The organism is Paenibacillus pinisoli, assembly GCF_003605435.1.
Lineage (GTDB): Bacteria > Bacillota > Bacilli > Paenibacillales > Paenibacillaceae > Pristimantibacillus > Pristimantibacillus pinisoli.
Map to the genome: position 1 here is coordinate 689,215 of NZ_QXQB01000004.1, position 99,110 is coordinate 788,324.

The 99,110-nt window shown below is 52.9% G+C and carries 105 protein-coding genes (1 of these 105 running past the window's edge); 93 read left to right on the forward strand and 12 right to left on the reverse strand.

The features are described 5' to 3' along the window. Positions 1-267: the 3' portion of a CPBP family intramembrane glutamic endopeptidase gene (locus D3P09_RS20390; protein ID WP_120113216.1), read on the forward strand. It extends 327 nt beyond the left edge of the window; only the last 267 of its 594 coding nucleotides appear in the window; its start codon lies off the left edge, out of view; its stop codon occupies positions 265-267. Between the two features lie 219 nt (positions 268-486). Here D3P09_RS20390 and D3P09_RS20400 read toward each other — a convergent pair whose 3' ends face one another. Beyond that, a complete protein-coding gene (locus D3P09_RS20400) occupies positions 487-1,323 on the reverse strand; it encodes a polysaccharide deacetylase family protein (protein WP_120113218.1) in 837 nt (278 codons plus the stop codon). A gap of 167 nt (positions 1,324-1,490) precedes the next feature. On the opposite strand from D3P09_RS20400, the gene D3P09_RS20405 reads away from it, so the two are divergent. The 58 genes from D3P09_RS20405 to D3P09_RS20680 all read left to right on the forward strand — a co-directional run bounded on the left by D3P09_RS20405 (position 1,491) and on the right by D3P09_RS20680 (position 47,637). Continuing rightward, on the forward strand, positions 1,491-1,817 hold the full coding sequence (locus D3P09_RS20405; RefSeq protein ID WP_120113219.1) for a hypothetical protein: 327 nt from the start codon (positions 1,491-1,493) through the stop codon (positions 1,815-1,817). A 205-nt stretch (positions 1,818-2,022) separates the two neighbouring features. Beyond that, positions 2,023-2,637, forward strand: a complete 615-nt coding sequence (locus tag D3P09_RS20410) for a genetic competence negative regulator (protein WP_120113220.1) — start codon at positions 2,023-2,025, stop codon at positions 2,635-2,637. Positions 2,638-2,781: 144 nt separating this feature from the next. Then, positions 2,782-4,029 carry a Glu/Leu/Phe/Val family dehydrogenase gene (locus tag D3P09_RS20415; protein ID WP_120113221.1) on the forward strand — a complete coding sequence of 416 codons (1,248 nt, stop codon included), beginning with the start codon at positions 2,782-2,784 and terminating at the stop codon, positions 4,027-4,029. A gap of 15 nt (positions 4,030-4,044) precedes the next feature. Then, positions 4,045-4,743, forward strand: a complete 699-nt coding sequence (gene prsW, locus D3P09_RS20420) for a glutamic-type intramembrane protease PrsW (RefSeq protein ID WP_120113222.1) — start codon at positions 4,045-4,047, stop codon at positions 4,741-4,743. 51 nt (positions 4,744-4,794) lie between these two features. Next, positions 4,795-4,953, forward strand: coding sequence for a hypothetical protein (locus tag D3P09_RS27790; protein ID WP_165867514.1), 159 nt, complete (start codon positions 4,795-4,797; stop codon positions 4,951-4,953). 97 nt (positions 4,954-5,050) lie between these two features. Continuing rightward, a complete protein-coding gene (ypeB, locus tag D3P09_RS20425; protein ID WP_120113223.1) occupies positions 5,051-6,409 on the forward strand; it encodes a germination protein YpeB in 1,359 nt (452 codons plus the stop codon). 95 nt (positions 6,410-6,504) lie between these two features. Further along, positions 6,505-7,158, forward strand: coding sequence for a flagellar brake protein (locus D3P09_RS20430; protein ID WP_120113224.1), 654 nt, complete (start codon positions 6,505-6,507; stop codon positions 7,156-7,158). A gap of 69 nt (positions 7,159-7,227) precedes the next feature. Continuing rightward, complete coding sequence (locus tag D3P09_RS20435) at positions 7,228-7,422, forward strand: hypothetical protein (RefSeq protein WP_120113225.1); 195 nt, start codon at positions 7,228-7,230, stop codon at positions 7,420-7,422. 132 nt (positions 7,423-7,554) lie between these two features. Beyond that, positions 7,555-8,259: a (d)CMP kinase gene (cmk, locus tag D3P09_RS20440; RefSeq protein ID WP_120113226.1), complete on the forward strand. Its 705-nt coding sequence runs from the start codon at positions 7,555-7,557 to the stop codon at positions 8,257-8,259. Positions 8,260-8,262: 3 nt separating this feature from the next. Continuing rightward, positions 8,263-8,838, forward strand: a complete 576-nt coding sequence (locus D3P09_RS20445) for a lysophospholipid acyltransferase family protein (protein ID WP_120113227.1) — start codon at positions 8,263-8,265, stop codon at positions 8,836-8,838. 79 nt (positions 8,839-8,917) lie between these two features. Then, the gene (rpsA, locus tag D3P09_RS20450; RefSeq protein ID WP_120113228.1) at positions 8,918-10,153 is read left to right on the forward strand and encodes a 30S ribosomal protein S1; all 1,236 of its coding nucleotides are present in this window, start codon (positions 8,918-8,920) and stop codon (positions 10,151-10,153) included. A 92-nt stretch (positions 10,154-10,245) separates the two neighbouring features. Next, entirely contained in the window at positions 10,246-10,890 is a 645-nt protein-coding gene (locus tag D3P09_RS20455; protein WP_120113229.1) for a YphA family membrane protein, read from the forward strand. After that, complete coding sequence (locus D3P09_RS20460) at positions 10,890-11,807, forward strand: YIEGIA family protein (protein WP_120113230.1); 918 nt, start codon at positions 10,890-10,892, stop codon at positions 11,805-11,807. The genes D3P09_RS20455 and D3P09_RS20460 overlap by 1 nt, the downstream gene beginning before the upstream one ends. Continuing rightward, entirely contained in the window at positions 11,800-11,979 is a 180-nt protein-coding gene (locus D3P09_RS20465; RefSeq protein WP_207892525.1) for a capping complex subunit for YIEGIA, read from the forward strand. Before D3P09_RS20460 ends, D3P09_RS20465 begins: the two co-directional genes overlap by 8 nt. A gap of 78 nt (positions 11,980-12,057) precedes the next feature. Then, positions 12,058-13,380: a ribosome biogenesis GTPase Der gene (der, locus tag D3P09_RS20470; protein ID WP_120113232.1), complete on the forward strand. Its 1,323-nt coding sequence runs from the start codon at positions 12,058-12,060 to the stop codon at positions 13,378-13,380. Between the two features lie 12 nt (positions 13,381-13,392). Beyond that, positions 13,393-13,992 (forward strand): glycerol-3-phosphate 1-O-acyltransferase PlsY, encoded by a 600-nt coding sequence (gene plsY, locus D3P09_RS20475; protein ID WP_120113233.1) that lies wholly within the window; start codon positions 13,393-13,395, stop codon positions 13,990-13,992. 6 nt (positions 13,993-13,998) lie between these two features. Continuing rightward, entirely contained in the window at positions 13,999-15,033 is a 1,035-nt protein-coding gene (locus D3P09_RS20480; protein WP_120113234.1) for an NAD(P)H-dependent glycerol-3-phosphate dehydrogenase, read from the forward strand. 75 nt (positions 15,034-15,108) lie between these two features. Next, positions 15,109-15,384 (forward strand): stage VI sporulation protein F, encoded by a 276-nt coding sequence (locus tag D3P09_RS20485; protein ID WP_120113235.1) that lies wholly within the window; start codon positions 15,109-15,111, stop codon positions 15,382-15,384. Between the two features lie 142 nt (positions 15,385-15,526). Further along, positions 15,527-15,706, forward strand: a complete 180-nt coding sequence (locus D3P09_RS20490) for a DUF2768 family protein (protein WP_120113236.1) — start codon at positions 15,527-15,529, stop codon at positions 15,704-15,706. Positions 15,707-15,764: 58 nt separating this feature from the next. After that, entirely contained in the window at positions 15,765-16,061 is a 297-nt protein-coding gene (locus D3P09_RS20495; protein ID WP_120113237.1) for a 2Fe-2S iron-sulfur cluster-binding protein, read from the forward strand. A 244-nt stretch (positions 16,062-16,305) separates the two neighbouring features. Continuing rightward, positions 16,306-16,932: a nucleotidyltransferase family protein gene (locus D3P09_RS20500; protein WP_120113238.1), complete on the forward strand. Its 627-nt coding sequence runs from the start codon at positions 16,306-16,308 to the stop codon at positions 16,930-16,932. Next, entirely contained in the window at positions 16,917-17,264 is a 348-nt protein-coding gene (locus D3P09_RS20505; protein WP_120113239.1) for a 2Fe-2S iron-sulfur cluster-binding protein, read from the forward strand. Before D3P09_RS20500 ends, D3P09_RS20505 begins: the two co-directional genes overlap by 16 nt. A gap of 22 nt (positions 17,265-17,286) precedes the next feature. Next, entirely contained in the window at positions 17,287-18,033 is a 747-nt protein-coding gene (locus tag D3P09_RS20510; protein ID WP_120113240.1) for a DUF3939 domain-containing protein, read from the forward strand. A gap of 279 nt (positions 18,034-18,312) precedes the next feature. After that, the gene (gene spoIVA / locus D3P09_RS20515) at positions 18,313-19,791 is read left to right on the forward strand and encodes a stage IV sporulation protein A (protein ID WP_120113241.1); all 1,479 of its coding nucleotides are present in this window, start codon (positions 18,313-18,315) and stop codon (positions 19,789-19,791) included. 497 nt (positions 19,792-20,288) lie between these two features. After that, positions 20,289-20,564: an HU family DNA-binding protein gene (locus tag D3P09_RS20520; protein WP_116044761.1), complete on the forward strand. Its 276-nt coding sequence runs from the start codon at positions 20,289-20,291 to the stop codon at positions 20,562-20,564. A 142-nt stretch (positions 20,565-20,706) separates the two neighbouring features. Then, on the forward strand, positions 20,707-20,928 hold the full coding sequence (gene mtrB / locus D3P09_RS20525; RefSeq protein WP_116044760.1) for a trp RNA-binding attenuation protein MtrB: 222 nt from the start codon (positions 20,707-20,709) through the stop codon (positions 20,926-20,928). A 116-nt stretch (positions 20,929-21,044) separates the two neighbouring features. Then, positions 21,045-21,704, forward strand: coding sequence for a hypothetical protein (locus tag D3P09_RS20530; RefSeq protein ID WP_133305037.1), 660 nt, complete (start codon positions 21,045-21,047; stop codon positions 21,702-21,704). 103 nt (positions 21,705-21,807) lie between these two features. Further along, the gene (locus tag D3P09_RS20535; protein WP_120113243.1) at positions 21,808-22,677 is read left to right on the forward strand and encodes a heptaprenyl diphosphate synthase component 1; all 870 of its coding nucleotides are present in this window, start codon (positions 21,808-21,810) and stop codon (positions 22,675-22,677) included. 5 nt (positions 22,678-22,682) lie between these two features. Further along, positions 22,683-23,405 carry a demethylmenaquinone methyltransferase gene (locus D3P09_RS20540; RefSeq protein ID WP_120113244.1) on the forward strand — a complete coding sequence of 241 codons (723 nt, stop codon included), beginning with the start codon at positions 22,683-22,685 and terminating at the stop codon, positions 23,403-23,405. Further along, on the forward strand, positions 23,402-24,277 hold the full coding sequence (locus D3P09_RS20545) for a UbiA-like polyprenyltransferase (RefSeq protein WP_120113245.1): 876 nt from the start codon (positions 23,402-23,404) through the stop codon (positions 24,275-24,277). The genes D3P09_RS20540 and D3P09_RS20545 overlap by 4 nt, the downstream gene beginning before the upstream one ends. Next, a complete protein-coding gene (locus D3P09_RS20550) occupies positions 24,271-24,945 on the forward strand; it encodes a UbiX family flavin prenyltransferase (protein ID WP_120113246.1) in 675 nt (224 codons plus the stop codon). Before D3P09_RS20545 ends, D3P09_RS20550 begins: the two co-directional genes overlap by 7 nt. Further along, positions 24,908-25,768, forward strand: a complete 861-nt coding sequence (locus D3P09_RS20555; protein ID WP_243644325.1) for a menaquinone biosynthesis protein — start codon at positions 24,908-24,910, stop codon at positions 25,766-25,768. Before D3P09_RS20550 ends, D3P09_RS20555 begins: the two co-directional genes overlap by 38 nt. Beyond that, on the forward strand, positions 25,765-26,739 hold the full coding sequence (locus D3P09_RS20560) for a polyprenyl synthetase family protein (protein WP_120113248.1): 975 nt from the start codon (positions 25,765-25,767) through the stop codon (positions 26,737-26,739). The genes D3P09_RS20555 and D3P09_RS20560 overlap by 4 nt, the downstream gene beginning before the upstream one ends. Before the next feature lie 37 nt (positions 26,740-26,776). After that, positions 26,777-27,220, forward strand: a complete 444-nt coding sequence (gene ndk, locus D3P09_RS20565) for a nucleoside-diphosphate kinase (RefSeq protein WP_120113249.1) — start codon at positions 26,777-26,779, stop codon at positions 27,218-27,220. Between the two features lie 29 nt (positions 27,221-27,249). Further along, complete coding sequence (locus tag D3P09_RS20570) at positions 27,250-28,029, forward strand: CheR family methyltransferase (RefSeq protein WP_424452459.1); 780 nt, start codon at positions 27,250-27,252, stop codon at positions 28,027-28,029. 59 nt (positions 28,030-28,088) lie between these two features. Beyond that, positions 28,089-28,259 carry a hypothetical protein gene (locus tag D3P09_RS27795; protein WP_165867515.1) on the forward strand — a complete coding sequence of 57 codons (171 nt, stop codon included), beginning with the start codon at positions 28,089-28,091 and terminating at the stop codon, positions 28,257-28,259. 205 nt (positions 28,260-28,464) lie between these two features. Then, entirely contained in the window at positions 28,465-29,568 is a 1,104-nt protein-coding gene (gene aroB, locus D3P09_RS20575; protein ID WP_120113251.1) for a 3-dehydroquinate synthase, read from the forward strand. After that, the gene (gene aroH, locus D3P09_RS20580) at positions 29,565-29,936 is read left to right on the forward strand and encodes a chorismate mutase (protein ID WP_120113252.1); all 372 of its coding nucleotides are present in this window, start codon (positions 29,565-29,567) and stop codon (positions 29,934-29,936) included. Before aroB ends, aroH begins: the two co-directional genes overlap by 4 nt. A gap of 325 nt (positions 29,937-30,261) precedes the next feature. Continuing rightward, entirely contained in the window at positions 30,262-31,827 is a 1,566-nt protein-coding gene (gene trpE, locus D3P09_RS20585; protein ID WP_120113253.1) for an anthranilate synthase component I, read from the forward strand. 2 nt (positions 31,828-31,829) lie between these two features. After that, positions 31,830-32,873: an anthranilate phosphoribosyltransferase gene (gene trpD / locus D3P09_RS20590; RefSeq protein WP_120113254.1), complete on the forward strand. Its 1,044-nt coding sequence runs from the start codon at positions 31,830-31,832 to the stop codon at positions 32,871-32,873. Beyond that, positions 32,863-33,660, forward strand: coding sequence for an indole-3-glycerol phosphate synthase TrpC (gene trpC / locus D3P09_RS20595; RefSeq protein ID WP_120113255.1), 798 nt, complete (start codon positions 32,863-32,865; stop codon positions 33,658-33,660). The genes trpD and trpC overlap by 11 nt, the downstream gene beginning before the upstream one ends. Then, complete coding sequence (locus D3P09_RS20600; RefSeq protein ID WP_120113256.1) at positions 33,657-34,337, forward strand: phosphoribosylanthranilate isomerase; 681 nt, start codon at positions 33,657-33,659, stop codon at positions 34,335-34,337. Before trpC ends, D3P09_RS20600 begins: the two co-directional genes overlap by 4 nt. Continuing rightward, a complete protein-coding gene (trpB, locus tag D3P09_RS20605) occupies positions 34,334-35,527 on the forward strand; it encodes a tryptophan synthase subunit beta (protein WP_120113257.1) in 1,194 nt (397 codons plus the stop codon). Before D3P09_RS20600 ends, trpB begins: the two co-directional genes overlap by 4 nt. Further along, positions 35,527-36,333 carry a tryptophan synthase subunit alpha gene (trpA, locus tag D3P09_RS20610; protein ID WP_120113258.1) on the forward strand — a complete coding sequence of 269 codons (807 nt, stop codon included), beginning with the start codon at positions 35,527-35,529 and terminating at the stop codon, positions 36,331-36,333. The genes trpB and trpA overlap by 1 nt, the downstream gene beginning before the upstream one ends. A 141-nt stretch (positions 36,334-36,474) precedes the next feature. Further along, complete coding sequence (gene hisC / locus D3P09_RS20615) at positions 36,475-37,566, forward strand: histidinol-phosphate transaminase (protein ID WP_120113259.1); 1,092 nt, start codon at positions 36,475-36,477, stop codon at positions 37,564-37,566. 10 nt (positions 37,567-37,576) lie between these two features. After that, positions 37,577-38,668, forward strand: coding sequence for a prephenate dehydrogenase (locus tag D3P09_RS20620; protein WP_120113260.1), 1,092 nt, complete (start codon positions 37,577-37,579; stop codon positions 38,666-38,668). 520 nt (positions 38,669-39,188) lie between these two features. Further along, entirely contained in the window at positions 39,189-39,782 is a 594-nt protein-coding gene (locus D3P09_RS20625) for an RNA polymerase sigma factor (RefSeq protein ID WP_120113261.1), read from the forward strand. Further along, a complete protein-coding gene (locus tag D3P09_RS20630) occupies positions 39,779-40,387 on the forward strand; it encodes an anti-sigma factor family protein (protein ID WP_120113262.1) in 609 nt (202 codons plus the stop codon). The genes D3P09_RS20625 and D3P09_RS20630 overlap by 4 nt, the downstream gene beginning before the upstream one ends. A 37-nt stretch (positions 40,388-40,424) precedes the next feature. Beyond that, positions 40,425-41,012: a histidine phosphatase family protein gene (locus D3P09_RS20635; protein ID WP_207892526.1), complete on the forward strand. Its 588-nt coding sequence runs from the start codon at positions 40,425-40,427 to the stop codon at positions 41,010-41,012. Positions 41,013-41,200: 188 nt separating this feature from the next. Then, entirely contained in the window at positions 41,201-42,385 is a 1,185-nt protein-coding gene (locus tag D3P09_RS20640) for a hypothetical protein (protein WP_120113264.1), read from the forward strand. A 60-nt stretch (positions 42,386-42,445) separates the two neighbouring features. Next, complete coding sequence (locus D3P09_RS20645; protein ID WP_120113265.1) at positions 42,446-42,952, forward strand: gamma carbonic anhydrase family protein; 507 nt, start codon at positions 42,446-42,448, stop codon at positions 42,950-42,952. Between the two features lie 23 nt (positions 42,953-42,975). After that, a complete protein-coding gene (locus D3P09_RS20650; RefSeq protein ID WP_120113266.1) occupies positions 42,976-43,158 on the forward strand; it encodes an IDEAL domain-containing protein in 183 nt (60 codons plus the stop codon). Between the two features lie 109 nt (positions 43,159-43,267). Continuing rightward, entirely contained in the window at positions 43,268-43,690 is a 423-nt protein-coding gene (locus D3P09_RS20655; protein ID WP_120113267.1) for a DUF2487 family protein, read from the forward strand. A 240-nt stretch (positions 43,691-43,930) separates the two neighbouring features. Further along, positions 43,931-44,461, forward strand: coding sequence for a Rieske 2Fe-2S domain-containing protein (locus D3P09_RS20660; protein ID WP_120113268.1), 531 nt, complete (start codon positions 43,931-43,933; stop codon positions 44,459-44,461). A gap of 16 nt (positions 44,462-44,477) precedes the next feature. Next, a complete protein-coding gene (gene qcrB, locus D3P09_RS20665; RefSeq protein WP_120113269.1) occupies positions 44,478-45,149 on the forward strand; it encodes a menaquinol-cytochrome c reductase cytochrome b subunit in 672 nt (223 codons plus the stop codon). A gap of 19 nt (positions 45,150-45,168) precedes the next feature. Further along, the gene (locus tag D3P09_RS20670) at positions 45,169-46,032 is read left to right on the forward strand and encodes a menaquinol-cytochrome c reductase cytochrome b/c subunit (protein WP_120113270.1); all 864 of its coding nucleotides are present in this window, start codon (positions 45,169-45,171) and stop codon (positions 46,030-46,032) included. Positions 46,033-46,098: 66 nt separating this feature from the next. Next, positions 46,099-46,731, forward strand: a complete 633-nt coding sequence (locus D3P09_RS20675) for a DUF1405 domain-containing protein (RefSeq protein ID WP_120113271.1) — start codon at positions 46,099-46,101, stop codon at positions 46,729-46,731. 42 nt (positions 46,732-46,773) lie between these two features. Further along, positions 46,774-47,637, forward strand: coding sequence for a sporulation protein YpjB (locus tag D3P09_RS20680; RefSeq protein ID WP_165867516.1), 864 nt, complete (start codon positions 46,774-46,776; stop codon positions 47,635-47,637). A 26-nt stretch (positions 47,638-47,663) separates the two neighbouring features. Here D3P09_RS20680 and D3P09_RS20685 read toward each other — a convergent pair whose 3' ends face one another. Beyond that, a complete protein-coding gene (locus D3P09_RS20685) occupies positions 47,664-48,527 on the reverse strand; it encodes a YitT family protein (RefSeq protein WP_243644327.1) in 864 nt (287 codons plus the stop codon). A gap of 133 nt (positions 48,528-48,660) precedes the next feature. Here D3P09_RS20685 and D3P09_RS20690 point away from each other — a divergent pair, with 133 nt between their 5' ends. From D3P09_RS20690 to D3P09_RS20790, 21 genes are all read left to right on the forward strand, one after another. After that, a complete protein-coding gene (locus tag D3P09_RS20690) occupies positions 48,661-48,996 on the forward strand; it encodes a nucleotide pyrophosphohydrolase (RefSeq protein ID WP_120113273.1) in 336 nt (111 codons plus the stop codon). A gap of 53 nt (positions 48,997-49,049) precedes the next feature. Continuing rightward, positions 49,050-49,583 carry a tetratricopeptide repeat protein gene (locus D3P09_RS20695; RefSeq protein WP_120113370.1) on the forward strand — a complete coding sequence of 178 codons (534 nt, stop codon included), beginning with the start codon at positions 49,050-49,052 and terminating at the stop codon, positions 49,581-49,583. Between the two features lie 16 nt (positions 49,584-49,599). Then, entirely contained in the window at positions 49,600-50,406 is an 807-nt protein-coding gene (dapB, locus tag D3P09_RS20700; protein WP_120113274.1) for a 4-hydroxy-tetrahydrodipicolinate reductase, read from the forward strand. A gap of 38 nt (positions 50,407-50,444) precedes the next feature. Further along, on the forward strand, positions 50,445-50,867 hold the full coding sequence (mgsA, locus tag D3P09_RS20705; RefSeq protein ID WP_120113275.1) for a methylglyoxal synthase: 423 nt from the start codon (positions 50,445-50,447) through the stop codon (positions 50,865-50,867). Then, positions 50,867-51,559: a bacillithiol biosynthesis deacetylase BshB1 gene (gene bshB1, locus D3P09_RS20710; RefSeq protein ID WP_424452460.1), complete on the forward strand. Its 693-nt coding sequence runs from the start codon at positions 50,867-50,869 to the stop codon at positions 51,557-51,559. The genes mgsA and bshB1 overlap by 1 nt, the downstream gene beginning before the upstream one ends. Before the next feature lie 63 nt (positions 51,560-51,622). Then, on the forward strand, positions 51,623-52,783 hold the full coding sequence (bshA, locus tag D3P09_RS20715) for an N-acetyl-alpha-D-glucosaminyl L-malate synthase BshA (RefSeq protein WP_120113277.1): 1,161 nt from the start codon (positions 51,623-51,625) through the stop codon (positions 52,781-52,783). Between the two features lie 46 nt (positions 52,784-52,829). Then, complete coding sequence (locus tag D3P09_RS20720; RefSeq protein WP_165867517.1) at positions 52,830-54,125, forward strand: CCA tRNA nucleotidyltransferase; 1,296 nt, start codon at positions 52,830-52,832, stop codon at positions 54,123-54,125. After that, complete coding sequence (locus tag D3P09_RS20725) at positions 54,112-55,098, forward strand: biotin--[acetyl-CoA-carboxylase] ligase (protein ID WP_120113371.1); 987 nt, start codon at positions 54,112-54,114, stop codon at positions 55,096-55,098. The genes D3P09_RS20720 and D3P09_RS20725 overlap by 14 nt, the downstream gene beginning before the upstream one ends. A gap of 347 nt (positions 55,099-55,445) precedes the next feature. Continuing rightward, positions 55,446-56,360: a 3-methyl-2-oxobutanoate hydroxymethyltransferase gene (gene panB / locus D3P09_RS20730; protein WP_120113372.1), complete on the forward strand. Its 915-nt coding sequence runs from the start codon at positions 55,446-55,448 to the stop codon at positions 56,358-56,360. Further along, positions 56,357-57,235: a pantoate--beta-alanine ligase gene (panC, locus tag D3P09_RS20735; RefSeq protein ID WP_120113279.1), complete on the forward strand. Its 879-nt coding sequence runs from the start codon at positions 56,357-56,359 to the stop codon at positions 57,233-57,235. Before panB ends, panC begins: the two co-directional genes overlap by 4 nt. A gap of 2 nt (positions 57,236-57,237) precedes the next feature. Next, positions 57,238-57,621, forward strand: a complete 384-nt coding sequence (gene panD / locus D3P09_RS20740) for an aspartate 1-decarboxylase (RefSeq protein ID WP_120113280.1) — start codon at positions 57,238-57,240, stop codon at positions 57,619-57,621. A gap of 117 nt (positions 57,622-57,738) precedes the next feature. Continuing rightward, the gene (locus D3P09_RS20745) at positions 57,739-58,470 is read left to right on the forward strand and encodes a hypothetical protein (protein WP_120113281.1); all 732 of its coding nucleotides are present in this window, start codon (positions 57,739-57,741) and stop codon (positions 58,468-58,470) included. A 16-nt stretch (positions 58,471-58,486) separates the two neighbouring features. Further along, on the forward strand, positions 58,487-61,354 hold the full coding sequence (gene dinG / locus D3P09_RS20750) for an ATP-dependent DNA helicase DinG (RefSeq protein ID WP_120113282.1): 2,868 nt from the start codon (positions 58,487-58,489) through the stop codon (positions 61,352-61,354). Between the two features lie 48 nt (positions 61,355-61,402). Next, positions 61,403-62,059, forward strand: a complete 657-nt coding sequence (locus D3P09_RS20755) for a redox-sensing transcriptional repressor Rex (RefSeq protein WP_120113283.1) — start codon at positions 61,403-61,405, stop codon at positions 62,057-62,059. Further along, entirely contained in the window at positions 62,040-63,341 is a 1,302-nt protein-coding gene (locus D3P09_RS20760; protein WP_120113284.1) for an amidohydrolase, read from the forward strand. Before D3P09_RS20755 ends, D3P09_RS20760 begins: the two co-directional genes overlap by 20 nt. A 32-nt stretch (positions 63,342-63,373) precedes the next feature. Then, positions 63,374-63,880: a hypothetical protein gene (locus D3P09_RS20765; protein WP_120113285.1), complete on the forward strand. Its 507-nt coding sequence runs from the start codon at positions 63,374-63,376 to the stop codon at positions 63,878-63,880. 122 nt (positions 63,881-64,002) lie between these two features. Beyond that, positions 64,003-64,542: a hypothetical protein gene (locus tag D3P09_RS20770; protein ID WP_120113286.1), complete on the forward strand. Its 540-nt coding sequence runs from the start codon at positions 64,003-64,005 to the stop codon at positions 64,540-64,542. Continuing rightward, on the forward strand, positions 64,535-66,028 hold the full coding sequence (locus D3P09_RS20775) for an AAA family ATPase (RefSeq protein WP_120113287.1): 1,494 nt from the start codon (positions 64,535-64,537) through the stop codon (positions 66,026-66,028). The genes D3P09_RS20770 and D3P09_RS20775 overlap by 8 nt, the downstream gene beginning before the upstream one ends. A 116-nt stretch (positions 66,029-66,144) precedes the next feature. Then, complete coding sequence (locus D3P09_RS20780) at positions 66,145-67,014, forward strand: 3-hydroxyacyl-CoA dehydrogenase family protein (protein ID WP_120113288.1); 870 nt, start codon at positions 66,145-66,147, stop codon at positions 67,012-67,014. Further along, complete coding sequence (locus D3P09_RS20785; protein WP_120113289.1) at positions 67,014-68,240, forward strand: acetate kinase; 1,227 nt, start codon at positions 67,014-67,016, stop codon at positions 68,238-68,240. Before D3P09_RS20780 ends, D3P09_RS20785 begins: the two co-directional genes overlap by 1 nt. 48 nt (positions 68,241-68,288) lie before the next feature. Next, positions 68,289-68,972 carry a DnaD domain protein gene (locus D3P09_RS20790; RefSeq protein ID WP_120113290.1) on the forward strand — a complete coding sequence of 228 codons (684 nt, stop codon included), beginning with the start codon at positions 68,289-68,291 and terminating at the stop codon, positions 68,970-68,972. Positions 68,973-69,065: 93 nt separating this feature from the next. Here the strand turns inward: D3P09_RS20790 and D3P09_RS20795 are convergent, their stop codons facing one another. The 9 genes from D3P09_RS20795 to D3P09_RS20835 form a co-directional block, all read right to left on the reverse strand. Then, entirely contained in the window at positions 69,066-70,115 is a 1,050-nt protein-coding gene (locus tag D3P09_RS20795) for a MerR family transcriptional regulator (protein ID WP_120113291.1), read from the reverse strand. A 138-nt stretch (positions 70,116-70,253) separates the two neighbouring features. Continuing rightward, complete coding sequence (gene mtnB, locus D3P09_RS20800) at positions 70,254-70,904, reverse strand: methylthioribulose 1-phosphate dehydratase (protein ID WP_120113292.1); 651 nt, start codon at positions 70,902-70,904, stop codon at positions 70,254-70,256. Further along, positions 70,901-71,584: a 2-hydroxy-3-keto-5-methylthiopentenyl-1-phosphate phosphatase gene (locus tag D3P09_RS20805; protein ID WP_120113293.1), complete on the reverse strand. Its 684-nt coding sequence runs from the start codon at positions 71,582-71,584 to the stop codon at positions 70,901-70,903. The genes mtnB and D3P09_RS20805 overlap by 4 nt, the downstream gene beginning before the upstream one ends. Further along, on the reverse strand, positions 71,581-72,813 hold the full coding sequence (locus D3P09_RS20810; RefSeq protein ID WP_120113294.1) for a 2,3-diketo-5-methylthiopentyl-1-phosphate enolase: 1,233 nt from the start codon (positions 72,811-72,813) through the stop codon (positions 71,581-71,583). Before D3P09_RS20810 ends, D3P09_RS20805 begins: the two co-directional genes overlap by 4 nt. Beyond that, on the reverse strand, positions 72,810-73,679 hold the full coding sequence (proC, locus tag D3P09_RS20815; RefSeq protein ID WP_120113295.1) for a pyrroline-5-carboxylate reductase: 870 nt from the start codon (positions 73,677-73,679) through the stop codon (positions 72,810-72,812). Before proC ends, D3P09_RS20810 begins: the two co-directional genes overlap by 4 nt. 38 nt (positions 73,680-73,717) lie before the next feature. Continuing rightward, entirely contained in the window at positions 73,718-74,968 is a 1,251-nt protein-coding gene (locus D3P09_RS20820) for a glutamate-5-semialdehyde dehydrogenase (protein WP_279387136.1), read from the reverse strand. Positions 74,969-75,000: 32 nt separating this feature from the next. Next, positions 75,001-76,107 carry a glutamate 5-kinase gene (gene proB, locus D3P09_RS20825; protein WP_120113296.1) on the reverse strand — a complete coding sequence of 369 codons (1,107 nt, stop codon included), beginning with the start codon at positions 76,105-76,107 and terminating at the stop codon, positions 75,001-75,003. Positions 76,108-76,459: 352 nt separating this feature from the next. Further along, positions 76,460-77,656 carry a pyridoxal phosphate-dependent aminotransferase gene (locus D3P09_RS20830; RefSeq protein WP_120113297.1) on the reverse strand — a complete coding sequence of 399 codons (1,197 nt, stop codon included), beginning with the start codon at positions 77,654-77,656 and terminating at the stop codon, positions 76,460-76,462. A gap of 265 nt (positions 77,657-77,921) precedes the next feature. After that, entirely contained in the window at positions 77,922-78,398 is a 477-nt protein-coding gene (locus D3P09_RS20835) for a hypothetical protein (protein ID WP_120113298.1), read from the reverse strand. 127 nt (positions 78,399-78,525) lie between these two features. On the opposite strand from D3P09_RS20835, the gene D3P09_RS20840 reads away from it, so the two are divergent. After that, positions 78,526-79,329: a carbon-nitrogen family hydrolase gene (locus D3P09_RS20840; RefSeq protein ID WP_120113299.1), complete on the forward strand. Its 804-nt coding sequence runs from the start codon at positions 78,526-78,528 to the stop codon at positions 79,327-79,329. A 1,317-nt stretch (positions 79,330-80,646) separates the two neighbouring features. Here D3P09_RS20840 and D3P09_RS20845 read toward each other — a convergent pair. Beyond that, positions 80,647-81,540: a LysR family transcriptional regulator gene (locus D3P09_RS20845; RefSeq protein ID WP_120113300.1), complete on the reverse strand. Its 894-nt coding sequence runs from the start codon at positions 81,538-81,540 to the stop codon at positions 80,647-80,649. A gap of 177 nt (positions 81,541-81,717) precedes the next feature. Between D3P09_RS20845 and leuC the strand changes: the two genes are divergently transcribed. From leuC to D3P09_RS20905, 12 genes are all read left to right on the forward strand, one after another. Then, a complete protein-coding gene (leuC, locus tag D3P09_RS20850; RefSeq protein WP_120113301.1) occupies positions 81,718-83,133 on the forward strand; it encodes a 3-isopropylmalate dehydratase large subunit in 1,416 nt (471 codons plus the stop codon). Between the two features lie 31 nt (positions 83,134-83,164). Continuing rightward, on the forward strand, positions 83,165-83,764 hold the full coding sequence (leuD, locus tag D3P09_RS20855) for a 3-isopropylmalate dehydratase small subunit (RefSeq protein ID WP_120113302.1): 600 nt from the start codon (positions 83,165-83,167) through the stop codon (positions 83,762-83,764). 157 nt (positions 83,765-83,921) lie between these two features. Next, positions 83,922-85,355, forward strand: a complete 1,434-nt coding sequence (locus tag D3P09_RS20860; RefSeq protein ID WP_165867518.1) for an N-acetylmuramoyl-L-alanine amidase — start codon at positions 83,922-83,924, stop codon at positions 85,353-85,355. Between the two features lie 19 nt (positions 85,356-85,374). Further along, positions 85,375-85,974: a GerMN domain-containing protein gene (locus D3P09_RS20865; RefSeq protein ID WP_120113304.1), complete on the forward strand. Its 600-nt coding sequence runs from the start codon at positions 85,375-85,377 to the stop codon at positions 85,972-85,974. Between the two features lie 48 nt (positions 85,975-86,022). After that, the gene (locus tag D3P09_RS20870) at positions 86,023-88,119 is read left to right on the forward strand and encodes an S-layer homology domain-containing protein (RefSeq protein WP_165867519.1); all 2,097 of its coding nucleotides are present in this window, start codon (positions 86,023-86,025) and stop codon (positions 88,117-88,119) included. 162 nt (positions 88,120-88,281) lie between these two features. After that, the gene (nth, locus tag D3P09_RS20875; protein ID WP_120113306.1) at positions 88,282-88,977 is read left to right on the forward strand and encodes an endonuclease III; all 696 of its coding nucleotides are present in this window, start codon (positions 88,282-88,284) and stop codon (positions 88,975-88,977) included. Between the two features lie 6 nt (positions 88,978-88,983). Further along, a complete protein-coding gene (locus tag D3P09_RS20880; protein WP_120113374.1) occupies positions 88,984-89,256 on the forward strand; it encodes an NAD/NADP transhydrogenase alpha subunit in 273 nt (90 codons plus the stop codon). A 21-nt stretch (positions 89,257-89,277) separates the two neighbouring features. Further along, positions 89,278-92,973 (forward strand): dynamin family protein, encoded by a 3,696-nt coding sequence (locus D3P09_RS20885; RefSeq protein WP_243644330.1) that lies wholly within the window; start codon positions 89,278-89,280, stop codon positions 92,971-92,973. A 316-nt stretch (positions 92,974-93,289) separates the two neighbouring features. After that, positions 93,290-95,092: an ABC transporter ATP-binding protein gene (locus D3P09_RS20890; protein WP_120113308.1), complete on the forward strand. Its 1,803-nt coding sequence runs from the start codon at positions 93,290-93,292 to the stop codon at positions 95,090-95,092. After that, a complete protein-coding gene (locus D3P09_RS20895) occupies positions 95,089-96,912 on the forward strand; it encodes an ABC transporter ATP-binding protein (protein ID WP_120113309.1) in 1,824 nt (607 codons plus the stop codon). The genes D3P09_RS20890 and D3P09_RS20895 overlap by 4 nt, the downstream gene beginning before the upstream one ends. Positions 96,913-97,067: 155 nt before the next feature. Beyond that, positions 97,068-98,252, forward strand: coding sequence for a formate-dependent phosphoribosylglycinamide formyltransferase (purT, locus tag D3P09_RS20900; protein ID WP_120113310.1), 1,185 nt, complete (start codon positions 97,068-97,070; stop codon positions 98,250-98,252). Between the two features lie 12 nt (positions 98,253-98,264). Next, the gene (locus D3P09_RS20905) at positions 98,265-98,543 is read left to right on the forward strand and encodes a YqkE family protein (RefSeq protein ID WP_120113311.1); all 279 of its coding nucleotides are present in this window, start codon (positions 98,265-98,267) and stop codon (positions 98,541-98,543) included. Positions 98,544-99,110 lie beyond the last annotated feature (567 nt).

Consider the following 99,110-nt stretch of genomic DNA (forward strand, 5'->3'; position numbering starts at 1 on the left):
ATTTCCTTTGTCGTAGCCGTCTGCGAGGAGCTTCTGTTCCGCGGCGCGATCCAGCATGCAATTGGACCTTACTGGACAAGCATCGTATTTGCAGCCATTCATGTCCGCTATTTGCGCCACTGGATTCCGACAGGCCTTGTCTTCTCCATCAGCTACGGGCTTGGCTGGATCTATATTCAGAGCGGAACTCTGTGGGCGCCGATTGTTGCGCACTTCGTCATTGATTTTATAATGGGCTTAATCATTCGATTCAGGAGGGAGCCATGAGCAGGAAACAAAGACATAGCCGTACATCCAGATCTTATCAACCAGAAAAGGCAGGTGACATGATGAACGCCTCAGGGCAGGAAGACGAACCGCTTAAGCTTCCGCCCAGACGCAAAAAGTTTCCTTCAAGTCTCCATAAAGTGAACAAATGGTATTACAATTTATTGTTTGTTCTGTTTCTTTGTCTCGTAGTTTTTTTATTCTGGTACGGCAACAAATTCAGTTCGTAAGCTGAATCGTAGCCGGATCGATAAACGTATAGCCTTCCGCCTCGATCTTGCCGAGCAGCTCATCCAGCGCTTCTGCTGTCCAGGGCAGCTCATGCATCAGAATATTAGCGCCTGGATGAAGCTGCTCCATTACGTTTTTGATGACAACTTCCGGTTTGTCGCGCGCGGAGCTGTCCCAGTCCAGGGAACCATTGGACCACGTCATGAACAGCATGCCGTGGTTTTTTGCTATTTCCTTGACGGTGTCGCCGCCTGCTCCGAACGGCGGACGGAAAAACTTCGGCGTCTCGCCCGTCAGCTCCATTACCATCTCTTGAACGCCGGACAGCTGCTCTTCGACCACGGCCTTCTCTTCGTTCTTCAGATTGATGTGGTCATACGAATGATTGCCGATTGTGCCGCCTCGCTCATGGATGAGCTTCAGCAATTCCGGATTTGCTTTGATCCGGTAGCCGTTGACGAAAAAAATCGCTTTGGCGCTGTGCTTGTCTAATGTGTCGAACAGGCTGTTGATCAGCTTCTCTTCCTTCGGGCCGTCGTCGAAGGTAAGCAGGACGGCTTTCTTAGGCGCAGACTCATCAAGGGGAACAAAGCGGTACACTTCGTTCATCCGATACAGAATCTTTGCCTCCGCCGCAGGCTCAGGCGCTGCGGATGCTGCCGGTTCCGGTGACGGAGAGCTGGAGGGGACGGCAGAGGGCGTGGCCGCAGTTTGTTCCGACAGGACAGGGGCCGCATTGCCGCCGGATTGATCGGCTTTGCTGGCGCATCCGGACAGCATCGTTGCCAGCAGGCATAATAGCATAAGTTGATTTTTGATGGGCATGTTAATCTCCTCCGGCAGAAAAACGCGATTCTTGTCGATAGTACGTTCATTCTACCATAATTTTATGGGGCGCTGACGGTCAGCTTCCTTATTTTATACAGAATGTCGATGGGGTCATACGGCTACACTATTCTTGAAAACAGTGCATGAAAGAGGTGTTCAGCCTTATGAAATTAAGCGGATTGTTGTTTGGAGGAATTATTGGCGCGGCAGCGACCATGTATGTAGCGAAGAAAAAACCGGCCACCGTGGCATGGGCTTCAGCTGCCATGTCCGATATGTGCTCGGGAATTGTGCGCAAATCTGTTGCCAAAATGGTCAATACGGATTGGAAGAAGGAGGCGGCAGCCGGCCTGTCCCCAAAGCCTTCAGACGATACCGCCGAAAAATCCGCAGCCGCTTGGGAACAAATTGAAGCGATTGTGGAAGCCGATCCTTCATTGAAGCGCGAGGTCAACAAAATTAAAGCGGAATCGTCTGCCATGTCCCATTGACGTTCATTTTCGGCAGCAAGAGTCGGTCGGGCGTATTTCCACTTAGGAATGCTGCTTGATCGATTCTTTTTTTTCGTGTGATATTAGTGCATTCGTTCGTAAGACATGATAAAGTATTTACATATCGGTATGAGTCCATTTTATTCACAAGATGGAGATTGATTCATACGCTATTACGACAGATGCTGCAAAGGAGGATCCTGTCATGAAAATCGAGCGACTTAGTCAGGACAGAATACGGATTTTCCTGACGTTCGACGACTTATTGGAACGTGGGATCCATAAGGATGATATGTGGCGCGAGCCGCCTAAGCTGCATGAGCTGTTCCTTGAGATGATGGAGCAGGCTTATACCGAGCTTGGCTTTGACGCCAGCGGTCCGCTCGCAGTTGAAGTGCTGGCAATGCCGGCGCAAGGCATGGTCATTATTGTAACCCGAGGCAAATCCGGTCAGGCGGGGGATGAGCATTCGAGAGAAGACGATGATATGGAAGACGATATATATGATATGGAAGTGACGATGGAGCAGACAGATATTGTGATGTATGCATTCCGCGATTTTGAAGACGTCATATCCGCCGCCAAGCAATTGCGTTCGTCGAAGCTGACGGATAGTGGAAGACTGTATTCCTATAACGACAAGTGGATTCTTGTTCTGGAGCCGAATCAGGTAGACGCATCGAAACATCAAGCTGTTATCGCGCTGCTTGCGGAATACGGCGAGGCTACATCCGTTGCATATGCCATGCTGGAGGAATACGGCAAGGTCATCATGCCGGAGAATGCAGTCAAAGAGATTTGCAATCATTTTCTGTTCTAGTGATTTGTTGCGTCAATAAGGAACATCCGAAGGCCATGCCTGATGATGTTCTTTTTTCATCTTGCTGCTGGAATCAAAGATCCAACCAGAATACTCAGCGTGTACGGAGTTCATATTAGTTGTAGATAAGGCTAAGGGGACAGGATGGGTGACATGATGAATGATGTATTGCAAGCTACTCAAATCGTAATCGAACAAGCACTTAGAAGATTGGGTTACGGAGATGACATGGTCGATTTGCTGAAGGAGCCGATGAGGCTTCTGACGGTTCGCATTCCCGTGCGCATGGACGACGGAACAACCAAGGTATTTACCGGATATCGCGCCCAGCATAATGATGCTGTAGGTCCTACCAAAGGGGGCGTGCGCTTCCATCCGGGCGTAACGGAGAAAGAAGTGAAGGCGTTGTCGATATGGATGAGCCTCAAGTGCGGCATTGCGGATCTTCCGTACGGCGGCGGCAAAGGCGGCATCATTTGCGATCCGCGCAAGATGTCCTTTAGAGAGCTGGAGAGGCTTAGCCGAGGCTATGTTAGGGCGATCAGCCAGCTTGTAGGTCCAACCAAAGATATTCCGGCGCCTGATGTCATGACGAACTCCCAGATCATGGCCTGGATGATGGACGAGTACAGCCGGATCAGGGAATTTGATTCTCCGGGCTTCATTACGGGCAAGCCTATCGTGTTGGGAGGCTCCAAGGGACGTGAGACTGCCACAGCCCGCGGAGTCGTGATTATGATCCATGAAGCGCTTCGTCTGAAGGGAATCGATATCAACGGCGCCAGAATCGTCATTCAAGGCTTCGGCAATGCCGGCAGCTATCTCGCCAAATTTATGCATGAGGCAGGAGCGCGCGTAATTGGTATTTCGGATGTGAACGGAGCGTTGTATAATGAAGAGGGGCTCGATATTCCGTACTTGCTGGATCGAAGAGATTCCTTCGGCAATGTGACGAACTTGTTCCCGAATACGATCGGCAATGAACAGCTGCTTGAGCTTGAATGCGATGTGCTCGTTCCGGCTGCGATCGAGAATCAGATTACAGAAGAGAATGCGGACCGGATCCGCGCTTCTATTATTGTGGAAGCGGCCAATGGCCCGACCACACTGGAAGCGACACGTATTATTACGGACCGGGGCGTGCTGCTCATTCCCGATGTACTCGCCAGCGCAGGCGGTGTCATTGTATCCTATTTCGAATGGGTGCAGAACAACCAGGGTTATTACTGGGACGAGAAAGAAATCGACGAGAAGCTCAGGCTGATGATGATTCGCGGCTTCGAGAACGTATACGACATACATCTGACCCGCAAGATCGATATGCGCCTTGCTGCATACATGGCAGGCGTCCGCAAGATGGCGGAAGCTGTCAGATTCCGCGGGTGGGTGTAGGAAAGCAGGTCATTCATGCTTTTGTTTTCAGTATTGACCGCAGCGATCGCTCCCGGCGTATCGCTGCTGACTTATTTATACCTTAGAGACCGCTATGAAGCCGAGCCCATTCATATGGTGCTGCGCATGTTTGTGCTGGGCGTGCTTGTCGTGGTGCCGATAATGGTCCTTCAGCGCGGCTTCCAGATCTGGCTTGGCGACGGGCCGATTGCGGCAGCTTTTGTCCAGTCGGCCTTCGTCGAAGAATTTCTGAAATGGTTCGTCCTTTATCATGTCATCTACAATCATACCGAGTTCGATGAGCCTTATGACGGCATCGTCTACGCCGCTTCGATCTCGCTGGGCTTCGCGACGATGGAGAATGTGCTGTATGCGATCTATACGCCGTCATCCTTCGGCACACAGATTATGCGCGCCCTGCTCCCTGTATCCGGGCATGCGCTGTTCGGCGTTATGATGGGTTATTATCTGGGCAAAGCCAAATTCGCGCCCAAGTCCAAGACCAAGCTGTTTCTGGTCATATCCTTGCTGCTTCCGATTATGCTTCATGGCTTGTATGACTGGATCATCATTGCGACGAAGCATGACTGGATGTGGTTCATCGTTCCTTTCATGGTGCTGCTATGGATGTGGGGGCTGCACAAGATGAACCGGGCCAACGCCAGATCTCCGTTCCGATTCGGAAGCGGGCACGAGGATGAGGTTAAACTGTAGCGCATCCGTCTATACTGGTTCGTATAGAGATATGCGATTCAGGAGGTGCCTATGGAGGAAGCTCGAGTCAAAGTAACCATTCGCTGCAACGTATGCGGCGAGAAGTTCGTGCTTCGGGGCAGACGGGACAAAGGTTCAATCGATACAGGCTTCAAGCAGTGCATTTGCAATAATAGCAACGATCTGGACATTGAAGAGCATTCCGTGTAAGCGAGAGATGCCCGAGCAAAAGAATACAGAATATGCATAAAGCTCCTTTCGGCAAACCAAACTAACACCAGGTTTGGCATTAGAAAGGAGCTTTTGCATGTATCGTAGACTTAGCTCGATTATGTTCCCTATTGTTGCCGTGCTGTTGATCGGAGCCGTATATTGGGGCTATCAGGAGCACCAGGACAAAAACGCGATTCTGATCAAAGCCGAGAACCAATATCAGAGGGCTTTCCATGATTTGACCTTCCATGTGGACAAGCTGCATGACCAGCTCGGCAATACGCTTGCGGTGCATTCTGCTTCCACCGGCTCTCACCGCAAAGCGCTTGTCAACGTTTGGCGGCTGACCAGCCAGGCTCAGAACGAGATCAGCCAGCTGCCGCTCAGTTATTTGCCGTTCACGGAGGCGGAGGACTTCCTATCCCACATATCCAATTTTGCCTACAAAACCTCGGTGCGGGACTTGACGAAGCAGCCTCTGTCAGACGGCGAATTCAAGACGCTGCAGACATTGTATGAGAAGTCGGATGAAATTGCCAAGGATTTGAAGCGGATGCAGCAGGATGTGCTGTCCAACAATTTGCGCTGGATGGATGTGGAGGTCGCGATTGCGTCTGATGCAAAGGACGGGCACAACACGATTGTGGACGGGCTGCGTTCGGTTGAAGGCAAGGTGGACGGCTATCCCGAGATGGACTGGGGCCCTTCGGTAGCGAGCTTGTATCAGAAACGCACAATCAAGCTGCTTAGCGGCAATAAAGTCGGACCGGAGGATATCCAGAAGAAAGCGGCGCAGCTGCTTGGCATTGCGCCAGCCGACATCACTGTACAGGAGAACGGCAAGGACACAGAATTTGAATCGTATACGGCGGTCGCATTCCCGGACGATTCGAACCGCAAAGTGCAGATGGACTTCACCTCCCATGGCGGACACATCAGCTCGCTGATGAAGACAAGGGAGCTGGGAAGCCAGAAGATCAGCTTCGAGCAGGCGAAAGCTTCGGCTGACCAATTCCTGCAGAAGCATGGCTTCAAGGATATGAGGGCTGTCACATATGATACCTATCAAAATGCAGGCACCTTCACCTATGTCAGCTCCCAGAACGGCGTCCTGATCTACCCGGATAAGCTGACTGTGAAAGTGGCACTTGATAATGGAGAGGCCATTGGCTTGCAAGCAAGCGATTATGTATATGAGCATCGGGACCGGGAGCTGCCGAGTCCGATCATGACCAAGGAAGAAGCTAAGAAGACGCTCAATCAGGGCCTCAAGGTCACGAATGAGCAGCTGGCGCTCATTGATGGAGAGATGGGCGAAGAAGTGCTCTGTTATGAATACACGGGCAGCATTAACGGAACAATCTACCGGATCTATATCAATGCGGAGAACGGCATTGAGGAGAAGGTGGAGAAGATGAGCGCAGAGGACCGTAAAGCAGCGGCTGGAGCATAATCAGCGCGAAATTCCGCGAAAAATCAATGACAAGATCGATATAGCTCCCCTCCATTCGACATGCTATAATGTCAGGTATATGGGGGGGAGCTATTTTGTTGCCAACAGTTAATCAGATGCTGTATTACCACATCGCTTCTTCTGACGAGGCCGAAGCGGCGATCGAATACCGCTCCAGAATCGCCGATGAAGAAGAAGGGGCGTTACATATCGAATATCCGCTGCATGAGCAGACGGGCAGGACGAAACGGTTGTTTCTGGGAGATGAGCTGTCGGTTTATTTCCTGTCCCCGGACGGGGTGAAGCATTATTTCGACTCGCATGTGATCGGATTCAAGGAAGATGCGATCAGGCTAGTCAGGATCGTGAAGCCGGATCCGGAGAGAATGACGAAAGTGCAGCGCAGGAGCTTCTTGCGGGTGCCGGCAGAGCTGGAGCTAGCGGTGAAGATGTCCGAGCATGAGAGATTTGTCTGCTATACGGACGATGTCGGCGGCGGCGGCATTTCGTTTGTCAGCGACGGCAAATGGGCGCTGCAATCCGGCGGCACGCTGGACTGCTGGCTGCTCGTACCCTACAAGAACGGCGTTATCGAGCACGTCTCCTTCCAGGCTGAAATCGTGCGCGTCAATCTGCTGGAGTCCGGCCGCAAGCAGTGCATGATCAAATTCGTCAGCATCAGCGACACCGAGCGGGGCAAAATTATCCGTTATTGCTTCGAGAAGCAGCTGGAATACCGAAACCGGTAAATTCATGTAATTCATATGAATAGCTTTATGGAAGATTCCGCATGCTATCCCCATAAAGGAGGGGTTGCCGTGTTTCGGTTTCTTCTGAAGCGGCGCGACCGGGCTGAGTGGGTCCGGCTATCGGATCAAATAAACGGCTTTATGGTGAAAGCCGTCATTGCTTTGCTGCTGCTTATTGCGGTCTTCCAGGTTGCCATGCAGAATGATACCGTTAGAGGGATGCTGACAAGCGCGGATCGGTGGGAAGGGACCCGCCTGAACTAGCGCTTGTCTTTTGCATCCGGGGCCATAGTGTGGTATAATTTTCACGTTCGCAGGCAATGCCTGCTTTTTCTTTGAAGCGGCAGAGAGCTGCTTTCATGGATAAAGAGGCCGTCTTGATTTAAAGGGGGTTGACTGTACGTGGCATTGCAAGATGGTGACAGCGACCGAATCAACATTGCGATCGATGGTCCGGCGGGAGCCGGCAAGAGCACGGTCGCGAGAATGGTCGCAGGTCATTTGGGGTATGTGTACATCGATACCGGCGCGATGTATCGGGCGGTAACGTTAAGCGCGCAGCGCTTATCGATTGCGGCTGACCAAGACGCCAGGCTTTCGGAGCTGCTCGGCACGCTTCGAATCCGGCTGGAGCCGGGAGATAACGGACAATCTATCTTTGTCAATGAAGAGGATGTCACGGGATTGATCCGTTCGAGAGAAGTAACCCGTCAGGTGTCCTACTTTGCCGCAAGCGGTGTCGTGCGAGAGGTGCTTGGCGCCATGCAGCGCGAATTGGCCGCCCAGAGGGGCGTGGTCATGGATGGACGGGATATCGGCACGCATGTGCTGCCTGATGCGGAACTGAAGATTTTTCTAACGGCATCCGTACAGGAAAGAGCGCTCCGCAGATTCAAGGAGCTGCCATCCGATCAGGGAATTACCCTTGAGCAGCTCGAGTCGGAGATTGCCGAGAGGGACCGGTTGGACGAGCAGCGGGACATAGCTCCGCTTATTCAAGCGAAAGACGCGATCGAACTTGACAGCAGTCATATGACTATTGATGAAGTTGTTGCGTCGATCGTGAAATTAAGCCGAACCAAATTGGCGGAGGCGAAGTAAACTATGTTATACGTCATTTTTAGGTTTTTGCTTAGAGTGATCTACACGGTGCTGTTCCGCCTGGAAGCCAAAGACTTACATCATATTCCTGCCGACGGGCCGGTCATACTGGCGTCCAATCATATCAGCAACCTGGATCCGCCTACAATCGGCGTCAAGGTTCCCCGGAAAGTGTATTTTATGGCCAAGGAAGAGTTGTTCAAGGTACCTGTGCTTGGTCCGTTGATCCGTTCCTTCGGGGCATTTCCTGTGAAGCGCGGCGGCGTCAGCAAGGATGCGATCAAGTCTGGCATTACGCTGCTTAAGGAAGGCAACGTAATGGGCATATTTCCTGAAGGTTCCCGAAGCAATGCCGGCGCGGCCAAGAAAGGCGCGGCCATGATCGCATTGCGAAGCGGCGCAACCATTGTTCCGGTAGCCATCGTCGGCGGCTATAAGCTCTTCAGAAAGACCAGGGTATGTTATGGCAAGCCTATCATTCTTACTGAAATTATCGATGAATCTTCATCAGATGTTCTGGAGCAAGTGACTGAAGTGATGATGAGCCGCATTGCGGAGCTGATCAAGGAAAATCAATAACATTGTTTTAAATGCCGCAAAGCGTTAGCGCCGAGCGGGTTTAAATAAAGTTGGGGTATGAACTGAGGAGGTTATTTCAATGTCAGAAGAAATCAATGTGCAAGAATCCGTCTCGGAGGAAGTTAGCCAAGACGCGCTAGACAATTTCGTTTCTTTGAAGAAAGGCGACTCCGTAAAAGGTACAATCGTCAAAATCGAAGATAACCAAGCTTACGTAAGCCTTGGATATAAATATGACGGTGTCATTCCGATTCGCGAGCTGTCCTCTGTACAGCTTGAGAATGCGACGGATGCGGTTCAGGTCGGTCAAGAAGTTGAGCTGAAAGTAGTCAGCATCGACGACAACAAGGAAAGCCTGGTTCTTTCCAAACGTCTGGTAGACGGCGAGAAAGCATGGGAAGAGCTGCAAGCCCGCTTCGAATCCGGTGAAGTATTCGAAGTTGTTGTAGCTGACGTTGTAAAAGGCGGCTTGGTCGCAGACGTTGGCGTACGCGGTTTCATCCCTGCGTCCATGGTTGAGCGCCATTTCGTTGAAGATTTCAGCGACTACAAAGGCCGCACGCTTCGCGTTAAAGTGAAAGAGCTTGACTTGGAGAACAAAAAAGTGATTCTGTCGGCAAAAGAAGTGCTTGACGCAGAATTCGAACAAAACAAACAAAAAGTTATGGCTTCCCTGGAAGTCGGCCAAGAGCTTGAAGGTACAGTTCAACGCCTGACTCCGTTCGGCGCTTTCGTTGATATCGGCGGAATCGACGGACTGGTTCACGTATCCGAGCTTTCCTGGCAGCATGTTGCGCATCCGAAAGATGTTGTCTCCGAAGGACAATCGGTTCGCGTGAAAGTGCTGAAGGTTGATCCTGCTGCCGGCAAAATCAGCCTGAGCGTGAAAGCAGCTCAACCAGGTCCTTGGGACACTGCTGCTGGCCAATTCAATGTTGGCGACGTTGTAACGGGCACAGTTCGCCGCATCGTGACATTCGGCGCGTTCATTGAGATCGCACCAGGCGTAGAGGGATTGGTTCATATCTCCCAAATCGCTCACCGTCACATCGCAACGCCTCACGAAGTGCTGAAGGAAGGTCAAGAAGTTCAAGCGAAGGTTCTGGACTTCAACGCTGCTGAGAAGCGTGTATCCTTGAGCATCAAGGAAACTGAGGAAGCTCCTGAACAGCCGGCTCCGGCTCCAAGAGCAGAACGCGCGCCACGCGCTCCGAAGATCGAAGAAATCAACAACCCGAACGTAAGCTTGAACAGCTCCAGCATGAGCTACTCGCTGGGCGAGCGCTTCGGCGACAAGCTAAGCAAATTGAAATAATAGATAGACAAGAAGGCTATTCCCTGCGCTGACTGCGCGGGAATAGCCTTTTTTTGTTGGCGCATAATAGGGTTACATGAGGTGATTGCGAAATGATACCAGGCTATATCAGTATTTTGCTGCTGCTTATTGTTTCTATATTATGGGCTACCGGCTGGCGAGATATATTGCTCCCCAATATGCGTACGGGATGGACCGCAGCGGTTGCGCTTGCCATTGCAGTGCTGCTCGCATTCCCGTTGTGGACATCGCCCATTGCGAGCGAACCCGCTGTGGAGGTGCATGTCTCGGCATGGCTGCTTCTCGCCGCCAGCGCAATCTTGTTATGGCGAACCGCCCAGGATAGTCAGCGCGGCTACCTGATGTTGTGCGCGCTTATGCTCGCTATCGTATGGGGAAGCGCCAGAAGCCTCTATTCCCATGAGACGATGTTCTATTGGATGGACCCGTTATGGGATATGCCCCTATTGGCCGGCTTGTTGTGCGGCGCTTTCACATCGGACAGCAGGCACCAGCTTGTGCTTGTCGCATGGGGGGCGGCATTGGGCGAGTTCGTAGTGGCGCTGTTCAGGGAGGGCGTCATACATGCCAGAATCGGAGCATGGGAATGGTGGGACAGCGTGGCGATTGCATTCTGCTCAGCCGTTGCGGTTACGGTGCTGCTTAAAGCCGCGCGTGCTGTCGGCGTGTGGATTAGCGCGGCATGGATGTACGTGAGGGGAGGGCGGTCATCGTAATGCTAGCTTTGCTTAAGGATAATCATCACCTTGTCGGTGTCATGTTAGGCATTGTGTTCGGCGTAATTGCCAGACTGCTTATGCTGAAGACCGACTACCGCCAATACCCGACTTCCCCGCATGGACAGATCATTCATATCTCGCTAGGCGTCATTGCGGCAGCGCTTGGCGCCGTTGCTGTCCCCGCTTTAATGGGCAAGGATTATACGGCGATCACCTTTCTGACGCTGGCTGCACAGCAGTTCAGGGATGTGCGGAAGATGGAACGGGAGACGCTGACGAAGATCGACAGCCTGGAGCTGGTAAGCCGAGGAGCCACTTATATAGAAGGCATTGCCATGGTATTTGAAGGGCGCAATTATTTGGTTATCATGTCGGCGCTTATAACCAGTTTGTTCGCCATTCTCATCAATGGATGGGTGGGGATCGCAGCAGGCTTGCTGTCGCTGCTTATCGTATTCAAGCTGAAGTCGGGACATCAAATTTCCCATATCGCGACTGTCGAAATTGCGGATGTTATTGTCGACGGACCCGACTTGTTCGTGTCGGATATTTATATCATGAATGTAGGACTAAAGGCCAATCAGGATATAATCGCCAGGCGCGGGATTGGATACATACTGACGCCGACCAATCCGAACAGCAAAGTAACGCTTGGCAATATGGGCCAGCGCCAAGCCATCTTGTATGATCTCGCGACTATTCTGGGCGTGTATCGGGATGACGGCGAGCCGGCCCTTGTTCCAATGGCCAAGCTGGATATGGAAGACGGCAGGCTGGCTATCTTTATGCTTCCGCAGGAGAGGGATGTGGAGAAAGGGCGGGAAATTATCGGCATGGTTCAAATATTGGAATCGGCTGTGCGGATGCCGACTGAGGCTAAGGTGAATGAGAAGGAGGCAGGGAAAGTTGGCTAAAATCGTGGCCGTTGTGTCCGTTTATCCTGATGAGGTCAAGGGCGGGGCGCCGATATTTATTGCGTCCGACACGGGAAAGCTGGAGGAAACTGCCTTCCTTTTGGAGAAAATATTGGATGCGAGCGCACATGACCTTAAGAACGGGACAATCATTCTTGTCGACCATCATTAACATGAAAAGTTAGCCAAGCGCGCACTTTTTTGCTATGATGGGTATCGTGAGAATTGTTGAAGGAGTGAAAAACCAATTATGGCAAGACCCGTAATCGCCATAGTCGGCCGTCCGAATGTGGGCAAATCCACCATATTCAACCGAGTGATCGGCGACCGACTGGCTATCGTTGAGGATAAACCGGGCGTGACCCGCGACCGTCTGTACGGCACAGGCGAATGGAATGGAAAGCCGTTCAGCATAATTGATACCGGCGGGATCGAGATCGACGGCGAAGATGAAATTATGAAGTCAGTCCGGATGCAAGCCGAGCTTGCCGTCGAGGAAGCCGATGTCATCATTTTTATGGTAGACGCGAAGATTGGACTTACGCATGCGGACGATGAAGTGGCGCAGATGCTGTTCCGCTCGCGCAAGCCGGTTGTTGTTGCTGTGAATAAGGTAGACAACGAAAATCGCATGGATGAAGTGTATGAATTCTATGGACTTGGCTTCGGTCAGCCGATACCGATTTCCGGTTCCCACGGACTGGGAATAGGCGACTTGCTGGATGCCGCAACAGAGCTGCTGCCGGACATCGAGGACGACGGCTATGACGACGATGTTATTCGCGTTGCTTTGATCGGGCGCCCGAATGTCGGCAAGTCCTCTTTGGTCAATGCGCTGCTGGGCGAAGACCGCGTAATCGTCAGCAATGTAGCAGGGACGACGCGCGACGCGATAGATACGCCATTCGAGCATGACGGACAGCGCTACGTGCTGATCGATACGGCAGGCATGCGCAAGCGCGGCAAGGTGTATGAGTCTACCGAGAAATACAGCGTTATGCGTGCTATGAAGGCGATTGAACGCGCCGATGTGGTCCTGGTGCTGATTAACGGGGAAGAAGGCATCATCGAGCAGGATAAGCATATTGCAGGCTACGCCCATGAAGCGGGGAAGGCCTCTATATTTGTCGTGAACAAATGGGATGTTGTCGAGAAAGATGACAAGACCATGCAGCAGTTTACGCAAAAAATTCGCGATCATTTCTTGTTTATGACCTATGCGCCTGTCGTCTACTTGTCTGCTCTTACGAAGCAAAGGCTGCATAAGCTGCTGCCTGTTGTCAATCACGTATCGGAGCAGCATGCGATGCGCATTCAGACGCATCTGCTGAATGATGTGATATCTGACGCAGTTGCGATCAATCCTCCGCCATCGGACAAAGGCAAGCGCCTGCGTATCAACTACGTGACGCAGGTGGCGACGAAGCCTCCAACCATCGTATGCTTTGTGAACGATCCGGAGCTGATGCATTTCTCGTACGAGCGTTATCTGGAAAATAAAATTCGCGCAGCTTTCGATTTCGAAGGTACGCCACTTCGCATCTTCACGCGGCGCAAATCCGACGAGGACTAGGGGAGAAGAAGCTTGTTACTTAATATAGTCGCGGTTGTTGTCAGTTATTTGATCGGAGCGGTATCCTTCAGTATTGTCATTGCAAAGTGGGTGAAGGGCATCGATATCCGTACCCAAGGAAGCGGCAATGCGGGTGCGACCAATACGCTGCGCGTCCTTGGCAAAGGGCCGGCGGCGGCCGTGCTCTTGCTGGATATTGCCAAGGGCATTATCGCTGTCTATTTGGGTCATGCGCTGGGTGACAATGATTGGATGCCTGTGCTTTGCGGATTGGCGGCTATAGCCGGCCATAACTGGCCAGTATGGTTCAAGTTCAAAGGCGGCAAGGGGATTGCGACAATGATTGGCGTAGTCGCTACGCTGTCGTTTTTGCCGGCCCTATATGCTGGCGTCATTGCCATTCTTCTCATTGTATTAACCAGATACGTATCTCTGGGCTCGCTAGTATTCGCGGCTTTGATGCCGATTAGTATCGCGCTGTTCAACTATTCGCCTCCGCTCCTTTGCGGCACGCTTGTACTTGCGGTATTTGCATTTGTCAGACATCGCTCCAATATCGTCAAGCTGCTGCAAGGAACGGAGAACAAGCTGGGCGCAAAGAAGGGAGCGTAAGCGTGTATGACCAGGAATGAGAAAGCCGCAGTTCGCCGTGCAGCCGTGCTGGTAGCAGGCAGCTGGGGAACGGCGCTTGCGTCCGTACTGGCGGTTAACGGCTTCCGGGTTTCCTTATGGACCCGGAATGAAGCGCAAGCCACTGAGATCAATACGAAGCATCAAAACAGCAAATATTTGCCCGACAGTCAGCTTCCGGAAAATATCGTTGCGACGACTGATCTCGCTGAAGCGCTGACAGGAGCGGAGCTCGCTTTGTTCGTCGCTCCGTCGGGAGCGCTGAGACAGGTTGCGAAGGCTGCGGCTCCCTATATGGAACCCGACACCTTATGCGTTCATGCGACAAAGGGCTTCGAGGAGCATACGCTAAAGCGCATGTCGACCGTACTCGCCGAAGAGCTGAGCCGTCCGGAATCGACCATTGTTGTCTTGTCTGGCCCTAGTCATGCGGAAGAAGTTATTCGCAAGCAGCCGACGACCGTCGTCGTGGCGTCTGAATCGCTGAGCGCTGCGGAGCAAGCTCAAGATGCGCTCATCAACGGCGCTTTCCGCGTCTATACGAACAATGATGTGGTTGGGGTCGAGGTTGCCGGAGCCATCAAAAACATTATTGCGCTTGGTGCGGGCTTGAGCGACGGTCTAGGTTTTGGTGACAATGCCAAGGCCGCGCTGCTTACCCGCGGTCTCGCGGAAATCGGCCGTCTTGGAGCTGTCATGGGCGCTAATCCAATGACCTTTGCAGGTCTTGCAGGCGTAGGCGACCTCGTTGCGACAGGCACCAGCAAGCATAGCCGGAACTGGAGAGCGGGATTTATGCTGGCAGACGGCACACCGCTTGAGACTGTGCTGGAGAAAATGGTGATGGTGGTGGAAGGCGTGCGCACGACGCGAGCTGCCCATCAGCTGTCCAAGCAATTTGATGTGGAGATGCCGATCACGGCTCAGCTGTATGCTGTCCTTTTTGAAGGGAAGCCGCCTAAGGAAGCAGTAGAAAGCCTGATGGGCAGGCTGAAGACGCATGAGATTGAGCCGATAGGTTAAGCGGATGCGCCTACACCAATAACCCGCCCGCCTCATATGATGCTAGAAGCTCATATTTGAGGAGGGTGAAATAGGTTGTCTAAAGGAATTCCCAAAGACGTGCTAAGCACAATCAACAAAAAAACCGGCAAAAATATTACCGAAAATGCGGTCAAAAAGCTAGCCAGCGGCGTGGATGCCGGAACCCTGCAAAATGAAGCGGAACTGCGCAAGCTGATCAAGCAGGTAGGGGATATGGCTAAAATCAAAGTGCCGGAATCTACCGTGAACGATATTGTAAAAGCCATCAAGACAAGCGGCGTAAGCCCTGCAAACTTAGAGGCATTGGTCAAGATGATGGCGAAGAGATAACGACACATCGGGCAAAAGCGCGCGAAGCTTCACCGGATTTTTTCGGTCGAAAAATCGCGAATACGCTTTTGTCCTTTTTTTTGCCTAATGCTATAATAGCCTGAGAACAAATAACGATATAGACGAGGAGACCGGAACCTACATGGATGCAATGACGAAAATGTGGATTTCTTTTCTCGGCATTGGATTAATGGCGATTGCTGCTTTTCTAATTACCTTTGCACGAGTGAAGACCAAAGGCATTCTTAAATTCGTATTATCTTTTATCGCCTTCGTAATGTTGATCTTCGGATTTATTTACGGATTCTTCTCCATCATTTGACGCATCAGACCAGCCATACATAACCAACAATGATAGTTAAAGGAGTTATTCGGAGACCATGATTGAGCTAAAGGGAAGAACGATCACCGCAACCGTAGAAGCGGAAGCGGGTCTGACTATACTGGACCATGCGATTAAGCATAAAGTAGATTGGAGCTTCTCCTGCACACGCGGCACCTGTGCGCGCTGCCGCTGCCTGGTTACAGAGGGCAAGGAGTTTCTGGAAGAGATAACGGATGAGGAATGGGATCGACTGGAGCCGGAAGAATTCGATGAGGGCTTCCGCCTGGGCTGCCAGGCTGTAGTGAAGGAAGGCGCCGGCCGCATCGCGGCAGTCAACAAAACGTATTTCTAACGTAAAAGTGCGTGTTCAAAAAGTCCGGTTTTCAGCACATGAGCTTATGCTATCGATGATGCGTTTTTTCAAAACGCTGCACAAGATGAGATGAAGCTAGGAAATGAGGAGCGGAGCGTAGTGGAAGCTTTTGTGAGCACCGGAAGTTCCGGCTGAATGCCATATTCGATGTCGACTAGGCTTCCTGATCTGCTTCGTGATCAAAAGTGGACTTTTTGAACAACCTCTTAGAAGGAGTGCCGGTATGATTAAGGAAACAACAGGCGTGCATGAAGCGCTGTCCACCATTGTGCGCTTGGCCGGCAACACAACGTGGGTGCTTGGCGGAAGCGCGGCGTTGATGCTTAGAGGGCTGCCGCTTGGCGCTCCGCCGCGAGATATTGACCTGTACTGTGATGAAGCTGATATGGATGATATTCATAAGGCGCTTAGCGGCTGCGCGATCGATAGCCCGAAGCTTAGCGAGACGGATATCTATCGTTCAACATTAAGCCATTACCGGATCGGCTCGGTTCAAGTGGAGCTGGTAGGCGGGTTTTCCGTACAGGCGCTTGGCTGCTGTTATGAGGTGGAAGTCCGGAAAGTGCTCCTTCCATACGGGGAAGCGCTGGAGCTGGGTGGGCAGAGCGAAGGGAAGCCGGAATTGGTGCGCATTGTGCCGCTTGCTCATGAGCTTTGGTTCAATACGCTGCGCAAGAGGGAAGACCGTGTAGCGGTTATTTCGGCTGAGATGAGAAAAGCTCCTCATATCCATCAGCCCGCGCTTCAAGCGATTGAAGAGGGCAATGACATGGCAGATGATGTCGCGCGCGCAGTCTGCGGGAGTGTAGCCGGAGCGCAGAGAGGAGAGCAGCCGTGGATGCAGAAGTGAAGTTTTGGCCAGGCGGCAAAGCGGTCAAGGTTAAGCGCGGCACATCGATCCTTGACGCATCAAGGAGAGCAGGCGTCACGATCTCGACGCGCTGCGGCGGCAAGGCTGCTTGCTTCATGTGCAAGGTAACCGTGCTGCCGGGGAGCGAGCTGCTGCCTATGGGAGACGAGGAGCGGCGCAAGCTGGCTGGCCTGGAGGAGAAGAATATTCGTCTCTCTTGCCAGACGCGAGTGTCAGGCAAGGTAGAGGTGGAGCTTCCGCCGGATCCGCTGCGAGCAGCGGTCGCCAAGGCGCTGGCGCGCCAAAAGGAAGAGAGCGAAGATCTCTGGTGACGGAAATGGAGGACTATAGGCAATGAAAATTCATGCAGGAAATGCAGCGGGCCGCAAGTGGCGCTCAAGCGCGATGATTGGCCTGCTTGCCATAATGACGCTGGCGCTTTCGGGCTGTCTGTATCCGGAGGACCAGAAGCAGAATGTCCCGCCCAAAGAAGCGGTGCGCAATGTGCAGGCTGCGGTCGATCAATATTATGATGAGCAGGGACTTCTGCCGATTATTACAAGCGCGCAGGATGTCCCAAAATACGAGAAATACAGGATTGATTACAAGAAGCTGCAGGCCAAAGGGTATTTAAGCTATGTCCCCTCAGCTGCATTCGAGAACGGCGGCAATTATTACTTTATCATTATTGATGAAGAAACCGATCCCACCGTCAAGCTGATGGATATCGTCACGTTCCAAAAGCTGATTGATGTACAGAAATGGGTGAAGCTTCATATGGACAACCGGGGAGCTTTGCCTAAGAAAGACGAGATGTACCCGGGTTTCTACGCGATAGATTATGAGGCCATGGGCAAAAAAGCGCCTGATATCAGAAGCGTATTCTCAGGCGTAGGCTTGAACGTCATCATAGACGACAAAGGCAATCTCTATGTCGATTATGGCATCGATCTGATGCAACACATTCAGAAGAATGGGGAAGCCGCTGCAAGCGGAGTTGACGATCTGAGAGAATTGCTAGTGAAGGGCAGTGACTTTGTCCCTGTGAAGGCGCCGGCTTACAAGCTGGTAGGTGGCGAGCCTGTCGCTGTACTGCCGTAACCGCATATCTGTTTTTCGCCTCATCCGCCCGCCAGCGGATGAGGTTTTTTTGTGCCTCCCGTCATAGAAGATACTTCTTCCTCATATATTTCAATCTTGGAAGGGAAGCCGGTTCATTCGGTGAACGAAAAAAGTTTTCGTAGAAACAATCGTCATAATTGGACAGTCTGGACATAAGCTATTACTAGTCCAAAAAGTATGTACGAGTTGCGTCGCTGGCCTGCCCTCTTGTCCGGTGGATGGCGGCGAACCGGAAAATCAATTGGGAGGGGATATTCAGTGGAGAAAGTAGACATTTTCAAGGACATAGCCGAACGTACCGGCGGGGATATTTACCTCGGTGTAGTAGGGGCGGTCCGAACGGGCAAATCAACATTCATCAAACGATTCATGGAGACGGTCGTACTTCCCAACATCACGAATGAATCGGACCGGGTCAGAGCCGTGGACGAACTTCCTCAAAGCGCCGCAGGCAAAACCATTATGACAACAGAGCCTAAATTCGTCCCGAACCAGGCGGTTCAGCTGAAAGTGGCGGAGGGGCTTGAAGTGAATGTAAGATTGGTAGACTGCGTTGGCTACGCCGTTGAGGGAGCCAAAGGCTACGAGGACGAGAATGGTCCGCGCATGATTACGACGCCTTGGTTCGATGAGCCGATTCCGTTCCAGGAAGCGGCTGAGATCGGAACGCGCAAAGTCATTCAGGAGCATTCTACGCTTGGCGTTGTGGTGACGACAGACGGATCCATTGCGGAAATTCCGAGAAGCTCGTACGTCGTGGCTGAAGAGCGCGTCATCGAAGAGCTGAAGGAAGTAGGCAAGCCGTTCGTGCTCATCATCAACTCGACGCGTCCGAAGAGCGAAGAGACGCAGCAGCTTAGAAGCGAACTTCAAGCGAAATACGATATTCCGGTCATCGCGCTCAGCGTGGCGACAATGGGTGAAGAGGAAGGCACAGCCGTCCTGCGCGAGGTGCTGTACGAATTCCCTGTACATGAAGTCAATGTCAATCTGCCGAGCTGGGTTATGGTGCTGAACGATAACCACTGGCTGCGTACGAACTACGAGAACTCCGTGCGCGACACAGTGAAGGATATTCGCCGCCTGCGCGATGTAGAGCGGGTTGTGGCGCAATTCATGGACTACGATTTTATTGCAAAAGCCGGACTTAGCGGCATGAACATGGGTCAGGGCGTAGCGGAGATCGACCTGTACGCTCCCGATGAGCTGTATGACCGCATCCTGATGGAGGTCGTAGGCGTCGAGATTCGCGGCAAGGATCATCTGCTCCAGCTGATGCAGGACTTCTCCCATGCCAAGCGCGAATATGACCGGTTCGCAGAAGCGCTTGAGATGGTCAAGACGACCGGCTACGGCATTGCGGCACCGTCTCTTGCGGAGATGGCGCTTGATGAGCCGGAGCTCATTCGCCAGGGGTCGCGTTTCGGCGTAAGGCTGAAAGCGACGGCTCCATCCATCCACATGATTCGGGTCGACGTCGAATCCGAGTTTGCGCCGATTATCGGTACTGAGAAGCAAAGCGAGGAGCTCGTCCGCTATTTGATGCAGGACTTCGAGAACGATCCGATCAAGATTTGGGAGTCGGACATCTTCGGACGCTCGCTGCATTCGATAGTAAGAGAGGGCATCCAGGGCAAGATTGCCATGATGCCGGACAATGCGCGCTACAAGCTTCAGGAGACGCTCGGACGCATAATCAACGAAGGCTCCGGCGGTCTGATCGCCATTATTCTATAACAATCCCGAGCATCCGACAGGCTGCACCGAAGGTCGCCACGACCTTCGGTGCAGCCTGTTCTTTCATAACCGGGACTATAGTCTTAACTTCCCGGCAAAGCGCATAATGACAGACTTTTCAGCCTATTTGGCCGCAATATTAGAAAACATTCCTTTTCCACGCCAAATCAACGTTTCCACTTGAAAAAGCATTTCTGCTGTATTACTATAGGTTTGTTCGGTCAAAAGGTATATATTTGAAGTTTTCGGTTAATAAGAGGAATATGAATGTTTTTGGCTTACGCTAACGAGGCAAGTTTTGCTTATTTTAAACAAGCCTATTCTTTCAAAGCTGCGAAGCAAGTTTTGCTGTGCAAAACTTAAGTCAATGCTTACGAAGCAAGTTTTGCTGCGCAAAACTTAAGTCAATGCTTACGAAGCAAGTTTTGCTGCGCAAAACTTAAGTCAATGCTTACGAAGTAAGTTTTGCTGCGCAAAACTTTTAAGGAGGTGAAACCATGAACAAAACTGATTTGATCGCGAAAGTAGCTGAATTGACGGATCTGTCCAAGAAGGATGCGACAAAAGCGGTTGATGCCGTTTTCGAAGCAATCTCCGACGCACTGCAAAGCGGCGATAAAGTGCAACTGGTAGGCTTCGGCAACTTCGAAGTTCGCGAGCGCCAAGCACGCAAAGGACGCAATCCGCAAACAGGCGAAGAGATCGATATTGCTGCCAGCAAGATGCCGGCATTCAAACCAGGCAAATCTCTCAAGGACCTTGTATCCAATTAACGTATATGCATAAACAAGCGCTCGAACGTTACGTTTGAGCGTTTTTTCATGGATCGGAACAGGGCTTGGCATTGCACATTGGCGCGACTTCTACTATAATTCACATGGATAGCACGGAATGACGAATTGCGGAGGGATCACCATGGAGCCTACGGTTGGCGATTATATTGTAGTAAAGGCGAAGGATCAAGGCGTACAGGTTATCGGCCTGACGCGCGGCCAGGATACGCGGTTCCACCATACCGAAAAGCTGGATAAAAACGAAGTATTGATTTGTCAGTTCACCGATCATACCTCGGCTATCAAAATCCGGGGAAAAGCTATTGTCATGACGAAATACGGTACCGTGGAGACCGATCAATAGGATTGGCGCAAAGCAGGCGAAGCCTGCTTTTTTGTTTTGGGCATATGTGTGAGGGACAAAGAGCCGCATAATCGCCCACTCGTTCTCGTACAATGTACTATATGCCGGAAGTCCGTATGACTGTTGTCTGGAATGACCAGACTTGGAATAGGGACAGCGTATGGATGAGAACGAATGGAGGTGCCGCTTTGCGCGCCGGACCTAGAATTGCAGCCGCATGCGCGGTAACGTTAGCGATAACGATCGGGGCAGCATGGCTGCCTCATACGCTTATGCAGTCCAGGGACAGCAGAAGCGAGGTTGCCGTCTTTCGGGGCGCTCCGGTCGAACATTTGACTAATTTGAATGTCGTTGACGCGCTTGTCGGGATTGAACTGCATGAGCGTCTGGGACATGTAGAATGGAGCAACTCTGTCTTGTCGCTGGAGCTGGTAGTACCCAGCAATGCCGGCAGGCCGGAGCGCTGGTTCGATGACGTGGAGCGGCTGATCGGATTATCGTATCAGCAGCTGGACAATGTGAAGCGATTGCTTATCCGAATTGTCGAAAGCGACGGGAAAAAGAAACGGCTGCTCGCCGCAGTGGACGTGCGCGAAGGCGATGCCTGGCTATTCAGCGATATGGGCGAGCTTCGCAACTCCGATCCTGTTCACGACGAGATATGGAGACAGCGTCTAAGGCTCAGCTTTACCTCGGTGTGGATGGACCGGTTCGGGAAGCCGGAGGGCTATTCGGCGCGCTCGGTGCGGCCCGGGTCTTCGGATATAGCAAAATGATGAACATGTCCCGGGAGTCGTATGCTCTTATGTAAAGTTGTGCTATAATAGTTTAGATTGTTGAACGGAGATTTGTTGCTACATTTGTTCGGAGGCTTCTATCATGACGAGATACCGCATTCCAGAGATGACCAGACTTCATGCAAAGCACGATATGATCGATAAGCATACCGAACTGCCCCCGCTGGCTGAGCCGAGGGCAAGGTTGCTGCATGCGTTTCTTAGCGAGCAGAATTCTGTGAGAGAGCAAAGCGAGCTGTATACGCTGGTCGTGACGCTAGTGCAGTTGGGTATGGATACCCATGATTTGATCGATACGGAGACGACGAAGCGCTCCGAGGCGGACATGCGCTCCAGACAGCTCAAGGTGCTGGCTGGCGATTTTTTCAGCGCGAGATTTTACCAGCTGCTTGCGAACGCTGGACAAATCGAGATGATTACTAAGATCAGCAATGCCGTATGCGAGGTTAACCGGCTAAAGGTGAACCTATATACGCGTATGAGAAGCCTGCGCATGACGGCAGAGGAATATATCAAACAGGCCGTGCAGCTAAGAAGCGAGCTGTTCCAGCACTTCACCGGCTTGCTGGAAGGTGCCGCAGCCCGCGTATGGCCAGAGCTGCTGCAGGGCGTAAGCCGCTGCGAAGTTCTGCTAGAGGAGTTGGAGCGCAGCGAGAGCATGGACAAGTTCGAGAAAAGCTGGGCTTATTGGCATGTGTTGCAGGTTGGCACGGAAGACGAACGCCATCGCCTCGCCTCGCAGTCGCTTGCGAGCAGCGAGCTGTCAGCGCTTATCCAGAAGTATGATATTCGGGCGCTGCTGACAGCAAAGCTGTGGCAGGCAGCGGAGTCTCTCAAATCCGCAGCAGCGAAGCTGGATTCGGACAAGCTGGCCGCTGAGCTGTCTGCTGTTGCAGACGGCATGGTCGGCAAGCTGTCCGGCGGCATGCCCGCGCTTAACGAGACGAGGTGAAGAATATGGATAACACGAATTCCAAGAGCCATGTGCATGGCTTGTTCGAGACAATCGCTCCCAAATACGATTTGATGAATGATATTATCAGCTTCCGCCGTCACAAAGCCTGGCGCAAGTATACGATGGACCGTATGGCTGTTCAGCCCGGCCAGTCGGCGCTGGATATATGCTGCGGCACTTGCGATTGGACGATTGACCTGGCCAAGGCAAGCGGCACGGGACGGGTAGTTGGACTCGATTTCAGCCAGAACATGCTGGATGTAGGAAAGTTGAAATTACAGAAGCTGGGGCTTGACGAGCATATCGAATTGGTGCAGGGCAATGCGATGAGCCTGCCGTTCGAGGATAACAGCTTTGATTACGTGACGGTAGGCTTCGGCCTCCGCAATGTGCCTGATTATGTGCAGGTGCTGAAGGAAATGAGACGGGTCGTAAAGCCCGGCGGACAAGTCGTCTGCCTGGAGCTGTCGAAGCCGACATGGCAGCCATTCAAGAGCATTTATTATTTGTACTTCGAACGTATTATGCCATGGTTCGGCAAGCTGGTTGCAGGGCGATTCAAGGAATATCAATGGCTTCCCGATTCGCTGAAGCTGTTCCCTGATTCCAAAGGATTGACTGAGCTTTACCGTGAAGCGGGTATGAAGCAAGTGGATGTACGTCTCTTCTTCGGCGGCATCGCCGCTTTGCACATAGGAACGAAGGGAAGAGATGTTCAGCAATGATGCGCAAACTACGAATTATACTGGAAATGATTAAGTTTGAACACTCCGTGTTCGCGCTGCCCTTTGCTTATATGGGCGCTTTGCTCGGCGCGGTTGTGATGCTGGGGCGGCTGCCGTCCTGGGCCGAGATCGGCTGGATCTCGCTAGCCATGGTCGGAGCCCGCAGCGCGGCAATGAGCCTTAATCGTCTGATCGACAAAGCGATCGACTTGCGGAATCCGCGTACGAGGGACCGGGCTTTGCCTGCTGGCTTGCTGAAATCGGCCGAAGTCCTCCTGTTTATTATTGTTTCATTCGCCCTGTTGTTCTGGGCTGCGGCCAATCTCGCGCCAATCGCGATGAAGCTGCTGCCGATTGCGGTATTTTTCCTTGTTATATATTCCTACACCAAACGTTTCACCTGGCTGTGCCATATCGTGCTTGGCCTGACGATCGGACTCTCCCCGCTTGGGGGCTGGGTAGCTGTGACAGGGCAGTTCGATCTCTCGGCATGGCTTCTCTATGGAACGGTCGCGCTTTGGATTGCGGGATTCGATATTATCTATGCTACACAAGATTATGAATATGACCGCGACGCTGGCCTGCATTCCATTCCGGCGCGTTTTGGCATCTCCGGAGCTCTGTGGATCGCGCGCTCGCTGCATGTTGTAACGGCGCTTGGCTTTGTCGTTCTATTCTGGATGACGCAGCTCAGCTGGCTGTACCTGTTCGGCGCGCTGCTGTCGATCGCCTTGCTGTTCTATCAGCACTGGATGGTCAGGCCGCATGACTTATCGCGTGTGCCTACAGCGTTTTTCGGCATGAATGGCACGCTTAGCGTGGTCTTGTTCATCTTCACCATTGCAGATTTGGTGGTGCTAAAACAATGGTAAGCATCGAAGGAACGGCAACCGGAGGGGTGCCCAGAAAAAGATGGGTCGTCGGCATAACAGGCGCCAGCGGCGCCATCTACGGCATTCGGTTGATTGAGGAGCTGCTGGACAAGAACTTCGAGGTGCATTTGGTTGTAACCGAAGCAGGCTGGCGCGTGCTTAAGGAAGAGCTGGGCTGGGAGACAGCCCGCCGGACAGAGTCAATTGAACGGGCTTTTGCCAAAAACGCCCAAAACGGCAAGCTCGTGTATCATCCCAATGCCAATATCGGCGCTTCGATTGCAAGCGGGTCATTCCGTGTTGAAGGCATGTTCATTATGCCATGCTCCATGGGAACGCTATCATCAATCGCACATGGAGCCTCCAACAACTTGCTGGCGCGCGCCGCCGACGTTATGCTGAAGGAGGGGCGCAAGCTGCTGCTTGTGCCGCGGGAGACGCCGCTTCATGCGATTCATCTGGAGAATATGCTGACGCTTGCCAGACTTGGCGTGCGTATTGTGCCGGCGATGCCGGGCTTTTATTTCAAGCCTCAATCCATGGATGAGATGATAAATTTCCTTGTAGGCAAAGTACTGGACAACGTAGATATTGATCATGATTTGTACAGAAGATGGGGAGATGAGCACAATGAGCAATCAGCATCGGATCACCATCGGGGAGATTGACTATGCGAACGCTTGGCCCTTGTTCAAGGGCTTTGAGCGCGGGGCTCAAGGGTTGGCCTATGAGATGATCTCGCGCGTGCCTTCCGAGCTTAACCGTCTGCTGAGCGCAGGGGAACTCGATCTGTCGGCGATCTCATCCTTTTCGTATGGAAAGTATTGTGATGATTATGTGCTGATGCCGGACCTGTCTGTTGGTTCAATCGGCCGTGTATATTCGATTTTGTTATTCATGAAGGAGCCTCTGGAGAAACGCAAGCCGCGCAAGATCGCGGTAACGACTACCTCCGAGACTTCGATCAACCTGCTCAAAATCATTATGGCGATGCGCTTCGAGATCGAGCCTGAGTATGTGCGGGCTGAGCCTGATTTGAAAGCGATGCTGAAGGATGCGGATGCGGCACTGCTGATCGGCGATCCCGCCATTACGGCTTCCTGGCAGACTGAAGGCCTGCATGTGCTTGATCTGGGCGAGCAATGGAACAATTGGACGGGGCTTGGCATGACCTATGCGGTCGTCGCTGCCCGAAGATCGGCTGTACAGAAGTACGGAAGCGAGCTGCGCGCCGCCTATGAAGCGTTGCTGACGGCGAAAGCCCATAATCTGCGCGATATCGGCCCGCTTATCCAGCGAGCCTGCGCTGCTATTGGGGGGGAGTCCTCCTATTGGGAGACTTACTTCCGTTCGCTGCAATATGATTTTGGCGATAAGCTGCAAGCGGGCTTGTCCCTTTATTTCAAATATGCGCGTGAGCTTGATTTGCTGCAGCATGACGCACGGCTGACGTTTTATGAAGGACACTCTCCCCAAAAGGTGAAGGAATGAAACTATTAGAACTGTACGCAAAAATGAAGGGCGATTTGAATCAAATCGAAAAAGAACTAGAGCGCAGCGTGACGGATGATCACGCTCTGCTCAGCGATACGTCGACCCATCTGCTTAAAGCAGGCGGCAAACGCTTGCGTCCCGTCATTGTGCTTCTGGCAGGGAAATTCGGCGACTATAATCTCGATGTGCTGAAACGGGTAGCCGTGCCCCTGGAATTGATCCATATGGCTTCGCTTGTACATGACGACGTGATTGACGATGCGGAAACAAGGCGCGGTCAATTGACTGTAAAGTCCAAGTGGGACAACCGGATTGCGATGTATACAGGGGACTACATTCATGGCAAAGCGCTGACGATTGCGACACAGCTTCCAAATCCGCAAATTCACCAAATTTTGTCCAAGTCGCTTGTAGAGATGTGTATCGGCGAAATGGAGCAGATTAGAGACTTTTTCAACACAGAACAGACGGTCCGCAATTATTTGCTGCGCATTCGCAGGAAGACAGCATTGCTTATCGCCATAAGCTGCCAGCTTGGCGCGATCGCCGCGGGAACAGACCGATTGACGGCCAACAAGCTTTACCGCTTCGGCTATAATATCGGGATGGCCTTCCAGATACGCGACGACTTGCTGGATCTGTACGGCACCGAGAAGCAGATCGGCAAGCCGCCCGGCTCCGATATTCGCCAAGGCAACATTACGCTGCCGGTCATACTTGCGCTTCGCGACCCGGGAGCGAGAGAGCCGCTGCTGCAAGAAATCCGGATGATTCGGGAACATGAAGGGTTCCCCGATACGAAGCGCGCGATTTCCCTTATCCGCGATAGTGCAGGCGGAGAGCTTGCAGACGAGCTGGCCAACCGTTACATACAGAAAGCTTTGAAGGCTTTAGAAGGATTACCCGATCTTACGGCGAAAAAGAATCTTACCGATATTGCGCATTTTGTCGGGAAAAGAAACTATTAGATTATTTAATCTGGTGTTGGAAGGGATGGTTTGCAGGATGGAAAGAACGTTTCTGATGATAAAGCCGGATGGCGTTCAACGCGGATTGATTGGCGAAATCGTGTCGCGCTTCGAGAAAAAAGGACTTCAATTATCGGCTGCCAAGTTCATGCATATTACACGCGAGCGCGCGGAAGTTCACTACGCGGAGCATAAAGGCAAGCCGTTCTATGAGCCGTTGCTGGAATTCATTACTTCCGGTCCCGTATTCGCCATGGTATGGAGCGGCGACAATGTCATTGCGCTGTCGCGGGCGCTGATCGGCAAGACCGATGCGCTGGACGCTGCGCCAGGCACGATTCGTTCCGACTTTGCTGTACATACAAATTTCAATTTGATTCACGGCTCTGACTCTGCTGCCAATGCGGAGCGGGAAATTGGCATTTTCTTTGCACCTGAAGAGCTAGTGGCTTACGAGCATACGATTCAACGCTGGGTATAAGCCAGCCGCACAAGATGGAGGCTGCCGATATGTCTGAAGATCTGGACTTCTCACAATTCATAACCCGCATAAAGCGCAAGACGGATATCGATCTTTCGCAGTACAAGGAAGCGCAGATGAAGCGAAGGCTGACGACGCTCCGCATGAAAAACGGATTTACAACCTTCCAGGCCTACTACGAGGCGATTGAGCAGAATCGCGCATTGCTCAATGAGTTTCTGGACCGGATGACAATCAATGTGTCGGAGTTTTGGCGCAATCCGGCGAGATGGGAAGTGCTTCGCGATCGTTTCTTGCCGGAGATGGCGGGTGCGGGCTCCAGGGCAAAGATTTGGAGCGCGGCTTGTTCGACGGGCGAGGAGCCTTACACGCTTGCGATGATCCTATCTGAGATGGGCGCGCTCGGAAGAACGACGCTGGTCGCCACAGATCTGGACAACAACGTGCTCGATAAAGCGAAGGAAGGCATCTATCTGGAACGTTCGCTTCGGGATGTTCCCGCCGCTCTTCGGAGCCGTTATTTCAAGCCCGACGAAGGGGCTTACCGCGTATCGGACGAACTTAAGAAAGCAGTGCAGTTCAGGCAGGGCAATCTGCTTCACGACCGGTTCGACTCCGGCTACGACCTGATTGTGTGCCGGAATGTGATGATTTATTTTACGGAAGAAGCAAAGCATGACCTTTATCATAAGTTTTCTGCAGCCTTAAAGCCGGGAGGCATCCTGTTCGTAGGCAGCACGGAACAGATTTTCTCGCCCGCACAATACGGTTTCGAGACGGCGGATACTTTCTTCTATCGGCGTGTATAGCGGTTTCCTCATTCTCCTATACTAATCATAGGAACGTTGATTGGAAGGAGACAAAAGGGATGGATAAACGCCAAGTGATCGCAGCGTATCGCCGCGGTTTTCTAACGATACAGGAATGCGCGCAAATCATCGGCGTGGACAGCAGGCAAGCAGCCCGCATCGCGGATGATGCGAAATACATGAACGAAGGCGACAGCCGTCTTGAACAGCCGGCAGCCAAGAGCCTATAAGCAAGCCTGCCAGAGAGGCCGGGTTTTCTGATTGTAATCAATCGGGAGCCCGGCTTTTTGCCGTTCTTGCGGCATGCTGCCGCTCCTTTTCGATCATAGTGAGATTTCTTGTCAAACCAGCAGGGGTGTACTATAATGAGCAAAGATGTTTCGGGCTTATGGCGGATTTGTACAAATATTTTTGCTATTGGGGCGGTAGTAGACAATGCGTGAACTAACAGTAGATCTTGGCGAACGTTCTTATCCTATTTATATTGGCGAAGGCCTCTTAAGCGAGGCGGATACTTACTTCAGCAAGCACGGAATCAGCAAGAAATCTCCGCTGCTGATCATTACCGATACCAACATTGCTCCGCTTCATTTGGCATTGCTGGAGGAGAAGCTGCAAGCCGGCGGCTTTAATGCGTCGAGCGCAGTTGTTCCGGCGGGAGAAGGGTCCAAGTCGCTTGCGATGCTCGAAGATTTGATCGCGAAGGCGCTGGATGCCGGACTTGACCGCAAATCAACGATTGTAGCCCTTGGCGGCGGGGTAGTCGGCGACTTGGCGGGGTATGTGGCAGCATCCTTTATGCGCGGGGTTAAGTTCGTACAGATCCCGACTACGATACTGGCGCATGACAGCAGTGTAGGAGGCAAGGTTGCGGTCAATCATCCGAAAGCGAAAAATATTATCGGCGCCTTCCACCAGCCAGAGTTCGTTCTATACGACCTGTTGCTGCTGCAGACGCTGCCTGCCCGCGAGGTCCGGTCAGGCTTGTCCGAAGTCGTCAAGCATGGCCTAATCTGGGACGCATCTTTCGTGCAGTGGTGCGAAGAGAACGCCGGAAAGCTGCTTGCGCTTGATGCGGACAGCCTGGGGTATGCACTGCATAATGGCTGCAGCGTAAAGGCTTCAGTCGTATCGCAGGACGAGAAGGAGAACGGGCTGAGAGCCATCTTGAACCTCGGACATACGATTGGTCATGCAATCGAGGCGGTAGGGGGCTACAACGGACTTCAGCACGGTGAAGCGATAGCGATAGGCATGGTTGGCTCGGCGAAGCTGGGTGTGCGTTACGGAGCGCCTGAGGAGGTCTATCACACCACCAAGCGGGTGCTTGCCAAATGCGAGCTGCCGATCGCGCTTCCGCAGCATTTTGATGTGGATGCCATTATGGAAGCGATGATGCATGACAAGAAGTTCTCCGAAGGCACGATGGTATTCATTGTACCGACGGCAATCGGAGAAGTGGAGATTAAATCGGATGTGCCGGTAGCATGGGTAAGAGAGATCGTGGAGGAATTGAAACTGGAGGTTGAACAGCGATGAGTGTACGCGGAATACGCGGTGCAATTACGGTAGATGCGAATGACGGACAACAGATTGCCAGCGCGACGCTGGAGATGGTGAAGGATCTTGTCGCCCAGAATGAATTGGACCCTGCCGATATTTGCAGCGTCTTGATTACGGTGACCAATGATCTGGACGAGACTTTTCCGGCCCAGTCGATCAGACAACTGGAAGGCTGGGAGCTTGTGCCGCTGATGTGCGCGCTGGAGGTGCCGGTAAAGGGCAGCCTGGAGCGCTGCATCCGTGTAATGGTGCTGGCGAATACGGAGAAGTCGCAGGCGCAAATCCGCCATGTCTATTTGCGCGGGGCGCAGGCGCTTCGTCCGGATTTGGCGAAGTCAAAATAACGGGTTGACGTATCCGGCTCGGATGCTATATAGTTAGTGCAATAGATGAGAGTAGTCGAGTAGGTTTTTAGCTGAGTTGAGATGAGTAGAGCATTAGGAAGTTGCCGTAGGGCATATCCATTAGTTGAGATGAGTTGCAGGTGAGTTGAGCATTGTTGCGGAGTGTATTCGTGTATCCGCAGGCTGTTCTGCTTTACCGCATCGAAGCGGCTGAATGGGACCTATAGGGCACGCTATCATCGATACATTCTAAGCTCCTGCTGCGGCAGGGGCTTTTTTGATTATAAGCTCTTAGCCGAAATTCCATTTGTGGAGGTCGTTGAGGATGAAGAATGAATTGCAACGCGTAATTGGGCTTGCCGGAAGCTATAATCTGATCCCGATCGTACGGTATGTAATGGCGGATACGGAGACGCCGATCCGGCTGTTTCAGCATTTTGCCGAGGAAGATCACGCTTTCCTGCTCGAGAGCGTCGAAGGCGGGGCCAAGTGGGCGAGATATTCTTTCATCGGAACAGACCCCTTCATGAAGCTGCACGGCAAGCATGGCGAGCTGGTGCTGGAGCACAAGGGAGAAACAACGATCCTGCGCGAGAAGCCGATCGAGCTGCTCAAGGCAAAGCTTCGTTCCTTCCGCAGCCCGTCTTCCAGCGAGTTGCCTCCATTCACGGGAGGCGCGATCGGCTTCTTCGGTTACGATCTGCTTCAATATTACGAGAAGCTGCCTGCGCACCGGATTGACGATCTGCAAATGAACGATATGCAATTCATGTTCTGCGACCAGGTCATCGTCTTCGATCACTTCAAGCAGCAGCTGCAAATTATCGGCAACGTCCATATCGGGTATGGCGCAACGGATTCGGATATCGAGAAGTCGTATAATGAAGCGGTTGCCAAAATCGACGCTACGGTTGAACGGCTGGGCCAGCCTGTGCCGAGCAGTATTGCTCCTACTTCTCCGATTCCGCATGATCCGGACCTTGGGGATGTCCAGTCGAATCTGACGAAGGAGCAATTCATGGCGAATGTCGACAAGGCGAAGGAATATATCAGGGCCGGCGACATCTTCCAGGTCGTATTGTCGCAGCGCTTCAGCATCGATACCGACATTAATCCGCTGCTAGTCTATCGCGTGCTCCGCACGATGAATCCTTCGCCGTATATGTACTATCTGAAAATGGGCGAGGAAGTGATTGTGGGCACTTCACCCGAGGCGCTGGTGAAGGTAGCGAACGATCGGGTAGAGACACGTCCAATTGCCGGCACAAGGCCAAGAGGCGCTACGCCCGAGCAGGACAAAGCGCTGGAGCTGGAGCTACTGGCGGACGAGAAGGAGAGAGCAGAGCATCTGATGCTGGTTGACCTGGGACGCAACGACATCGGCCGCGTATCCGAATTCGGCTCTGTCCGCTGTGATTCCTTTATGGAGATCGAGCGTTACTCTCATGTCATGCACATCGTATCGAACGTATCCGGCAAGCTGCGCCAGGACAAGGACTTTTTCGATGCCTTTATCTCCTGTCTGCCAGCGGGCACCGTATCCGGCGCCCCTAAGCTGAGGGCGATGCAAATCATTGCGGAGCTGGAGAACGAGGCGCGAGGAGCATACGCAGGCGCGATCGGTTATCTTGGCTTCGGCGGCTCGATGGATACGTGCATTACGATTCGGACGATTATTTTCAAGCACGGCAAGGCTTATGTACAGAGCGGGGCGGGCATCGTGTGGGATTCCGTGCCGGAGAGCGAATACATGGAGACGGTCAACAAGGCGAAGGGCATGCTTAAGGCGATCAGAGCGGCTGAAGCAAGCTTCCGGAAGCCGGCGGTCCAAGCGAGGAGCTCGGCTGTCAATACCGATTATGAGGTCCATTCAGGAAAGGGGCGCGGTTAACGATGAGCGGAATGATGACAATGCAAGCGGCATTGAACAAAGTGATCAGCGGCGAGCACTTGACAAAAGCAGAAGCGGCTGCGGTCATGACGATCATTATGAACGGCGAAGCGGCAGCCTCCCAGATCGGAGCGATTGCGACCGCGCTGAGGATGAAGGGCGAGAGCAAAGACGAGATTACCGGCTTCGCGCAGGTGATGAGACAATTCTCCAGCAGGGTTCAGACGGAGCAGGAGGGGCTTCTCGATACATGCGGCACAGGCGGCTCCGGCATCCATAAGTTCAATATATCCACGGCATCTTCCATCATTGCTTCCGCAGCCGGCATTCGGGTAGCAAAGCATGGCAACCGCGCCATGTCCGGCAAGACAGGAAGCGCGGATGTGCTGGAAGCGCTCGGCGTTCAGATTACGCTGTCTCCCGATCAGGCGGCAGCTTGCCTGAGAGACATCGGCATCTGCTTTATGTTCGCGCAGCATTATCATCCGTCCATGAAGCATTCCGCTGGGCCCCGCAAGGAGCTTGGCATCCGCACGATCTTCAACATGCTTGGTCCGCTGACCAATCCGGCAGGCGCTGACCGCCAGCTGCTGGGCTTGTACGATCGTTCCCGCACAGATACGATTGCAGAAGTGCTGGGTGAACTGGGACTTAAGCGTGCGCTTGTAGTCAGCAGCCACGATGGGCTGGATGAAATCAGCATATCGGCACCAACCCAAATCTCGGAGCTGAGGGACGGCATCGTCAAGACGTATCATATCGAGCCGGAAGATCTTGGGTTGAAGAGACATTCCATAGAATCCGTCCAAGGCGGAGAGGCTGCTATCAATGCAGGATTGATTCGCTCCATCTTCTCCGGCGAGGAACGGGGCGCTTACCGGGACATTGTGCTTGCCAACGCAGGCGCATGCATCTATGTCGGCGGCCTCTCCGCAACGCACCGGGAGGGAGTCGCACTGGCAGCAGAAGTGATTGATTCCGGCAAGGCGCTGGCCAAGCTGGAGCAGCTTATTCATACGACAGGAGAGTTGGCACATGTTTCTTGATAAAATCGTAGCGACCAAAGGAGCGGAAGTGGAGGCATTGTCCGCAACCTTCCACCTATCCGAATATGAGGGCATCATTGATGAACTGCCGGCTTGCCGCGGCTTTGAAGCGGCATTGCAGCAGAATCGCCGCAACCGTGGCATGGCCTTGATCGCGGAAGTGAAGAAGGCGTCTCCTTCCAAGGGACTGATCCGAGCGGACTTTGAGCCGGCATCGCTTGCCCGGGCATATGAAGCTGCTGGCGCGGACTGCATCTCCGTACTGACGGACCGGGATTACTTCCAGGGCTCCAATGATTATTTGAAGCTGGTCAAAAAATCCGTGAATCTTCCTCTGCTTCGCAAGGACTTTATTATCGATTACCGGCAAATCTACGAAGCTCGCGTCATTGGCGCGGATGCGGTGCTGCTCATTGCAGCGATCTTAACTAAAGCACAACTGGCGGAATTCCATGACCTGGCGAAGTCGCTTGGCATGGATGTGCTGGTGGAGGTCCATGATGCGGTTGAACTTGAGACTGTGCTGGAGCTGGACAAAGCGACCCTGATCGGCATTAACAACCGCGATCTCAGATCTTTTGTGACGGATCTGGCCACGACTGAGAAGCTGATCGGTATGATGCCGCAAGATGTGACGATCATAAGCGAAAGCGGAATTGCAAGCTGCAAGGATATGGATTATTTGGAGTCGGTCGGCGCTCATGGCGTATTGATCGGCGAACACTTCATGCGCCAGGGGGATGTAAGCGAAGCGGTCCGCTCACTGATGGGCGAGGTCCGTTCATGAGCGTGCGCCTGAAAATTTGCGGCTTGCGCGACGAAGCGACCGTTAAGTTGATGAACGGGCTAGCCATAGACGAAGTAGGGCTCATATTCGCCCCTAGCAAACGCCAAGTGGGCAAGGCTGAGGCGGGCAAGCTGGTCGAAGCCATACATCAGCTTCGCAATGAAAGGGGAATCCGTCCTCTTGCAGTAGGCGTCTTCGTGAATGCCGGGCTGGAGGAAATGGCGGAGCTTCTGGCCGCAGTTCCACTTGATGTTGTACAATTGCATGGACAAGAATCAGCGGTCTACTGCGCTGAATTAAAAGCTAAATTCCCAAAGACGGCTATTTGGCGCGTAGTGTCCATCAAGCCGGATGCCGATTCGTTCACAGATGGGGAGGATGTCCCTGAAGAGCGTCTGGCCCCGTATGCGGGATTGATCGATGCCATTCTCATCGATGCGCCTGGCGGTGGCACCGGGCAGCCATTCAATTGGGCCGTTATCGAGGCGTACAAGCGCGCGTCTGCTTCGTTTGGCTTGCCTTTATATGTTGCGGGCGGCCTGCACGAGGGGAATGTGCAGGAGCTGCTGCATAAGCATCAGCCGGACGGCGTTGATGTATCGAGCGGAGTGGAAACCGACGGACGCAAGGATATTGAGAAAATCAGATTATTTGTCAGAAGGGTGAGAGAAGCATGATACAAGTACCTGACGTGAATGGCAGATTCGGCAAGTTCGGCGGCCGATACGTGCCGGAGACGCTAATGAATGCGCTGCTGGAGCTGGAAGAAGCATACGCTCATTATTCCAAGGCCCCTGACTTCCAAGCAGAAGTGCGCGAATTGCTATACAAATATTCAGGCCGTCCGACATCGCTTTATTATGCGAAGCGTTTAAGCGAGCATCTAGGCGGGGCCAAAGTTTATCTGAAGCGTGAAGACCTTAACCATACCGGGGCTCATAAGATCAATAATACGATCGGACAAGGCGTGCTTGCCAAGCGGATGGGCAAGACGAAGATAATCGCGGAGACGGGAGCGGGCCAGCATGGCGTCGCTTCGGCAACGATTGCCGCATTGCTGGGACTCGAGTGCAAGGTGTTCATGGGAGAAGAGGACATGAAGCGCCAGCAGCTGAATGTGTTCCGCATGAACTTGCTCGGCAGCGAGGTGGTGCCGGTAACGTCGGGCACACGCACGCTCAAGGATGCCTGCAACGAGACGCTGCGGTATTGGGTCAGCCATGTGGACGATACGTTCTATATCTTGGGATCTGTCACTGGTCCCCATCCGTATCCGATGATGGTGCGCGACTTCCAGCGCATTATCGGCGACGAGGCGCGCGAGCAAATTCTGAAGGAAGAAGGAAGACTGCCTGATTATGTAGTTGCGGCAGTTGGCGGCGGCAGCAATGCGATGGGCATTTTCTATCCATTCGTTGGGGACGAGGGCGTGAAGCTGCTGGGCGTTGAAGCCGCCGGCAGAGGCGTAGAGACGGAAGAGCATGCGGCTACGATGACGAAGGGACGCCATGGCGTGTTCCAAGGCTCTCTCAGCTATGTGCTTCAAGATCAATACGGGCAGGTACAGCCTGCGCATTCGATCTCCGCGGGCTTGGATTATCCGGGCATCGGGCCGGAGCACGCTTACTTGAAGGATTCCGGCCGGGCGGACTATGTGCCGATTACGGACGCCGAAGCGTTGGAGGCGCTCCAGCTTCTGTCTCGTACGGAAGGCATTATTCCGGCGCTGGAATCGGCGCATGCGATCGCGCAGACGCTGAAGCTGGCCCCTACGCTTGGCAAGGATCAAGTTGTAGTCGTCAGCTTGTCCGGACGCGGCGACAAAGACGTTGAGGCTATTATGGGTTATTTGGGAGGTCAAAGCTAATGAACCTGATCGATCAAGCATTCGCCAGGCTGAAGGCGGAGGGGCGCACCGCGCTTATTCCGTTCTTGACTGTAGGCGATCCCGACCTGTCTACCACGCTAGCCATTATCAAGCAGTTGGAGCAATCCGGCGCAGATATGATCGAGCTTGGCGTACCCTATTCTGACCCGCTCGCGGATGGACCCGTCATTCAGCGCGCATCGGAGCGCGCCCTCCGCAGCCAGATCACGCTTCTGGACTGTATCGAGTTAGCTGCACAAGTCCGTGAGGCTGGCGTGAAGATGCCGCTAATCTTGTTCACCTATTATAATCCTGTGCTCCAGTTCGGCTTGAAGCCGTTCTTCGAGCTTGTGAAGAGCAAAGGCATTAGCGGACTGATCATTCCGGATTTGCCGATTGAAGAAGATGAAGAGGTAAGAGCCCTATCGGAGGCGTATGACATACATTTGATACCGCTTGTAGCCCCAACCTCCAATGACCGGGTTGCGCGCATCACCAGTAAGGCGCGCGGCTTCATCTATTGCGTTTCCTCTCTGGGCGTTACAGGTGTGCGCTCCGACTTCCATACCGGCATTGACCAGTTTCTCGCAACCGTGAAAGCTTCTACGGATCTGCCGATCGGCATCGGCTTCGGCATTTCCAGCAGGGAGCAGGTGGAGCGGTTCGAGGGGCAATGCGACGCAGTTATCGTGGGCAGCGCGATTGTCAGAAAGATTGAAGAGGCGATTCCTTTGCTGGAGAACGAAGAGACAAGGGCGCAAGGGCTTGCTGCAATCGGCGAGTTTGTAGCTTCACTCAAGGGTTAATTCGCTATACGATCCGCCCCTTCGGCAGCCGGACGCAGCCAAAGGGGCGGTTTTCCGTTTTTTCGAAAAAGCTTTAAAACAGCAAACAGATGTGAGACAATGGGACAGTAACACTTCAATACATAGAAGAGGTGAAGAGTCATGCAGCCCAAATCGAATGTCGTCCATTTGCCTGTCTATAACCCGGGCAAGCCTGTGGAAGACGTGAAAAGAGAGCTTGGCCTCGATCATGTGATCAAGCTGGCCTCCAATGAAAATCCTTACGGTTTCTCCAATGAAGCGAAAAACGCCATGCTCGCCGAGCTTACGAATAGCAATGTTTATCCTGATGGAGCAAGCCTCGTCCTGGCCCAGGAGCTTGCAAGCAAGCTGTCGGCCCAGACGAATCAGCTGATCTTCGGAGCAGGCTCCAGCGAGGTCATCGTACTTGCGGCAAGAACGTTCCTGGCACCGGGCGACGAGACCATTATGGCCAATGAGACCTTCTCCCAATACAGGCACAACGCCCAGATCGAGAACGCGAATATAATCGAAGTGCCGCTGAAGGAGGGCAAGCATGATTTGCCTGCCATGCTGGCGAAGATTACGGAACGGACCAAGATCGTCTGGATCTGCAATCCGAACAACCCGACAGGGACGATTGTATCCGACGATGAGCTGAGAGCGTTCCTGAACGATGTGCCTTCGCATGTGCTAGTCGTACTGGACGAAGCTTACCGGGAATTCGTCGATGCCGCAGAATACAGCGATGGCGTCGAGCTGCTGAAGAGCTATTCGAATCTGCTTGTGCTCCGTACTTTCTCGAAGGTATACGGTCTTGCCGCACACCGCATCGGATACGGCGTAAGCAGCCCGCAAGTGATCCAATTCATGAATCAAATTCGCGAGCCGTTCAATACGACGCGGCTGGCGCAAGCGGGAGCGCTCGGATCCTTGAAGGACGATGCGTTCGTCGCTTCCTGCAAGGAGCACAATCTGGAGGGCATCCGCTATATAACGGAGCAATTCGATCGGCTTGGCTTATCGTATTTCCCGGCTCATGGCAACTTTATTCTGGTCGATGCGCATCGCCCTTCGGGTGAAGTATTCGACGCAATGCTGCGCAAAGGCGTAATCGTGAAAGGGCGCTGGGCCAACTACCCGACCTATATTCGCGTTTCCGTCGGCACGCCTGAGCAGAATGCTGCCTTTATCGAAGCGTTTGAGCAAGTTTTGCAGGAAGTGACGGTGTAAATTTAAATTTATGACGAATGTAGCGATTTTTGGAGTGGGCCTGATTGGGGGTTCGATTGCGCTTTGCCTGAAGGGCAAGCCGGGTATCCGGGTAATCGGATTTTCCAATCGGGAAAGCTCCGTTCAGAAATACCTTCAGCGCGGCGTGGTCGATGTCGGAACGACATCGATCCAGGAAGCCGCCGAGCAAGCGGACTTTATTTTTCTATGCGTGCCTGTCGGTAACCTGCAGGAGTATTTGGAGAAAATCAGCGCCTTTAATTTGAAGAAGGGCTGCATTATTACCGATGTAGGCAGCACGAAGTCGTCGGTGGCATCCTACGCCAGATCCGTGAATCTGGGGCATGCGACGTTTATCGGCGGCCACCCCATGGCGGGATCGGAGCGCTCCGGCGTAGAGGCGGCCTCTTACCATTTGCTGGAGAATGCCTTTTACGTGCTGACGCCTGATTCCACGACGCCTCCTGAAGCGGTAGAGCGCCTTACGGAGCTTCTTTCGCATACGAGGGCGAATATAGTGAAAGTGGACGCGGATTCCCATGATGATATCGTAGGAGCGATCAGTCATTTGCCGCATATGATTGCCGTTGCGCTTGTGAATCAGGTACGCGGCTATAATGAGCGCAACGAGCTGTATCAATCCTTGGCTGCCGGCGGCTTCCGGGATATTACGCGCATCGCTTCAGGCGATCCAAGCCTGTGGCGCGATATTTTGCTCGACAATCGACGTGTGCTGCTGCGACTTATTCGTGACTGGAATGACGGCATGGAGACCTTCGCACATATGCTTGAGAAGATGGATGGACCCTCTATTGAGGAAGCCTTTCGGACGGCGGGCGAATTCCGCAACCGAATGCCGGAGCGCCGCAAAGGCATGATTCATTCGGTGTACGATTGTTATGTCGATGTGCCGGACCATCCGGGCATCATCGGCAAGATTGCCAGCGAGCTGGGCAACAACCGGATTAACCTTAGCAACCTGCAAATTATCGAAAGCCGGGAAGACGTGCCGGGCATTCTCCGGTTATCGTTCCGCAATCAGGAATACCTGGACCAGGCGATTGCGCTGCTGGAACGTAACGGCTATTCAGTTCATCAATAGATCCATGCGCCCTTGTTTTCATTTTCATGACTCGTCACGAAAATGAAAACGCTTGTTGACAAATTGGAAGCGTATACATATAATAAAAGTACAGTATGGTTTCTCTCCACTCCTATCCAATAACTGCAGCGTTCATCATGAACGCAGACCACTCCTCGGAGTGGTATTTTTTTTGCTTGAAGATAACCTCTCAGGTCACACGCTTGCGAAAATCAAAAATGGACAAGCCCGCGGTCTTTGCTTGCGGGTTATATTTGTTTGGCGTTATGCCGGCTTGGTTTACTAATAAGAAACAGAGAAGAAAGGGAATGATTTCTAAACTTTCAGATTTATTAGGAAAATGAAGGTTTTGGAATGAATGTCGAAACAAGCAGGAATTTGCCTGCTGGAATCGAATTGTTAATCTACTCAGTTGAAACTGTATTTTAATGAGATGACGACCGCAACTTTTTGTTTTCGGGCCGGTACAATGATACATAGGGTCCGGGAATAATCTGCAGGTGGAGGAGGTTCGCCTGTCATGACTGATTCCCAGTTGATACGAGAGATTAAGGATGGCAATGTCGAGCTGTACTCCGAACTGATGCGGCGTTATCAGCGCAAGATATTGGCATTCATCTTTCATATGCTGAAGAGCGCCAAACTGGAATTGCTGGCTGAAGACTTATGTTCAGAAACATTTTATAAGGCATACCGCAGCCTTCACTCCTTCAGGGAGATGGATGCTTCTTTCTCTACGTGGCTATATACGATTGCGCGCAATACCGTTCTAAGCGAGCTTAGGAAAGGCAAGGCGAATAATGTATCGCTCGATGACGCAGGTTTTGAACCGATCGCATCGCATGAAGCCGCTCCTGAGCAGCAGCTTCTGCGCAATGAGAGAATGGCTATGGTTCGCGAGGCAATCAACAACTTGCCGGAGAAGCAGCGGTCCGCGCTTATTCTTAGGGAATATGAGCAACTGGACTACCAGGAGATCGCCAATATCCTTGGACAGTCGGTCAGCTCTGTCAAATCATTGCTGTTCCGGGCCAGAGCCAGTGTGAAGACGCAGCTTGAGCCTTATTATGGAACAATGCCGTCGGCGGAGTCTTTCGAGAGGATGAATTCATGATGAAATGCGAGGACGTGCAGCTCAGGTATTCCGACTACTGGGATATGTCCGAGGATGATCAGGAGAGAATAGAACTGGAGGCTCATTTGCTGGATTGCCCGAATTGCTCTGCGCATTACGGCTTCTGGGACGAAAGCGAGGATCTCGCGAGCCTATGCGCCGATGAGACAGCGGAGTTCGGCCCTTCCGAGCATGTGAACCGCGCTGTGATGGAGCGCATTTACTTGGACGAATCCTGGTACTTGCCTGTTCCAAGCAAAAGCTATCACTTCTCCAAATCATTCCGGCGAAATACGGCGATTCTAATTGCAGGCTGCATGGCCATGTTCGCTTGCGCGTTTTTTGTATTCGTATTCGACTATAAGGAAGCGCCGACTGAAGCCCAGATTCAAAAGATGACGGGATTAATTGAAGCGGCCAACGCTTCAACCGACAATGTATTTGTGACGGCGGGCTTCTATGCGGAGGTACCTGTAGCGAGCATCAGCGATCCGGTCGTGCTGAAGGTAGTGCCTACGTTCCCGCAATATTACGTAGCTCTATCGCTTCTTGGGCTTGTCATGGCATTGCTAATTCTGAATTGGCTGGCCAGAACGCGGCATTGACGCATCGGGAACGCATACATCGAAAGGGGTAATCGGCTTGCTAATCGGCTTGGTCCGGCATGGAAAGACAGATTGGAATGCAAAGGGCATTATTCAAGGGCAGACGGATATCCCGCTTAATGAAGAAGGAATCGCGCAAGCGCAGGCGCTGGCTTCAAGGTTAAGCAATGAAGAGCGGATATGGGACGCGGTTATTTCAAGCGATCTGCAGCGCGCAAGGAGAACGGCAGCCATTATTGCGGAGCGGCTCGGCATTCCGGTATTAGAGCCGGATATCCGGCTGCGTGAGCGTTATTTTGGCGAAATTGAAGGGACGACGGAGCAGGAACGGCTGGAGCGCTGGGGAGCGGACTGGCGCGAGCAAAGTGTCGGCATGGAATCCGATGCCGAAGTTCGCGCGAGGGGCACGGAAGCGATAACAGATCTGATGAAGCGAGAAGAGGCTCGCAATATTCTTGTTGTCTCTCACGGCAGCTTCATCGCCCAGATGTTAAAGGAACTGTGCGCAGATTTGGAGGATTCCCGGCTAGGCAACTTGTCCTATTCGATTCTGGAGCGGCAAGGCGATGCATGGCAGCCGCTGCTGCACAATTGTACTAGGCATCTGGATGAGATTAAAGTCTAACGTAGTCTAATGGCGTTGGTTCATAACAGCTTTCCGATTGTTATCGGAGAGCTTTTTTTGCGTTACGCATGACCTTTCCTAATGCATACGGGTATGAAATGCGCGAATTGTCCAATAATGGTACTAAAACCTTAGCTATAGAAGCCGCGGCCTCCGAGGGAGCGGCACTCTGCAGAAAGGGGAGGGCCATGAATCTGTCGGATATGCTGAGTTATGCCGATATCGGTCAGCTCAGCAAGATTGCGGGCGCATACCGGTGCGAATGCAACGGGAACTCCAAGAACGAGCTGATTCAATCCATCCTGTCGCAAATCAATCGGCATGACGTATTCGAGAACCAAATCAGCTCCATGAGGCTGGAGGATCTCCGTTTCCTCAATTCTCTGTTATTCGAGTCCAGGCAGTCCTACAGTCTGGAAGATCTAGTCGCAAGGGTTCAGCAGAGCCGCTTCGGCGAGGAGAAGAAGGAAGCTCTGGAGGAGCCAGTCAAAAAAACGAAGAAGAGCAAAAAGAAAGCCGCATTGCCGCCGGAGCCGCCCAGCCCAAGAGAAATTATCGTCCAGTTCAAGCATCAGGGCTGGCTCTTTAACGGATTCAGCGGACCGGGAAGGTATCTGTTCCAAATTCCGAATGACCTGAAAACCCGATTCCGCGAGACGCTGAGGCGCCGGTTCGCCGAGCAGCTGCGCTATACGGATGAGCCGGCCATGTACAGGGATGAGCAAGGCTTGATACAGGAAGACATTAAGCAATTGCTTCATTATGTATACCACAATGAAGTGCAGCTTGTATCGGACGGTTCCATGTATAAGCGGTCCCTTCAGCAGCTGCTGGACCGGATGGGCGTTCGGGAGGAGCTGCCGAGCAAAGGAGCGTGGCGCTTCGGATACGGACGCCATTTCAATCAATATCCGGACCGTTTCTCCTTGCTCTATGATTACTGCTGCAGCGTGAAGTACATTAGCGAACAGCCTGACGGCTTGCTTGTTGTAGAGGAAGCGGGCAAGGAGCGGCTGGAGAAGCCTTCAGCAGCGGATGAGCAAGAGCTGGTGTACCGTTACTGGCTAAAGCTGTACAAGGGCCCTGTAACCAATCTGCTGTCGCTTGTCCACTGGGTTCACGCACTGGCCGCGGATTGGGTGAGCGTCTCGTCGCTGCGGGAAGTGCTAGTTCCATTCATTAAGACTTACTACTATGACGATGCCAACTCCATTCTGGAAGCGAGGCTGCTTAAAATGATGGTTCATCTCGGATTGCTGCGCATCGGGGAGCATTCCGAGCACGGAACGGTTGTGCGCATGACGAAGTCTGGTCATGCGATAATTGACCGTTCGGCGAGAGGGGCCGATACCGCGGGGCTCGGTTTGCATTGACTTTGGGAATAAGCCTTGGTAGAATCTCCCCAATTCAAGCTGACAAGGGAGATGAAGTGTATGTTGTTGCCGTATAACAAAATAGTTCCCGCCGTTCACGATAGCTGCTATATTGCAGAAGGAGCCAAGCTGATCGGAGATGTCTCGATCGGTGAAAAAAGCACAGTATGGTTCAACGCTGTGCTTCGGGGCGATCTTGCTCCGATTAGAATCGGGCATAGCTGCAACGTGCAAGACGGTGTAGTAGGCCATGTGAATACGGATCAGCCCCTTATACTGGCTGATGAGGTATCGGTCGGGCATAGCGCGATTATCCATGGATGCACGATAGGCAGAGGTACATTAATCGGAATGGGGGCAATCGTACTTAACGGCGCAGACGTTGGTGAATATGCTTTAATAGGAGCCGGTTCGATTGTGACAGAGAATAAGAAAATACCATCCTATACGCTTTCTATCGGAACGCCCGCCAGAGTCGTAAGAGAGTTGACAGAGGATGATTTGCTGCGCATGAGAAGGACGATGGAGAGCTACGTGACGAAAGGAATCGAATATAGGATCTCTTAAGCGCCGGTGTGGAGGTGTATCCTATGGACAAAATGAAAGAAACGTATGAGGCGATGCTCGGATTGGTCGCTGAGCTTGTACTGGACGAAGCCGTGCTGAAATTTCAGACCGAGAAGCTGAATCATGCGATAGACAAAGCGCTTGCGTCCGGCGACGAGGATACGTTCTACCGACTCGTCAAGCAACTCAATGAGCTGAAGCATTAACGATAAGGAGCTTCCAAGCGCAGACGGCTTATGCCCGCCCTAGCGCAAGGAGGCTTTCTTTTGTAGAATGGTAAGGCAAGAGCAGACAACGGGGAAATGAGGAGAACCGATGAAATTCAGCGATATTACGGAAGAACAATGGGACGAGCTTAAGCCGTACCTTGATACATGCCTGCTTCCTGTGACAGGCCTGGGCGGCGGGGAGACGCCTTACGAAGCGACAGAGCGGCTGGAGGACCTGCGTGATTTCATGGATATGGTGGAGATTCCGTTCAAAGGCAGAGTCGTCACATATCCGGCATGCCATTACATAGCGGAAGGCGAAGCGTTCTCAGCTATGCTTGGAGACTGGTGCGGAAGGCTGAAGCAAACCGGGTTCAAATATGTGATTGTGATGACTGCGTTTTCAGCGTCAGACCTGGCAATTAAGGATGCGGATCTTATTTTGCAGCCGGGAACGGGCGGAGAGCTTCCGTCACCCAATGAAGTGTCGTCACAAATTAGAGAGCTTTGGGCGGCTGTTTCTCCTTAATTATGGATTTTCTTCGTATAATTAGATCGAATTATGGGGAAAACAAATGCCAGAGCAGGTCAAATGTGACAAAATGATAACAAATTCTTGAACGGCATTTCCAGAATGACGCAAATATCGGGCCATATTCTTGACGCTCCCAAACACCTAGGCTATTATAAGTTATGTCCTAGTTCGTCATGTGTTTTTGCCGTGCGGCAAGACGCGAGATATGGTTGGCAAAGGGGGTTAGAACAGAAGATGAGTAATCATGAACAACACGAGACGGCGCATCGTCCGGTTCAGCGCAAAGAAATGTCCCGGCGTCAATTTTTGTCATATACGCTTGGCGGCACAACGGCCTTCATGATGGGCGGCGCGGTATTGCCGATGGTTCGGTTTGCAGTGGATCCGCTTCTTGCGAAGAAGGGCGAAGGCAATCTGGTCAAGGTCGTTGAGGAGAGCAGAATTACATCGGAACCGCAAGAATTCAAGTTCAAGATTCATCAAATCGACGGTTGGTATGAGAGCGAGCCTGAACTCGTAGCTTGGATCTCAAGAGGCGAAGACGGCAAAGTATTTGCCCTGTCTCCGGTCTGCAAGCATTTGGGATGCACGATTTTCTGGAATACGAAAGGTCATAACGAATATGACTGTCCGTGCCATGACGCGAGATATTCCAAGGACGGCAAGAACTTGGCAGTAGCCAACTCGCCGCTCGACGAATACGAAGTTGTCATTGACAACGGCATCGTCTACTTGGGACCACTTATTCCGAACACTAGAAGCTAAGGAGGGCGTACTGCAGATGTTTAAAAATGTATACAACTGGATCGATGAACGTCTTGACATTACGCCGCTTTGGAGAGATGTAGCAGACCATGAAGTGCCGGAGCACGTTAACCCGGCGCATCACTTCTCTGCATTTGTCTACTGCTTCGGTGGCTTGACGTTTTTTATTACGGTTATCCAGATTTTGTCGGGAATGTTCCTGACCATGTACTACGTGCCGGATATTATTAACGCTTACGCGAGCGTTGACTATCTGCAGCATCAGGTCGCATTCGGCCAGATCGTTCGCGGCATGCACCACTTTGGCGCGAGCTTGGTAATCGTTATGATGTTCCTACATACTCTTCGCGTATTTTTCACCGGCTCCTACAAGGCTCCGCGTGAGATGAACTGGGTAGTCGGAATGCTGATTTTCTTCATCATGCTGGGCCTTGGTTTCACAGGCTACCTGCTGCCATGGGATAACAAAGCTTACTACGCAACTAAAGTAGGTGTAGAGATCGCAGCTTCCGTTCCGCTTATCGGGCCTTACATCGCCGACTTCCTGTATGGCGGCGACATCGTAGGGGCGCAGACGCTGACTCGCTTCTTCGCGATTCACGTATTCTTCCTGCCAGGCGCTTTGATCGCTATGCTGGCAGCGCACTTCCTGATGATTCGGAAACAAGGCATTTCGGGACCACTTTAAGCGAAGGGAGGGCTTACACATGGCTCACGGTCATAAATCGAACGAGAAGGTCGTCTATGTAGGCGACTCGCGCGTTAAGAAAGCGGGCGGGTTCCAGACTCCGCCGGACTATACGTCATTTCCGGGCAAATCGGAAGCTTTCATCCCGAACTTCCTTCTGAAGGAATGGATGGTAGGCTGCGTCGTGCTGGTCGGCTTCCTGGTATGGGTAATCGCCGAGCCTGCGCCGCTAGGCTACCCGGCTGACCCGACGAATGCATCGTTTATTCCGATGCCAGACTGGTACTTCTTGTTCCTGTATCAATTCTTGAAATATCCATATGTATCGCAGGAGTACATCCTGCTTGGCACACTCGGCATCCCGGGCATCCTGTTCGGCGGCTTGCTGCTTGCGCCATTCCTGGACACAGGCAAGGAGCGCCGCTTCTACCGCCGTCCAATCGCTTCGTCGCTTATGCTTCTGACGCTTGCGGCTTGCGTATACTTGACTGTTGTATCTTGGGATCACTACCAGCATATGCTGGAGAAGAACGGACAAACTCCTGAGCATCACTTGCGCGAGGAAGAAGCAAGGCTTGCCCATGAGAGAGGCTTGCCTCGTCCGAACCCGCTTAAGAAAGCGCCTGTTGCTGCAATCATCGAGCCTGAAGATCCGGCAATGACGATCATCCAAGCTCAATGTATCGGCTGCCATGCGAATGACTTGTCCGGCGGAATGGGCCCTGCGCTTCTAGGCGTTGGCAATCGTTTGTCCAAGGAAGAGATCGCGGAAACGATTACGAACGGCCGGAATAACGGCGCTATGCCTGCGTACAAGGATAACCTTTCTACCGAAGAGATTGATCAGCTGGCAGTATGGCTGTCTAAGCAGACACAAGAGTAGTTGATTTAGTTGAAGAGAACCTGATCGAGTTATTCGGTCAGGTTTTTTTTGGAAAGGAACAAGATCATGAACCTGAGTTTGTTCTGGAGCCGAAGCTTCCTGTTGAACCGCAATGTGCTTTGGCTGTTATTTATCGTTAATTTGGTCGGTACGATCTACGGCTATATCTGGTATGAAAATCAGTTGATCTGGACCCTGGAGAACAAGCCGGCTTGGATGCTGCCTTTTGTTCCGGATTCGCCAACCGCAAGCTTGTTTTTTACGCTATCGCTTTTGTTCCTTATGTTTCCTCCGCAGCGAGCTTCCCGATTCGGGAATGCGGTGAGAGTCATTATCGAAGCGCTGGCAGTTGTATGCTCCGTCAAATACGGCATATGGGCGGTGGCGATGATTGTCGCCGGCGCGGCGCAAGGCGATGTGCTGAACTGGCAGCATTACATGTTGATTGCCTCCCACTTGGGCATGGCCGCGGAGGCGCTGCTCTATTTCAGATTCATGAAGGCTCGCGCTGGCGCGCTGGCGATCGGTCTCGGCTGGCTGCTGCTTAACGATACGATGGATTATACGTTTGGCATTAATCCGTGGCTGCCGGCGGAGCTGGAAGATGATCGGGATGCGGTACGCACCTTCACTTATGCTCTGTCGGTTGCGAGCTTCCTGGCCGCATGGATCGTATTGCGTTTTAGGAAAGAAGAATAATGTTGGACATCCCCTCATAGATTGGGCTATGGGGGGATGTCCATGAAATCGCGTATTATCATTCCGTTCATCGTCTGTCTCTGCATGGCGATAGGGACGGCTGGAGTGGTATGGGGCGGCGCGAGTCCTGAAGGAAGCCACGCATTCCTGTTTTCGTCAGGTCCGTACCATCAGCTCGAGCGGATGGACGAGACAGCGACAGCTTTATATACGGCGGCTTATCATAACAATAGGCAGGCCGCATTCGCGGAATTGCAAAGAATGAACAAGCTGCTGGGCAATGAGATGGTTCGCAGCTACGGCAGCGCCGACGGCTGGACAAGAATGGAGCAGGATGCCGCGGCGGTTGAACGGGCGCTAGCAGGCGGCGTGAAGCACTCGTTGTGGCTGGAACATACCGTCCGGCTGCGCATGGGCGCGGACGCGCTGATGAACGGCAAGGCTGCTTTATGGCTTCAATATAAAGCGCTGCTTAACAATGATTTGAATATGCTCAAGCAAGCTTGGAAGAGGCAAGCCGGGGACCCTGTTGCTGCTGCAAGGGCATCGCTGCAAGGATTAAGCGAGCATGCCGCGAGAATCGAGACGGCTGCTATATTCGCTGGCGACCCGATTCGCATGAGAGAGTTGATGGAGCGCATTGCGTATACGGGGAGACTGCTTGAAGGCAAGCAATCCACGGTCTGGAAGTCTGAGGTTGATCAATCGCTTGAAGCGATTAGGGGGGCGATTAACAGTGTATTCCTGGAGGACAAGCAGGCTGCCGCCGTTCCAGTTGTCGCACCGCCTGGCGCCGGGAATCCATTGAAGTGGGCGCTGCTGCTCGGAACGATCATATCAGCCGTGCTGACATGGACAGGATGGCGGAAGTATAAGGCTATGCCATACGGGGTAAAGAAGCTTTAGGCCTATTCTGGGATTTTCCGTGGCGGCTACTCTTCTTTGAACCCTTCGCCAAGCACATCATGAACATCATTGATGACGATAAACGCACGGGGATCGATATTGCGTATGATGGATTTGAGGCGGCGGTTTTCCGCCCTTCCCACGACGCAGTAGACGATCTCTTTTTGTTCTCCGGAGAAAGCTCCTTTGGCCGGCATGAGGGTGACGCCCCGCTCCAGCTCATGGGTGATGGTTGTTGCCAGCTGCTGGCCGTGGTCGGTAATAATGGAAAAGGCTTTGGCTGCATAGGCTCCTTCCTGCAGGAAATCGATCATTTTTGATGCGACAAAAACAACAACGAGTGTATACAGCACTTTCTCCAGCGAAATATACAGGATGGAGATGCCGATGATGACAGTGTCAAAGGCGAGTATGACTTGTCCCATGCTAAGGCTGCGCCAGCGGGTCAATATGCGCGCTATGATATCGATTCCGCCTGTGGTGCCGCCGAAGCGAAACACGATGCCCAGTCCGGCGCCAAGCGTAACTCCGGCATATAGAGCGGCAAGCATATGGTCATTGGTGCTATGGAAAGGCACCAGCCAACCCTCGTGGATGAAATACTCCATTAACGCAAGAAATAGAGAGAGAGATACGGTGCCTATGACGGTATATAGCATCTGGAACTTGCCTAGCGCTCTCCAGCCTAGGAGGAACAGCGGGATATTGAGCGCCAGCGTCGTGACCGACAGCTTCCAGCCTGCCGCATAATTGAGTAATACGGCAATGCCGGTCAGGCCGCCCTCCATCAGTTGGTTAGGAATGATAAAGTAGTGCAGGCCAAATGCATAAATGGCCGTTCCGACCAGGATGGGCAGAATGAGGCGCAGCTGATTCCAGATTCTTTTCACGGATTCGCCTACTTTCTTTATAGATCGCTTTACATTAGTATGGCGAATTGGCGCATTCGAAAAACATTGATTTTGGTCGGACCTATACGGTAACATAGTAACGTGCAGCACTATACGAAAGGAAGCCGGGAACATGTCAGAGAAGTCATTGGCTCAAGTACAGCGCGAGGTGGACGAGTATATCTCGCAATTCAAGGAAGGCTATTTCAGCCCGCTTGCACTCATGGCGAGAATGACCGAGGAGGTCGGCGAGCTGGCGCGTGAGATCAATCATTATTATGGAGAGAAGCCGAAGAGATCGGATGAGGCGGAGAACACCGTAGAGATGGAGCTCGGGGACATTCTGTTCCTGCTGTCCTGTTTCGCGAACTCGCTGGGCATCGATCTGACGGAAGCTCACGATAAAGTCATGCACAAGTTCAATACGCGTGACGCAAATCGCTGGACGAAGAAAAGCGACGAACTGTAAGCAAGCTCCATACATATGCTGTACCATCACCCCTGTACAAGGAGGATGGGCAGATGGATGGGGAGGCCTGCATCAGGAAGGCGTATGAATATATTTTTCACAGCGATTTCGAAGAGGCGATCTATTGGTTCGAGCAGGCGATAGCGGCCGAGCCGGATAACGCCGGATATTATCATAAATGCGCCGTATCCTGCGCGCGCAGCGGCAAGTGGCCGAAAGCGAAGGTTTATGCCGATGTGGCCGAGAAGCTGGAGCCGGACAACGAAGAGTACCGGTATCACTCGCAGGTTATTCAGTCCAGGCTGCTGCTGGCGGAGGCGAGCGGACTCGTCGCCGCAGAGAAGCCTGATCTGAAGGAAGCCGCTGAGCTGCTCAGGCATGCGGTTATGCTTGACCCACTTAGCTTTGAGGCGTATTATACGCTTGCAATGGTATGCATGACAGACGGAGGGCTGGACGAAGCCATTGAGTGCGCGCGGGAAGCGCTCAGGCTGGATCCCAATCATTCGGCGGCTCGCAGATTGTTCGCGGACATCAGCCGCAAACGGAGAATGGAGCGTATCCGTTCCACGATGAGAAGACGATAAGGAAAAGGTGATAGGGATGACGGTTGAACGGATTAGAGTCGCGGTTACAGGCGCTGGGGGAAGAATGGGCAGAGAGGTTGTCAAGATGGTGCTGGAGGATGAGGCTCTGCAGCTTGTTGCTGCCGTAGATCCGTCCTCCGGGCCGGTGGATGCCGGCATATTCGCAGGTCATTCCAATACCGGCGTAATCGTCAGCGCAACGCTGGACGAAGCGCTTAGTGGCGCGAAAGCGGACGTGCTGGTCGATTTCACCGTTCCGCAAGCCGCTTACGGCAATACGAAGACGGCGATTGAATACGGAGTTCGTCCGGTAATCGGGACAACAGGCTTTACTCCGGAACAAATCGAAGAGCTGGACGAGCTATGCAAGGAAAAGGGCATCGGCGGCTTGATCGCGCCTAACTTCTCCATCGGAGCGATTCTGATGATGAAATTTGCAGCGGAAGCATCCAAATATTTGCCTCATGTTGAAATTATCGAATATCATGGCGATCAGAAGCTGGATGCGCCGTCGGGCACGTCGATCAAAACAGCCGAGCTGATCTCGCAGGTTCGCCAGGAGCTGCGCCAAGGCAATCCGAAGGAAGAAGAAACAATTGAAGGAGCTCGCGGCGGATATTACAACGGCTTCCGTATACATAGCGTCAGACTTCCGGGCGTGTTTGCGCAGCAGGAGGTTATTTTCGGAGGCTATGGCCAAACGCTTAAGATCCGTCATGATTCCTATGACCGTGCCGGTTATATGCCGGGCGTTAATGTAGCGGTGAAGAAGGTTATGACTTATACAGGGTTAATCTATGGATTCGAACATATTATGGACTAGCCGACAAGGCTCCATTGACATCGGGAGAGGGGATTTTCATGCTGAACATTGCATTTATCGCGCATGACCGCAAGAAGGACGAGATGGTGAATTTCGTCATCGCTTATGAACATGTGTTCACGCCCCACAAGCTTTATTCCACCGGGACGACCGGTTCACGCATTATGGAACAGACAGAATTGTCGATCCATCGCTTTATGTCCGGCCCGCTTGGGGGAGACCAGCAGATCGGAGCGCTTGTAGCTGAGAACGAGATGGATTTGATTATATTTCTGCGCGATCCGCTGATGGCGCAGCCGCACGAGCCGGATATTATTGCTTTACTGCGTCTATGCGATGTACAGGGCATTCCGGTCGCTACGAATATCGCGACTGCAGAAGTGCTTGTGAAGGCTGTGGAGCGCGGCGACTTTGCATGGCGCGAACTCGTGCACAAATATAAGCCGGGAGCGGCTGAGTGATGGACAAGCTGGATATTCTCGTATTCGGAGCCCACGCGGACGACGCGGAGATTGGCATGGGCGGTACGATTGCCAAGCATACGGCGGCGGGACAGCGGGTAGGCATATGCGATTTGACCGAAGCGGAGATGTCCTCTAACGGCACCGTAGAGCTGAGGCGGCAAGAAGCCGCCGCTGCCTCTGCGGTGCTTGGTTTATCTGCGCGGACGAATTTGGGGCTGCCGGACCGCGGCTTGCAGCCGAGCAGGGAGCAGATTGAGGCTATCGTAGCGGAGATCAGGCGCTGGCAGCCGCGCTTTGTATTCGCGCCGTATTGGGTAGACCGCCATCCGGATCATATCGCTTGCAGCAAGCTGATCGAAGAAGCCGTGTTCAATGCCAAGCTGCGCAATTATATGCCAGAGCTGCCGCCTGTTCAGGTTGAACAGCTTATTTATTATTATATCAATGATGTAGAAGCCGTATCGTTGATCGTGGACGTCACATCGACCTACGATGCGAAGCGGGAGGCGCTGCGCGCTTACCGTTCTCAATTCGACCGGGCGCATAGCGCGGATTCGGTTGCCACGCCGCTAACAAGCGGGTATGTGGAGCGGGTTGAAGCCAGAGATTCCTTGCTTGGCCAAAGCAAGGGTTGGGGTCATGCCGAAGGCTTTGCGATAAAACGCCCCTTTGGCGTGGAATTATTTTGACAAAACGTACAGCCTGTAGGGAATAGATATAGATAAACCACATGAGTGGGAGGTGCATCACGAATGGCTAAAAAGCTGAAAATCGGCATTACATGTTATCCGACGCTGGGGGGTTCCGGCGTCGTGGCTACGGAACTAGGGAAGCTGCTTGCCGAACGTGGGCACGAAATTCATTTTATTACGCATAGCATCCCGTTCCGGTTAGGCAAATTTCATAAAAATATATTTTTCCATGAAGTTGAAGTCAATGACTATTACGTATTCCGTTATCCGCCATACGATCTGTCGCTTGCCAGCAAGATGGCTCAAGTCGCCAAGATGCAGCAGCTTGACCTCTTGCATGTTCATTATGCGGTTCCCCATGCCGTCTGCGCTTATCTTGCGAAGCAGATGGTTGGCAACGGACTGAAGACTGTTACGACGCTTCACGGCACCGACATTACGGTGCTCGCGCAGGATGAATCGCTAAAGGATCTGATCAGGCTGGCTATTCATCAGAGCGATGCCGTTACAGCGGTATCCAATGATTTGATTCAGGAGACGAGAAATCTGCTGGACATTCTGACTCCGATCGATTTGACTTATAACTTTGTGGACAAACGCGTCTATTATCCGCGCGAGGCAGCTTCGCTCCGCGCAGACTTTGCAGCGCCGGACGAGAAGATATTGATGCATATCTCGAACTTCCGCCCGGTTAAGCGGGTGAGCGATGTGGTGGAGATTTTCGAACGGGTATCGAAGCGGGTAAAATCCAAGCTGCTGCTTGTTGGCGAAGGGCCGGAGCTGACTAAAATCCAATGCAAAATTAAAAATTTAGGTCTCGAGGATCGTGTTCACTTCCTTGGCAAGCAAGAAGATGTCGCTCAGGTAATCTCCATGGCGGACGTGCTGCTGCTTCCGTCTGAGAAGGAAAGCTTCGGACTAGTATCGCTGGAAGCGATGGCATGCGGAGTTCCTACAGTCGGCTCCAATGCCGGAGGCATTCCGGAGCTGGTTACGCATGGCGTAACGGGCTTCTTGTCTGATGTGGGCCATGTTGAAGAGATGGCGGAGCATGCTGTGCAGCTGCTGACCGACGATGCCCTTCATGCCAGGTTCAAGGAAGCATGTTTGCATCGCGCAAGACATGACTTCTGCAACGATTCGATAACGGAGCAATACGAATCGATCTATTACCGTGTACTCGGCATTGATGCCGAGCTGCCGGTTTCCGTCTGCGAATAGCACTGCCTTAGGTGCTTGCCGCAGTCGCATGGAAGGAGGGGCGGCTATGAAGCTTGAGCTCACGAACGAGATGAGAGCGGCGATGCCCTTGATTGAAAAGCTGGAGACGGAAGGCCATGAGGCGGTATTCGTCGGCGGTGCCGTGCGCGATGCCGTGTTAGGCCTGCCCGTCCATGATATCGATATTGCAACTTCTGCCTTGCCGGAGCAGGTTATGGCCTTGTTCCCCAAGTGTATCCCGACCGGCTTGCAGCATGGCACGGTGACGGTTGTGCATGAAGGCTTAACTTATGAGGTGACGACTTACCGGACTGAGTCCGGCTATGAGCAATTCCGCAAGCCGTCATCCGTAGCATTTGTGCAATCGCTGGACGAAGATTTGCTTCGCAGAGACTTTACCATGAACGCCATGGCAATCCGGCAAAGCGGAAGCGTATACGATCCGTATGATGGACTGGCCGATATAGGGCAGTCCCGTCTTCGCTGTGTAGGGAATGCAGGCGACCGGCTCCAGGAGGATGCGCTGCGCATGCTGAGAGCGGTGCGTTTCCTAGGCGCTTACGGGCTCCGGCCGGTTCCGTCCCTGTGGCGCGGACTGCGTATGAACAAAGCGCTCCTTCGCCATATCGCGATGGAGCGTGTGCAGGCGGAGCTCGACAAGATGCTGTCCAGCGACACTCCGGAGAGAGCGCTGGCATGGCTTGGCGCCAGCGGCTTATGGGCTGATTTCAAAGAGCCGGTCCCATCCCGGCTAATGATGCGAATTCAAGCGTCTGCGGGTGGAGAAGGTTTTGAGATGGCGGAGCTGGGCAGGCTTAAGCATTTGGACGAGCGCTGGGCAGCTGCTTTGTTGTCGCTGCAGGCGGGCGAGGGAGACGCCCGGGAGCTTCTTATCCGCCTTAAGCTTCCAAACAAGAGGATAGGCTTGATCGTCACCATGCTGCAGCTGCATGCGGAGATTGCTCCACTCGTAAAGACGGGAGATATGGAGGGATTGCGTGCTGCTTGGCTGGAGGGCATTCTTCGCTTTGGCGAAGAAGCTGCGGGGCACTGGATTCATGTTGCGCAAATCTTAGAGAGCCATGCGGATCCACTGCCGCCAGCAGTCGCGCATCGTTTGTCCCTCCTGATGAAAGAGATGCCTGTCAAATCGCTGAAGCAGCTTGCAATAAGCGGCAACGACTTGCAGCAGGCGCTGTCTCGTAAGGCTGGCCCTTGGATGAGCGCGATGCTGAAGCGGCTGCTTTATGCGGCAGCAGCAGGGGAAGTGGCCAATGAGCAGGACAAGCTGATTGAGCTGTCCATACTATGGAATGAAGAGGGTACATATCATGAGTCATGATCAATTGCTGGACTTGCTCAGGCGCCATCCGAATCAGTATGTGTCAGGCGCCATGATGAGCGAGGAGCTGAATGTAAGCCGTACGGCGGTGTGGAAGCAAATTCGCAAGCTTGAAGGGGCCGGTTATGAGATTGAGGCGTCTACCAGGCTGGGCTACAGGCTCGTCTATTCGCCCGATGCGATTAGCAGTGAAGAATTGACAGAGGCGCGCTCCTCGCAGAGATTTGGTCAATCTGTTCACTATTATGAGCAGGTGAAGTCCACTCAGGATGCCGCAAGAGAGCTTGCGGAGGCTGGAGCGCCGGAAGGCACGCTGGTTCTCGCAGAGGAGCAGACCGGCGGCAGAGGGCGAATGGGACGCGGCTGGGTGTCTCCGCAAGGCAAAGGAATATGGATGAGCATGGTGATGCGCCCCCATGTTCCGATTCATTGCGCTCCGCAGCTTACGCTGCTCACAGCGGTTGCACTTTGCAGAAGCCTAAGGCGTCTGACCGTGCTGCCTATCGGCATCAAATGGCCTAACGATTTGCTTATTCATGGGAAAAAAATTAGCGGAATCCTGCTGGAATCGGCAGCTGAGGATGAGCGGCTCAAATATATTGTTGCCGGCGTCGGCATCAGCGTCAATCTGTCGGAGCGGGATTATCCGGAAGAATTGCTTACGAAAGCCACATCGCTTCGCATTGAGGCGGGCGGGGCATTCAGCCGCAGCGCGATCGTCAAGGACTTTTTGGCAGAGTGGGAGACGCTGTACGATCTCTTCCTGCAGGAGGGCTTCTCGGCTATTGCAGCACTATGGGAGTCGTTGTCGGTGTCGATAGGGCAGAAAGTCCGCTTAATCACTCCGCAAGGCGAGCTGGAGGGCGTGCCTGTCGGGCTGGAGGAGAGCGGAGCCATTCGTGTGGAGCGCGCTGACGGAAGCATCGTTACGATATTCTCGGCAGAGATGGGCGAGCCGCTGAGCCGGTCATAGGACAAAGGGCAAAGCGGTTCGTTTGTGCCGTTTACGAATGGCCATATTTTTGGTACACTACACGTATCAGGCGGTATTCCATGGGAAGCTGCACTGGTAACTTGCAGATCGAACCGTGTCAATGATTGGTGTTGTACACTCTGCTCTGAGCCGTAGGGACCGAGACAGAAGGAAGCACAACAAGCAACCGTTTCCTTTTTGTGTCCGGAACCTTTTTAGCAATCGGCTAAAAGGTTTTTTTGTGTTTACAATAGCACTAAAGGTGCGCGTTCAGAATGCTGGTGCTGCCGCTTGGTTCAGCGAGCATTATAGTCTCTCTGTTCGTCAACGAAAAGGAGATGAAAGCGATGAGGAAACGACTGACGATCCACAGCCTGCTTAAGATGAAGCAGGAGCGCAATGCGATTTCCGTGCTGACGGCTTATGATTACCCGTCGGCGAAGCTTGCAGAAGAAGCGGGAATTGATGTCATACTGGTAGGAGATTCGCTCGGCAATGTTGTGCTTGGCTATGAGACGACAATACCAGTGACAGTTGACGATATTGTGTATCACACCAGATCGGTAGCAAGAGCTGCGGGGAATACATTTATCGTAGCGGATATGCCGTTCTTGTCCTATGGAGCAAGCCGCGAGGCTACCTTGCTTAATGCAGCAAGGATTATGCAGCAAGGCGGAGCTCAGGCTCTGAAGCTTGAAGGCGGCGCAGAGATTGCAGCCGATGTACAGGCGCTGGTGCAAGCCGGCATCCCGGTTATGGGCCATTTGGGACTGACGCCTCAGTCTGTGCATCAGCTTGGCGGATATAAAGTGCAAGGCAAGACCGAGAAGGATGCCCAGAAGCTCATGGATGATGCTCTGGCCCTTGAGAAGGCGGGAGCATTCAGCATCGTGCTGGAGCTTGTGACAGAGCCGGTCGCGGAAGCGATCAGCAAGGCGCTTGCGATTCCGACTATCGGGATCGGAGCAGGCCGCGCATGTGACGGGCAGGTACTCGTGTACCATGATCTATTGCAATATGCCTCCCCCTATTTTGAAAAGAAATTTGTGAAAACATACGCTGATATCGGCACGACTATCCGCGATGCAATTGAATCCTATGTCGGCGAAGTGAAGTCCGGGCAGTTCCCGGCGGAGGAGCATGTATTCCAGCCGAACTCAGCGGCGCCTGCGGCGCTGTATGGCGGTACCAAGGACGCGGGTGCGGATAAGCCGCAGAGCAAAAAGGAAGAAAGCCAGCGAAAGGAAGTACCGATTGCATGATTGTAGCCCGAACGATTGCCGACTTGAAAGAGCACTTATTTGCATTATCCGAAGGCGGTAGACGATCGATCGGCTTCGTTCCGACAATGGGCTATTTGCATGAGGGACATGCAAGCCTGATGCGTGAAGCGAAGGCAAATAACGATATTGCCGTATTAAGCGTCTTCGTCAATCCGACGCAATTCGGGCCGAACGAGGATCTGGACCGTTATCCCCGCGATGAAGCGCGTGATCTGAAGCTTTCGGAGGAGAGCGGTATTGATGTCGCATTTTTGCCGACGGTACAAGAGATGTATCCGAAGCCGTCCAAGACCAGCGTCATTGTCAGCGGTCTGACAGACCGGCTGTGCGGCGCATCGAGACCAGGCCACTTCGATGGGGTCGGCCTCGTGGTGAGCAAGCTGTTCCATCTGGTGAAGCCGGACCGCGCCTACTTCGGTATGAAGGATGCGCAGCAAGTTGCCGTTATTCAGCAAATCGTCAATGATTTGAATTTCGATACCATTATTGTGCCCTGCCCGACAGTAAGGGAGCCGGACGGGCTGGCGCTAAGCTCGCGCAACGTCTATCTGTCCGCGGAGCACCGGGCGCAGGCGGTAGTCCTGTCCCAGTCTCTGGCGCTGGCCAAAGACTGGATTCAGGAGGAGTCGATGACAGCGGGCTTGCTTCTGTCGAGCGTGAAGGAGCGGATTGAGTCCGCTCCCGATGCGGTCATCGACTATGTGGAGCTGCTTCGCTATCCAACGCTAGAGCCGCTGGACGAACAGGAACTTATGCATAAGCTGGAATCGCCGGCATTGCTGGCAATGGCAGTCAAATTCGGAACGACACGCTTGATTGATAACAGCCTGTACCATCCGAATGGAGGGGTGTAACCATGTTTAGAACAATGATGAAATCCAAGCTGCACCGCGCGACGGTTACGGAAGCGAATTTGAACTACGTCGGCAGCATTACCATTGACGAGGATCTGATGGATGCGGCTGATCTGTATGAGAATGAGAAGGTTCAAATCGTCAACAACAACAATGGCGCCAGATTTGAGACCTATGTCATTACGGGGGCCAGAGGCTCCGGCGTCATCTGCTTGAACGGCGCTGCAGCGAGACTGGTGCAGCCGGGCGACAAGGTCATCATTATTTCGTACGGCATGATGACCAGCGAGGAAGCGAAGTCCTACAAGCCGGTCATTACGATTCTGGACGATCAGAATAAGCCGCTTAAGGTGATCACCGAGGAATTGCATGCCACCATTATTTAATCGCAGGATTACGCAACATACCTGCCTTATGTAAAGGCTGGCACGCCGTATGAAAAGAAGGCTGTAAACAAAAAATGACCGTATCACTCCTTATTCTAAGCGAAGGCGGGATGCGGCATGTTTCAGCATATGTTCACGTCAATGAACGAAGTGCTTGACGGGATCACCAAGCAGTACCCACAAGCAAGCGAACAGGAGCGAATGGACTACCTTCAGCAAGTCGCCGAGCTCAAAAAAATGAGCGACAGCTTCATTGAGCAATGGCTCGATTTTGAGGAGAAGGTAAGTGACTTTCAGGATAGCGTTACAGTTGTTGGACAGCTTGCCGGGAGTGACCCGTCCAGCACCGATGCTGCTCCTTCTGGTGAACAGAAAGAACAATCGTGCAATTCTGGCATAGAAACTCACACCTGCAATATGGAGGATCTTGTTATACCGGAAGAAGCGGATTTGCTTATTCAAAAGGGCCAGGGCTATTATAAATTATTTATGTTTTCTCACGCTGCCGGTTTGTTTCAAGATGCGATATCTATTGCGCCCGAATGCAATTTGGCCAGGCTGTTTCTAGGCATGAGCCAGATGCATATGCAGAATTGGCAGGAGGCCCAAAGGCAATTTCAATTATTAATTGTGCTGTCGGACTTTCCGAAGTGGCTGGCTTTAGGCTATAATGCCCTTGGATGCATTCATGCCGTTCACATGAACATTGCCCAAGCGGAGAAACTGTTCCGCAAGGCGTATGAGGTATATCCGAGCTTTACGGACTCATTAAGCAATCTTAAGTCCTGCCAAGAGACGCCGGGACAATTATCGTTATATTTTGGTAGCACGGAGCTGTGCTGTATGTGAGAGGATCGGGGAATCAATGAATTATGCTGTACTGGATTTGGAAACGACCGGACATGGCGCCGAAGACGATATTATTCAAGTCGGCCTTGTCATCGTCTCCGATGAGCTGGACATCGTCAAAACCTATAGCTCATTTGTGAAGCCGAGAATTCCCATTCCAGCTTTTATTACGGGATTGACCGGCATTACGGAAGATATGGTCAAAGATGCTCCGGAGCTGAATGAGGTTCTGCTCCAGCTTATTCCGCTATTGGACGATGCAGTGCTGGTGGCTCATAATGTCGGATTTGATGCCGGCTTCTTGAACAATGCGCTAGACCGCTGCGGCTATATGCCGTTCACCGGAAGAAGGCTTGACACCATCGATCTTCTCCGCATCTTCTACCCAAGCATTACAACGTATCAGCTCGGCGCCGTCGCCGAGCTGTTCGGCATTGAGAATCATCAGCATCATCAAGCCGACAGCGATGCGATGGCGACTGCGCTTATTTTTATCGAGTCGGTGCAAAAAATGCGTTCGATGCCGCTGCTGACTGCGCAGCGGCTATCTGCGTTAATAGATGAAGGCAAGGATCTGCATTGGTTCCTGAGATGGAATGAGAAGCGGGTCGAGCAGGATACCGTATTCGATATGGGGGACTATGACTTCTATCGTCAATTCGCGCTGAAAGCAAGGGAATGGAGCGAAGAGAAGCCGCCAAGGGAGGAAAATCCTTCTAGCGAGGGCGTATTGGACGGAATAAACTTCGAGGATTACCTGGCAGAGGTGAAATCCAGATTCCAGGATAAGTTCGAGCGTTATGAAGAGCGGGAAGCCCAAGTGACGATGTTCCGCGAAGTGTATGAAGCGCTTACGCAGGATAAGCATCTCCTTATTGAAGCCGGCACAGGAACGGGCAAATCGCTCGGTTATCTGATTCCTGCGCTGTATTACAGCTTGCAGAGCAAAAGCAAAATTGTTGTCAGCACTCATACCATTAATTTGCAGGAACAGCTTCGCCAGCGGGATTTGCCGCTGCTTGGCGAAGTGCTTCCGTTTCCGTTCAAAGCATCCATATTCAAGGGCAGGGGCAATTACTTGTGTCTGCGGAAATTTGAAGGGAAACTGAATGCTCAAGATATGGTAGCACCTATCGAAGACCCTATTACAGCCGCACAAATGGTGGTATGGCTCGGAGAGACGGAAACAGGCGATCAAGAGGAACTGAATTTCGGCAGCCGGGGCGCCGACTTCTGGTCAACGGTGGCCAGCGATGCCGATTCTTGCCTTAACCGCGCGTGTCCATGGTTCAAGCGCTGTTATTATCATCGCGCAAAGCATGAGTCGAATATTGCGGATGTGTGCATCACGAACCATTCCATGCTGTTCACCGATGTTCAGGCCGATCATCGCCTGCTGCCTACTTACAGCCATCTTGTCATAGATGAAGCCCATCATGTTGAGGAAGTGGCGGGCAAGCATCTCGGCATGAATGTGCATTATTTCACGCTCGTTCAAGCGATGGTGCGATTGTACCGCGATAATCGTTCCGGCTTGCTGCCGACGTTAAGACTGAAGCTGCAGCAGGAGGGTGACGATCATGTACCGGCTTGGACGGAAACCATCGATACGATCATTCCGATATTTCAGGAAATTCGTGAGCATTGGGATAAGCTGTTCGAAATGTTCTATGCTTTCACAGCTGCAGCATCCGACAGCGTCAGCGACAATGGCTCTTTGGTGAAGCGGATTAGCGCAGGCAAGCTTCCGGAGGGCTGGGACGACGTGCTGGCAGTCGAGAACAATGTGCATGTCGAGCTGACTAGGGTTATGAAGACAGCCGAGAAAATGATAAACGACATCAAGGACCGAGTCGATGATTTGTCCGTTCAGGCATCGCTGACCGATTTGAACGGAGCGCTGCGGGATCTGGGCAGAGTGAAGGACGAGCTGAGGCTGATTACAAAGCTGGAGGATGCCCAGTACGTGTATTGGCTGGAAGCCAGCACCGCTTACCGCCACCGGTCTCTGCAGCTTTATGCGGCGCCTGTTGATGTCAGCAGCCAGCTGCAGAAGTATTTCTTCGATGCGAAGGACAGCATCGTCATGACATCGGCTACCTTGACTGTGCAGAAAAACTTCCAATATGCCGAGGAGCAGCTCGGCCTGGCGGGTTATGAGAAGCAGGGCAAGCTGAAGACGGTACAGCTTCCGTCTCCGTTCAATTACAGGGAGCAGGCGCTGGTCGTGATTCCGCGCGACTTTCCGGTGCTTAAGGGAGCGGCAGTCGACGATGCCTATTTGGACAAACTTATCGGTTCGCTTGCCGATGCCGCGGTAGAGACCAAAGGCCGCATGCTCGTATTGTTCACATCGTACAAGATGCTGAAGCAGGTCTATGATCCGCTGAAGCTGAAGCTGGATGAAAGAGGCATAGGGCTCCTTGGCCAAGGCATCGACAGCAGCAACCGAACGAAGCTGACCCGCAGATTTCTGCAGCAGCCGGAATCGGTCTTGCTCGGCACCAGCAGCTTCTGGGAAGGCGTGGATATCCCGGGAGAAGGCCTGGTATGCCTGGCAATCGTCCGGCTGCCGTTCCAGCCGCCTAATCATCCGCTTGTGGAGGCAAAATCAGAGCTGCTGCAGCGCCAGAAGCAGAATCCGTTCATGAAGCTGTCGATACCGCAGGCCGTTATCCGCTTCAAGCAAGGATTCGGCAGGCTGGTTCGCACCGCCCATGACAAAGGGATCGTCATCATTTATGATACGAGAGTCATCGACACCTATTACGGCAAGCATTTCTTGTACTCGTTGCCGGGACCGAAGATCGAGACGATGCATACGAACCAGATGGTGCCCCGCATGCAGCAATGGCTGGCCCAATCGGCAACAGGAGACGAGTAAGCTTGAGCCCTTAGTCTATACAACCCTGATTAGAAGGAGTTGGTTCCCATGAAGTCCGCAAAAATATCGGAGGCTGTCGTCAGACGCCTTCCGATTTATCTGCAAGTGCTGAATGAGCTGCATATCCGGGAGATTCAAACGGTATCCTCGCAGGAGCTCGGGATCAAGCTTGACCTCAACCCTGCGCAAATCCGCAAGGACCTGGCTTACTTCGGCGAATTCGGCCGCAAGGGCATCGGTTATGACGTCTTGTATTTGATCGAGAAAATCAGGCAAATTCTGAAGCTCAACCAAACGATCAAGGTCGCTCTGGTCGGAGCGGGCAATCTTGGTCACGCATTGTGCAATTACAACAAGTACTCGAAGGACAATATGCAAATTACAGCCGTATTCGATGTGCATCCCGACAAGATCGGCTCCAGCATCAACAACCTGGTCGTAGAGCCTATGAGCGAGCTGGAACGTGTCGTCGCCGAGCAAAATATCCGGATCGGCATTATAACGGTTCCTGCCCATGAAGCGCAAAATGTAGCCAATCAATTTATTGCCGCAGGCGTAGAGGGCATTTTGAATTTTGCACCGGCCATCCTGCGGGTGCCGGATGATGTGCGCATTCACAATGCCGATTTCACCAGGGAATTGTTAAGCCTGGCTTATTATTTGAACCATGAAGGAGACGTAAGCGATGACGCAGCTTTGGATTGAGAATGGCTTATTCGTGACGATGGATGATGAAGCAAAAACGATTAAAGGGCATATGGTGGTGACAGACGGCGTTATTACATATATCGGCGCTGAGCCGCCAACAGGCTTGTCGCCGGAAGCAGAGAAGCTGGACGGCAGCAGGCTTGCATTCATGCCTGGACTGGTCAATACGCATGGACATGCGGCTATGACGCTGCTAAGGGGCTATTCCGACGATCAGAAGCTCCAAGTATGGCTGGAGCAGAAGATGTGGCCGATGGAGGCCAAATACGTCGATGCCGATACGAGGGCAGGGAGCGCGCTTGCGATTGTCGAGATGCTGCGTACAGGCACCACCGCATTCGTCGATATGTATGACCGCATGGATCAAGTGGCGGCGATGGCCGAGCAAGCCGGCATTCGAGGCATCTTGACTCGCGGCGTAATCGGATTATGTTCTGAAGAAGAGCAGAAGGCGAAGCTGAATGATGCGATTACATTCGCCAAGACTTGGAACGGCAAAGCTGATGGCAGAATCTCGACGATGCTGTCGCCGCACGCGCCATATACTTGTCCGCCTGCTTATATCGAGAAGTTTGTAGAGGCAGCACATGAGCTGGACTTGCCGCTGCATACCCATATGTCTGAGACAATTGCGGAGGTGGAGCAGAATGTCCGCGATTACGGCACACGCCCGGTTGAGCATCTGGACCGACTAGGCTTCTTCTCGCGTCCGTCGCTCGTTGCCCATGCCGTTCATTTGACGGATAGCGAGATTGCGCTGCTGGCGGAAAGAGGCGTATCGGTCTCGCATAATCCAGTGAGCAATCTGAAGCTGGCATCAGGCGTTGCGAGGCTTCCAGAACTTATGAAAGCCGGCGTGAAAGTGTCGCTCGGCACGGACAGCGTAGCCAGCAACAACAATCTGGATCTGTTCGAAGAAATCCGCTTCTCCGCTTTGCTGCATAAGGGAGTTTCTGGTGATCCAACAGCTATTCCGGCATGGGAAGCGCTGAAGCTTGGCACAACATATGGCGCTCATGCGATCTGGCAAGGAGATTCCATCGGAAAGCTGAAAGCGGGCTTTAAAGCCGACTTTATTGCAATCGATCTGGATCAGCCGCATTTCTATCCGCTTACGGATATCGTATCCCATCTGGTTTATGCCGGGACAGGCCGCGACGTCAAGCATGTATGGGTAGATGGCCGTCAGGTTGTGAAGAGCGGCGTCTGCACGTTTATGGATGAAGAGAAGATTAGATATGAGGCAGCTGCAAGCTTCGAGCGGCTATTGAACGGCTAATGAGAGCGGTCGAAAAAAAAAGGCCGCCCGTGATGACGAAAAAACGCTGGCTGCTAGCCATCATTGCATGTCTGGTTGCGATTGGCATCTGGTTCGGTTTTTACTTCCGCGATGTGCAGACGCCCAAGTGGTCGGAGGAAAGCGCCGTCCGGGAGGCGGTCTTCGCTACTGGCGAGATCGCGTTAATTGACAAGCTGTATAAGCATGTGTGGGAAGCGACAACGTGGGCTGTGCTTGGCGCTGCGGAGGATGAATCGCAGCTGTATGTTTTCCTGAATGAAGAAGGAAACGTGCTGCATCGCATAGCTTACAACCAAGTGATGCCGGAGGAGCAGCTGCGTACGAAGTGGCTGAACGATCATGCCGGAGCAACAATCATCCGGGTTATGCCTGGCATATTCCGGGGACAGCCGATATGGGAAGTGTATTACAAGGAGCCGGAAGGCGCCAAGGAACGATTCAAATATCAATTCTACAGCTTCGATCAGCAGGCGACGCTGATCGACACTTATACCTTGCCGACAAAAACGGGACCGTAACTGGTCCCGTTTCCTGTTTTTACAGAACGCATTATGCATATAAATATGATATACTAACGTATAGCAAAAGTGATATATCATTTACGAAATTCATATATACTAAGTACTGGAGGGATATTGTTATGAGAAAGCCTCGCATGATGCCTATCGCCATAACCGTCGTCATATCCGCTGCAGCACTATTTGGCGGCTGGATGCTGTACAAGCAGGTCGCGGTAGCTTCGCCATTAACAGATGCCGTTGCAACCATTCCGGGAATTGCCAAAGCGGAGAAGCCCGTAATCGATCAGGATAAAGTAAGCGTGTCGGTCGAGCTGAACGAGGAAGCAAGCTTGAAGGATGTTTACTCATCCGTCGCCGAGCAAGGAAAAGCGGTAGCAGGAAAGAGAAAGCTGGATATTGTCATTCAGAACGAAGAAGATGCATCGCTTAATGCGATCTGGCAGGAAGCGATGTTCGACATCGCCCAGGCTATGGAGACCAAGACGTACTCCGATATTCCGAAAACGATGGACCGTGTCGCTTCCGGGCATAATGGCGTCGAGACGGTAACGGAGATGGACGAGACGAACGTGTATGTAACGATTAAAAATGATGCGGGTTCGAAATATATCGTATTGCCTAGAACGCCTAACCAATTGGGGGTGTGGCCTAATGCGTAAGTATGGTCTGGAGCTGGCGATCGGATTTGTCCCCGTTCTAATTGTATTTTTGCTTTTTCTCGGGGTTAACGTCCTGCCGTTTCTTTTTCTGGCGGCAGTCGGCGGCGCCCTGTTTTTTATGGCGAAAGGCCGCGGCAAGCTGACGGCGCTGACGAGCGGAAATTCCAGAAGCGAAGTAAGGTCGCCTTCGTTCACCTTTGAGCAGATTGGCGGCCAAGAACGAGCGAAAGGAGAGCTGATCGAGGCGCTTGACTTTTTGGTCAAGAAGGAGCAGATTGCCAAGCTTGGCATTCGTCCTTTGAAAGGGATTCTGATGTCCGGGCCTCCGGGAACGGGCAAGACATTGCTGGCCAAGGCGGCTGCCCAGTATACAGATTCTGTCTACCTGGCTGCTTCGGGCAGTGAATTTGTCGAGATGTATGTCGGCGTCGGCGCGGGCCGAATCCGCGATTTGTTCAAGGAAGCCCGCACGAAAGCGAAGAAGGAAGGGAAAAGCAGCGCCGTTATTTTTATTGATGAGATCGAAGTCATCGGCGGCAAGCGCGATGGCGGACAGCAGCGCGAATACGATCAGACGCTGAACCAGCTGCTGACGGAGATGGACGGCATTCATGCCAACGAGTCTCCGCGAATTCTCATGATTGCAGCAACGAACCGCAAGGAGATGCTCGACAGCGCGCTGCTCCGTCCGGGCCGTTTTGACCGTCACATCGGCGTTGAACTGCCTGACAAGAAGGGAAGGCTCCATATTCTGAACATTCATGCTGCGAACAAGCCGCTGGAAGACGATGTGAATATGGAGAACCTTGCCGAGCAGACGTACAGCTTCTCTGGCGCCCAACTGGAGGCGGTTATGAACGAAGCTGCGATCTATGCGATGCGCGAAGACCATATTACGATCGGTGAGCGCCATCTTACTATGGCAATCGACAAGGTGATGCTGGGAGAGAAGACTGACCGCGAGACGTCGAAGGAGGAGCGCGAGCGTGTAGCGCTGCATGAGCTGGGCCATGCCATTATGGCAGAGCTTGTTCGTCCGGGAAGCGTATCTCAGGTTGCGCTGTCACCGCGCGGAGGCGCGCTCGGATATGTGCGCCACCAGCCTCAGAAGGATCAATATTTATATACGACTCCATTCCTGCATGGTCAAATTATGATTACGCTCGGCGGAGCGGCTGCGGAAGAGATATTCTACGGAGAGCGCAGCACGGGCTCGCGCGGCGACTTCGACCAAGCGGTCAGCATTGTGAAGACGCTGGTGGAATCCGGCTTGACGCCGCTTGGCATTATTGACGCTTCCATGATGACGCCGGACAAATGGGCGGACATCACCAAGAGCACGCTGGACGAGCTAATGGCGAAGACAAAAAACATGCTGGAGGAGCGCCGTCAGGTGTTCACGGATTCACTTGCTACGTTGCTTAAAGAAGAGACGCTGGACGGGGATGCGTTCCGTGCATTATTGTCAGGTTCGACAGCCGCATAAGTTCACAAAATTGTCTACAATATTACAAATTTAAGACGGACTCCCTGTCCGTCTTCTTTTTTGGTCGAATTACGTTATAATAAGGGGGAAACTATCAAGAGGGAGCAATTGCATCAATGATCAAAAAGGTTGGAGTAATCGGCTTAGGCACGATGGGGCAGGGCATCGCAGAGATGTTGGCTGCGAAAGGGCTCGACGTCATCGTCATTGAGCGCACCAAAGAACGCCTCGCCTATGGATTACACATGATTGAAATTAGCTTGGATAAGCAAATCGAGAAATGGGCTCTTACCGGAGCAGAGAAGAAGCTTGTCCTATCCAGAATCCAATCGGCATCGTCGTATGAGGAGCTAGCAGCCTGCGAGCTTGTCGTGGAGACGATATCGGAGGATTTGGATGCAAAAAAAGAAGTATTCAAACAGCTCGACGCGATCTGCGGAGAGAAGACAATTCTCGCAAGCAACACGTCCACACTCAGCCTGACAGAGCTGGCCAGCGCGACGAAAGTGCCGAACCGTGTAATCGGCCTTCATTTTATATACCCTGTATTAAAAATCGATCTGGTGGAGATCGTACTGGGTCTGAAGACATCGGACGATACGTATAACCGGACGAAGCAATTTGTCGAAGACGTTCTTCAGAAGAAGGGCATCATGGTATTCGAATCGCCTGGCTTCGTGACCTCCCGCTTAATCTGTCTGTTCATTAATGAGGCGCTGCATGTGCTGGAAGAAGGCGTGGCGTCAGCAGAGGATATCGACAATGCTATGCGAGTAGGCTATTCCTTCCAGCACGGGCCATTCGAGATGGCGGACCGTTTCGGACTGGATTCCGTTCTGGCTGCGCTCGAACGCATGTTCCGCGAGTATGGGGAGCTGAAATACCGCCCTTCCATCGTGCTTAAGAAGATGGTGCGCGCCGGACATCTTGGAGCCAAGACAGGCGTCGGCTTCTTCAACTATGACATGGATGGGGATCGGATCTAATGAAGGTACTGGTTATTAACGCTGGCAGCTCCTCGCTGAAGTACCAGCTTTACGAAATGTTGAATGAAACGGTGCTGGCGAGCGGACGAGTCGAGCGAATCGGCATGGATTCTTCCATTGTCACGCATGAGCCCGCAGACAAACCGGAAGTGCGCGACGTTAGCGAAATTTTGGATCATGTGACGGCAGTAAAACGAGTCATTGACATGATTACGCATAAGGAACATGGCGTGATCGGCGAGATGTCCGAGATCGACGCCGTAGGCCACCGCATCGTACACGGCGGAGAGGTGTTCAAGGGCTCCGTGCTTGTAACGCCGGAAGTGAAGCTGGAGATTCGCCGTCTGTTCGATCTGGCGCCGCTTCATAATCCCGCGCATATGATGGGCATTACGGCAGTAGAGGCGGTTATGCCTGAAGTGCCGCAGGTTGTCGTATTCGATACGGCCTTCCATCAGACGATGCCGCAAACCTCGTATCTGTATCCGATTCCTACGGTTCTGTATCGCAGGCACAAGGTTCGCAGATACGGCTTCCACGGCACATCCCATTCTTACGTGAGCGATAAGGCGGCGCGGTTCTTGAACAAACCGCTAGAATCGCTCAAGATGGTATCCTGCCATATCGGCAACGGCGCAAGCTGCACAGCGATTATGGACGGAAAGTCATTCGATACGAGCATGGGCATGACGCCGCTTGAAGGCTTGATGATGGGAACGCGCAGCGGTGATATCGACCCTGCGATTGTTCCGTTCGTCATGAACAAGGAAGAGCTGACGCTGAATGAAGCCAACTCCATGCTGAACAAGCATAGCGGCATGCTGGCAATATCCGGCATCAGCAGCGATATGCGCGAAGTGACGGAAGCGATGCATGACGGCGATAAGAATGCCAAGCTGGCATTTGATATGTACACATACAGGCTTCGCAAGTATGTCGGCGCTTATTCGGCGGCGATGAACGGCATCGACGTGCTTGTGTTTACGGCAGGCGTGGGCGAGAATGCGCCGGATGTGCGCGAAGCGGTATGCGAAGGCATCACCTTCCTTGGCATCGAGCTCGACAAAGAGAAAAATCGCATCCGCAGCAAGGAAGCACGGGAAATCTCGACGCCGAATTCTCGGGTGAAGGTGCTTGTCGTGCCGACGAATGAGGAACTGCTCATTGCGCGCGACACGAATGCGATTGTAAAAGGGTTGAAACCAAGCAATCATACGGTACAATAGGATAACATCATTAATATCATCAACGATTACGGGGAGGAGAGGCTGGTCATGAACGACGAACTTTGGAAAGCCTACACGCACGGCATTGCAGCGGCGATTGGCGAAGGGGGAGTCCATATTCCCAGCCTCCTCCTTCAAAGCTATAGCCGAATCGGCCTATCCGATTCGGAGGCTATGCTGTTGCTGCAGATTATGCTGTACGGACAAGCTGAGCGGAATGACTTCCCGACGCCGGAGGAGCTTGCGGCCCGAATGGGCGTTAATGTCCGGCAGATCGGCGTGCTGCTAGGCCGCCTCATGAAGGACGGGTTTCTGTCGATCGATGATTACATCGATGATGTGACTGGCTTGCGGAGTGAACGCTACAACTGGAGCGGATGGCTGATGAAGGCGTCCGAATGGCGAGCGGCGTCAAGACGCCAATCGAAGAAAGCGGATAAGCAGCCGATCGTGCTGGAGAAATCCGCGCCGGCATCCAATCTGTTTACAGTATTCGAGCAGGAATTCGGCAGGCTGCTGTCTCCGATGGAATGCGAGACGATCGTCAGCTGGCTGGATCAGGACCGCTATTCCGAGGAGATCGTATTGTTTGCGCTCAAGGAAGCTGTCTTCGCAGGCAAGCTCAGCCTCAGATACATAGATCGGATTCTGATCGAATGGAGCCGCAACCGCGTGACGAATGCTGAAGAGGCGAGGGCGCATGCGGGCAAGTTCCATGGCGGCCGCGCTTGAAGCGGTAGTTAGGAATATATAGATTGCAATAATAAAGAAACCATGCCTAGAGGCATGGTTTCTTTATTGTGGGACTATAACAAAGGGATGCAGTCATTTTGGCTTTGCGGCATACAGAATTGAGATATGCTTATCAAGCTGTTCCGTGACAACAGAATAGGAGCGTTGCTCCAGCCAATGAACAAGAGCGGACAGCATGGATGGCACGAGTCCCGCAAGTCGTATCGCTTCCGAAGTTTGTTGTTCAAGGAAGGGCGAAGGAGCGCATGCCTCTGCGTTCTGCAGATCATGTACCATCAAGCCAGTAATGATCATTCTGCCCCCCGGCTTTAAGGTCCGGTCCATCTCGCCAAGCGCAAGCAATTGACCGGAACCAACCAGATGCTGCAGGGCAAAGCTGCAGGCGACAAATTCGAAGGTTTGCGTCAGCGGGAGCGACAGCAGATTGCCCTGCCGGGCATCCACATGGGGCAGCCGTCCTCTCAGCAGGCTAATCATCTCGACGGACTGCTCGACAATAGTCATATGCGCTCCGGCCGCACAGAGCAGCGAGGTCAGATTGCCGCTGCCGGCGCCCGTTTCCAGGCCGCATTCATGGGGCGCCGGGTCAATCCATTCCAGCGTCCGGCGAATCGCTCTTTCGTACTGCTGGGGCTGCATAATGCCGGATAATGCCATAATAGGCGCCTCGTAACCGTATTGCCGGGCCAGAAGGTCGTAATTCCACTCATCGCTCCAAGAAGTTCGCAGCATCCGGTTGTGGCGGATACGGGCGGCCGCCTGCTCGGCATCCTCCAGCACGGGTGCGCCTTCGCGCTGCCAGCCGGCAATCGTCTCGTCGAACGCCCTCAGGGCATCGAGCGCGGCGGTCAATTCTTCGTGGAGGCGGGCTCTGGTTTGATCAACCTTCCGGATCAGCTGATCCGGCTCTGCGATCAAGGGAATCGTCTCGGCGATCTGCGCAACAGACATGCCCAGCTCCCGCAGCGATATAATCCAGCGCAGCCGGGTAATATCCTCATCCGAATAGCTACGATAGCCGTTTTCATATATTTTGCGGGGGGCAACAAGCCCTTTCTCCTCATAAAATCGCAGCGTTCTTGGCGTAACGCCCACAATGCGCGCAGCTTCATGAACCATCATGGCGCGAAGCACCTCCCATATCCGAAACCGTACATATCCTTTTATTATGAAGGTTGACGCAACGTTAAAGTCAAGCGGGGATGATTAAACGAAAAGCCGTCTTTAGGCCTATAGCCCTCAGACGGCTTTCATGTGCAGCTATACGCCGCGCTTCAGCAGCTCAAGGCGATAGACATATTCAAAAATAAATTCGAATGCCTCCAGATGGCGCTTGGCTTCAAAGGCGTTGGCTCCCCATGCGTATATGCCATGCTTGCGCAGCAGGATGCCTGGAATTTCATGAACGATCCGCTCTGTAATCTCCGGTACGATGGAAGGGATGTGGGCGAAGTTCGAGACAATCGGAATGTCGATATGCTTTTCTTCTTCCCACAGATTAAAGCCCTTGATCAGCTCAACGCCGTCTACCGGCACCGACTTGCGGTCCCAGAAATATTCGGAGATGACATTATTGAATACAGAATGGATATGGAAAATCGCGCCTGCGCCAGTCAACCGATAGATCTCGCAATGGATCAGCGTCTCGGCGGAAGGCTTAAGCGATGTTGCTTCGCAGGCTTTGCCGCTCTGGTCGACAAAGAGGTAATCCTCCGGCGTATGAACCGTCTTGTCCTTGCCGCTAGCCGTAATGGCGAATTGGAATTGCTGCGGCGAATAATCGCCTACACGGACGGACAGATTGCCGCTTGTGCCGGGGAACCAGCCTCTGGAAGCGAACAGCTCCTTCACTTCGCGCAGCTCGCCCAGCGCGCGCTGCTTGTCCTCCGTACGGATTTGCTCAAAACTCATGATGATGACTTCCTTTCTTCGTTCATAGCCGCGATAATATCATGAAATGTTTCGAATTCGGTATGCGGCAAGCCAAGCTCCTTGCATTTTGTGGTCAGATGGGAGCGGGAATAGACTTTATCCGCCAGCTTAGCTCCTTCGAAATCCGTTACGCTGTCTCCGATAATAATGCGCTCGTATTGATCTTCCGGGAAGCCCCGCATAATTGTCGTTTTGCACATTCCGCAATCGTTCGTGCAGTGTCCGTCACAAGGATGAGGCCACAAAATCTCGATACGCTCGCCCGAGAAGTCGCTGCCGTTGCAATAAATATGATCCTGCGGGATTTCAAACTGCGACAGCACCGGATAGACGAAAAAGTCGATCCCGCCGCTCGTCACATAAAAATCGATGTTCTGCTCCCTGCAGTATGCGATAAATTCGGCAAAGCCATCCCGGATGCGCACATTGCTGATGCCGAAGGAGACCACATCGTCCTTCATGGAAGCAGGCAGGAGGCGGAAGAGGGAGCCTACGCCTTCCTTGATCGACAGCTCGGTCGAGATTGTGCGTTCGGCGAGGCTTTCCCAGCCTTCAGGATTGAAGTGCTTAATAATCGCAATGATGTTGTCATTGATCGTGATGGTGCCGTCGAAATCGCAAAATACGATGCGTCTCTTAGATGTGTCTGATTTCGTCATGCTTCTTTAATCCCCCATGCTTGAATTGCGGCTTGCAGCGCTTCGTTGCCGCTAGCCTCGGCTGCTTCACGCAGCGGTATTCCGCTCGTCGCAGCCTTAATGGCCTGGCGGAATGCATGTCCGCCTGCAGCTGTACCCATCGGGTGGCCGTGGATGCCTCCGCCGGCGTTCACGACAACATCCGTGCCGAAGTCCTTCAAAATAAGCGGGACAAGTCCCGGATGAATGCCTGCGGAAGGCACAGGGAAGCTTGTCTTCAGCCCGTGCAGCGGGCTAAGCAGCGCGTCCTTGACCGCCAGGTTCTCCGCCTTCGGCATAACGACCGAGCCGTATGGCGAAGGGAAGAGCACGAGATCGGCCCCAGCCAGGCGCATCAGCTTGCCAAGCAGGAGGGAAGCTCCAATGCCGTAATGCGGCGAAGGATAGAACGCTCCGGCAAGCGCGGGATGCGCTGCAATCGGCACGTTGATCTCGGGATCCTTGCTCAGCTCATGCAGCACATCGTAGCCGTATGACAATACATTGAATAATAGCGCATTCGCGCCAGCGGCAACAGCCTTGCGGGCATTGGCCGCAAGCTGAGAGGTAGGTCCAGTCAAATTGACGGCATAAAGCAGCTTTTGTCCAGTCTCCTCCTGCGCTTTGCGGGCGGCTTCCATACAAGCCTCGACCCGTTGCTCCAGCGGCGTAAGCGGGTTCTCGAACAGGATTTCATCATCCTTGATCAAGTCGACGCCGCCAAGCGCTTGCTTATAGAATTGCTCTTGAAGATTAGCCAGATCGTGTCCGACCACGGATTTGAAAATGCTCATCAGCAGCGGCCTGTCATGGACGCCCAGCAAGTCGCGCACACCGCCAAGGCCAAAGCGCGGGCCAGGGAAAGCGGAAGCGAAGTCTTCCGAAACGTCCAAATCGATCAGCTTGATGCACCCGTCCATCGACAGCTTGCCGAATACGGTGACGAGCAGGGCGGGGATGTCGCGGCTGAAGTTGATGTCGGGATACGCAATGCGGATATCCGCATAACGCTCTCCTGCCGCGCCATTCGCAGGCTCATGGACCTCAACGGACAATACCTTGCCCAAATGCTTCTCCATCTCCGCTTTTTTGGCTTCCGGCAGCTCCGTCCAGCTGCCTACGGTCAACCCTACTGCGATGGACAGCGCTTTTTTATCAAAATCGGCTTTATCGTCATACGAACGATAAGTCGCAATACATACTTGGCTCATTCCGCAATGCTCCTTTCAATTACAGCCCCGATCTCGGCAGCGCGCTCGGAGGAGCGCTTCATGCCTTTCACAATCGCTTCCGGCAGACCGGCTTCCGTCATCGTCTCGATCGCGGCTTGCGTGGTGCCATTCGGCGAAGTCACCTTGCGCCGCAGCTCTTCAGGGCTTTCTCCGGTCTGCTTCACCATCTGAGCAGCGCCGAGCACGGTTTGAACGACAAGCTCCTTCGCCATGTCCGGTTCAAGTCCCAGCTCTTCGGCGGCTTTCAGCATGGCCTCCATGACGAAGTAGACATAAGCCGGTCCGCTTCCGGATACACCGGTCACCGAATCCTGAAGCGGCTCTTCGACAACAGCGGTAATGCCAATCGATTGGAACATCGCTTCGCTGATCAGACGCTGCTGAGGCGTGACCTTCGAGGAGTAGCTGATGCCGGTGGCGCCGAGACCAATCGTGCTGGATGTGTTCGGCATTGTCCGGACGATGGGCTGATCCCCGCCCAGCAGCTTCTCCATCGAAGCGATAGAAAGCCCTGCGATAACGGATACGATCAATTGCTTGGTATGAAGCAGGGGGGCGATCTCGGAGATCGCTCCAGCCGCATCCTTCGGCTTCATCGCCAGGAATATAATATCCGCTTCCTGCAAGTACGTATCGTTGGACGAGCCTTGCAGGACGGTGGTAACTCCGTAACGCTCATGCAGCTCTGCAAGACGGGCTTCGTTGCTGCGGTTCAGCATGGATATTTTCGCCGGATCGACGAGCTTCTCGTGAATCAAGCCGCGGGCAATCGCTTCTGCCATGGAGCCTGCGCCAAAGAAGCAAATTCGCATTGTAGCAATGCCGGTCTCTGTAAGTATGGTCATGGTCCGTCTCCTCCTATATCTGTTATGTTAGCAGCAGATTAACCTCTGATCTGTCCGTTGCCTGTAATCCGGTATTTCGTTGAAGTCAGGGCAGGCAATCCCATTGGGCCGCGCGCATGCAGCTTCTGTGTGCTGATGCCAATCTCCGCGCCGAAGCCGAATTCGAACCCGTCGGTAAAGCGGGTGGAGACATTATGATAGACAGCTGCAGCATCGACTTCTTGCAGAAAGCGGCCGGCATGCCCGCCCGTCTCTGTGACGATGCATTCGGAATGCTTCGTTCCGTAGCGGCGGATATGGCTAAGCGCCTCATCGAGCCCGTCTACTACTTTAACATTTATAATATAATCATTGTACTCGGTGCTGAAATCTTCATCCGTTGCCGAGCGGATATCTCCAAGGATAGACTTGGCGCGTTCACAGCCTCTCAGCTCGACATTGGCTTCAAGCATCGGTTTCACCAGCGCTGACAATTGAGACTCTGCGATGTCCCGGTGAACGAGCAGCGTCTCGATGGAGTTGCATACGGAAGGCCGCTGTACTTTTGCATTAAAGGCAATATCGGCCGCCATTGCCATGTCCGCCGTATCATCCACGAATACATGGCAGATGCCTGCGCCAGTCTCGATAACAGGCACGGTGGCGTTTTCCACTACGTTGCGAATGAGCGCGGCGCCGCCGCGCGGAATGACGACGTCGAGCAGGCCGTTCAGCTTCAGCATTTCATTGACGGAAGCGCGGTCGCTGTCTTCGATTAATTGTATCGCATCGACCGGAAGCGAAGTCGACTTCATCGCATCCTTCAGGATTTCAATGATTTTGCGGTTGGAGGACAGGGCAGCGGAGCCTCCGCGGAGCACGACGCAGTTGCCTGTTTTGAGACACAGGCCGGCCGCATCGACCGTTACGTTAGGGCGCGCCTCGTAGATCATGCCGATTACGCCAAGCGGAACGCGGCGTTTCTCTACCTTCATGCCGTTCGGGCGCTGGAACGATTCCAGCAGCTCGCCTACCGGATCTGGCAGCTCTACAATCTGACGCAGCCCTTCGGCGATGCCCGCGATGCGCTCGCTGTTCAGAGCCAGACGGTCGAGCAGGGAGGTGCTCGTGCCGTTATCCCGGCCGCGCTGCAAGTCATCGGCGTTCGCCGCGATAATCTCTTCCTCTCTTGCGGTCAAGGCATCCGCCATTGCCGACAAAGCGGTGTTTTTCTGCTCTGTCGTCAGCTTGTTCATCGCTGCTGCCGCTTCTTGCGCTAATGTTGCTTTTGCTCTCACTTCACTTATCATTCCAGTTCCCCTCCTGGTTCATTTATAAAAGGTTATTTGAGCGTGATCCATTCATCACGGTGGATGACTTCAATCCGGGTGACGTCTATTCTGCGGGCGACTTCCTCCGAGCCAAGACCGGCCGCTGCCTGCAGCTGCCAAGAATCGTAATTGACGACGCCGCGGCCCAGCACTTCGTTCTGGCGATTGACCACCTCGACCACATCACCAGTGTGGAAGTCTCCTTCGCTGGCTGTAACGCCGGCGGGGAGGAGGCTCTTGCCTCCAATGAGCAGGGCGGTTACCGCGCCGTCATCGACTGTTATCCGGCCTTGCGGCATGGAGTGAAACCCGAGCCATTGCTTTTTCATAGGCAGGCTGTGAAGCTTCGTATCAAAATAGGTGCCTCGTCCTGTGCCTTCAACGGCGCTTGTCAGATCGCCCTCCGTCTGAACCTTGCCGATAAAGGCGCTTACGCCGCCGCGCATCGCCACCCTTGCCGCTTCAATCTTGGAGCGCATGCCGCCGGTTCCGACAGAAGAGCCTGCGCCGCCGGCAATTCTCAGAATGTCCTCCGATATTTGCTCGACGCGCTCAATCTTGGTTGCTTGCGGGTTTTTGCGCGGGTCCTCCGTGTAGAGGCCGTCCATATCGGTTATGATGACAAGCTTGGCGGCTTTGGTCATCGCCGCGACGAGCGCGGACAAATTGTCGTTGTCGCCGAACTTGAGCACCAGCTCGTCGGTTGCGACGGTATCATTTTCATTAATAATAGGAATAATGCGCTGCTTCAGCAATTCCTCGATCGTCATCCCGGCGTTTTGAATGCGGCGGCGATTGGAGAAGTCTGCCCGTGTCAGCAAAATTTGCGCTGCGACAATGCCATAGCGGGAGAGCGCCTCCTGATAGGCCTGCATAAGCAGCGCTTGACCGACTGCCGCTGCCGCTTGCTTTTCGTGTACAAGTTTTGGTCTGCTCGCGTATCCGATTTGGCGGAAGCCTGCGGCAACAGCACCTGAAGTCACCAGCATGACCGCATCGCCTTGGCGATGGCGCGAGGCTAGCTCCGATGCGAAAAAGGCTATGCTTTCCCGGTTCAGGCCGCCTTCCTCTGAAGTAAGCGAGCTGCTGCCGATCTTCACCACGATTCTCTCCGACATGTTCATCCCATCCTATACTGATTTTATAACAGCAAAAAAGACTTCCGTCCTCTAAAGGACGAAAGCCTTCACTTCCGCGGTACCACCTTCGTTGACGATGCTGCCTTGCGGCATGAACATCGTCCATCTTGAAGCCTCGTAACAGGAGGCGCTGTCCGGTTTGTCGCCGGCCGTTCGGAGGTAGGTTTGGGCAGAGGGCCTACGGTAAATTCTTGCAGCCGGTGGAATTTACTCTCTGGGCAAGGCCTGATCTGCTTACTGGTCCCGTCATCACGTTTCTGAATTTAACTAAATTAAGGATAACATGATCTCATGCCCCTGTAAAGAAAGGCATCCCACCATAATGGCAGCATTACGGGGTGAACAGACCAAGCTTGCCAATCCGCTCAACCGCTTCTACGAGACGCTCTTCACTGGACAGCAGGCCTAGCCGCACATAGCCTTCGCCATGCGCTCCGAACCCGACGCCAGGAGCGACGACAACATCGGCTTCCAGCAGCACTTTATCTGCGAACGATTCAGACGTATAGCCTTCAGGCACCGGAAGCCAACAGAAGAAGGAGCCGCCCGGTTTCGCCGCTTTCCAGCCGATCCGCTTCAGCGCTTCGAACAAAGCGTTTCTTCTGCTCTCGTACATGGCGGTTAGCGAATTCACGCAGTCTTGAGGGCCGGTCAGAGCAAGAGCTGCGGCTTCCTGGATGCCTCCGAACAGGCTGCAATAATAGTGGTCCTGGATCAGGTTGATCATGGACACGACTTCCGCGTTGCCCAGAGCGAATCCGACGCGCCAGCCGGCCATGTTGTACGTCTTGGACAGCGTGTAGAATTCTACGCCTACTTCCTTGGCCCCAGGCGTCTGAAGGAAGCTGACCGGCTTTTCGCCGTCAAATCCAATTGCGCCATAAGCGAAGTCGCTCGCTATGACAACATCATTGGCTTCCGCAAACTTCACTGCCTCAGCGTAAAACTCCGGCGTTGCGACAGCGCCCGTCGGATTGTTGGGATAGTTCATGAACATAAGGCGGGCGCGCTCGGCTTTATCCGGCGCAATCGCGAGCAGATCGGGCAAATATCCATTCTCCTCAAGAAGGGGCATAAAGGACATTTCCGCACCAGCCAGCGCTACGCCTGACCAGTAATCGGGATAGCCGGGATCGGGTACAAGACATACATCTCCCGGATTGAGCAGGCACTGGCTTATTTCCACAAGTCCGGTTTTGCCGCCGAATAGAATGGCAACTTCCTTGTCGGGGTCCAGTTCCACGCCGTAATCTTCCTTATAGCGCTTTGCGACCGCTTGCTTAAGGAAAGCGAATCCGCTGAACGGCGGATATTTATGATACAACGGATTGGCTGCGGCTTCTTGCAGCTTGGCTACAATGTGCGGGGGAGTGGGCTGATCGGGATTGCCTTGCCCCAAATTAATGACATCCTTGCCTTTGGCGATCTGCGCATTCGCCTTGCCTACCAGCTTGGCGAAAAATTGGGTCGGCAGACCCTCCATGCGGGCAGCGGGCCGAATCCGCCGTTTTTCTAATCCTGCTTCCATTTCATCACACTCCGAAATTGCTTGCTATAGCGATTTGTCAGTCGTTGCCGAGAAGACATTAGCATTAATGTAGCATGAATGACAGGAGAATTGAAGCATGGAGCGCTGCCGACGCTATATTTTTATCACAATAGAATAAGTTTTCCGAGTGTATTGGTTTGTTAAGGATTTGCGATTGGCGATAAATCGGGCCTAGTGCCTGCGGGGCGGGATTGCCATGCAGGCTGCAGGCCGCTTATCATGAAAGGCGTCGTTAGAGGTCTTCTTATAGAGATGGAATGCCCACTTTTTTGATAAAAGGCTCGATGTCCGCTTTGAATAGGAAAAGATACGGCTTGCGGCGCTCGTCGAACACTAGCAGCATCGGTTCTTCGCCCTTGCAATAAAAAAGGAAAAGATCGCTTGTGCTGATTTTAACATCGCCCGATTGAACGGTGGCCGGCTTGGCAAGCGGCACGCGATAGACGTAGCTGCAGCTCTGGCCTGCCGTCATCTGCGGAGCAAGTCTTGTAACGGACTCGGTCCAGGACAGGGCCATTTTTTGAAATTTCTTATCGTTGGGCAGCGTGCTTACGACACGGCCGGCGGCAACATCGAATACTTGAACGGGACGCAGCTCGGTATCGGGGCTGGTTGCAGACCCTTTGGCTGGCGCTGCGGATACAGCGGGAACGGCTGATGCGAACAGAATGATGGCGGCGAACGCCAGCAGCAGCAATCGTTGGTAACGGGCAAGCAGCATATTAGAAAAACTCCTTTGTTGTGTAGTTTCTTGAGGTTATCCTTCTCCGTTACGATGCCCATCTTGACAGAGAACCATGAGAAGGTATCATTAGTGAAAAAGAACATGACTGGGAGGCATCACCTTTATGGCTAAGCAATTGCGGCTTGCATTGCTGCAAATGAATATAGAAGCGGGATTCCCTGACCAAAATCTGGCTAAGCTTAAAAGCTTGCTGGAGGAAGCGATGCAAGGGGAAGTGAAACCGGATGTTGTTATGTTTCCCGAGATGTGGAATACAGGCTACGCACTGACGGAAATTGAGCAATTGGCGGATCCGGACGGAGAGGCGACTATTGCATTTCTGTCCGAGTTCAGCAAGCAGCATGGAGTCTATATCGTTGGCGGCTCCATTGCGGAAGCGAAGGCGGACGGCGTGTACAATACGATCTACGCTTTTGACAGAGAGGGCAACCGGATAGGCGACTATTCCAAAATCCATTTGTTCCGCCTGATGGAGGAAGAGAAGTATTTGCAAGCGGGGGAGAAGCAGGGGCGTCTTGTTATTGAAGGCGAGCAGGCGGGGATGATGATCTGCTATGACATCCGCTTCCCAGAGCTTGCACGGACGCTGGCGCTGGGCGGAGCCAAGCTTCTGTTCGTTCCGGCTGAGTGGCCAAATCCGCGTTTGCATCACTGGCGCACGCTGCTAATGGCAAGAGCGATTGAAAATCAAATGTACGTGATCGCGTGCAACCGGATGGGCACAAGCGGAGAAACCGTCTTCTTCGGGCATTCTCTTGTCATTGACCCATGGGGCGAAATCGTCGCCGAAGCCGGCGAAGAAGAGGGCATCCTCTGGGCGGATATCGATCTGGACCTGGTTAGCGAAGTGCGCAGCCGAATTCCAGTCTTCGAAGACCGCCGCCCGCAGCTTTATTTTAAAGGTTAGTACGGCGGAGAGGTCTGCAAGCCGAGAAACTCGGCTAAGAGTGGATGCGCCCGCGCGAACCGGCGCTGCAAGCCGAGAAACTCGGCTTAGGGTGGCTGCGCCCGCACGAACCGGGTCTGCAATCCGAGAAACTCGGCTTAGAGTGGCTGAGCCCGCGCGTACCGGGTCTGTAAGCCGAGAAACTCGGCTTATAGTGGCTGAGCCCGCGCGAACCGGGTCTGCAAGCCGAGAAACTCGGCTTAGGGTGGCTGCGACCGCGCGTACCGGGTCTGTAAGCCGAGAAACTCGGCTTATAGTGGCTGAGCCCGCGCGTACCGGGTCTGCAAGTCGAGAAACTCGGCTTAGGGTGGCTGCGACCGCGCGTATCGAGTCTATAAGCCGAGAAACTCGGCTTAGAGGTGCTGCGCCCGCGCGAATTAGGTCTGCAATCCGAGGAACTCGGCTTAGGGTGGTTGCGACCGCGCGTATCGGGTCTGTAAGCCGAGAAACTCGGCTTAGAGGTGCTGCGCCCCGCGAGAATTAGGTCTGCAATCCGAGAAACTCGGCTTAGGGTGGTTGCGACCGCGCGTATCGAGTCTATAAGCCGTGAAACTCGGCATATAGTGGCTGCGCCCGCGCGTATCGGGACTGTAAGCCGAAAATTTCCGCTTGAGTATATCTCCATCATGTAAACAAAAATCGCATTCCATCGAAGCTGATAGCAGCCAGACGGAATGCGATTTTTATTATGAGATACTTTTTTGTGGATAGGTTATAGCGGAGTGACTAGCTATGTCCCTTGAGTAGTTTATTAGTTGAAAAGCTTTAATAGCTCATAGGAAGAGTTGTGTCCATTAGTGCTTATGCGTTCAGCCAGTTCACATCAGAAATACCAAGGTTACAGCCCGACCCGAATGCGGGCAGTGAAAGCAATTGGTAATCCACATCCAAAACTCAACATCCCGCCAACAGCAGCAAAATAATCTATAAACGAAACAGACAGCCGTACCGGCTATTATTTCCTCGAAACAAATCACCAAGCAGCCACTCAGCGATATAGCACCACTTACTCACTAACCGGGTTCGACAACGTATGATCAGGTTCCAAGTAGAGATCCGCCGCGATCTAAGAACCAAACACCAAACATCAGTAATCCCATTCACGAACACTCATATGTCACAAGGTTCACCATGTTCATTAGGTTCACTACGTTCACCATCTACACCAGGCTCACTATCATCTCCACACAGCTTAAAAGGCTAACTCAACCTAAGTTTCATTCCAAACTGTAGTTCTGGAGTTCACCAATGGAACCTAGCCTCACAAGGCTAACACTGCTATCCCCGATAAACGCTTATCGTTTCTTTTAAAGTAGAGATGAATGCCTGAGCGGCTTTGGACAGGTAGCGGCCTTTGCGGCTGGCGACGACAAGCGTCCGGGTCGGGTGCGATTGCAGCTGCAGATAGACCGGCGCGAAGTCGCCGCCAGTTCGGGTCAGCATGCGCGGCACAAAAGCGATGCCCATGCCGCCGGCGACCAGAGATTGCACTGTCTCTATATTGCTGCTTTCGAAAACGATTTGAGGTGTAAATCCTTCTGCCTCGCACAGCTCCACCGTAATTTGGCGGAAGCCTTGGCCGCGTTTCAAGCCTATGAACGGCTCTGAGCTGAGTTCAGCAATATTAACCGGCTCCTGTCTGCCTGCAAGTCTATGCTGCGGAGGGACGGCAAGCCATATTTCTTCCTCCAAATAAGGCTCACAGGATAGAGAGCTGTCGATAAGCGGCAAGGACAGCAAGCTCAGATCCGTGCCGCCGCTTGCAGTCAGCTGCTCCAGCTTAGCCGTTGTTTCCTCCACAAGCACAACCTCGATCTGCGGGTATTGCGCGCCGAAGGCCGGCAGCACAAGCGGGAGGACGTGGGATCCCGTAATAGGGAGGGTGCCTACAACAAGACGCCCTCTGCGCATTTGCGCCATATCGTCCATTTCCTGCTTGAGCTGCTCGACAGTATCCAGAATGGTCTGCGACTTCTCGACGAACACTTTGCCCGCTTGGGTAAGCTCGACTGAGTTCGTCGTGCGGCGGAACAACAACACCCCGAGCTCTTGCTCCAGCTTGGACAGCTGCTGGCTAAGCGAAGGCTGCGCAATGTGGAGCTTGTCCGCGGCTCGAGAGAAGTTTTTTTCATTGGCGATCTGGATGACGTAATTTAATTGACGCAATTCCATCCGGATGGACCTCCTTAAAATCGATCTATACAAATCAGATTACGCGAGTTATAGTTAATAACTATAGTCCTTATAGATATTATATCTTAGATCAATGAAGAAAGACATGGTATGATGGCAGTAATTAATAAAGCAGATTATTGCAGCTAGCAATAATGAACTCATGGGGTGAGCATAATGGCGAAAAAGACAATGTTTGAGAAAATTTGGGACAATCACGTCATTCATCAAGAAGAGGGCAAGCCAAGCGTTATCTACATCGATTTGCAGCTTGTTCACGAAGTAACGTCCCCGCAAGCGTTCGAGGGCTTGCGCCTGTCGGGCCGCAAGGTTCGCCGTCCGGACCTGACTTTTGCAACAATGGACCACAACGTTCCTACGAAGGATCGCTTCAACATTTCCGATCCGATCTCCAAGCAGCAAGTCGATACTTTGACCCAGAACTGTAAGGACTTCGGCGTAAAGCTGTTTGACCTGGACAGCATCGACCAAGGCGTTGTTCACGTCATGGGACCTGAGCTTGGCCTGACTCATCCGGGCAAAACAATCGTTTGCGGCGACAGCCATACGTCTACGCACGGCGCATTCGGCGCTCTGGCATTCGGCATCGGCACTTCCGAGGTTGAGCACGTGCTTGCGACTCAATGTCTGCAGCAGTCCAAAGCCAAAACGATGGAAGTTCGCTTCATTGGCAACCGCAAGCCGGGCGTTACGGCGAAGGATATGATCCTTGGCGTTATCGCGAAGTACGGCACAGACTTTGCAACCGGCTATGTTATTGAATATACGGGCGAGTCGATTCGCTCCCTGACGATGGAAGAGCGCATGACTGTCTGCAACATGTCCATCGAAGGCGGCGCGCGCGCCGGCTTGATCGCACCAGACGAAACGACTTTCAACTACCTGCGCGGCCGCGAATATGCGCCGGCTAACTTCGACGAGGCTGTTGCTGCATGGTCGCAGCTGACAACGGACGAAGGCGCGGCATACGACACAGTCGTCGAGTTCGATGTCGATTCCCTGATTCCGCAAGTCACTTGGGGAACAAGCCCTGGCATGGGTACGGACATTACGTCCAAAGTGCCTAATCCTGCTGACCTTCCAACTGAGAACGAGCGCAAAGCAGCAGAAAAAGCATTGGAATACATGGACCTTAAGCCAGGTACGCCAATGTCTGAAATCGAGATCGATTATGTATTTATCGGCTCCTGCACCAACGGCCGTATCGAAGACCTTCGCGCTGCTGCCGAAATCGCAAGAGGCTACAAAGTCAGCGACCGCGTAACGGCTATCGTTGTTCCAGGCTCCGGCCGCGTCAAGATTCAAGCGGAGAAGGAAGGACTGGACAAAATCTTCACAGAAGCGGGCTTTGAATGGCGCGATGCAGGCTGCTCCATGTGCCTTGCGATGAACCCGGACGTACTGAAGCCAGGCCAGCGCTGCGCATCGACTTCCAACCGTAACTTCGAGGGCCGCCAAGGCCGCGGAGGCAGAACGCATCTTGTATCGCCTGCAATGGCAGTAGCGGCAGCGGTCAACGGTCGTTTCACCGACGTTCGCGATTGGGAAATCAAGACGGAAGTGCTGAACTAAGCGCATAACGCAGGAGAGGGGATTATCATCCATGGAAGCTTTTAAACAATTAACAGGCATCGTTGCTCCGGTTGACCGGGTCAATGTAGATACAGACGCAATTATTCCCAAACAATTTCTGAAGCGTATCGAGCGCAGCGGCTTCGGCCAGTTTCTGTTCTTCGAATGGCGCTTCCACGAGAACGGTGACGTGAACGCCGATTTCGAGCCGAACAAACCTCGTTACCAAGGAGCTTCCGTTCTGATCTCCAGAGCGAACTTCGGCTGCGGCTCGTCCCGCGAGCATGCGCCATGGGCGATTCTGGATTACGGCTTCAAGGTTGTAATCGCACCGTCTTATGCGGATATCTTCTATAATAACTGCTTCAAAAACGGCATTCTGCCGATCAAGCTGAGCGAAGAGCAAGTGGAAGACCTGTTCCAGCGCACAGCGAAGCATGAAGGCTACAAGCTGAATGTGGATCTGGAGAACAAAAAACTGACTGACGATTACGGTCTTGATCTCGCATTCGATCTTGACGAGCACCGCCGCCAGTTCCTTCTGCAAGGTCTGGACGACATCGGCCTGACGCTTCAACATGAGGACAAAATTGCAGCTTACGAGCAAAAGCACGCCGCTCGTCTTGGCTAATAGACACTACGAAGAAGAGGACATACCGACTGAAGAAGGAGGTTGTCCTCTTTTTTCCTCTATACGCAACTTTTTCTGACACCGTGCGTCTATACAAGTGTCCTTGTATGTCGAATGATCACATTCGATGAAGGAAATTCAGTCATCGAGGTGGGAAATGAAAAAGTCTGTATCCATTATGTTGTTGATGTCGTTGCTGTTCACGATGTTCGCGTCCGTCGGACATGCTGCCAGCGTGCCTCCGAAGCTGTTCCTGGAGGGCAAGCAGTTAAAGTCTGATGTGGACCCGAAGATTGAAAACGGTTCGACGCTCGTTCCGCTAGCCATATTGTCCGAGGGGCTAGGCTATGAAGTGGAATGGGAACCCGTCATGAAGAAAGTGACCGTCAAAAACGACAGCACAGTCATCGAGCTGATTATCGGCGAAGCAATGGTGAAGGTAAACGACGTAATAATGGACATAGCCGCCAAGCCGCAGCTGATGAATCAGAGGACGATGGTGCCTGTGCGGGCAGTTGGCGAACTGCTTGGACTGGAATTCGAGTGGAAGGCTGCCGAACGCGAAGTACATATGTTCCGCATTCAGCCAGAACAGCCGGAACAGCCTGCGGAGCCTAATCCGACAGAGCCTGAAAAGCCAAAGCCGGTAGGGTACATAACAGGTGTCTCGATGGACGAGCATTCTGTCATCACGATCACCCATACGGATGTGCAGAAACCAGGCAAGCCTCTTGTGCTGGACAACCCTAAACGTCTTGCTTTTGACTTCAAAAACTCGACGTTCGAGCCTTACTTCAATGGGGAGACAAGAGTGGAAGTGGCGGAGAATCCGCTTCTGACGGGCTTCAGGTACGCTCAGTTCCAGTTGAACCCGCTTACAGCGAGATTGGTTATTAACATCGGGGACGACACGGGTTATGTGGTGACTGAATCGGAGAATGCCATCCAGATTGCGCTCATGCCTTCTGCGGAAGTTCCAGCAGAGCCTGAGAAGCCGGCAGATCCGGAGCCGCCTGTAACTACGCCGCCAGGTGAAGGCAACAATGGCGCTCAGTACACAGTCGTGCTGGATGCCGGACACGGCGCCAAAGACCCTGGCGCGTACAGCAAGCCTATGAACCGCTGGGAGAAGGAATTCAATCTGAACGCCGCTCTTAAGCTGAAGGCTGAGCTTGAGAAGGACAAGCGTATCAAAGTCCTGATGACCCGTTCAGACGATACGTTCCTCGAACTGGCGGACCGTATCAAATTTGCGCAAGACAATAAAGCCGATCTGTTTATTTCGATCCATGCCAACAGCTATGACAAAACATCCGTGAACGGTTCGGAAACGTATTATTACCGCGACAACAGCAAGGCGCTGGCAGATTTTCTTCATCCGTATGTGCTTGCAGGCACAGGGCTGAACAATCGCGGCGTGAAGAAAGCGGCATTCAAGGTCATCAAGGAAACGACGATGCCTGCCGTGCTGATTGAAGCCGGATATTTGTCTAACGAAGGCGATGCGAAAGCCCTTTTCACAGATTCCGTGCAGAGCAAATTCGCTGCGGAAGTAGGCAAGGGAATTAAAGCATATTTGAAATTGAAATAGAGAGCGGGGGTTCAGGTTGATGCATAAAACCGGACATGCCTTACGAGTGTTGATCGCTTCATTTGTTGTTATTGCCGCGCTATCGGGCTGCGGCGCTCAAGAGAAGACTAACGTGGACACGCAAGGCGGCGTCGGGGCATCCCCTACAGCTGAATCAACCGGCGGACCAACGAGCGAACCGGAGGAGAGCGGGAATGAGCCTTCTCCGGTTCCTTCCAGTCCTGCATCATCGGATGGACTGGAGATTACGATCTATGCAACAGACGCCGAGCTGGAAAAAACGCTGGAGCGAAAAGTAGCGATCCCGAATGCGGGAGAAGCGGATATCGTTAAGTCCGCACTGGCTGAATTGCAAAAGGATGCCGGTGACGGCAGCGTTTCGTTATGGAAGGACGTACATATACTGGCCGTCACTCTCAAAGACGGCATCGTTACGGTGGATATTCATATTCCGGACGAAGCCAGATTGGGCGCGCCTGGCGAGCTTCAGATGGTGGAGACGCTCAAGAGCACGCTGTTCCAATTCTCATTCGTGGAAGGCATCGACATTCTTGTCGTAGGAGAAGCGGTTGAGAGCATGATGGGCCATGTCGAACTGGATCATCCGATCGTTCGATAAGGATTTACTACTGAATTAATGAGGATATCGACAAAGGAGACGACTTGGATGCCAATTGAATTGTGCTGGAAAAAAATTATGACAGGCGCGCTAGCTGTTACTCTCGTAACGGGCAGCGCTTCTGCTGTTTTATCTTCACCGGTTGCCGTACATGCCGCTGCGCTTACGGCTTCTACACCTTTTTTGGATGTGAACGCGGGCCACTGGGCTGAGAAGCACATCGCCAAGCTTTATTTCCAAGGTATCATTGACGGTTACAAAAATACGGCCGACGGCACTTCGACGTTCAAGCCGGAGAAAAGCGTTTCCCAGCAGGAAGCAGTATTGATGGCGCTGCGTTTTGCAGGTCTGATTGATCAAGCGCCAACGAACTCGTTGATTATTTTTGACGAGTCTTTTGTCGTCAGCGAGTTTTTCAAATCCTACATTGAGCTTGCCTTCAAGGAAGGTTTGCTTGACCGCGAGGAAGAATACGCGCTGGCGAAAGCGGATACCGCAAATGCATGGGGCTCCAAGCCTGCAAGCCGCGAATGGGTTACGAAATTGATTGTGAAGGCGATTGGACAGCAAGCGGTGGCGAACCAGCTCCAAAATGCAGCTTCGCCTTTCCAGGATGCTTCATCCATTAGTACCCGCTATAAAGGATTTGTAAACGCAGCGTTCCAGCTTGGTCTGGTGAAAGGGATGACGGAGACGACATTCGAGCCGGCTAAGACTATTACCCGCGCAAGCTTGGCAACACTGTTCAGCAGAGCGCAATCCAGCTATCCGGTTGACTATGAAGGCCAGCAATCCGGTGTTGTATCCGATCTGACAAGCACAAGCCTGACGGTATACAATGACGGCAAAGAAACCACTTATGCGCTGGATTCCAATACGGTATATTTCCATTTCAATTCCGAAAAGCCGATTACAAAGGATCAATTGCTTGAGTATGGCGACATTTCGGTAATCGGCAAGGACGGCAAGGCTCTGTATGTTGAGGTGGAGAGCGATACTCAGCATACGAAGACGGTTGCTGGCACTTTCGACCGTTATAATGCAACGGACAAAACGTTCTATGTATGGATTGACAACAAGGCACAGCTGTTTACGTATGACGAGTCCTTAGTTGTCGAAGATGCGGACGGCAAGACCGTAGCGATTGATACGATCAAACGCGATGCGAAAGTAACGATCGTTCAAGATACCTTCCGCAAAGAATCGCGTACGCTGAAGCTGACGACAGCGGTTGCTCCGAATACGACGACAATTAGCGGCATGGTTCAGAATTTGGACAAAGAGTCGATTACCATTTTGCAAGACGGCAAAAACCTGGTATCCAAGTTCCTGGACAAGAGCGTAACGGTGCAAATTGAAGGGCTTCCGAACACATCCGTAAGCGATCTGATCCCTAAGGTAGACGTTGTGGAACTGTCGATTAATGCGAATGAGCAAGTAGTAGCAATCAAGGTTCAGAACCGTCAAATGAATAAAATTACGGCGGCGCAAATTATTAATCGTGCTCAGGATGACAAATTATTAACGGTAGTAGATTCCAACGGCAAAAACGCACAGGCACTATACATTACAGACGCTACTAAATTTGTCTATAATGGCGAGACAATGACGCGCAATGCCGCAATGATATTGCTTAGTCAATTCAAGAGCATTGATATCAGTTACTCGCATAATAACGTGATCATTCTAGAGTTCGTGGACAAATATAAGGGCGAGCTTGTGACCGTGAATGAAACGGACCAGCAAGTAACGATCAAGATTCCTAGTGGAGATTTGATTACAGTCCCTTATACCAGAGCTTATATTGACCTGAAAGACAAGCCGTCAGCTACCCTAAGCGACTTGAAGAAGGGCGCAACGGTTACCCTTGATCTGGTGTATGATCAGTTCTTGATCTTCCAAATCAAAATTCATACGAATGTTCAATACGAGATTGTATCCGTAGACTCTGTGAACAAGAAATTGAAAGTCAAAACCGGTACGGAAGCGGCATTCGAATTATCTACAACTGACATTGAGATCCTCAAAACCGATGGCACGAAAGGCGCGTTCAGCCAATTCAAAGCCGGCGATCGCGTGAACGCATCGTATGCAGGTTCGACGCTGGAGAAGCTGCAAAGCGTCACAACTTCTTCCAACGGCTAGGAAAATTTCCGCTTAAGCCATTATTCCTATAAAAGCAGGAACGTTTTGTGAAAAAAACTGCCCCAAGGGGCAGTTTTTTTATGGAATTATGCGGATTTATAGTTGCGTGCCGTGTCAAATTTCGTTACACTTTGAACGATAGTGTTAAACTGGAGGGCAATCATGAGTGCGAAGCAGAAGATGCGTCATATATTGGATACGATAGCAGAGATGTTCCCGGACGCGCATTGCGAGCTGAATCATGACAATCCGTTCGAGCTCACCATTGCCGTGCTGCTCTCGGCGCAATGCACGGACGAGACGGTCAACAAGGTGACAGCCGGCTTGTTCCAGAAGTACAAGACGCCCGAGGATTACCTCAGCGTGCCTCTGGAGGAGCTGGAAGGCGATATTCGCCGCATCGGGTTGTTCAGAAGCAAAGCTTCCAATATACAGAAGTTATGCCGCATTCTGATTGATAAGTATGAGGGTGAGGTTCCAGCCAGTCACGAAGGATTGACCGAGCTTCCCGGTGTCGGGCGCAAGACGGCGAATGTCGTAATGTCCAATGCTTTCGGCGTACCGGCCATAGCGGTCGATACGCATGTCGAGCGAGTGTCGAAACGGCTTGGCGCAGCTAAGCCCGATGATTCGGTGCTGGCCGTCGAGCAGAAGCTGATGAAGCTTGTTCCGAAAGAGGAATGGACGATTACCCACCACCGCCTTATTTTTTTCGGACGATATCATTGCAAGGCACAAAACCCGCAATGTCCCGTATGTCCCTTGCTGGATATATGCAAAGAAGGAAAAGCGCGTATGAAGCCAGCGGTTAAGACCAAAAATAAAACTAAAAAAACTAAATTAGCCAATGAAGGATGATGAATGATGAAATGCATTTCCGTGTATACAAACAACTTTGAGCTTTTTTCCGATATTTACGAGCAAGTTTTGGAATCCCCGCCGCAAGAAAATGAAGATATCGTAATCGAAGGTATTACCGTAAGCGGATCTGGCGATGTGCCTGATCAATACATTGACCGTATGCGCTCGAAGCCTGAAGTTGTCGTCATGAAGGAGAAGGAACGCAACATTATGATTCTCCAGCATGGCAATGTATTCGAAATCTGCCTGCCGAATGACGAAGAGGAAGCCGTCTAGGATTCTCAGGAGATGACAGTGATGACGGTACAAGGCATAGCGGAGGCACTTCGGACCGCAAGCGCAGCCATGACCGAGGCAGGAGACCATATACGCGCGCGGCAGGCGCGTGAGCTGACAAGTAAGCTGACCGAGGGTCGGCTTACTGTTGCGTTATGCGGACATTTCTCGGCAGGCAAATCAACGCTCGTCAATCGGTTGTGCGGGGCTCAGCTGCTTCCGTCCAGCCCGATTCCAACGAGCGCTAACGTCGTTTCGATTCGCGGCGGCGAGCGGGCTTATGCGGAAGTAGAGAAGGTAACGGAAGAAGGCACAACGATTCAAGCGGAAGTGCCGATTGACGAGCTTGACCAATATTGCGTGGACGGCGAGCGGTATACGTCTGTGTCGATTGTCTACCCAAGCGAGCTGCTGGGCAATCACACGGTGCTGCTGGATACGCCGGGCATTGATTCGACGGACGATGCCCACAGGATGTCTACGGAATCGGCGCTGCATCTTGCGGATGTCGTATTCTATGTAATGGATTATAATCATGTCCAATCCGAGATTAACTTTGCATTCGCAAAGGAACTGAAGGATTGGGGCAAGCCCTTATACTTTATTGTCAATCAGATCGATAAACATCGCGATCGGGAGCTTAGTTTTACTGATTATCGCAACAGCGTGGAGGATGCGTTCCAGGCATGGCATTTGGAGCCTGCGGGTATTCTCTATCTGTCGCTCCGGAGACCGGAGCATCCGCATCATGAATGGAATAAGCTTATTGGCCTGTTCGGCAAGCTGGCTGAGCAGCGCGAAGAGCTGTGCTCATACAGTGTGGACGCTTCACTGAGACATTTGGCGGAAACCCACTTGAAGTGGCGCGACGAGCTTCAAGAACCCCAGCGCGAGCGCCTTATTGCGGAGGCTGGCGGAGAAGAAGCGATGGCTGCAGTGTCAGGCGAGCTGCAAGGGCTTCGTAAGCGGATCGGCGATCTGGCCGCTCAGCAAGAGGTGTATCGTGCAAAGCTGCGCCAGGAGCTTCAATCGGTGCTGGACAATGCCAATATTACGCCTGCGCCGCTGCGCGACTTGGCTCATGCCTTTCTGGAAAGTCGGAAGCCAGGCTTTAAGACCGGGCTTTTATTCGCGGGAGCGAAGACAGCGGCAGAGCAGGAGCGGAGACTCGAAGCGTTCCGCGCGGAGCTTGCGAGTCTCGTAAGCGCGGCGATCGAATGGCATGTCAAGCAGCTGCTGCGAAAGGCCGCAGAGTCTGCTGGCTATAGCCAGGAGAAGCTGGAGGCTAGACTCGCTGGCGAGCTGTCATGGTCGCCGGACGGCACCTGGCTGATCGGCAGGGTGAAGACTGGCGCCGTTATGGGCAACGAATATACAATGACGTTCAGCAAAGATCTCGCAGCAGACATTAAAAGCGTCTATCGGCAGCGTGCGCTCGACGTGATCGACGAGCTGGCTGCCAGCGCATCCGCGGCAAGCGATGCGGAGCGCGCGGAGGCAGAGCAGCGGCTGTCGGAGGTGGAGAGTCAGGCCAAAGCCATCCATGAGCTGGATCGGCTGACAGGGAAGCTGGAGCAGGAAGCTGCTGCGTTGCGCGGCATTCTGCCGCAGCCGGCTAATGCGCCGTCGCTGCCGAGGCCTGATGCAGCGGACCTCAGCGGCGCACCGCTGCAGCTAGGAGCTGCTGCGGCAGAGCAAGCGCATGCCTCGCAGCCAGCTCCGCAGGCTGGCAAGGAACGGCCATCGAGCCAGGTGGCGGCGACTATCGAGGCTGGCGTTCACCGCAGCGGCGAGACTGCTCCGAGAGCGCGAGAAGAAGCGGTTCGCTCCAAGCAGAGCGAGGCGGCAGGCAAGCTGATTCATGCAGCCGACCTGATCTCTTCGCAGGCAGCGCTTCGTACAGCTGCTCTAGCCATGCGGGAGAAGGCTGGGCGACTGCAGAGCAGCCGCTTCACAGTGGCCTTGTTCGGCGCGTTCAGCGCGGGCAAGTCGTCGCTGGCGAACGCGCTTATCGGCGATGCCGTATTGCCGGTATCCCCGAATCCGACGACTGCGGCGATTAACCGGCTTATGCCGCCTACAGCGGAGTACGGGCACGGAGAGGCTCGCGTAGTCATGAAGAGCAGGGAGGCTGTGCTTGCGGATCTGCGCTACTCGCTAGCGCTTCTTGGCGAGCAAGCATCCGAGGCCCATATGCCGAATGCCGCATCTATTCTGAAGGCGATCGACAAGCTGACGCCCGAGTCTATCGGAGCAGGAGGACGGCCTCACTACAGCTTCCTGCGTGCGGCGCGCCAAGGCTGGGAGCAGAATGAGGCGCTGCTCGGCCAAGAGCTGAAGACGGATCGGACGGAATATGCCAAGTACGTCGCCGAGGAGTCCCGTTCTTGCTTCGTCAGCGAGATTGACTTCCACTATGAATGTGCGCTAACTTCCGAAGGCATTGTGCTCGTTGATACGCCGGGCGCGGATTCGGTCAATGCCAGACATACCGGCGTTGCGTTCAACTATATTAAAAATGCGGATGCGGTCCTGTTCGTCACTTATTACAATCATGCCTTCTCGCAGGCCGACCGCCAATTCCTTGATCAATTGGGACGAGTGAAAGACCAGTTCGAGCTGGATAAGATGTTTTTTGTCGTCAATGCAGCGGATCTGGCTGCCGACGAAGAAGAGCTGGAGGGCGTACTTGCGCATGTAGAGGCCAATCTGCTGCAGCATGCGATCCGTTCGCCAAGGTTGTTCCCGGTCTCCAGCATCGAAGCGCTTGACGGCAAGATGGATGCCGATCAGGAACAGTTGAACCGATCGCGCATGCCGCAGCTGGAGTCTGCATTCCTTTCCTTTATTACGAATGATCTCGGACGGCTTGCAGTAGAGTCAGCCTACCAAGAGCTGGTTCGCACGACCGACACAGTAGGCAGCTGGGTGCGCGGAGCCGAAGGCGACGCTTCACAGCGCGAAGCGCAGCTGCGTCAGCTCGCTGATGCCGCCGAGCAATCCGCTGCCATTGCCGATGGGATGGCAGCAAGCGAAATTCCGCATGGATTGAAGCAGGAAATAAACGAATTGCTTTATTACGTCATTCAGAGGCTTCAATACCGCTTCGGCGATTTCTATCATCTGGCCTTTAATCCGGCGTCTCTGCAGGACGACGGCCGCGATCTGCGCCGCATGGTATGGACCTCTTGGCTGGAGCTGCAGCGTCTGATGCAGCGGGAGCTGTCGCAGGAGCTGCTGGCAACCACGCTTCGAATGGAGCGCGCCTTGCATACCGCGCTCAAGAAGATATACGACCGCTGCAGCGAGGAGCTGGCAGAGCTGCTGGCCGATTATCCGCCTGCGCCATATCCGTCTGACAGTGTGCAGGCCCCTCGGCAAGCGCAGGATTGGGAGGCGGAAGGGATGGATGCGAAGTGGCTGTGGAGCCGCTTCAAGTCGCCGCGCCAGTTCTTCGAGGGCGAAGGCAAGACACAGCTGCGCAAGGAGCTGGAGACGCGCATCGCACCGGAGCTTCAGCGCTGGATGGACGGCGTTATTGCGGACTGGACGGTTCATTATGAGCAAGTCTGGAACGTCGCTGCGGGCCAGGCAGGGGGCTTCCTGAAGGGAGACATGGCCGCTTTTGCCGAAGGCAAGCGGGCAACGCTTACGGACAGCGGGCAGCTCGAAGCGCTCAAACAGCTGCATTCGAAGCTGGCGGCGCTGCAAGCGTAAGAGCATATCGCCTGAAAGTTATTGGAATGCTTTCTCGGAATTTCTACTCCGGGAGGGCATTCTTTTTTTTTCACGAATGTCTGAACTGGAAAAAAAGTTTTCGGCGTTTAGTGTGAAATTATGCAAAAACGGAGTAATACGCACATTATGGCAATGATTCGGGACGATTTGGGAGGTTTAACCGTTTCCAATTCCGCTAGCGGGAGTTTAAGCGCTTCTACATAAAAATTCGCAAAATTATCGAATTTGCTCCTCTAAAGCGATGCTGATAAGATTCATTCATGCTTACATAACAGAGATGGGGAGATGGATTTCGTTGGACGTACTGAGGCAATTAAAGGCTTTTTATATGCCGGAGAGAAAGTTCTTAATTGCATCGATCTTGTTTTTGATGGTCGCCACAGCGCTGGGGCTGGTCTACCCGAATCTGCTGCGCTATCTGATCGATGATGTCATTACTCCTCAGAAGTTCGAGCTTGTACCGCAGCTCGCGCTCATAGTCGTAGGAGTAATTTCTTTGAAAGCGCTCAATCAGTTCCTGCATGGGTTTTTCGGCGGCAGATTAGGCAACCGGGTTGCCTTCCGCATGCGCAATGCCTTGTATGACAAGCTTCAGACTTTATCCTTTCAATATTATGACAAGGCTAAGACAGGCGATCTCATGTCACGGCTGACTGCCGATCTGGAGGCGATCCGCAACTTTATCGGCTTCGGCTTTGCGCAAATCTTGAACATGGTGCTGATGATCGCGTTCGGCGGAGCTATGATGCTGTACTTGAACTGGCAGCTGACGCTCATTACGCTCGTGCCGATTCCGCTGCTCGCTATCCTGGCGCTGCGTTTCGAGAAGCTGATCCATCCGGCATTCCGCGAAATGCGCCAAGCGATGAGCAACCTGACAACAGCGGTTCAAGAGAATATTACCGGCGTACGCACCGTCAAATCATTTGCCCGCGAGTCGCATGAAGTGTCGAAGTTCTCCGTACGCAGCGAAGCGTACCAGACGAATCAGGTCGGCGCGGCCAAAATCTGGGCGAAATACTTCCCGGTCATGGAGCTAGTCGCCAACATGAGTGCAGTAATCCTGCTCATCACGGGCGGCATCATGGTCATCAACGGTACTCTGCTGCTGGGCGAATTCGTAGCCTTCTTCAGCTTGATCTGGTACATTATCGGCCCGATGTGGGGCCTGGGCTTCCATATTAACAACTATACGCAATTCAAAGCGTCCGGCGAGCGCGTGCTTGGCCTGCTGAACGAGCATGTGCATGTCAAAAGCATAAAAGACGCCGTAGAGCTGGAAGCGCGCAACGTCAAAGGACATGTCCGCTTCGAGAATGTGACGTTCAACTATCCGGACAAATCCGCAGCGCTGACTTCCATCGACATAGATGCGCCGGCTGGCTCGGTAATCGGCCTTCTGGGGGGGACAGGGTCGGGCAAATCGACCATCATTCAGCTCCTCATGCGGGCTTACAATGTCAAGAACGGCCGCATTATGCTGGATGGCATGGATATCAAAAACCTGGATGTCGAGTCGCTTAGACGCCAGATTGCGCCCGTGTTTCAGGAAACCTTCCTGTTCTCGGCCTCCATCCGCGACAACATCGCTTACGGCATTCGGGACGTAACGCAAGAGCAGATCGAGCATGCGGCAAAGCTGTCCAAGGCGCATGACTTCATTATGGAGATGCCGCTAGGCTATGATACGGTCGTCGGGGAGCGGGGCCTGGGCTTGTCCGGCGGACAGAAGCAGCGTATCGCCATTGCTCGCGCGCTTATCAAGAACCCTCGCATTCTCATTCTGGACGATGCGACCAGCGCGGTCGATATGGAGACGGAGCATGAGATTCAGGCGGGCTTCAAGGAGCTGATGGCGGGCCGCACGACGTTCATTATCGCGCACCGGATTTCATCCCTGCGCCATGCGGACGAAATTATTGTGCTCGACAAGGGGCACATCGTACAGCGCGGCAAGCATGACGAGCTCATTGCCCAGAAGGGCCCTTACCGCGATACGTACAAGATTCAATATGCCGACTTTGTCAGCGAAAGCGACGAAGACCATGACTACGCCGTAATTGATATTCAAGAGCGGAGAAGGAGCAACGCGAAATGAGTGCAAAAGCATCCGCCAAAGGGCGAAGCCGCAATGAACGCTTCGTCTACCAGGACGACGAGGCGATCGAAAAGCCGTTTAACTGGGCGCAGCTGCGCCGTCTTTATACGTATATGAAGCCTTACAAGCGAGAGCTTATGCCTGTCATCGTCATGATGATCATCGGCACGCTGACCAGGCTTGCGATACCTTTCTTGATGCTCTATGTGATCGACCACATCCTGGATCCGGCGAAGGGCTCGCAAAGCACAGGCATGCTGGCGGCGATCGGCGGTATTATGCTGGCGCTCTACATTGTGCAATGGGCGTCCAACAGCTACCGAATCAAATACACCAGCATCATCGGGCAAAAAGTCATCTTCGACCTGCGCCAGCATCTGTTCCAGCACATACAGAAGCTGTCGTTCCGCTTCTATGACAAACGTCCGGCAGGTTCTGTACTCGTTCGTGTCACGAATGATGTCAATGCGCTGCAAGACTTGTTCACCAACGGTGTCGTCAACCTTCTGATGGACTGCATCCAGCTAATAGGCATTGTCATAATCCTGCTCGCGCTGAACTGGAAGCTAGGTCTGGCGGTCATGATTACGGTGCCGATCATGTTTGTCGTATCGACCTCCTTGCGCAAGCGGATCCGCTTCGCTTGGCAGGATGTGCGGATGAAGCAGTCGCGGATCAACGCGCATTTGAATGAAAGCATTCAAGGGATGAAGGTTACGCAGGCTTATGTGCAAGAAAAAGACAATATGGCATTTTTCAATCATATGAATACGGACAATATCAAGTCGTGGAACAAAGCGTCCGCGCTGAACCAAGGGTTTGGCCCTGTCATTGAGGTGACGGCTGCCATTGGCACATGCATTCTGTTCTGGTACGGTACGCATTTGATTCAGACACAGGCGATTACGATTGGTTTGCTGTTCGCTTTCGCCAACTACATCGGCAACTTCTGGGAGCCGATCAACCGGCTCGGCCAGATGTATTCCCAATTGCTGATCGCGATGGCATCCTCGGAGCGGATCTTCGAATTTATCGATGAAGAGACGACGGTTGCAGAGCGCAAGGATGCAAAGCCGCTTCCTGCCATCAAGGGCGATGTCAAGTTTGATGAAATCATATTCGAATACGAGAAGGACAGACCGGCGCTGAAAGGCGTCAGCATCGACGTCAAGGCGGGGCAATCGATCGCCCTGGTAGGCCATACCGGATCGGGCAAAAGCACGATTATCAACCTGCTGTGCCGCTTCTACGACCCCGTTCAGGGGCGGGTGCTCATCGACGGCATCGACATTCGCGACGTGACGATTGAGAGCCTTCGCTCGCAGGTCGGCATCGTGCTGCAGGATACGTTTATCTTCGCGGGCACGATTCGCGACAATATCCGCTACGGCCGCTTGAACGCGACTGATGCGGAGACTGAGGAAGCTGCGAAGGCGGTGCATGCCCATGATTTTATTATGTCGCTTCCGGACGGGTATGAGACTGAAGTAGAGGAGCGGGGCAACGTATTGTCCATGGGACAGAGGCAGCTGCTGTCGTTCGCCCGCGCTTTGCTTGCGGATCCGCAAATTCTCATTCTCGACGAAGCGACGGCGAGCATCGATACCGAGACTGAGCTGAAAATTCAGGAAGCTCTGAAGACGCTGCTGGCTGGCCGTACGTCCTTCATGATCGCCCACCGCTTGTCGACGATTCGTCATGCGGACGATATTATCGTTCTTGACCATGGCAAAATTGTAGAGCAAGGCAATCACGAAGCACTAATGACGAAAAAAGGCGTATATCATGGCTTGATTGAAGCGCAATATCGTTATTTATAGTCCCAAAAGACGAACGTTTCTGCACTTATCTATTGGTTTGTATTGATTTTTCGCCAAAGAACCTCCACAATGGAAGAAAAGCGTTTTTGTCTGAATGGGCACTCGGTTATTCGAGGCGAAGCAGGCGAAGATGATCCAGGAGGTTCTTTTTCTATATGTATGGCTCGCCATTAACATCGAACGCTCGTAAAGTGCTATTATTGGGATCGGGAGAACTGGGCAAGGAAGTCGTGATGGAGGCGCAGCGTCTTGGCGTGGAGACGATCGCAGTGGACCGCTATGCTAACGCGCCGGCGATGCAGGTTGCGCATCGCAGCTATGTCGTCGATATGCTGGATGGAGAAGGCATTCGCCGCATTATCGAAGCGGAGAAGCCGGATTACATCGTGCCGGAGATTGAGGCTATCGCAACAGAAACGCTTCTGGCGCTGGAGAGCGAAGGCCACCATGTTATTCCGACTGCAAGAGCTGCGCGCTTGACGATGGACCGTGAAGGCATCCGCCGCTTGGCGGCCGAGACGCTGGGCTTGCCGACGGCGCCGTACCGCTTCGCCGATACGCTGGAGGAACTGCGTGAAGCCGCGGATGCGCTTGGTTATCCATGCGTGATCAAGCCCATTATGAGCTCCTCGGGCAAAGGCCAGAGCGTATGCCGTTCTGAAGCGGAACTGGAGAGCTGCTGGAATTATGCGATGGAAGGCGGACGCGCCAAGAAAAGCCGGATTATTGTAGAAGGCTTCGTTACTTTCGAATCAGAGATTACACTTCTGACCATCCGCTCCGTGAACGGAACAAGCTATTGCGCTCCGATCGGCCATGTTCAGAAGGATGGGGATTATATTGAATCGTGGCAGCCGCATGACATGACAGAAGCGCAAATTCGCCAAGCGGAGCAGATTGCTTGCCGTATAACCGGCGAGTTGGGCGGCTACGGACTGTACGGCGTGGAGCTGTTCCTGACAAAAGACGGCGTACTGTTCAGCGAAGTGTCGCCGCGTCCTCATGATACAGGCATGGTCACGATGGCAACGCAAGATCTGTCGGAGTTCGCGCTGCATATCCGGGCCATTCTGGGATACCCGATTCCAACTATCCGGCTGCTGTCGCCAGGCGCTTCGCATACGCTGAAGGCGGACCGGGAATCTCAGTCGTTCCGCATTGGCGGGCTGGAGGATGCGCTTGCCGTGCCGAATACGCAGGTACGCCTGTTCGGCAAGCCGGAGACGAAGGTCGGCCGCCGGATGGCTGTTGCGCTCAGCACAGCCGCAGATACAGAATCGGCGCGTGCTCTTGCGCGCAGGGCAGCAGAATCGCTGCATATTCAATACGACAACGAGTAGGTGAGGCAAGAGATGGGCAAGAAAAACAAACAGAGACAGCCGCAGCCAAAGCGCAGCGGCGATCAGGAGCGGTCGGAAGCAACCGGCGCTACCTTGAAGGATTTGCTGGGCGCAGATACGCTGCAGAAGCTGAAGGCGCAGGCAGATGAGCTGAAGACTGCAGAGGCTGAGCGCAAGGAGAAGCAGCGCTTACAGGAAGAGGACGCGAAGCGGCAGGAGAAGAAACGGCTTGAAAGCGACTTCGCCTATTTGCTGGAGAACAGCGACAGCAACTGGAGCAAATATAAATAAGATGTATGAGCTGTCTCAAGAGCAGGAAGACACATAAAGGCAGCTTGCTTGATAGAAGAAGCGGCAAAAATGAGGCGGTGCCAGGGTGTTATCCCTGCACCGCCTTTTTTGGATTTGTCCTTCTTTGGATTTGTCCTTCTTTGCAATTTAGGGGAAGTGTCCATTAGTTTCGAGCCATCACTTCGTTACAATTCCGTAGTTTCGGCGCGATTTATGATGCATAGCACAACGATTTCGCATTGGGGTGAGATACCCGAGTATTTAACGTTGCTCCATACTGCTATTCTTGCAAGTCTGGCCTTTTTGTCGGTTATGTTTATAGTCCTTGCCTCCAGTTAGCGGAAATTAAACTAATTGCTATAATCGGTAATAGCTAATTTATGTGCACGTAACGGCTGTAACCCGAAAAAGTCGGCATAGAGCATAAAAAGCTGCGTCTGTGGACTTCTGTCAAGAAAGTAGACACCAATTAAGCGACCTGTTGTTGCTCATAGTACCTTTTTTCGCGCAAATGTGGAGTTAAGTAACCGATTGAAGAATGAATACGGATGCGATTGTATTCCAACT

Bases quoted from the DNA above. Each gene is read 5' to 3' on its own strand.
- D3P09_RS20880 (WP_120113374.1), top strand. From the start codon at position 88,984: ATGAAATGCATTTCCGTGTATACAAACAACTTTGAGCTTTTTTCCGAT.
- D3P09_RS20810 (WP_120113294.1), bottom strand. From the start codon at position 72,813: ATGAGCCAAGTATGTATTGCGACTTATCGTTCGTATGACGATAAAGCC.
- ypeB (WP_120113223.1), top strand. From the start codon at position 5,051: ATGTATCGTAGACTTAGCTCGATTATGTTCCCTATTGTTGCCGTGCTG.
- D3P09_RS27795 (WP_165867515.1), top strand. From the start codon at position 28,089: ATGGATAAACGCCAAGTGATCGCAGCGTATCGCCGCGGTTTTCTAACG.
- D3P09_RS20835 (WP_120113298.1), bottom strand. From the start codon at position 78,398: ATGCTGCTTGCCCGTTACCAACGATTGCTGCTGCTGGCGTTCGCCGCC.
- panD (WP_120113280.1), top strand. From the start codon at position 57,238: ATGTTTAGAACAATGATGAAATCCAAGCTGCACCGCGCGACGGTTACG.
- trpA (WP_120113258.1), top strand. From the start codon at position 35,527: ATGAACCTGATCGATCAAGCATTCGCCAGGCTGAAGGCGGAGGGGCGC.
- D3P09_RS20640 (WP_120113264.1), top strand. From the start codon at position 41,201: ATGAATCTGTCGGATATGCTGAGTTATGCCGATATCGGTCAGCTCAGC.
- D3P09_RS20630 (WP_120113262.1), top strand. From the start codon at position 39,779: ATGATGAAATGCGAGGACGTGCAGCTCAGGTATTCCGACTACTGGGAT.
- trpC (WP_120113255.1), top strand. From the start codon at position 32,863: ATGTTTCTTGATAAAATCGTAGCGACCAAAGGAGCGGAAGTGGAGGCA.
- D3P09_RS20765 (WP_120113285.1), top strand. From the start codon at position 63,374: ATGACGAAAAAACGCTGGCTGCTAGCCATCATTGCATGTCTGGTTGCG.
- D3P09_RS20480 (WP_120113234.1), top strand. From the start codon at position 13,999: ATGACCAGGAATGAGAAAGCCGCAGTTCGCCGTGCAGCCGTGCTGGTA.
- D3P09_RS20645 (WP_120113265.1), top strand. From the start codon at position 42,446: ATGTTGTTGCCGTATAACAAAATAGTTCCCGCCGTTCACGATAGCTGC.
- D3P09_RS20690 (WP_120113273.1), top strand. From the start codon at position 48,661: ATGTCAGAGAAGTCATTGGCTCAAGTACAGCGCGAGGTGGACGAGTAT.
- D3P09_RS20830 (WP_120113297.1), bottom strand. From the start codon at position 77,656: ATGGAAGCAGGATTAGAAAAACGGCGGATTCGGCCCGCTGCCCGCATG.
- mtnB (WP_120113292.1), bottom strand. From the start codon at position 70,904: ATGAGTTTTGAGCAAATCCGTACGGAGGACAAGCAGCGCGCGCTGGGC.
- dapB (WP_120113274.1), top strand. From the start codon at position 49,600: ATGACGGTTGAACGGATTAGAGTCGCGGTTACAGGCGCTGGGGGAAGA.
- D3P09_RS20770 (WP_120113286.1), top strand. From the start codon at position 64,003: ATGAGAAAGCCTCGCATGATGCCTATCGCCATAACCGTCGTCATATCC.
- D3P09_RS20400 (WP_120113218.1), bottom strand. From the start codon at position 1,323: ATGCCCATCAAAAATCAACTTATGCTATTATGCCTGCTGGCAACGATG.
- D3P09_RS20760 (WP_120113284.1), top strand. From the start codon at position 62,040: ATGACGCAGCTTTGGATTGAGAATGGCTTATTCGTGACGATGGATGAT.
- D3P09_RS20535 (WP_120113243.1), top strand. From the start codon at position 21,808: ATGACGAGATACCGCATTCCAGAGATGACCAGACTTCATGCAAAGCAC.
- D3P09_RS20840 (WP_120113299.1), top strand. From the start codon at position 78,526: ATGGCTAAGCAATTGCGGCTTGCATTGCTGCAAATGAATATAGAAGCG.
- D3P09_RS20870 (WP_165867519.1), top strand. From the start codon at position 86,023: ATGCCAATTGAATTGTGCTGGAAAAAAATTATGACAGGCGCGCTAGCT.
- D3P09_RS20540 (WP_120113244.1), top strand. From the start codon at position 22,683: ATGGATAACACGAATTCCAAGAGCCATGTGCATGGCTTGTTCGAGACA.
- mtrB (WP_116044760.1), top strand. From the start codon at position 20,707: ATGGAGCCTACGGTTGGCGATTATATTGTAGTAAAGGCGAAGGATCAA.
- D3P09_RS20720 (WP_165867517.1), top strand. From the start codon at position 52,830: ATGAAGCTTGAGCTCACGAACGAGATGAGAGCGGCGATGCCCTTGATT.
- proC (WP_120113295.1), bottom strand. From the start codon at position 73,679: ATGACCATACTTACAGAGACCGGCATTGCTACAATGCGAATTTGCTTC.
- D3P09_RS20410 (WP_120113220.1), top strand. From the start codon at position 2,023: ATGAAAATCGAGCGACTTAGTCAGGACAGAATACGGATTTTCCTGACG.
- D3P09_RS20655 (WP_120113267.1), top strand. From the start codon at position 43,268: ATGAAATTCAGCGATATTACGGAAGAACAATGGGACGAGCTTAAGCCG.
- D3P09_RS20570 (WP_424452459.1), top strand. From the start codon at position 27,250: ATGTCTGAAGATCTGGACTTCTCACAATTCATAACCCGCATAAAGCGC.
- D3P09_RS20775 (WP_120113287.1), top strand. From the start codon at position 64,535: ATGCGTAAGTATGGTCTGGAGCTGGCGATCGGATTTGTCCCCGTTCTA.
- D3P09_RS20520 (WP_116044761.1), top strand. From the start codon at position 20,289: ATGAACAAAACTGATTTGATCGCGAAAGTAGCTGAATTGACGGATCTG.
- D3P09_RS20625 (WP_120113261.1), top strand. From the start codon at position 39,189: ATGACTGATTCCCAGTTGATACGAGAGATTAAGGATGGCAATGTCGAG.
- aroH (WP_120113252.1), top strand. From the start codon at position 29,565: ATGAGTGTACGCGGAATACGCGGTGCAATTACGGTAGATGCGAATGAC.
- D3P09_RS20660 (WP_120113268.1), top strand. From the start codon at position 43,931: ATGAGTAATCATGAACAACACGAGACGGCGCATCGTCCGGTTCAGCGC.
- D3P09_RS20620 (WP_120113260.1), top strand. From the start codon at position 37,577: ATGACGAATGTAGCGATTTTTGGAGTGGGCCTGATTGGGGGTTCGATT.
- D3P09_RS20550 (WP_120113246.1), top strand. From the start codon at position 24,271: ATGGTAAGCATCGAAGGAACGGCAACCGGAGGGGTGCCCAGAAAAAGA.
- D3P09_RS20695 (WP_120113370.1), top strand. From the start codon at position 49,050: ATGGATGGGGAGGCCTGCATCAGGAAGGCGTATGAATATATTTTTCAC.
- leuC (WP_120113301.1), top strand. From the start codon at position 81,718: ATGGCGAAAAAGACAATGTTTGAGAAAATTTGGGACAATCACGTCATT.
- rpsA (WP_120113228.1), top strand. From the start codon at position 8,918: ATGTCAGAAGAAATCAATGTGCAAGAATCCGTCTCGGAGGAAGTTAGC.
- D3P09_RS20555 (WP_243644325.1), top strand. From the start codon at position 24,908: ATGAGCAATCAGCATCGGATCACCATCGGGGAGATTGACTATGCGAAC.
- D3P09_RS20415 (WP_120113221.1), top strand. From the start codon at position 2,782: ATGGGTGACATGATGAATGATGTATTGCAAGCTACTCAAATCGTAATC.
- ndk (WP_120113249.1), top strand. From the start codon at position 26,777: ATGGAAAGAACGTTTCTGATGATAAAGCCGGATGGCGTTCAACGCGGA.
- D3P09_RS27790 (WP_165867514.1), top strand. From the start codon at position 4,795: ATGGAGGAAGCTCGAGTCAAAGTAACCATTCGCTGCAACGTATGCGGC.
- D3P09_RS20405 (WP_120113219.1), top strand. From the start codon at position 1,491: ATGAAATTAAGCGGATTGTTGTTTGGAGGAATTATTGGCGCGGCAGCG.
- trpD (WP_120113254.1), top strand. From the start codon at position 31,830: ATGAGCGGAATGATGACAATGCAAGCGGCATTGAACAAAGTGATCAGC.
- D3P09_RS20455 (WP_120113229.1), top strand. From the start codon at position 10,246: ATGATACCAGGCTATATCAGTATTTTGCTGCTGCTTATTGTTTCTATA.
- D3P09_RS20860 (WP_165867518.1), top strand. From the start codon at position 83,922: ATGAAAAAGTCTGTATCCATTATGTTGTTGATGTCGTTGCTGTTCACG.
- leuD (WP_120113302.1), top strand. From the start codon at position 83,165: ATGGAAGCTTTTAAACAATTAACAGGCATCGTTGCTCCGGTTGACCGG.
- D3P09_RS20895 (WP_120113309.1), top strand. From the start codon at position 95,089: ATGAGTGCAAAAGCATCCGCCAAAGGGCGAAGCCGCAATGAACGCTTC.
- D3P09_RS20510 (WP_120113240.1), top strand. From the start codon at position 17,287: ATGAAAATTCATGCAGGAAATGCAGCGGGCCGCAAGTGGCGCTCAAGC.
- D3P09_RS20560 (WP_120113248.1), top strand. From the start codon at position 25,765: ATGAAACTATTAGAACTGTACGCAAAAATGAAGGGCGATTTGAATCAA.
- dinG (WP_120113282.1), top strand. From the start codon at position 58,487: ATGAATTATGCTGTACTGGATTTGGAAACGACCGGACATGGCGCCGAA.
- D3P09_RS20670 (WP_120113270.1), top strand. From the start codon at position 45,169: ATGGCTCACGGTCATAAATCGAACGAGAAGGTCGTCTATGTAGGCGAC.
- D3P09_RS20845 (WP_120113300.1), bottom strand. From the start codon at position 81,540: ATGGAATTGCGTCAATTAAATTACGTCATCCAGATCGCCAATGAAAAA.
- D3P09_RS20530 (WP_133305037.1), top strand. From the start codon at position 21,045: ATGACTGTTGTCTGGAATGACCAGACTTGGAATAGGGACAGCGTATGG.
- D3P09_RS20460 (WP_120113230.1), top strand. From the start codon at position 10,890: ATGCTAGCTTTGCTTAAGGATAATCATCACCTTGTCGGTGTCATGTTA.
- D3P09_RS20495 (WP_120113237.1), top strand. From the start codon at position 15,765: ATGATTGAGCTAAAGGGAAGAACGATCACCGCAACCGTAGAAGCGGAA.
- D3P09_RS20865 (WP_120113304.1), top strand. From the start codon at position 85,375: ATGCATAAAACCGGACATGCCTTACGAGTGTTGATCGCTTCATTTGTT.
- D3P09_RS20755 (WP_120113283.1), top strand. From the start codon at position 61,403: ATGAAGTCCGCAAAAATATCGGAGGCTGTCGTCAGACGCCTTCCGATT.
- D3P09_RS20445 (WP_120113227.1), top strand. From the start codon at position 8,263: ATGTTATACGTCATTTTTAGGTTTTTGCTTAGAGTGATCTACACGGTG.
- hisC (WP_120113259.1), top strand. From the start codon at position 36,475: ATGCAGCCCAAATCGAATGTCGTCCATTTGCCTGTCTATAACCCGGGC.
- panC (WP_120113279.1), top strand. From the start codon at position 56,357: ATGATTGTAGCCCGAACGATTGCCGACTTGAAAGAGCACTTATTTGCA.
- D3P09_RS20675 (WP_120113271.1), top strand. From the start codon at position 46,099: ATGAACCTGAGTTTGTTCTGGAGCCGAAGCTTCCTGTTGAACCGCAAT.
- qcrB (WP_120113269.1), top strand. From the start codon at position 44,478: ATGTTTAAAAATGTATACAACTGGATCGATGAACGTCTTGACATTACG.
- D3P09_RS20490 (WP_120113236.1), top strand. From the start codon at position 15,527: ATGGATGCAATGACGAAAATGTGGATTTCTTTTCTCGGCATTGGATTA.
- D3P09_RS20745 (WP_120113281.1), top strand. From the start codon at position 57,739: ATGTTTCAGCATATGTTCACGTCAATGAACGAAGTGCTTGACGGGATC.
- bshB1 (WP_424452460.1), top strand. From the start codon at position 50,867: ATGGACAAGCTGGATATTCTCGTATTCGGAGCCCACGCGGACGACGCG.
- proB (WP_120113296.1), bottom strand. From the start codon at position 76,107: ATGTCGGAGAGAATCGTGGTGAAGATCGGCAGCAGCTCGCTTACTTCA.
- bshA (WP_120113277.1), top strand. From the start codon at position 51,623: ATGGCTAAAAAGCTGAAAATCGGCATTACATGTTATCCGACGCTGGGG.
- panB (WP_120113372.1), top strand. From the start codon at position 55,446: ATGAGGAAACGACTGACGATCCACAGCCTGCTTAAGATGAAGCAGGAG.
- der (WP_120113232.1), top strand. From the start codon at position 12,058: ATGGCAAGACCCGTAATCGCCATAGTCGGCCGTCCGAATGTGGGCAAA.
- D3P09_RS20545 (WP_120113245.1), top strand. From the start codon at position 23,402: ATGATGCGCAAACTACGAATTATACTGGAAATGATTAAGTTTGAACAC.
- D3P09_RS20650 (WP_120113266.1), top strand. From the start codon at position 42,976: ATGGACAAAATGAAAGAAACGTATGAGGCGATGCTCGGATTGGTCGCT.
- purT (WP_120113310.1), top strand. From the start codon at position 97,068: ATGTATGGCTCGCCATTAACATCGAACGCTCGTAAAGTGCTATTATTG.
- aroB (WP_120113251.1), top strand. From the start codon at position 28,465: ATGCGTGAACTAACAGTAGATCTTGGCGAACGTTCTTATCCTATTTAT.
- D3P09_RS20785 (WP_120113289.1), top strand. From the start codon at position 67,014: ATGAAGGTACTGGTTATTAACGCTGGCAGCTCCTCGCTGAAGTACCAG.
- D3P09_RS20905 (WP_120113311.1), top strand. From the start codon at position 98,265: ATGGGCAAGAAAAACAAACAGAGACAGCCGCAGCCAAAGCGCAGCGGC.
- D3P09_RS20805 (WP_120113293.1), bottom strand. From the start codon at position 71,584: ATGACGAAATCAGACACATCTAAGAGACGCATCGTATTTTGCGATTTC.
- D3P09_RS20500 (WP_120113238.1), top strand. From the start codon at position 16,306: ATGATTAAGGAAACAACAGGCGTGCATGAAGCGCTGTCCACCATTGTG.
- D3P09_RS20885 (WP_243644330.1), top strand. From the start codon at position 89,278: ATGACGGTACAAGGCATAGCGGAGGCACTTCGGACCGCAAGCGCAGCC.
- trpE (WP_120113253.1), top strand. From the start codon at position 30,262: ATGAAGAATGAATTGCAACGCGTAATTGGGCTTGCCGGAAGCTATAAT.
- trpB (WP_120113257.1), top strand. From the start codon at position 34,334: ATGATACAAGTACCTGACGTGAATGGCAGATTCGGCAAGTTCGGCGGC.
- D3P09_RS20780 (WP_120113288.1), top strand. From the start codon at position 66,145: ATGATCAAAAAGGTTGGAGTAATCGGCTTAGGCACGATGGGGCAGGGC.
- nth (WP_120113306.1), top strand. From the start codon at position 88,282: ATGAGTGCGAAGCAGAAGATGCGTCATATATTGGATACGATAGCAGAG.
- D3P09_RS20680 (WP_165867516.1), top strand. From the start codon at position 46,774: ATGAAATCGCGTATTATCATTCCGTTCATCGTCTGTCTCTGCATGGCG.
- D3P09_RS20790 (WP_120113290.1), top strand. From the start codon at position 68,289: ATGAACGACGAACTTTGGAAAGCCTACACGCACGGCATTGCAGCGGCG.
- D3P09_RS20820 (WP_279387136.1), bottom strand. From the start codon at position 74,968: ATGATAAGTGAAGTGAGAGCAAAAGCAACATTAGCGCAAGAAGCGGCA.
- D3P09_RS20600 (WP_120113256.1), top strand. From the start codon at position 33,657: ATGAGCGTGCGCCTGAAAATTTGCGGCTTGCGCGACGAAGCGACCGTT.
- D3P09_RS20795 (WP_120113291.1), bottom strand. From the start codon at position 70,115: ATGATGGTTCATGAAGCTGCGCGCATTGTGGGCGTTACGCCAAGAACG.
- mgsA (WP_120113275.1), top strand. From the start codon at position 50,445: ATGCTGAACATTGCATTTATCGCGCATGACCGCAAGAAGGACGAGATG.
- prsW (WP_120113222.1), top strand. From the start codon at position 4,045: ATGCTTTTGTTTTCAGTATTGACCGCAGCGATCGCTCCCGGCGTATCG.